The organism is Actinokineospora sp. NBRC 105648 (assembly GCF_030269645.1).
Classification (GTDB): Bacteria; Actinomycetota; Actinomycetes; order Mycobacteriales; family Pseudonocardiaceae; genus Actinokineospora.
Genome location: NZ_BSTR01000008.1, coordinates 57,345 through 172,687, shown reverse-complemented (window position 1 = coordinate 172,687; position 115,343 = coordinate 57,345). Strand labels below are relative to the sequence as shown.

Here is a 115,343-nt window from a genome sequence, read left to right as displayed (position 1 = left end):
CAAACAAAGCCACTCCACCCCATCGAGCAGTGGGGTGGTGAGGGGGAGTTGTTGGGGTGGTTGGGTTTTCGGGCTGGGGAGGGGCTGGGCTGGCGGGGGAGGGCTGAGCTGGGAGGGCAAGGCGGGGGAGGGCCGAGCTGGGGAGGCAAGGCAGGGGAGAAGGAGCGGGGGCGGGGCCTGAGGGGCTGGAGGGAGGAAGAGCAGGGTGGGCCTTGGCGCGGGGCTCGGGTGAGGGAAGGGGCGGCACGAAGAACAGGCCCCGGGCAGAGGTGCCCGGGGCCTGCGGTGTGGTCTTGCTGTGCTGCTTTGGTTGTGGTGGTGGGTGTTCGGGTCAGGCGGGGACTGGTTCCTTTTCGCGGGTGGGGGTCTCGATCTCGGTGTCCGCGTCCAGCAGGGGTGGGCCGCTGGGCTGGTCCAGGACGCTGTCGTCCAGCAGGCCCTCGGAGCGGGCGACCAGGACCGGCACGGTGATCTGGCCGGCGACGTTGGTGGCGGTGCGGATCATGTCCAGGATCGGGTCGATGCCGTAGACGATGGCGACGCCGGTGGCCACCACCTCGGTGGGGAGGCCGATGGTGCTCAGGGTGAGCGTCAGCATGGTGAACCAGCCGGTGGTGCCCGCTGTGGCGAAAGCGCCGAAGACGGCGACCGCGACGATCCCGACGTACTGCCAGAAGCTCAGGGAGACGCCGAAGAGGTTGGCGATGAAGATGGTGGCGATGGCCGGGTACAGGGCCGCGCAGCCGTCCATCTTGGTGGTGGTGCCCAGGGGGACGGCGAAGCCCGCGTAGCCGGGTTCGACGCCCAGGTTGACCGCCGTCTGCCTGCTCAGCGGCAGGGTGGCGCCAGAGGAGCGGGAGACGAAGGCGAACTGCAGTGCCGTCCACGCCTTGCGGTAGAAGGTGAGTGGGCTGACCTTGCCGACGGTGCGCAGCAGGATCGGGTAGACCACGAACAGGACCAGGGCCGCCGCGATGTAGACCGCCGCGATCAGGGACAGGAGTGGCTTGACGAACTGGTTGCCGTAGGTGGCGAAGGCGGTGCCGATCAGGCCGAGCACGCCCAGCGGGGCGAGGCGGATGATCCAGCCGAGTAGTTTCTGGATGATGTCGAAGGCCGAGCGGTTGAAGGCGACGAACGGGGCCGCCTTCTCGCCCAGGGCGTAGGTGGCGACGCCGACCAGTGCGGCGACGAAGACGACCTGGAGGACCTCGCCGTTGCTGAAGGCCGTGAAGATGTTGTCCGGCACCAGGTTGTTGATGACCGTCAGCCAGTTGCCCTGGGCGCGGTCGGCGAGCTTGGCGACGGTGGCCTCGCTCGGTTTGACGTCGACGCTCTTGCCCGCGCCGGAGATCAGGCCGACCGCGATGCCGATCAGCACGGCGATCAGGGACGTGATCCCGAACCACAGCAGGGTCTTGCCGCCCAGGCGGGCTGCGGTGCGCGGGCCGCCGAGGCCGCGCAGGCTGTTGATGCCCACGACGATCGCGGTGAACACCAGCGGGATCACGGTGAACTGCAGCAGGCTGGTGAAGATGTTGCCGATGGTCTTGAGCGTGGTGGTGAGCCAGCTCGCGTCGGTCTGCTTGGCCACGAAGCCGAGCACGGCGCCCAGCACCAGGCCCACCAGCACGGCTACGCCGAAGTAGAGGTTGCGCCTGCTGCCGGTTCTGGGCTGTTCGGGCGCGGCGGAAGAGGACACGTCTGTGGACATGCGGGACTCCAGGGTGGGGAAGAGAGAGGTGTGTACGCGGGGTTACGCGAGCCGGGTCAGCGCGGACACAGGGAGCTGGCCTGCCGTCGCAAGTCGACGTGCAGGCGCTCGGTCAGCGCGACACCCGGGAAGGACCTCATCACCGCGATCCAACCAGTTGCCTGGTGAATTACTTCCCGTCCGGAGCGGAGAGGGGGGTCACTCTCACCTGGTGGAACGCCACAGGTCGGTCACCCGGACACCGAGGCCGGAGAGCAACCGCCGAGTGAGTGGCAGGCTGATCCCGATGACGCTGGACGGGTCGCCGTCGACGCCGTCGAGGAACCAGCCACCGAGGCCGTCGAGGGTGAAGGCGCCCGCCACGGCAAGGGGTTCCTCGGTGGCGATGTAGGCGTCGACCTCCTCGGGGGTGACGTTCCCGAACCGCACCGTGGTGCTCTCGGTGCCCCCGGCCGTGTCGACGACCTCGCCGTCGCGGACGCGCAGGATCGCGTGGCCGGTGAGCAGTTCGCCGGTGCCGCCGGACATCTTCGCCCACCGCTCCCGCGCGACCTCGGGCGTCGCGGGCTTGCCGACCAGGTCGCCGCCGTAGTGCAGCATCGAGTCGCAGCCGACGACCACCGCGTCGGCGAGCACGTCGGCGTCGAGGTCGCCGAGCACGGCACGCGCCTTGGCCTCGGCCAGCGCCACCACCACGTCGGCGGGCGCCGGGTCGGTCAGCGCGGCGGCGACCGCGTCCTCGTCCACACCGGACACCCGGACCACCGGGTCGATCCCGGCCGCCCTGAGCACGCGGAGCCGGGCGGGTGACTGGGAGGCGAGTACGAGGCGCACGGTCAGTGAGAGTACGGGCACCCTCGGGCAACGCGCCGGGGCCTCGCCGTCCGGTCGACGGCGAGGCCCTTGCAGCGCTTGTTCCCGCCCTTAGATGGAGCCGATGAGCGGTACCCGCAGGGTGGTCTTGGACAGGTCGATGCCCAGCCGCGTGCTGGTGCCCGCGGAGCTGATGTAGGAGCTGTCCGTGCTGCCGATCACCACCGCCAGGCGGTGGCCCGCCGGGATGACCTGGTCGGTCGTCGCGATGTTGAAGGTGATCGTGTACGGGGTGTTCGCGCTCAGCGTGCGGCGGGACTCCAGGCCCGCGTAGTGGCCGAGGTCGGCCCAGCCGCGGGCGATGATGTTCTGCGACACCGAGGTCGTGTTGGTCTCGGTGTCGAGGTAGCAGGCGCTGTCACCGGTGCCGCTCTCGCCCCAGCAGGACCGGGTCGACAGGTTGCGGATGCCCTCGCCGGTGCCGCGGTAGTTGCGGATCGTGGCGGTGCCGTAGTCGACCAGGACGGCGGTGAGCCGGGCGGCGCTCTGCGAGGACGTGGTGGTCACCGTGATCGTCGAGGTGCCGGAGATGCGCACGTCACTGGCCAGCGCGCCGGTCCGGTAGATGGCCCGGGCCGAGGACGCGTTGGTGGGGTTGGTGATCCAGTCGTACTCGCTGCTGCGGTTGTCGGTGACGGTGGCCGTCGAACCGGCGGGCGGCGCGGTCGTGCCGAGCGTGCCGACGCCCGCCGAGGTGCCCGGCTGCAGGCGCAGGGTCGTCGGGGTGGTGGTCAGCGGCCAGGCCCGGTCGTCCTTCCAGACGTCCGGCTTCTGCTCCACAGTGGACGCCGGGTCGTTCTGCACGCCGTTGTCCACGCCGAGCAGGTAGTGGTCGAACCACTTGTGCAGGGTGTCCACCCACACCTGGCGGCGGTAGTCGAACGGGTCGACGTGGCCGGTCTGCGACAGCCAGATCTTGCGCTCGACACCGGCGGGCAGGGCGTTCCACCACTGTCCGAAGTTGACCGACTTCACGTTGAGGTCGCCGAGGCCGTGCACGACGAACACGCTCGCCTTGACGTTGGCGGCGTTGGGCACGTAGTCGCGCTCGCGGTACATCGCCGTGTAGTCACCGCTTGACGGTGAGCCATTGGTCAGCGTGGTCTTGACCGAGCCGCAGTTCGACGCGCCCTGGGAGTTCTCCACCACCGGCGCCAGACCCGCCGGGCTGCCGCTGGTGTAGGTGGCGCCGGAGGCCCGGTAGTAGTCGTACCAGGAGCTGATGGCGCCGATGGGCACGATGGTCTTGAGGCCGGCGACCCCGGTGGCGGCGACGCCGTTGGCGATCGTGCCGTCCCAGGACTTGCCGATCATGCCGACCGCGCCGGTGGACCAGCTCGAGGAGATCGTGGTCGTGCCGGTCGCGGTGGTGTAGCCGGTCGCGCGGCCGTTGAGCCAGTCGATGACCGCCTTGGCCGAGGTCACCTCGGAGCGGCCGCCGACGTCGACGCACCCGTTGGACCGGGCCGTGCCGGACAGGTCGACCAGCACCACGGCGTAACCGCGCGGTACGAAGTAGTTGTCGTACCAGAGCGGGAACTGGACCGGTTTGCCCGCGGCGTCGTAGGTCTTCTTCTGGCTCTCGTTGCCCCGGCCCAGGGTCGTGTAGTACGGGCTGGCGTCCATGATCACCGGCACCCGGCCGGTGGCCTCGCGCGGGCGGATAATGTCCGCCGCGACCCGCACCTTGGCACCGTTGGGCGCGGTCAGGCCGGTGTCGACGTAGGCCGTCTCGCGCACCGCGTTGGCGTAGGAGTAGACGGGATCACTGCGCACCGCAAGGGGTTCCGGTTGCGCGGCTGATGCCGGTACGGTGATCGCACCGATACCCGCGGTCACCGCGACAGCCATGGTGAGCAAAGATCGCCGTATTGCCATGTCGGCAGACGTTACGGACCGACTCGCTCCTGCGGCAGTCCCGACTTTTTCGCGTTACCAGTTGGTTGCGCACGGATACCAGCGGCGAAGACCATACCCAGCACCAACACCACGACCGGCAGGACCAGCGTGGCCTTGGCGGCGTTGGTGAACCCGAGCGCGAACGCGTCAGTGGCGAGTTCGCGCACCCGCTCGGCGATCGAGGGCGACCAGTCCGACGGCACCGCGGGCCCCTGCCCACCGAACTGGCTCGCGGTGTTGGCGGCCGCGGTGATCCGCTCGACGAACTCGTCCGCGTAGCGCGGCGGCAGTACCCTCGCGTAGTCCCGCGCGGCGGCCGGGACCGAGAAGCTGAGACCGACCTGGAGCAACAACCCGGTCGTCGCACTCCCCAACACCCCACCGATCTGGCGCGAAGTGTTGAAGACACCGGACGCGGCGCCGACGAGGTGGTTCGGCAGCCCGTAGGTCGCCGCGGCGGTCAGCGGCGAGAACACCAGCCCGATCCCGATCCCGGCGACCACCAGACCGGGCACCAGCACCAGCGGCTCGGTGTCCGGCTCCGCCAACACGGCGAGCACGATCGTGCCCAGCGCCAGCCCACCGAGCCCGGTCATGATCAGCGTGCGCCCCTCGACCCGCCGCAACCCCCGTGCCGCGAACAGGGCGGCGGCACCAGCCGCGAAGGCCATCGGCGCGCACAGCAGGCTGGACGCGAGCGGGTCGAGCCCGAGCACCGACTGCACGTAGATCACCAGCGGCAAGAACATCCCGGTGGTAGCGAACCCGAGCGCACCGTGCGTGACATTGGCGAAGCTGAACGTGGGATTGCTGAACAACCCGACTGGCAACAAGTTGGCAGGCCGGGGCTTGCGCTGCCAGAGCACGAACAACCCGAGCAGCAGCAACCCGAGCCCGATCAACGGCAACACACCGACCGGCCCGACGATCGTGCCCCAGTGGTAGTGCTGCCCGTTCTGCAGCCCGAACACCAGCGCACCCAACCCCGCCGACGCCAACAGCGCACCGGTCAGGTCGAACCCGATCTTCCCGCTCGGCTGCCAGTTCGGCAGCAACGCCGCCGCGAACACCAGCCCGACCAGCCCGATCGGCAGGTTCAACAGGAAGATCCACTGCCAACCGACGTGCTGCACCAGCAGCCCACCCACCACCGGCCCGGTGATGGTCGCGATCCCGGCCACCGCCCCCCACACCGCGATCGGCGCCCCACGCTTCTCCGCCGGGAACAACCGCGTGATGAAGGAGAGGGTCTGCGGCGTCATCGCCGCAGCACCGAGACCTTGCACAGCGCGCGCGGCGATCAGGGAACCGGCGGTCGTCGAGAGCCCACACCACAGCGAGGCACCGAGGAACAACACCAGCCCGACCAGCAACACCCGCTTGGGCCCGTACCGGTCGCCCAGCCGCCCGGTGATCAGCAACGGCACGGTGTTGGCGAGGAGATAGACGCTGTTGACCCAGATGACCTGGTTCAACGTCGCGTTCAGATCGGTCAACATCGCCGGGATGGCCACGGTCACGATGGTCGAGTCCAGCATGATCATGAAGAAGCACGCGCACAGCGCCCCCAGCGCCACCCAGGGACTACGCACCGCACCCGTCGCCATCCGACCCGCTCCCACACCGTCCCGCACCCCGGGTCACCCACGAACAGCCTAAGGGCGACCACCTCGGACAACCTGCCCAGGTCGGACGCGCCACCAGCCACCAGGTTCCCACCGACAAGCCCCGCCGCCCCGCACCCTCGCCCCACCCGCACCCGCACCCGGCCGCCCGAGCCTCAGCCCCCCTAGCTCCGGCCCCCGACCTCCGGCCGCCCGAGCCCAGCCGCCCGAGCTCAGCCACCAGGACTCCCGCCGCCCGGACTCCGGCCCAGCCGAAACCCCGGCCGGTTGAGCCCCAGTCCGCCGAGCCCCCGGCCCCCGCCCTACCCGCAGCTTCGGCCAAGTCCCAGCCTCGCCGCCCCGACCCCTTCTTTCAGCTCTTCAGCTTTCAATCCCTATAAGCAACCCCGCTGGTACCGGCGGCCCCGCTACGGATGCTCGATCTAGTGGACTCCCTTTGTGTGGGGGAGGAGTACCGCTAAACTTGACCTGTGGTGGGGATGCCCTTCACCCCACGCTCTTTCCCCACGCGGTGCTCTCGGGGCCCCGCGCAAAGGGAGTTCACTAGATCGAGCGCCCGCTCTTAACTTGGGCAACCTGTATGGGCTACGGGTATCAGCCGTGCGTAGCTCATACAGGTTGCCCGACTAAGACGCGGGCTCGATTCACTGAACTCACTTCGCGCGGGGCCCCGAGAGCACCGCGGTGGCGAAAAAAGGGCGGGTGAAGGGCATCCCCACCACACGGCAAGTTTAGCGGTACTCCTCCCCCACACGAAGCGAGTCCAGCAAATCGAGCACATGGGTGGCGGGTGTTGCGTACCAGCGGGCTTGGGATCCTGTCGCGTTCCAGCGGGGGCCGGAATCGGTCCTGCTCGTCGACGGGCAGGACCGAGTAATGGGGGATCGAGCCGCTGTTGGCTGAGTGAAATAGCAGTGGCCGTCACTCGTTATGTTCTGTGAGTGACGGCCACTGTTGGTATTGGTGTCAGCGTGGGAAAGCTGATGCCCGCCAAGCGCCCGGTCCGTGCGCCAACGGCCTGCGGACCGCCGCCGCTCGGTCAGCCCAAGCATTCGGTGCCGCCGGTTCCGCAGCTTCACCGCCCGAAGATCCTGCCGCCAGCACCACCGCCGTAAGCGCCGCCAGTTCTGCCGCGTCCGGTGTTCCGCGTACGACGCGGAGCAGGGGACGGGTCTCGGTGACCGGTTCCACGGGGACTCCTCTCACAAGCGGGCTACAGCGGGATGTTGCCGTGCTTCTTCGGTGGCAGGGACTCGCGCTTGTCGCGCAACACTCGCAGGGAGCGGGCCACATAGCCGCGCGTGTGGGACGGCGGGATGACCGAGTCCACATAGCCGCGTTCGGCTGCGACATACGGGTTGAGCAGTGTGTCCTCGTACTCGCGGTCGAGCTTGGCGCGGAGTGCGTCGACGTCTTCGCCTGCTTCCAGGGCTGCCTTCAGGGTCTTGCGGTGCAGGATGTTGGAGGCGCCGGAGGCCCCCATCACCGCGATCTGCGCCGTTGGCCAGGCCAGGTTGATGTCGGCGCCGAGGTGCTTGGAGCCCATGACGTCGTAGGCGCCGCCGTAGGCCTTGCGGGTGATCACAGTGACCAGTGGGACCGTCGCCTCGGCATAGGCGTAGATCAGCTTGGCGCCGCGTCGGATGATGCCGCCGAACTCCTGGTCGGTGCCGGGGAGGAAGCCGGGCACGTCGACGAAGGTCAAGACCGGGATGTTGAAGGCGTCGCAGGTCCGCACGAAGCGGGCCGCCTTCTCCGAGGCGTCGATGTCCAGGCAGCCCGCGAACTGGGTGGGCTGGTTGGCCACGACACCGACGCTGTGGCCCTCGACCCGGCCGAAGCCGACCACGATGTTCGGCGCGAAGAGCGGGTGGACCTCCAGGAACTCGCCGTCGTCGACTACCCCGGCGATCACCTCGTGGATGTCGTAGGGCTGGTTCGCCGAGTCCGGGATGAGCGTGTCGAGCGCGCGGTCGGTCTCGGTCAGGTTGTCCTCGACCGAGCCGTCCTCGTCGAAGCCCGGGAAGACGGGGGCGTCGGACAGGTTGTTCGACGGCAGGTACGAGAGCAGGTCCTTGACGTAGGAGATCGCGTCGTCCTCGTCGGCGCCCATGTAGTGGGCGACACCGGACTTGGTGTTGTGCGTGCGGGCGCCGCCCAGTTCCTCCAGCGTCACCTCCTCACCGGTGACGGTCTTGACCACGTCCGGGCCGGTGATGAACATCTGCGAGGTCTGGTCGACCATCACCACGAAGTCGGTCAGCGCCGGGGAGTACACGTGCCCGCCCGCGTTCGCGCCCATGATCAGCGAGATCTGCGGGACCACCCCGGACGCGCGCACGTTGCGGCTGAAGATCTCGCCGTAGAGGCCCAGGGAGACCACGCCCTCCTGGATCCGCGCGCCGCCGCCCTCGTTGATGCCGATGATCGGGCGGCCGGTCTTGATCGCCAGGTCCATCACCTTGACGATCTTCTCGCCGTACACCTGGCCGAGGGAACCGCCGAACACCGTCACGTCCTGGCTGAACACGCACACCGGCCTGCCGTCGACGGTGCCGTGGCCGGTGACCACGCCGTCGCCGTACGGGCGGTTCTTCTCCAGCCCGAAGTTGGCGGACCGGTGCCGGGCCAGCTCGTCGAGCTCGATGAACGAACCCGGGTCGAGCAGCAGGTCGATCCGCTCGCGCGCGGTCATCTTGCCCTTGGCGTGCTGCTTCTCCACGGCCCGCGCCGAGCCCGCGTGCACGGCCTCGTCGTTGCGCCGGTGGAGGTCGGCCAACTTGCCCGCCGTGGTGTGGATGTCCGGCTCGTCCGCCGGCGCCTGCCCGATCGGCTCGGTCGCACTGCTCATGGCCCAGCAGCCTAACCACCAACGGCGCCACCGAGGGCTGGGTCGTAGGACACACCGCGCGGCGCTTGACCTCCAGTGCGCTGGAGGTCCCAGGGTTGTCCGCGCCGCCCCCGCCCGGCCGTTCCGCTCCGACCGGCCGGGTCCGGGGGCCGGCCCTACCCTGGGCACATGGCAGCACTCGACGCCGAGGCCCTGCGGGCGGCTCTCGTCGGCCCCTACGCCGCGCTGGACGTGGTGGGGTCCACCGGTTCCACCAACGCCGACCTGGTCGCCGCCGCGACCTCGGGGGCGCCGGACCGGACCGTCCTGATCGCCGAGCAGCAGACCGCGGGCCGGGGCAGGCGGGCCCGCGACTGGGTGTCGCCCCCCGCGGCGGGCCTCTACCTGAGCGTCCTCCTGCGACCCGCCGGCGTGCCCACCGCGCGGTTCGGCGCGTTGTCGCTGGTCGCCGGGGTCGCGCTGGTGCGCACCGCGCGGCACGCCGGTGTCGTCGCCTCCCTGAAGTGGCCCAACGACCTGCTCGCGGGCGCCTCGGCGGCCAAGTGCGCGGGCGTGCTCGCCGAGGCCAGCGCGGGCGACGCCCCGGCCGTGGTGGTCGGCATCGGGCTCAACGTCGGCGCCCTGCCCGGCGAGGTCCCGCTCGGCCCCGGTGGCCTGCCCGCGACCTCCTTCGCCCAGGAAGGCGGCCTGACCGACCGCACCGAGGTCGCGATCGCGCTGCTGCGCGCCTTCGACGAGGCCGAGCGGTCCTGGCGCGGCGCCCAGGGCGACCTGGCCACCTCCGGCCTGCTCGCCGAGTACCGGTCCAACTGCGCCACCCTGGGCCAACGCGTCCGGGTGGAGCTGCCCAACGGCGTCAACCTGCAGGGCCTGGCCACCGACATCGACGCCGACGGGCAGTTGGTGGTCGACGTCGGCGGCACCGCCCGCACCCTGTCGGCGGGTGACGTGGTGCACGTGCGCCCTAGTTCCTGAGTCGTTGCCCAAACCGGGGCATTCGCCGAGTACGGTTACCGCGTCATCAGTGATGATCGGGAGGACACCGTGGCATACCCCGACGACCTGCTCAGCGACGGCGAGCGCGTCGTGCTGCACAAGCACCCGCACTGGAAGATGCTGCTGCTGCCCTACCTGATCCTGGTCGTCGTGGTCGGTGGCGGGATCTGGCTGGCGATCCTCGCCCAGGACCTCTCCTGGGCCACCATCGCCCAGATCATCATCGGCGCCCTGGCGCTGATCCTGGTCGTCTGGCTGTTCTTCGTCCCGTTCGTGCGCTGGCGCACCACGCACTTCATCGTGACCACCGACCGGGTGATGGCCCGCGAGGGCGTGATCAACCGGACCGGCATCGACATCCCGCTCTCCCGGATCAGCAGCGTGCGCTTCGAACACGGCCTGATCGACCGGATCGTCGGCTGCGGCACCCTGATCATCGAGTCCAGCTCGCAGGAACCGCTGGAGTTCGACGACATCCCGGCCGTGGAGAAGGTCCACACACTGCTCTACCGCGAGGTCAACGACAACCCCAACGACGACTTCCACCGCGGCGCCCCGGCCGCCCAGCAGTACCCCGACCAGGGCTACCAGGACGGACGGCGCTGACCGTGGGTGCGCTCGAGGTCGGCCTGCCCGACGTCGTGCGGGCCGACGGCCTGCCCGCCCGGGTCACCATCTGGGAGGTCGGCGCCCGCGACGGCCTGCAGAACGAGGACACCGTCGTCCCGGTCGAGGTGAAGCTGGAGTTCCTCGGCCGACTCGCCGACGCGGGCCTGGGCGTGCTGGAGGCCACCAGCTTCGTGCACCCCAAGTGGGTCCCGCAGCTCGCCGACGCCGAGGAACTGCTCGCCGCCCTCAACCAGGTCGACGGCGTCAGCTACCCCGTGCTCGTCCCCAACGACCGCGGCCTCGACCGCGCCCTGGCGGCGGGCGTCCGGCACATCGCGATCTTCGGCAGCGCCACCGAGACCTTCGCCAAGCGCAACCTCAACCGCACCCTCGACGAGCAGTACGCCATGTTCGACCCGGTGGTCACCCGCGCCCGCGCCGAGGGCCTCGACGTCCGCGCCTACGTGTCGATGTGCTTCGGCGACCCCTGGGAGGGCCCGGTACCCGCCACCCAGGTCGCCGACGTCGGCAAGCGGCTGATGGACATGGGCTGCTCCCAACTGTCCCTAGGCGACACCATCGGCGTAGCCACCCCCGGCCAGGTAGAAGCCGTGATCGGCGCGGTCGGCGACACCGGGGTCGGCGTAGACGCCCTCGCGGTGCACTTCCACGACACCTACGGCCAGGCCCTGTCCAACACCCTCGCCGCGCTGCGCCTGGGTGTGTCCACAGTCGACTCCTCCGCGGGCGGCCTGGGCGGCTGCCCGTACGCCGAGTCCGCCACCGGCAACCTGGCCACCGAGGACCTGGTCTGGATGCTCAATGGCCTGGGCATCGACACCGGCGTCGACCTGGCCAAACTCGCCGACACCAGCGCTTGGATGGCCAGCCGCCTGGGCAGGCCCAGCCCCAGCCGCGTAGTCCGAGCCCTACGCGGCTGACCAAGACCAAGACCCTGCCCCAGGGCAGTTCTTGTACTTGTTCCTGTCCTGCTCCCGGTTCTTGAAGAGAAGCCGACCCCGCTGGTACCGGCGGCCCCCGACGGACACTGCTCGATCTGGTGGACTGCCTTTGTGTGGGGTGGGGGACCCTGCAAACTTGCTGTGGCGTGGGGATCCCTTTACCCCTCCCTTTTGTCCCCACGCAGGGTCCCTAGGGGCCCCGCACAAAGGCAGTCCACCAGATCGAGCCCACCGCTTACTCGTGGGTACATACGACGGGACTCCCTCCCGAGATTCACCCGATCGAGCCGGAACCGACCACCCACCCCCGACGTCCAACCCGCGACCGGGGACCGTGCCGACGACCAGCGGAGGAGGCGTGGTGGCTGACCACCGAGCCCAGGTCGAGGACCTCCTCGCCGACTACCGGCGCAGTCGCGACCAGCTGGCCGAGGTCCACCGGGCCCTCGCGGCGATCAGCGAGTCCGCCACCAGCCCGTGCGGCCTGGTCACCGCCACCGTGTCCGCCCAGGGGGCGTTGACCGGGCTCGACCTGCACGAGGACGCCTACCGGGTGCACCGGCCCGACGAGCTCGCCGCGATCATCGTGCGCACCACCGCGGCCGCCGACGCCCTGGCCGCCCGCGCCGCCGGGCACGCCGTCGCCCCGGTGCTGCCCACCGGCACCGATCCGGGAGCGCTGCTGCGCGGCACCGCCGACCTCAGCCCCGCCGAGCTGGTGCCCCCGCGCCCGGCCGCGGAGGAGGAGAGCTTCGAGAACCTGACCTGGCTCGAGCCGGACAGCCCCAGGAGGCCCTGATGGACGGATTCCGCGCCGAGGCCGACCGGCTCGCCGACCGGGCGGGCCGCTTCGACGGTCTGGCCGAGCAGGTCGACGCCATCCACCGGGAACTCGCCGACCGCCTCGGCGCCGCGGGCGCGTGCTGGGGCACCGACGAGGTCGGCCGCAGCTTCGCCGACGTGCACGCGGGCCACGCCGAGGACACCCTGAGCACCCTGGGCGGCCTGCCCGAGCAGCTCGGCGACGTCGGCGGCCGGTTCCGCGCCACCGCGCGCGACTACCGGCACGGCGAAGACCACAACACCACCATCCTCGGCTCAGCCGACGCCTAGGGGACCGTGATGGGAATCGAGCTGCCCGCCGACTTGGCCGACATCGCCGCCGCGGCGGGGGTGCGCTGGCCGGAGGCCGACGAGGACAAGATGCGCGCCGCCGCGACCGCCTGGCGCCACGCGGGCACCCGGATGGCCGCGCTCACCGGCGACGCCGACAGCACCGCGCACAGCGCGCTGGCCACCATCGAGGGCGCCACGGCGGAGGCGGCGGGCAAGCACTGGTCCACCTTCGTGCAAGCCGACACCGGCCACCTGACCTCGACCGTGTCCGGCTGCACGCACGCGGCCAACCGACTCGACCACGCGGCCGACCAGGTCGGGCAGGCCAAAGTGGAGATCGTCCGCAACCTGGTCGACCTGGCCAAGAACGCCAACGCCGCCAACGCCTCGGCCCGCGCGGGCAACCCGCGGGCGCTGCTCGGCCTGGACCTGGCCATCCGCGGCACCGCCGCCAACCTCGCGCACATCACCGACACGCTGGTGAGCGCCGTGCGGCCACAGGGGCCGGACGTGGGGGCCACCCGCCCGGTGGTCAACGCCAACCCCGGTCAGGTGAGCGGCGGTCCCCTGACCCTCCTGGGCGGCGGTGCGACCCCGAGCGGGGCGGCCGGGTCCGGGCTGCTCGGTGCCGCGACCGACCTGCTCGGCGGCACTGTCGACACGGTCGGCCGCACCGCGACGGGCGTGGTCGACACGGCGGGCGGCATCGTGCACCACGCGGTGAACACCACGGGCAGCGTCGTGAACCAGGCGACGCAGGCGGTCAGCCACACCGTGGACAAGGTGACCGCGCCGGTCATCGAGACGGTCGGCCGCGGCGGTTCGGTCGTCGTGCCGCCGGTGGCCATCCCGCCGGTCGTTCCACCGGTCGCTGTTCCGCCTGTAGCCGTTCCGCCGGTGGCAGTTCCCCCGGTCGTGGTGCCGCCGGTCGAGTCGGTGCCGATCGTTGGTGATGGGGGCCAGCCAGGCGGGTCGGTTCCGGGACCTGTGCAGCACGGCGGAGGACAGCCCGTGGTCGGCCACCTGCCGGACATCGGGGGCATCGACCTGCCGACCCCGCCGACGGGCATGCCGATCACCACAGTCCAGGCCGCTTCGGCTGCCGTGATCGACGCTCCCGGCCACATCGGCCAGCCCGCTGGACCGGGCACCCCGGTTGGCGCGGGCGGTTCGCTAGTCGGCAACGCGGGCGGAACCCCGTCGGGTTCGAGCCCTGTCGGGCCCCTGGGCGACGTCGCGGGTGGGCGCCTCAGCGGCGTGGGTGGTCAACTCGGCGGCGCGCCCCTCGGTGGCGTCGCCGGTGGTGGGTCCGGCGGCTCGCTCGGTGGTCTGGGCGGTGTCCGGGGCGGTGTGCCCGGCCTGGTCGCGGGCCCGATCCCCGCCGGTCAGCCCGGCTCGGTCCACGGCCAGCCCGGTTCGACACCGGGCAACCCCGGGGTGGCCAAGGGAACCCCCGCCCTGCCCGGCGCCCGTGCCGCTGACGCGGCAGCCCAACTCGGCGCTCGCGCGGCCGGTCTGGGCGGCCGAGAGGGAACAGGCCTCCCCGGCGCCGCCGCCCGAGCCGGCGAGGCAGGCGCTCGAACCGGTGAACTCGGCGCCCGCGCCGGTGACCTGGGTGCACGGACTGGTGAGCCCGCTTCTCGTGCCGGTGAACCCGGTGCACGACCGGGTGAGCCCGGATCTCGTGCTGGTGATCCGGCTCGTTCTGGTGAAGCCGGCTCTCGTGCTGGTGATCCGAGTGCGCGCGCCGGCGAAACCGCCCGCACCGCCGACCCCACGCGGGCCGGCGACCCGAACGACCGCGCCAGCGGCGGGTCCGGCACCAAGGCCGGCGCCCAATCCGGCAAGCCCGAAGCCCACGCGGGCACGTCCGCCCCGGCCCCCGGCAAGCACAGCGGTGTCGGCCCTACTCCCGCTGACCAGTCAGTGGAGCACGAACTCGGCGCCGAGAGCACCGACAGCACCGACGGTCGCGGTGAGCAGTCCGATCCGGTCTACGGGCTCGTCGCCACCGGCGTCCCGAACAGCCTTTTCGCCGCTCCCGCGGCCCCACTGGACCCCAACGCGCCCCCCGCGCCCGCTCCCAAGGCACCTCTCTCGGCACCAGCGCCCGACAACGCCCCGGTCGGCGATGCTCTCCGCAACCGCCTGGACCGCCCCCCGATGCCCTGGCGGCCCCGGGAGTCCGGCGATCAGCCAGCCACGCTGCTGGTGGTCCACATGTTCCCGATCGGCCACCTGCCAGTCGCGGCCAACGAACCCGCGCGGCAGGTCGCCCCACCGCCGCGAGAGGTCGACTTCGCCGGTGGCCTGCGCTTCGAACCCGGCGACCACCCCCGCTCCGACCTCGTCGACAACGTCACGGCAAGCACTCCGGCCAACGAGCCGCATGGCTTTGGCGCCACGTCCGCGACCGAGGTGCCCGCCTTGGTCGTCGCGGATGCTGCCGATGCTGCGGCCAGTGGGCCGCCTGACCTTGGTGGCGCCGCGTCCGCGACCGCGGAGACCGGCCCGGTCGGTTCCACCCAGGAGTCCGTCTCGGACGGCGCCACCGCGCTTCCACTGACCGCCACACCACAGCCCGGCGAGTCGCCCGCGCTGCACGCTCCCGCCGAAGGCAGTACCCCGGTTGAGGTCCAAGCCTCGCCCGGCCTGCCCGCCGTGCCCACTCCGGCGCTCATCCCGACCGCCGCCACCTCATCCACGCCGGCCAACAGCCCTTCCACCCACCCCACCACCCCGGCTGACCACTCCACCGCGGATGCCGGTGTCGCCCAGGCAGATGTCAGTGCCACTGCGGCCACCCCATCCGAGTGCATCGAGTCAGTGCCCGCGAATGCTCCGGGAGCGCTCACCCAGGGATACGACCCGCTCGGCGCCCTGCACGAGCGGGACTGGGACCGTCGCTTCCTGGTCCGCCCCTATGACCCGAACACCGCGCTGGCCACCGAGTACGCCTGGCCCCCCGGCGAGCTGTACCCCGAGGGCGGCACCGCCCCCGGCGAGGCCGTCGTGCTCAGCGCAGGCGCCGTTCTCGACCGGTTCGGCACCCCCGAGGGCCGGGTGTTCAGCGCTGACGCCACCCCGTACCCCCGCCGCTCGCTGCCGCCCGCCCACCTCGAAGCCGGCTACCGCCAATACCGGGTGCTGAGCCCGCTCCCCGTCTGGCGCACGGTGTCCGCGCCCTGGTTCGGCCAGCCCGGTGGCGGTGAGCGGTTCCGCGCGACGAAGTCGGCTGCCGACCTCGTCGCGCTCGGGTTCCTCGAGGAAGTGGAGCAGCGGTGAACGCCGACTCGATCATCGCGCTGCTCGCGGCCGTCGGTGTCCCGCCGGAGGTCGTCTCCATCGGAGAGGAGGCCGACAACACCTGGTGCCTGGTCTACGACGCCGATCCGGAGTCACCCGGTTGGGAAGTCTTCTGGCGCGAGCAGGGCAACCGCTACGACTGGGCGCGGTTCACCAACGAGCAGGTCGCCTGCCACTACCTATTCGGCAGGCTGACCTGGTCACAGGTGGTTCGTGGTGTCGTCGGGGTGCTCCCGGTGGATCAGCCCAGCTGAAGCAGACCCAGCGCGGCGGCGTGCAGGTGGCCGTTCGAGGTGAGCACTGAGCCACCGTCGAAGCGGGGAAGTCCACCCAGATCGGTGAACTTCCCGCCCGCTTCCTCGACCAGGATCTGGAGCGGCGCGACGTCCCACGGGTTCACGATCGCCTCGGCGGCCAAGTCGATGGCGCCTTCCGCGACCAGGCAGTGCTGCCAGAAGTCCCCGAACGCGCGACTCTCCCAGCACGCGTCGACCAACGACAGGTAGCGCTCGCGTGAGTGGTGCTCCACCCACGACCCCAGGTGGGTCGTCGACAGGTACGCGTCCTCCAGCGACCGCACCCCGGACACCGCGATCCGCTGCGGCTCCCCACCCGCTCGCGACACCCAGGCGCCGAGGCCCTTGGCCGCCCACCAGCGGCGGTCGAGCGCGGGAGCGCTGACCACACCCACGACCGGCGAACCGTCCACCACCAGTGCGATCAGCGTCGCCCACGCGGGCACGCCGCGCAGGAAGTTCTTGGTGCCGTCGATTGGGTCGAGCACCCAGGTCCGACCCGCGCCCACCACACCGCCGCGCTCCTCGCCCGCCACCGTGTCGCCGGGGTGCGCACCGGCGAGCAGGGCCCGCACGGCGTCCTCGACGGCGGTGTCGGCGTCGGTCACCGGACTGCGGTCGGGCTTGCGCTCGACCACCAGGTCGTGGGCCTGGAACCGGGCCCGGGTGATGGCGTCGGCGGCGTCGGCCAGCCGCAGGGCGAAAGTCAGGTCGTCGCTTGACACGCGCCCGATCGTGTCACGCCTACTCTGGTGCCCGTGAGCGTGGTACTGCTGGCCGAGGACGACGTGGCCATTGCTGACCCCCTATCGCGTGCGCTGCACCGAGAGGGTTACGAGGTGCGCGTGGTCGGAGACGGTCACGCCGCACTCGAGGTGGCCTCCACGGGCCAGCCCGACCTGCTGGTCCTGGACCTGGGACTACCGGGGATCGACGGGCTGGACGTGTGCCGCAGGCTGCGCGCGGCGGGCCGGGGCATCCCGGTCCTGATGCTGACCGCGCGCGCCGACGAGGTCGACTTCGTCGTCGGTCTCGACGCGGGTGCCGATGACTACGTCGCCAAGCCGTTCCGCTTGGCCGAACTGCTCGCCCGGATCCGGGCGCTGCTGCGCAGGCAGGCGCCGGGGGCGATCGACGTCAACGGCGTGCGGATGGACCTCGCCGCCCGGGTGGTGACCGTGGACGGCACGGAGATCACCCTGGCCAACAAGGAGTTCGAGCTGCTGCGGGTGCTCATCCAGCGCGCCGGGCAGGTGGTCACCCGGGAGGAGATCCTCACCGAGGTGTGGAGCGATCCCGAGCTCAAGACGAGCAAGACCCTGGACATGCACATGTCGTGGCTGCGCCGGAAGCTCGGTGAGGGCGGTCCGCGCTCGACCGAGCGGCGGATCGCGACGGTGCGCGGGGTCGGGTTCCGCTTCAACGCCGAGTAATGCGCCGCCGGATCCTGCTCGCGATCCTGCTCGCGGTCACCGTGACCGCGTGCGCGCTGGGCATCCCGCTCGGCTACACCGCGCTGCAGGTCGTGGAGAGCCTGACCACCGAGGACCTGGGGGCCCGCGCCCGGCAGATCGCCGCGACGCTGGACGACGAGCTGGCCAACGGCAGGCGGGTCGACCTGTCCAAGGTCCAGCTCGCGGTGCCCCCCGGCGGCAGGCTGACGGTGATGCTGCCGACCGAGCCCGAGCAGACCCTGGGCCCCGCGCCGGTGGCCGACATGGTCACCGAGGAGGCCCCGATGGTCCGCCAGGGCCTGGTGCGGCTGCAGCTCGACGCCGCCCCGATGCGGACCAGGCAGACCCAGGTGGCCGCGCTGGTGGCGCTGGTGGTGATCCTGACGGTGGCGGTGGGCACGGTGGTGGCGATCGTCACGGCCCGGCGCCTGGCCCGGCCGCTGCGGCACGTCGCCGACCGGGCCAGCAGGCTGGGCGCGGGCGACTTCCGGCTCGACAGCGCCCGCTACGACCTATTCGAGCTGGACATGGTCGCCGAGGCCCTGGACGCCTCGGCGACGGCGCTGGCGCAGCTCGTGCAGCGCGAACGGGACCTCGTGGGCGACGTGTCCCACCAGCTGCGCAGCAGGCTCACGGCGCTGCAGCTGCGCCTGGAGGCGCTGACCACCATTCCCGACGAGGACGCCGCGGGCGAGGCCCGCGAGGCCCTGGAACAGGCCGAACGCCTGGCCGACGTGCTCGACGAGCTGCTGGCGGCGGCCCGCGAGGCCCGCGCCGTCGGCGCCGAACCGGTCGACCTGGCCCGCGAACTGACCACCATCGCCGACGAGTGGCGCGAGATGCTCCGCTCCGAGGGCCGCTCCCTGCGCCTGCGGATCACCCCCGGCCTCCTGGCCCGCGTCACCCCGGCGCGGCTGCGCGAGGCCATCGGCGTGCTGCTGGACAACGCCATGCGCCACGGCGGCGGCACGGTGACGATCAGCTCCCGCGGCGGCGAGCCGATCGGCGCGGACACCGTCGTCGTAGAGGTCACCGACGCGGGCGCGGGCGTGCCGGACTCCCTCGTCCCACACATCTTCGAACGCGGCGTCTCCGGCGGCGGCTCCACCGGCCTGGGCCTCGCCCTGGCCCGCGCACTGGTCGACAGCGACGGCGGCAGACTGGAACTCTCGACGGCCCGACCGGCGACGTTCACGGTCTTCCTCCCCGTCCCCAAGGCCGGAAACGTCCGAGGCGTGCGCTGGCCCACCGAACGCTCCCCGCGCTAGTCACCGCGCGCTCAGTCGAACTGCCGGGCGAACTCCGCGGCGAAGTCCGCGTCCTGGAGCCGCTGCCCGAGGCAGGTCAAAGCCATGGCGAGCGGCACACTCATGATCTTCGCGAGATCCGAGTCGCCCAGGCAGTCCTGCGGCCGGGTCGGATCCCCGCGCAGTCGTCCGAGGTCGATCTCCACGTCCCGGTAGATCGCCTTGACCCACTTGTGCTCAGTCAGCCGCCGCCGGTCGGTCAGCTCGTCCGTGCGCCGGTTGAGCACGGTGACGCCCACGTACTCGGGTTTGCCACCACGGGTGATCCACCGGAAGTAGCCGGTCACCGCGCTCCACCGGATATCCGACTGCTCGAGGTTGGACTCCTCCAGCAGCTCCCTGGTCATCCCCGTCGTGATGGCGTCGCAGAGCGAGCCGGTTTCCTCCTTGCCGCGCACCAGCCGCCTCGGCAGGTCGCGCGGTTCGAGGGATCCTGAGCCGGAGGGCGCGATCCTGCCCGCGCTCGACAGGGCGGTTTCCGAGTGCGCTATCAGCACCACGCGCTTGTTCTGGTCGATCGCCAGGGTGGAGACGCCGACCGGGTCGGCCAGCCTGCTGTCCTCGAACCTGACGAGTCGCCCGCGCTCGCCGAGCATGAGCGCGCGGACGGAGAGCACCTCGCGGCGCGAGCTGTCCTGCAGTACCTCGTTGGCCAGGTAGTTGCTCACCAGCAGGTCGAAGTAGCGGCTCGGCCCGAACCGGACCGGGGTGCGGGGGTCGCGGACACTGTCCTCGATGGACGAGAGCTGGGTGACGTTGGCACCGTTGAACGGGCGCATCCGGGTGCTGCGGTACTTGTGCAGCAGGATGCTCGTCCGGTGCTGCTCGATCTTGACCGCGAGCCTGCGCCTGCCCGGCGTCCAGGACACCGCCAGCCGCGCCTGCGGCCGCCCCAGGCTCGACCTGGACAACGCCACGCCCGCTGCCGCGGGGTGGTAGACGAGGTCGTCCCCGACCTCGATCACCTCGGGTGTGCCCGCCACCTCCACCGCTGTCAGGGGCGGGACGGCCACCAGCCACATCTCGACACCCTCGCGCGCCGCGCGCAGGTACTCGATCACCAGTCCGGCGATGGAGAGCAGCAGACCCGCGCAGGTCAGGATGAACGCCTTGGGATCGATGAGGAAGCCCGACGGGATCCCGAGCAGCGCGACCCCCAGGCTGACGTACTGCACGATGACCGCGGACCGGGCGCGGGCCGTCGCCTGGAGGAAGTCCAGCCAGCTCATCGCGCTGGAGACCAGCAGCCACGGCCGGGCGCGGGTGCGCTCGCCCCGCACCGCGAGTTGGGTGGCCCGGCCGGTGATCGTGTGCAGTACGTGCTCGTAGATCGTTCGCAGCGACCGCGCCATGGTCGGCAGCCCTCCCGCTGGGGACCCAGATCAGGACATGGTCGCTGATGGGGAGCGGGTTCGAGCACCGGTTCGACGATCTTGGCGGGTGAGCGCTAGGCGGCGCGGTCGTCCTCGGTGGGGACTGGGGTGAGGCGGCGGACGCGGCCCTCGGCGTCGGGGAAGACCCACTTCTTGAAGGCCCACCAGCGGAAGACCATGGCGATCAGGGTGCCCAGGATGATGCCGAAGCCGAAGTCGGCGATCTCCTGGGTCAGCAGGGTGACGTTGGGGACCTGCAGGTGCAGGAAGTACCGCGACACGTACAGCGGTAGTGCGTTGAGGCCCACGCCGATGCCGCTGATCAGGAAGAACAGGGCCGCCTCGTGCTGGCGCTCGCGGCCGCCGCGGTCTCGGAAGGACCATTCGCGGTTGAGGATGTAGGACACGATCGTGGCGATGATGACCGCGATGGCCAGGGCGGTGACCGGGTTGCGGTTCAGCACGGTCAGCTTGAGCGTGTAGTTGACCGCGTTGGTGACCACGAAGCACACGCCGCCCACCACCGCGAACTTGAGCAGTTCGCGGTGCTTGATCAGCAGCGCGCGTACCGGCTCCGGCAGGCGGGCCAGCACGGTATCCACAATGGCCATGACGGCGGAGTCTATCCAGGCTGTTCAGCGGGTGGGTACGCGACGGGCCGCCGAGTCGCCTGGGTCACGTCCTCAGCAGTCCGGGTTCCACCGTTTCGGGGCGCCGCGTCCGTTTCCAGCGCACTCCGGCGCGGGGAGCGCGCCGGGTTCGGTGCTCGTGCTGGTCACGGTCGTGGGCGGCGGGGCGGGCTTCGTCGGCTGCCCTGTCGGAGCGGTGGTCACAGGCGGCTGCGGGGCCCGCTGGGTGGTCGTCGTCGGCCCGGGTGCGGTGGTGGTGGGCTTCGGGGTGGTGGTCGTCGTGCCGGGCCTCGGTGGATCGGGCGGTAGGAGGGTCCACCAGTGCGGCCTCGGCAAGGTGACGGTGTCACTGTCGGTCGCGGTACCGAGGACGGCCGTCACGGTGACCGTGCGGTCGTGCCGTTGCTTGGACTCCTCGCGGGCCGACTTGACCACGACGTTGAGGCGCTTGTCGGGGGCCAGCGGCTCGTTGCTGATGCAGGTGTAGGACGAGGGGCCACTCGAACAGGTGACGGGTGAGGTGGCGAACACGAAGGTCATGTTGTCGCTGAACGTGACCGTGACCGGTTTCGTGGTCTCACCGGTGTTGCGCACCTGAGCGAGCACGCGCGCGTCGCCGTGCCACGGCCACAGACGGCTGAACAGCCCGCTGCCCGCCACGGCGGCGCGCACGTCAACGCCGTCCACCGGCGGCACGTCGATGCCGATCGTGAACGACAGCGTGATCTGCGCGCCCGCGGTGAGCGAGCCGGTGATCGTCTTCATCCTCGCGCCCCGGGTCGCGATCAGGCGGTAGACCAGGGTGACCGACTCGCCCGGCTCGAGGCCCGCGGTGGTCCCGCAGGTGACCGTGCCGGTCCCGGCGCCGCAGTGGACGGTGCTCGACTGCAACGCGACCTTGCGCGGCGCGTCGAGCCGCAGCACGGGTCCCCCGGCGAAGCGGTTGACCCCGGCGGGCAGTGCGCGCACCCCGGCGGGCAGCGGGAGGCTGGCGACGACGGGCTCGGAGACACTGCCGCCACTGTTGCGGACGGTGATGGGCACGTCCGTCGGTACCTCAGGTCGGAGGGAAACCGTCGACGGGGGACCACTCGCCGCGAGGTTCGGCGGCCCCGGCGACGGACTCGGCACCGGCGGCGAAGACTGCGGCGGCTGCGGCGCGGGTTCACCAGTGGGTGACGTGGTCACGCTGGGCGACGGTGGCTCCGGAGTGGTCGCCTCGGAGGTGGTCTCCGGCGCTGGCGCCTCCGACGTGGGCTGCTCCGACGTGGGTTGCTCCGGCACGGGCACCTCGGGAGCGGGTTGCTCGGGTGCGTCAGGCGCGGGGGGTTGGGGCGCGGGCGGCTGAGGTGCGGGGGCTTGCGAGTTGGGAGCCTGCGAGTTGGCGGGGGGTGTCTGAGTGGCGGCCACCGAGATCTCTTGGGCACCCGGCGAGGCCGCCAACCCGATCACCAGGGCTGCGACCAGCGCGGCACCGGATGCCGCGACCCCGACGAGCTGCCGCGGCAACGAGGCCGCCGCCCCAGCGGCACCGCTTCCCGAACCACCACCCGCCGCACCAGCGGCTGCGGCGGAACCGGACCCGGCAGCGGCAGAACCGGACCCGGCAGCGGTACCACCTGCGCCGACTGCACCGCCGGTGCCCGCCCCGGCCGCAGTACCGCTCGCTCCGGCGGTACCACCTACTCCGGTAGCGGTGCCAGCTCCAGCGGTGCCGCCTGCTCCGCCTGCGGCACCCGCCCCGGCCGCGGTACCACCTGCCCCAGCCGTGCCACCTGCACCCGCTGCGCTGCCCGCTCCAGCCGCGCTGCCCGCACCCGCGGCGGTGCCGCCTGCGCCTGCTGCTGCGCTTCCGCCAGCAGCGCTACCCGCGCCAGCCGCAGTGCCGCTTGTGCCAGCGGCAGTGCCCGCTCCGGCTGCGGTGCTTCCTGCTCCAGCGGCGCTTGCTCCAGCGGTGCCGCCTGCGCTAGCCGCAGTACCGCCTGCGGCGCCGCCGCCCGCGCCTGCTGCCGCGCTTCCGCCCGCAGCACTGCCTGCTCCTGCGGCGGTGCCGCCTGCTCCAGCGGCAGTGCCGCCTGCGCTTGCTGCCGCTCCTCCGCCAGCAGCGCTGCTTGCGCCTGCCGCGGTCGTGCCTGCTCCAACAGCCGTGCCGCTTCCGGCTGCCGCGCCGCCTGTGCCAGCGGCCGTCCCTCCTGCGGCTGTCCCAGCGCTAGCGGTAGCGCTACCCGCGCCTGCGGCAGTGGTGCTTGCCACCCCACTGGCTCCGGCTGTGCTTCCCGCTGCGGTGCCGCCTGCACCCGCAGCCGTGCCGCCTGCGGCTGTCCCAGCACCGGCGGTAGTGCCACCGGCGCTTGCGGCTGCGGCCCCGCTGCCTCCTGCTGCCGTGGCGCCGCTAGCTGCGGTTCCTGCTCCTGCTGCGGTAGTGCTAGCGGTTGCTGCTGTGCTTCCTCCCACGGCGCTACTGGCGCCTGCGGTAGCGCTGCCTGCGCTCGCCGCACCACCCACTCCCGCGGCAGTGCCACCTGCGGTACTGCTGCCAGCGGCTACTCCACCTGTCCCCGCGACTGTGCTCCCTGCAGCGCTACCGGCTGCACCAGCACCAGCACCGCTAGCTCCGCCCCCCACCGCAGTGCTCGTCCCGATAGCACTACCGCCAGCCGTTGCAGCTCCACCCGAAGTGGTGCCGCCGACTCCCGAAGCCACGCCCGTGAGTCCCGATCCGGCTGCGCCGGCCAGCGCCGCGGCCGCCGTCGCGGCGCTCGCCTTGGCGGCTGCCAGGTAGCCCGCGACCGCCAGCGGTCCCAGTACCAGTGGCGCGATGAAGATCCGCAGGCCGCTGTTGACGTCCGCCAACTCCGTGGCCAGGGCGCGGCAGTGTTCGCACTCGTCCAGGTGGGCCTCGACCTGGGCGGTCTCCCGCTTCGACAGGCCGCCGCGCACCCAAGCGCCGAGGCGTTCGGCGGTGGCGCGGCAGCGTTCGGCGCTCGACTCGGCCAGGTGGACCTGCAGGTAGGCCTGTTTGAGCCCTTCCCGTGCGCGGTAGGCCAGGGCCGACACGCCGTTCGGGCTCAGGCCCAGTATCGGGGCGACCTCGGCCGGGGACTGGCCCTCGATCTCGGTGTGCCAGAGCACCGCCCGCCAGCGTTCGGGGAGTTTGGCGAAGGCCTGCGCCGCGAGCGAGCGTTCCAACCCGGCCACCGCCGTGTCGGCGAACGGGACGCTGACCGCGTCCTGGTTCACGCCGCTGACCTGGGTGACGTCGTCGGACAGCTCGACCTTGCGGTCGCGGCGGGTCTTGTCGTACGCGGTGTGGCGCAGGGCGGTGAGCAGGTAGGCCCGGAAGGCGGAGTCGGGGCCGCGGCCCTGGCGCAGGGTGTCGAGGACCTTGGCGAACGCCTCGGACACCAGGTCGTCGGCCTCGGCCTGCGAGCGGGCCAGTTGTCGGGCAAGGTTGCGCGCGGCGCCGACGTGGCGCTCGTAGAGCGGCCCGTAGGCCGATGTCGTCCCCGCCCGCACCGATTCGATCAGCTCGGCGTCACTCGGGCCGTCGATGCCAGCCGGAACGGTCGACACGGTCCTCCCTCACCTTTTCGCTCGACCCACTCGCTCGGGACTCCCCGTCCGGGCAATGCGGGTCGTGCTCCCGCGACCAAGTGTGACTGATGCTCACCCCGGCGTCACGCCTCCCTCGGTCGGGGGAGGGTGGGTTTGGACCACTGGTTCACCGGATTGGCGTCACAACAGGGGCACTGCGGCGTCATCCCACTTGTGGAACCGGCGAAGGGACTCGGAGCTGTGGCGGTACGAGAGGCGGGGTCGCGCTGGCGTCGCGGCGATGCTGACGGTACTGACCGGGCACTGCGCGTGCTGCGCACCCGGTGGCGCACCGCGAGCCTCGGCGCGGGCTGGCGCTACCCGAGCGACTGGGGGGTGCCGGAGGTGGACGACGTGTGCGCGTCCGTGCTCTCCGGGACCGACCTGCTGCTCGCCCTCGACGGCCTGGCCAGGGCTCGGGCCGTGGCGGGTGCCGGGCTGGACGAGACGCTGACCGACCTGGCCGCGCTGCACGCCGTGCTCGAGGCGCCGCCGGACTCGACCGGGTTGATCGCCCCCGATCCCGACGCCACGCCCGCCGCGCTGCTGCGGGCCACCGCGCTCGCCTGGGCGGACGCCGCGCTGGAGGTCATGCACCCCGCCGGGGTCACGTTGTCCGGGCAGGCGACCTCGGAGTACCTGCGGGTCCGGCTCGGCGAGGTCTACGCGAAGGCCAGGCGCGACGGCTACTGCCCGTCGGAGCGGTTCGTGCTGTTGGGCGTGGTGCTCGACCTGGCCGACGTGCGCGGCTGGCCGCGGCTGATGGCGATGGCACTCGTCGGTGACGCCCTGCGCGCGGTGTTCGACGGCGGGGAGAGCGTGGCGGTGCTGGGGCCGTCGGTGGCGATCGTCCTGGCCGAGCGCGAACCGAGGCTCGCCGAGCGGACCGCGGCCGCCCGGACCATGGTCACCGAGCGGCTCGCGGTGGACCCCGCCCTGCGGCCGGTGCGCCCGGAGATGCGGGTCGAGCGGCTGCCCGCGGGCGAGACCGCCGCGATCCGGCTCGTCCACGCGATGGGCCGCGCCTGAGCCGCGCGCCGGGTAGTCGGCGCACCCCGGCGACCGCGCGGACGGGCATGGTTGGCTGTCGGGCGTGACCAAGCCAGCCCTGCGCACCCGGCCACCGCTGGTCGCGCTGCTGTTCTTCCCGGTGGTGTGCGTGCTGGCCGGGATCGTGGGCTGGCGGCTCGGGTGGCACCTCGGGGTCGACAACGCGGTGTACCGGTCCGGCGCGGTCGCGCTGCTGCACGGCGAGCCGCTCTACGACAACCTCTTCCTCAGCGACGAGCCGTCCTGGGCGCGCCTGCCGTTCACCTACCCGCCGACGGCCGCGCTGCTGTTCGTCCCGCTGGCCTTGGTGCCCACCCAGGTCGCCTGGGGGTTGCTCGCCGCGATCTCCATCCTGCTGCTCAGCCTCGTGATCAAGGTCTGCGTGGAGGCGCTGCCGGACCGTCCACAGTGGATGACCCCGGTGCGCACCGCGGCCGGGCTCGGCGTGCTGCTGCTGGGGCTGGAACCGGTGTGGCGCACCATCTTCCTCGGGCAGATCAACATCGTCCTGATGGCGTTGGTCGTGCTGGACGTCCTGGTGGTCACCGGTCGCTTCGGCGGTGTGCTCACCGGGGTGGCCGCCGCCGTGAAGCTGACGCCGTTGATCTTCGTGGCGCACCTGCTGATCACCGGCAGGCGGGCGGACGCGGCCCGGGCGGTGGTGACCTTCGCCGTCCTGCAAGGGCTGATGTACGTGCTCATCCCGCACGACGTCAGCCAGTTCTGGGGCACCGCGGTGCAGGACCCGCAGCGCATCGGGCCGATCTACTGGGCGGGCAACCAGTCGCTCAACGGGCTGGTGCTGCGGCTGACCGACAACGCCGACTGGTCGATGCGCGTCGTCCTGCCGATCGCCGCGGTGCTGGCGGTGCCGTGCGTGCTCTGGGTGCGGCGACTGCACCGCGAGGGGCGCGCCCTGCCCGCGCTGCTGGTGACGGCCTTCCTCGGCCTGCTGGTCAGCCCGGTGTCGTGGTCGCACCACTGGGTCTGGGTGGTGCCGTTGCTGGTGTTCCTGCTCTCCCGCCTGCCCGACCCGCTCCCCGAGTCCGGCCGCTGGCGCGCGCTGGCCCCGGTCGGCGCGGTGGTGCTGGTCTACGCCAGCTGCGTCCTGCTCGCGATGCGCAACGGACGGGCCGTGGAGTTCGACTGGGGACCGGCCGAGTACGTCATCGGCAGCGCCTACCTGCTGGTGCCGCTGGTGGCCGGGGTGACAGTGCTGGTCAAGCGGTCGCGGCGGGCTGGGTAGAGTCCTCTGCTCGTGGACTCACGTACCGGTTTCCCCGTGGTCGGGATGGTCGGCGGCGGGCAGCTGGCGCGCATGACGCACCAGGCCGCGGTCGCCCTCGGCCAGTCGTTGCACGTGCTCTCGGTCGGCCCCGACGAGCCCGCGCCCCTGGTCTCGCCCAATGTCACCCTCGGTCACCACACGGACCTCGAAGCGCTGCGCGGGTTCGCCGCCGGGGTGGACGTGCTGACCTTCGACCACGAGCACGTGCCGACCGAGCACCTGCGGGCGCTGGTGGCCGACGGGGTGAAGGTCTTCCCCGGGCCGGACGCGCTCGTGCACGCGCAGGACAAGCTGGTGATGCGCCGCAGGCTGGCCGCGCTGGGGCTGCCGGTGCCGGGGTTCGCCGAGGTCTCCGACGTCTCCGACGTGCTGAAGTTCGGCGAAGCGGCGGGCTGGCCGTGCGTGCTCAAGGCGGCTCGCGGCGGCTACGACGGTCGCGGTGTGTGGATGCTCGACGGGCCGGAGGCGGCCACGGCACTGGTCCCGGAACTGCTCGCCGCGGGCACGCCGCTGCTGGTGGAGGAGCGCGTCGCGATGCGCCGGGAGCTGGCCGCCCTGGTCGCGCGGTCGCCGTTCGGGCAGGGCGCGTGCTGGCCGGTGGTGGAGACCGTGCAGGTGGACGGCATCTGCGTCGAGGTGCTCGCGCCCGCGCCTGATCTCCCGGCGGAGGCCGCCGAGGCGGCCCAGGACTTGGCGCTGCGGGTGGCGGACGAGCTGGGTGTGGTCGGCGTGCTGGCCGTGGAGCTGTTCGAGACCGACGCGGGCGTGGTCGTCAACGAGCTGGCGATGCGCCCGCACAACTCCGGCCACTGGACGATCGAGGGCGCGCTGACCTCGCAGTTCGAGCAGCACCTGCGGGCCGTGCTGGACTACCCGCTCGGCGCGACCGACCCGGTGGCGCCCGCGGTGGTGATGGCGAACGTGCTGGGTGCGCCGGTCCCGCCCGAGATGGGCGTGGACGAGCGGCTGCACCACCTGTTCGCCCGCTTCCGGGACGCGCGGGTGCACTACTACGGCAAGCAGGAGCGGCCCGGGCGCAAGGTCGGACATGTGACCTTTCTCGGCTCGGTGCTGACCGACGTGCGCTCGCGGGCCAAACTGTCCGCGCACTGGCTGTCCACGGGCGTCTGGCTCGACGGCTACGAGATCCACTAGGAGAGCACCGCGGTGACCACGAACCCGATCGTCGGCCTGATCATGGGCAGCGACTCCGACTGGCCGGTCATGCGCCTGGCCGCCGAGGCGCTGGCCGAGTTCGACGTGCCGCACGAGGTCAGCGTCGTCTCGGCCCACCGCACCCCGCAGCGGATGCTCGACTACGCCACCTCGGCCGACTCGCGCGGCCTCCGGGTGATCATCGCGGGCGCCGGCGGGGCCGCGCACCTGCCGGGCATGGTCGCCTCGGCGACGGTGCTGCCGGTGATCGGCGTGCCGGTGCCGCTGAAGTACCTGGACGGGATGGACTCGCTGCTGTCCATCGTGCAGATGCCCGCGGGGGTGCCGGTGGCGACGGTGTCGGTGGGCGGGGCGCGCAACGCCGGGCTGTTGGCGGTGCGGATCTTGGGTGCTGCTGATGAGGGGTTGCGGGAGCGGATGGTGGCGTTTCAGGGGGCGTTGGCGGAGATGGTGTTGGAGAAGGACTCTGCGCTGCGTGCTTCGTTGAGCTGAGTGTGTCTCCTCGGTGTTTGTGCGGGTTTCCCTGAATCCCCTACGCCAAGTGTGACTACGGGCGGGAGGTGGTTGTCAAGGCGGGAAAGATGCCTTGAACAACCACCTCCCGCCCGTGTTTTGGCTGCGTATGGGACAATACCGCTAACTTTAGCGCTGTTTTAGCAGGTCAGAGCACTCTTGAGGGTGTCGATGGTAAGACCGCCGCCACCGGGCGGACGGTCGGATGCGCCGACGCGACCAGTGCCTGGTGGCCTAACGCCACCAATATTGTCCTATATGGACAGACAGGCAGTGGGTGATCCAGGCTCGACACCGGCTATGACCAGGGAAAATGTTAACTTAGCGGTATTGGCGTATGGGATGCAGGGGGCGGAGTGGTCTGGGGGTGGGGCTGGGTGGCCGGGTGGCGGTGGGGTGGGGGAGGTAGAGCGGGTTGTGGTGGTGGTGAGGCGCGAGGGCGCGGCGGGGTCGGTGCCGGTCCTGGGGTTGTCGCAGGTGTGTGGAATGTGTTGTGGGTAAAGAGAAAGGCCCCGCTTGTGGGCGGGGCCGTTGTGTGGCGGAGAGGGCAGGATTCGAACCTGCGTGGGCACTAGGCCCTTCCTGGTAGAACAGGAACCCGTTGAGCCGCTCCGGGCACCTCTCCCGCTTGCCTTGCTGGGACAAGCTTGACAGCCGGTGCTGATGGTGGGCTGACTGGTGGCTGACGTTCGTTGTGTTGCGGGGAAAGGAAAAGAGGCCCCGCGTGTGCGGGGCCCTTGGTTGCGGAGAGGGCAGGATTTGAACCTGCGTGGGCCGAGGCCCTTCCTGGTAGAACAGGAACCCGTTAAGCCGCTCCGGGCACCTCTCCTTGAGCTGGGACAAGCTTGGCACTTGGTTCTGACGTTGGGCTGATCATCGGCTGACTTGCCGGTATGCAAGAAAAGGGCCCCGCGTGTGCGGGGCCCCTGGCTGCGGAGAGGGCAGGATTTGAACCTGCGTGGGCCGAGGCCCTTCCTGGTAGAACAGGAACCCGTTGAGCCGCTCCGGGCACCTCTCCCGCTTGCCTTGCTGGGACAAGCTTGGCAGCCGGTCCTTGCATTTCGCTGACGGTGGGCTGACCACGCCATATGCTCCCGTTGTCCGTCTCCCTCTCTCGCGAAGGACTCCCGTGCGGTGGTCGGCTCTCCGGGTGCTGCTGCCCGTCATCGTGGTGGTTGGGTTGGTTGGTGCTGTTGGGCTGCTCGCTCGGGTCGCGCCGTCGCGGGCGGTGGGGTTGTCGCAGGTCGTGGTGGATGGGGCGGATGGCTTCTTGCTTCCGCCCGAGTCGCTCTCGTGCCAGGAGAAGCGTGCGACCGCCGTGTGCGTCGCCGATGTCGATGGGCGGTCGTTGCGGGTCGAGGCGGCGTTGGAGCTCAGTGGTGGAGCCTCGACCAAGGAGTGCTGGATTTCCTTCGAGGGCCGGGAATCCCCTTGCTATGTCAAGACTCCGTTGCTCGCCGTCGCCGACTCCGTGGAGATCCCTGGGCCGTTGATCACCGATCCTGTTGCGGTGGCTGCGTTGCGTGACGCGGTTCCCTGGTGGCGGGAGGGGGACGGGTGGGCCCGTTGGGGCGCGGTGTTGCTTGCCCTCCTCGGGATCGGCGCGGGGTATGGGTCGTTGCGGCTCCCGGTTCCGGCGGTGCGTGGGCGGATGGGTTGGGCGTTGGGGGCCGGCGCGGTGGCGTTGGGGGCGTTCGTGCTCATGGGTGCGCTGCTTCTCCGTTCCCACACCGAGATCTGGACGTTGGCCCTGTTGCCGCCGATGCCGGTCGTCGCGGTGGGGGTCGGGTGGTGGCAGTGGTTGACGCTGTCGCCGAAGGTCGGTAGGCGGTGGGTGTTCGTGGCGGGCGCGCTCGCCGGGATCTACGCGATCGTGGCCGTGTGCCTGTCTCTGCTGCTAGGTGGCTACGTGCTCTGAGCGCGGTAACACGCGCGCCGTGTGGGCGACTTGGTGGGCGACGGGTTTTCCCGCGCTGCCAAGGGAGTTCGCAAGATGCCGACGGCTGTCGAGTCCCCCGCGGTCACGCTGCGCGCTGTGGTCCCGGTGTTGTCCGTCTTCGCCCTCGCGCTGGTCGCGGGACTGATGCTGCTGGTGGCGCCCGGACTGGTGCGCGACAGCGTCTACCAGGTCGTCTTCGGCGGCGACGACTACAACCCGGTCACCCTGCCCCGGGAACGGCTCGACTGCGGTGGCGACCGGTCGGCGGTCACCTGCACGGCGGAGGTCGTGGGCAAGCCGCTGGTGGTCACGTTGACCTACCACCAGCCGGGGGCCTCGACGAGCAGTCGGTGCACGGCGACCTTCGACGGTGCGTCCGTGGGGTGCCAGTCGATGCCGGGGGACTACGGGCACGCCTCCGACACGGCCGCGCTGAGCGGGGACCTGGGCCTGACCGCGGACCAGTTGGCCGCCGAGCGCGCCGCGCTGCCCTGGTGGCGGGACACGAGCAGGCTCAGCGCCAGCGCGATGATCGCCGGGTTGGTGCTGGCGCTCGGCGCGGGTGTCGCCGCGGCGGTGGCCGGGCGGGTGCCGATGCCGGACTCGACCTGGCGGCTGATGAGCTGGGCCGCGCCCGCGGGCTGGCTGCTGGTGATGACCGTGACCGCCATCGCGGTCGAGGACGTCGGGCTCGGGCTGGTGGTCTCCGTGGTCAACCCGTTCTCGCTGGGGGTGCTCGCCCTGCTCTGGGGGTGGCAGCGGTCGATGGTGCGGCCGGGCCGGGGCGGGCCGCTGGCACGCGCCCTGGTGGCGTTCGCCGTCGTCGCGGTGGTCAACACCGTGACGGTTTTCGAGGTGCTGCTGGCCGCGGGCTTCATCGATTGAGACCGGTGCGGCAGGACACAAGGACATCCTAGTAAACCAGTACTAACATCTCCTGGTGAACAGGGTTCCTACCGGGAGGTAACTGACGTGGACGCGGGCTTCGGGCTCTACCAGCTCGGCGACGAGCACAAGGCGCTGCGCGAGGCCGTGCGCGACCTCGCGGAGAACGAGATCGCACCGCACGCGACCGAGGTCGACGAGCAGGAGCGGTACCCGGTGGAGGCGCTGACCGCGCTCAACAAGGCGGGCTTCAACTCCCCGCACATCCCGGAGGCCTACGGCGGCGAGGGCGCGGACTCGGTGGCGGCGAACATCGTCATCGAGGAGGTCGCGCGGGTGTGCGCGTCGTCGTCGCTGATCCCGGCGGTCAACAAGCTGGGCACGATGAACCTGATCCTGGGCGGCTCCGAGGAGCTCAAGCAGCAGGTCCTCCCCGCGATCGCGGCGGGCGAGTGCGCCTCCTACGCCCTCTCCGAGCGCGAGGCGGGCTCGGACACCGCCTCCATGCGCACCCGGGCCCGGCTCGACGGCGAGACCTGGGTGCTCAACGGCACGAAGTGCTGGATCACCAACGCCGGTGAGTCGAGCTGGTACACGGTGATGGCGGTGTCCAACCCGGACGCGGCCAAGCCCGCCGACGGCATCTCGGCGTTCATGGTGCACAAGGACGACCCCGGCTTCTCGGTCGGCCCCAAGGAGCGCAAGCTCGGCATCAAGGGCTCACCCACCCGGGAGATCTACTTCGAGGACTGCACCATCCCGGCCGACCGCATCATCGGCGAACCCGGCCAGGGCCTGCGGCTCGCGTTCCGCACCCTCGACCACACCCGGCACTCGATCGGCGCGCAGGCGCTGGGCATCGCCCAGGGCGCGCTGGACGCCACGGTCGCCTACGTCAAGGACCGAAAGCAGTTCGGCAAGGCGATCAGCGAGTTCCAGGGCGTCCAGTTCATGCTCGCCGACATGGCGATGAAGATCGAGGCCGCCCGGCACCTGGTCTACGCCGCCGCCGCCAAGGTCGAGCGCGGCGAGCCGGACGGCTCCTTCGCCTCCAGCGCGGCCAAGACCTTCGCCTCCGACACGGCCACGCAGGTGACCACCGACGCCGTCCAGCTCTTCGGCGGCGCAGGCTACACCCGCGACTTCCCGGTCGAGCGGATGATGCGCGACGCGAAGATCACCCAGATCTACGAGGGCACCAACCAGATCCAGCGCATGGTCATGGCCCGCGCGCTGCTCAAGGGCTAGATTGATCTTGTTCGACGATCCCTGGGGACGGCTGGTTTTCATGATCAGGCCGTCCCCAGGCCGTCAGCGGCACCAGGCGGGGCGAACACCGAATCGACCGCCAGGCGCGCCCGCTCGTGGCTCGACGGGACGAGGTGGGTGTACACCCGGAGGGTGAACCCGGCGTCAGCGTGACCGAGGTAGGTCGCCAGCTCTTTGACCGAGACGCCCTGAGCCAACAGCACCGAGGCGTAGAAGTGCCGGAGCGCGTGCATCCCGTCCACCTGCTTGGCGGGCTTGAGCCCGGCCCGCCGGAACGCCCCCGCCCAGATGGTCTTGTTGAACAGGTCACCGGAGTAGAGCCGCCCGTGCTCCCCGGACGCCAGCACCCGGACCGTGGTCGGCTCACCGTTGGACTTGCGCCAGGGCAGCGTCACCACGGGCGCCGGGTAGTCGGCAAGGTGCCACCGGATCTCATCGAGCAGCCCGGCCGACAACGGCACCGTCCGCGTCTTGCCACCCTTGGGCGGCGCGAACACCTTCACCCCGCCCACGGTCCGGAGCTGCCGCCGGACATGGACGACCATGTTCTGTTCGTCGACGTCATCCGGCGAGAGCCCCAACAGCTCACCCTGCCGCAGCCCACACCCGGCCCCGAGCGTCACCACGATCCGCCACCGCTCCACGATGCCGTCCCGGATCGCCTTCACCCGCTCTTCCGGCCACACCTCCTTAACCGCGCCACTGCCCCCGGTAGGGCGACGGATCGTGCTCACCTTGCACGGGTTCGTCCCGATCAACCTGTCATCGACAGCCGATTCCAGGACCCCGCTCACCGCGCTGAACAGCACCACCTTGTAGTTGGCCGCCTGGTCCTCGATCTCCCCCAACCAGTCCCGGATGGTCGAGGGTCTGATCTTCGTCAACGGCAGGTCACCCAGCGCGGGAAGGATCTTGCTGTCGAGACGACTCCGCAGCACCTCCCGTGTCGCCGGGTCGTCTGACTGGCCCTTGATCCAGTTCTCCGCCTGCTGCCGGAACAGCACCCGATCCCCGCGCGAATCGAGATAGCGGCCCTCCCGCTTGTCGTTCTCCACCGCCAACAGGAAATTGTCGGCCGCCCGCTTCTGCTTGTCCGGGAAACTCTTTGACCGCTCCCGTCCCGCCGGGTCCAGATACCGCACCCGATACCGCTCACCGGTGCCGTGAAGCTCCGTCTTCTCCCGCACCCTCTTGCCTGTGGCCGGGTCGACCTTCGACCGGTACCACCGATCCTGAACATGTCCCATGGCGCGCCTACGCCGCTTCCGTAGCCCAGGCCCGCACCGTGGCCGGGTCATACCGCAGATGACGTCCGATCTTGCGCACCGGCGGCCCCTGGCCCCGCCACTTCCACTGATAGAGCGTCTTCACCGGCACACCGAGATAGGCCGAGACGTCCTCCACCGACCACAGCCGGTCGATACTGCGCACGTTGTCCATGACAATTCCCCCAGGTCAGGCCGCTATCGTTTGAGTTGCTGAAACATCGAGACCACCCGGCGGCCCGTGGGCGGCCAGTAGTGCCCGTTCGTATTCGGCCCGCCAGGTGACGCGTTCGGAGATGGCGCGCATGACGAGGTGATCCCGGGGTGGTGCGTTGCGGTCGCCGGGCGCGAGCTTGCGCCAGACCAACGCCGAGGTGTCTGGGGCGGGTTTGACGATGCCCACCGCGGCCAGGGTCTCGGTGACGAACGCGGCTCGGTCCGCCTTGTGTTCGGCGAGGGTCTTCCCTGACCACTTCCGCGACACCAACACGCGTCGACCGGGTAGGCCGAGGGTGGTGCGGCGGTGCGCGCGGCCTTTGCAGTGCCCGGGGGTGGTGCGGCTGGTCGCGCCCTGGGGTTGGATGCCGTAGAGCAGCCAGACCGCGCAGCGAGGCGAACACGGGGTCACCGCCAGTTCCGCGTGAAGGCGGTCGTGGTGGTCTCGCTGTGTGCTGGTGTCGGCCGAGACGACTTCACCGGTGGACTTGGTGAGGTACTTGGTCAGGTAGCCGATGTGCCGTCCAGCTTCCTCGGAACCGCCCAGGATGCCCTTGGAATGGACCTGAGCGCCGAAAGTGGCCACGTGTGCGGGTGCGTCCACCTGGTCGAGCGCATCGGCCCAGGTGGCGAGAGGTTGCCGGGTGTCGGGGTCGGCGAACCGTTCCCCGTCCCACACCGGCACCCGACCGGCGCCGTAGACCAGCTCATCATGCGCGGGCCACCACACCTGGAGGTAGGTGGCCGCGGTGACTTGGCGGATCACCTCGTGCGCGACGCTGCCCCGGATCGCGGTGTGCAGATGCGGCGCCGCCCGACGCTGGGGCTCGACCGTGGCGAAGTACTGCACGTCCCAGCCGACGACACGGCGCAGGTTCTGCCACCACCGGTCGACCAGGGAGGCGAAGTGCACCGCGTCCCGTGCGGCCCGCCGGTAGTCGTAGCGGGCGGGGTCGACCGGTGAGCCGTCCGAGCGCACCGGCCCGTAGGTGTCGCAGGTCAGGGTGATGAACATCGACGGTCGGTAGCCGCCGGCGAACTCGCGTCCGAGGGTGCGTTTCTCCACCCGTCGCCGGGGCAGGTTCGGCGTGTCCTGCCGCCGCCTGGTCGACCGCTGGGGTGCCCGCTTGGCCGCGCCGTCCGGGTTGGGCAGCCGTCCCCGCACCCCGAGCTGGTGAAGCTCGTCGTCAACCGAGCGGATCTCCTCTCGCAGATCATCGGCGTCCGCTCCCACCGCATCCCGGTAGGCGGCCACCAGGTCCGCGCGCAGCTCCACCAACGCCCGCTGATCCCCGGTAGGCGCGGCGGTGGCGGTGGCGGGTTCCTCGGTGAGGTGCCACCCCTCGCGGCACTGGACCATGCGCAGCGCCCGTGCCTTGCGCGCACACGGCAGGCACACCGATTCCACTGTGGAACCACACGGGACCCCGATGTACTTCACCGCCCCGGTATCCGAGTCGGTGACCTCCATCGTGAACGGCCGCACACAGACCCCGTGCTGTTCCGCTGTCGCCCGCACGACATCGGCGGACAGTGGCCCTCGGGTGGGTAGCTGGGGCACAGTGGTGTCGCTCATGCCGCCGTCCCCCCTTCGATCTCACGCGGTGCCCGGTCCGGGAACGGCATGATGGTGGCCGAGCCGCCGGTGATGTAGTGCCGCAGCTCCACCAAGTTCGTGTCCGTGACATGGAACGCCCGCGCCCGCACCGGATCACGCTGACCGTCCACTTTGATCCACGCGACACCAGGGGTGCTCTCGCTGATCTCGTGGGCGTTCGCCCCCCGCGCCCGCAACCCGTCCCCGAGGACCATGTCCACCTGGACGGCCTCATCCAGACGCATCGCGATCCGGGTCGGGAACAGGTTCCGGAACGGCACGACCTCCTTACGCGGGTCCTGCACGAACGCCAACACCCCGAACCCGGGCGCCCGGCCCTGGGAGGTGATCGTCTGCAACGCCGCCTGAGCCCGCTCCCGTAACCGCTTGTCGGTCTGATAGGCGATCAAATCGGCAAGTTCGTCGACGATCAGCAGCGTGAACGGCTCCCCGGTCTCCCGAGCCCACAGCCGCCGCACACCCCGATACGTCGCCGCGCGTTCCCGCACCTGAACCGCGACCTGTTCGAGCAGGGTCACCGCGGCCTCGCCGTTGTCGTAGGCGACCCGGTCGAAGACCTCCGGGACCTGGCCCAGCTCCATCCCGCCCTTGGGGTCGATGCCCACCAGGCGCACCGCACCGGCCTCGACCAACGGCGCCAACGCCCACACCACCGCCCACAACAGCGACCCCTTACCCGCGCCGGAGACCCCCACGGTGAGCAGGTGGTTGCCCAGCAGCCGCAGCCGCCACGGCTTGCCGGTCTCGGTGCGGCCGACGACCACCCGTCGCAGATCCACCGCCGATTCGGTGCCCATCGCGGGCAGAGCCACCGGCGAGGCCAGCGGGTTGGAATGCACCAAATCTAGCTCGATCACCCCGGGCCGGATCACCCGCACCCGACACGACCGCGACCCGAACGCGTGCGCCAACCCCGACGCCCGCGCCTCCCACTGCTCCGGCGCCTGGCCCTTGACCATCCGCACCCGAACCCGGTCCCGCCACCCCTCCGACCTGGTCCGCCGCAACCGAGGCAAGTACTCACGGCCCTTCGCGGACGCGGTCAGGTTCGACAACCGCGCCACCGTCCGCCACTGGTGCGCGTACACCGCAGCCCGCCGCAACTCCGTACGCGGCCACCGCAACCAGATGTCGAACCGGGTCTTGTCCCGCCACCACCACACCAACAACCCCACCGCAGCCACCGCCACGACCGCCCCGAGCACCCACGGCCCCACCCACCCGTGAAGCACCAACGCGACCAGGCCGAGCACAACCGAGACCGGGTAGAACCACACCACCCGCGCCACCTTGACCGCCACCCACATCGCCACCACGACCAACGCGAACGGCAGCAGAACCAGCTTCACCCAACGCGGAAGCATGGTCCACCACGGCAACCGGGGCCGGGCAACCTCCAACGGCGCCGGCTCAACCCACCTACTGCCCTTCACCAACCACCCCGCACAACCGCATGCACGGGGTGACCGACGCCGCTGAACTCAAGCGCCAACACACCCATGCACGCCGCGCAGTCGGTGTCACCGGGCAACAACCGGGCAAACTGCTTGCATTTCTCGCACCGCATCCGGGTGAGCCCCCTTGCGGGAGCCCCCGAGCACTGTTCTACCCTTGCCACGTCTACTCCCCGAGTGGACAGGCGCAGAAGCGGAAAAGGCCGCCAAACCAGAATCCGCTTCTGTGACCTAACGTTCCTGAAAGTACGATCAAACCGCGCGTCATCGCCGCACGACCCACGCGCGGTAAATTAGCTCCAATTTGGACTTGGTTGTTCAATCCTCTGGCTGGTACACCCCTAATTTCAGCCGGGCCATCAAGGTTCCGCAGTGATCCCGAGTGTTGACCAGATCGCATTTTCGGCAGAACCGGGTGTAGTCCCGGTGGTGCTCGATCGTCCATCCCGGAGGACTCGGGAACCGATCCCTTGCCCTGGGGTAGAAGCTGCGGCGCCTCCACCGCCAGTACACGTTGGCCGCGACCACGGCGGTCACCTATCCGGTACCCCAGGGCAATCGCAGTCTTCTCATGCCTCCTTGCTTCGTATTTCCCGCGCGGCTTGTCGGCTCTTATCGGCGTAGTAGAGCGCCAAATGGTGGTTCCACCGGTCGATCTCCGCTACAGCAGCGAACAGTTCTGCGCAGTACTCGTGATAGGTCAACCACACTGAAGGCTGGGCGTTCATACTCGGGTGCGTGTCGTCCAGCTCTCTGCACAACGCATCGAGGGACCGGAAGCGGACCTTGTGCGGCCCGGTTCCGATCGCGTCGGTCGGGATCTTGTCCAGCGGCCGTTGCGCCTTCTCGTGTTCGCGTTCTGCCCAATACAGCGCTTCAGTGACGTTGCCCGCGTCTACTTGGGATATTTTCCGATAGGTGGCAGCGCTGTGGTAGTAGTACTTCCTCCAATCGGAGACAGGAGCCGACGGGGCTGGGCGAATCGCGACCAACGCCTTATGCGCGGCACGCAACAGGCGGATCTCACCCGGCCCCGTGCCAACCCGCACCCTCGCGGCGGACATCGCTATCGCGTTCCACTGTCACGCCGCACACGCGGGTGACCGGGGGCAACATCGACGTCGACACGGGATCGCGCGTTCCAGTCCCTAGCCTGCTGCTCAAACGCCTGAGCCGCCGCGTTCAGGCTCGCCAGCAACCACCACGGAAGACCCGCCGTCCCGGCGATCTCACGCCACAACACCGCCACGTTCCACGACGCCTCCGCCAACTCTCGGGCCGCGTTGACGTCACCCGGTGGCCGCTTCGCCGTTGCTTCGTACGCCTGACCGAAGCGTCGATACGCCTCCTGCCAGCGCTTGACCATCTCGCCCGGTACAGGCGGGACGTTCCAGTCCCGTCCCCACCCAGGCCAGTCACGGAAGGGCACCGCCGATTCCGAGGGCTCTTGCGCCATGGCCTACGCCGCCTTGCTGGCTGTATCGCCCCTGCCTACCCGTGCTCCGCCGCTGGCTGGAGCCGCCGCCGCGAACCCGGTGGCGCGGTAGACGTAGGACTGGTACTTGAACTCACCGTTGCCCGCGACACGTGGCTCAGCCGTCAGCCCGAGCAGCTCGATCGCCCGCATGCCCGGCAGCACCTCCGACGTGGTCGGCACCGGCTGAACTTCGGCGACCAACGTCAACTCGAACGACGCCCGCTTGGCGTTCTGCTCGCTGGGGTCGGTGACGTTCGCCTTCCACTGCCGCTGCCCGGTCATCTCGTCCACCCGCTGCCGCACCGGCCGACCCGCCGACCGGTCGTCCCGCGACTGGTACTCGTTGTCCGGCGCCACGTCGCCGATGAGAATTAGACCCTGAGGAAACGCGTCCGCGAACTCGACCGGAAATCGGTGCCCTTTGCTGATACCCATTGGTGTCCATACCTCCGCTGTGTCTGCGACCCGCTCCGGCCGCTGACTACAGCTTCGGCACTGGTGAGTCCCGTCGAGACACCGCCGTAGTCCCGCCTGGCCTCACCTGACACTCAGGCGGTCTCGTCTCTGTCTCGTCTATGTGGTAGCGTCGGGACGTCCACCGAGGTGGGAGGCGCCCGTTGACCGAGACGACCATCCTGTTGAAAGTGCTGCTCAAACAGCGCCATCTGCAAGGCCACCGGGCTTTCTGTCGCGAATACGATCGCGCCGCGAAAAGGGTAGACCCGTCTCTAGTTGGCGGCTATCCGAGTAAGGCACAGTTCTACCGTTGGATTTCCGGCGAGCTCCTCGGTCTGCCATATGCGGACCACTGCCGGATTCTGGAAACAATGTTCCCGAACTGGTCGGCCGAACAGCTCTTCAAGCCCTACCTAGGCGGCATGGACTTCATCCCCGAGCCCGCCTCAACTCCCGAGCGCGTCGCCCCTGCCTCTGTTGCCCGTGCCGAGTTGGCAGGGCTCACAGCGGCTTATACCAGCCGATCCGAGTTCCACCACCACATGCCGCCGCACAAGCTCTTCGACGGCGCCCGCTCCATCCGCATGGTCGGCCTGTCGCTCAACCTGCTCTGCCAGCAGTACCCCGACCGCGACTTGATCGACCTCATCGAAGGCGGCACCGAAGTCGACTGCTTGTTCCTCGACCCCGCAGGCGAAGCCATCCGCCGACGCGGCGCCGAGGAAGGCCACCCCGGCGACCTCCTGTCCACCCTCACCGACGTCAACATTGGCGCCCTCAAGCGCGTCGCCCTCAAACTCACCCCCGACGCCACCCCCCGCCTACGCCTGCACGTCTACGACGAGACCATCCGTTTCAACATCACGATCGTCGACGATGCCCTGTGCGTGGTGCAGCCGTATCTATCCGATGGCCGCGGAATCGAGTCCCCCACCCTGGTCGCCGAACGCGGCGAGACCCCGGGCCTCTACGAGACGTTCTGCCAAGTTTTCGAATCCCTATGGAGCCGATCCCGAGAGGTCACCGCGTGAACGAGCACCAGGCCCACCTCAAGATCGCCGAAGACGCCGTCAACATCGCCCGCGACCTCATCGCCCGCGCAGGCCCTCTCACCGTTCGCGACAAGGGCGACCGCGACCGCGTCACCGACCTCGACATCACCATCGAACGCACCGTCCGCGCCTACCTCGCCGTACAAACCCCCGGCATCGGCTTTCTAGGCGAAGAAGAAGGCACCACCGCAGCCCCCGGCGACTCCGTCTGGACCCTCGACCCCATCGACGGCACCTCCAACCTGGTCCACGGCCTCCCTCTCTTCGCCGTTTCCCTAGCCCTGGTCACCAACGACCGCCCCGTAGTCGCCGTCATCGACCTTCCCGCCCTCAACATGCACTACACCGCCACCGAAGGCGGGGGCGCCTACAACCAATCCGGCCCCATCACGGCCAGCACCACCACAGACCTGTCCTCTGCCATCGTCTCCCTAGGTGACTACGCCGTAGGCCCTGGCGCCCCGGAAAAGAACCGTGAACGCTTGGCCGTCACCGCGCGCCTAGCGGCCAACGTCGAACGCATTCGTATGTTCGGCTCCGCCGCCATCGACCTAGCCTGGCTCGCCGAAGGCCGTACCGACGCCGCCATTATCCTGTCTAATTCGCCGTGGGACATGGCCGCTGGCGTGCTTCTTGCACGGGAAGCGGGAGCGAGAATTACGGATGCGGTCGGACTACCCTATACTTCCGAGGCGTCTTCCGCAGTTGGATTCGCAAGCTCCGCCGGGTCAGCTCTGCTCGATCTTATTGCGGGAGATTAGGTATAACCTCGAGTCAGCGAACGGTCCTGTGGACGGTTCCGTGTTGCGTTCTGGATTGACGTAACGCTATTGCTGACTTGTGCGATATTACCCCAATAGGGTCCGCTCGAAGTTAGGACGCGCACTATGAAGAAAGCTATCGCGCCTGGGGTTCCCTCGTTCGAGCTGCATACGCTTGGCTGGAGGGCGTTTCAGGACCTAGTAGCCTTCATCTTGGGTGAACTGCTGGGTCAGTCGGTCCAACCTTTCGCCGATAGTAATGATGGCGGGCGGGATGGAGCATTCTATGGAACTTGGAAACCTTGCCCCGAACTTGGAATCGACAACCTGTTGAGCGGACCCATTGTTGTGCAGTGCAAGCACACGACGAACGCCGGGGGGACACTTAGCAAGTCTATGCTCGCTGACGAGTTCGACAAAATCAGGAAACTGGTTGCGGACGGCATTTGCGAATCCTACGTCCTGGTGACAAACGCACGTGTTACCGGCAATTCCGAGAAAGATATCGTTGTTGAAGGTAAAAGGCATGGTGCTAAGAATGTGGTTGTACTGGCGGGAGGTTGGATCAACCAAACTATTGCCAAGAATCCAAAACTGCGAGCGCTTGTGCCTCGCATCTATGGACTGGGAGATCTATCGCAAATAATCGATGAGCGCAGTTACGCCCAAGCGCGAAATTTGATCGACTATCTCAAACCGGATTTGTCGACTTTTGTCGTTACGCAACCTTATCTTGATGCGGTGCAGGCAATTCAAGAAAATGGATTCGTCCTGCTTCTGGGGGAGCCTGCTGTAGGCAAGACAGTAATTGCATCGGTGCTGGCAATGACTGCGCTGGACTCGTGGGGTTGCTCCACTGTAAAGGTGGAAACGCCGGAGCAGTTTGTTCAACACTGGAATCCAAATGAGCCGAACCAGTTCTTTTGGATCGATGACGCCTTCGGTGTCGTTCGTCATGATCGAAACCTGACAGACGAATGGGCCAAAAGCCTTGTTAAGATGATGTCGGCAATATCGGGCGGAGCGAAGTTCGTTCTCACCTCCCGGAGTTATATCTACGCAGAGGCAAGGAAGTATCTTAAGGAGTACTACTACCCTCTGCTCGCTGAGAGTCGCGTTGTTGTCGATGTCGCCACCTTAACTCTGTCGGAAAAGAGACAAATACTATACAATCACGTAAAGATGGGTGATCAATCTCGCCCATTCCGGGCGGCAGTCAAAGACTGTCTGAATGAAGTTTCAAAGGTGAAGCCGTTCAGGCCGGAAGCGGCCAGGCGACTTGGAAGAAGATCCTTTACTGCTGGACTGATTTGCACGGAAAAAAATGTCTTGGCGTTCATGGAGCGTGCACCCCAGCTACTTGCGGACATCTACGAGGGTCTTGAAGATCAGCATATCGCCGCACTTGCGATTATCTATATGAACGACGGAATAGTAGAGCCGTTCGCGCCATCGGAGTTGGATCTAGGAGTCATTTCGAAGCTAGGAACTAGTGAAATCCTAGTGCAATCAGCAATAAGATCATTGCTCGATGCTTTCCTGCGGTACAGAAGCGACGGAGTTCTCGACTTTCATCACCCTACCTTGCGTGAGGGTTTCGCGCAGTTCATCGGAAACAACTCGGCACTTGTAGATGTATTTGTGCGCGGTCTCAGCGACTCGACACTGCTGACACAGGTTGACTGCGGAAGTGGAGCCTTGCGGGGCGCCTTGGTAGTTGTATCGCCCACCCTCTTTACGATAGTTGCGAAGAAGATGTTCGATTGCAAAGCCAGGGCAATGAAGAATTGGGGTACCAGTAAGCAATGGCACAACTTCTTCGTCGATCGCAGCTCAAAAGATTTCATCATCTCCTATATGGGGGTTGATCCCAATTTTGTGCACGAACTTCTACTGTTGAACTCATATCTGAGCGCGATGCCATCGCCGCGAGTACTGGCCCGCCTTCTGCAAGAGGGTCTTTTGGGTGAGGGTGAGCGGCAGAAGGTGTTGGAGATGGTGAGTGAGCTGGCTATTGATACGCCAGATGAAGGATGGCTGGTGCTTCCCGAGTTCAGAATCTTGCTGACCGAACAGGAGCGCGGTGACATACTGAAATCCGTCAAAGACATTCTTGTTCCGAATTTGGATGAAGTTTTACACACTTGGAACTACAATAGTGAGATAGACGATAAGACTTCTGCTGAGGACTACTACGGTCCGCTAGTCGACACCCTCGAAACTTACGCTGACGCCCTTGCGGGCGATTACGATACGTTGACTTCATTGACGTACTATATTAAGAAGATCGAACAAATGATCGCCGAGATTGACGCATCTAGAGAACAACGAGAACCAGTTGAATCCTACGCCACTTCACATAAGAATAGTTTCGACAGTACACGCAGCATCTTCGACGATCTGGACAAGTAGTTCTTGCTGAAGTCGCCTCTATGGGATCAAGGCCGCGCCGCCTGCGCGGCGCGGCTCGTGCTGGCCCGTCACCACCGCTCGGGGCCGGACTCATCGCGCCACGGCGCGGGCTCCCGCTCCGCTCCGCCCGCGCGGGCGCGTGGCACGGCCTTGGGTGTCGGTGGGGAGCGCCACGCCGCACAGACGGCACGGCTGTGGCTTGAGCTGGCGAGGTCACCGCGGCTTCGAGGCTCCTCCTTGAGCGGGGGGCTTCCTCCCTCGCGCAATCGTCTAACGGTGACGGACCGGCATCAAGGGCGCCTACGGCGTCGCTGCGCGATCGGGCGAGCCCGACCCTTGACACCGCCCCACCACCGCTAGGGCGGCCGGGACGAGGAAGCGGGGGCGACCAAGCCCCAGGGAGTGAGGAAGCGGGGGCGACCAAGCCCCAGGGAGTTGAGTCACCCGGTCGTCTCGCCTCCCAGAGCGGCCGGGGCGGACATGATCGTGCCCCGCCGAGCGTCCCAGGAGGAGCGGGCGGGGCATCAAGATCAGGCCGTCTACAGGCCGTGAGAGGTCGAAAAGCAGTGCAACACGGTGAGAAGTGTCGAGAGGTGAAAGACCAGGTCAGAGGCTGTTTTCCTCGGATACGTCCTGGTGGCGTTTACCCAGGACTGCAATCACCCAGATCTACGAGGGCACCAACCAGATCCAGCGCATGGTCATGGCCCGGGCACTGCTCAAGGGCCAGTTCCACCGCTAGACGAAGGTCTCCGGACGGCCCGATTTCGGTTGGGCCGTCCCGTCGTGCGCCTGCCCGCGTGGTTTCCATCGCGGGCGATCAGTGTCGGATCTTGCCCTTGAGGTGCTCGTCGTCCAGGCGGGCAACTATCTTGTGGGCCAGATTCCTGAAGTCCTGATAGCAGCGCTGGACGTAGGATTGCATGCTGCCGATCGCGCCGTCCGCGGTTCTCAGGTCGAACATGGGTTTGCGTGCGTCATGAGCGAGCGGCATCAGGCTCTGGTAGTTCTTCAAGGTCGCGATCTCGTACGCCTGAGATGACTCTTCGGGTTCCGCGCGGCCCAGGACGGCGGTCTCAAAAACGCTTGGAATGCGTTCGAGCCAGCGCCGGTAGGCCTTTACCGGGCGATCCAGGCGCATTGTCGGCTGCATGATGACATAGCCCAGTGGACTCATGTGGCCGCCGGGAGCGGGGATGCTCTCGGGCAGCTTGGGCAGGATGGTCTCCTGCCAGGTTGTGCGCCATTCGCGCAAAGTGGGGCCCAGGTTCCGCAAGCCGCGCAGCGAGAACAGATCGGCGGCGAGTGGCATCAAGACGACGTCCGAGGCGAGGAGGGCGGCCCGGTTGATGGCGCCGAGGTTCGGTCCGACGTCGATGAGGACGATATCGGCGTCCACGTGGTGGCTGGCGACCAAGATCGTCCGGTAGAAAGCGGTCGTCGTTCGGATCGCTGCCAAGTCCTTGCCCGGGAAGCTCCGCGGCCACGCATCCGAGAGCTTGTCCTCGAAAGCGCTCAGGTCGAGATCGCCCGGGATGAGGAACAGCCCCGACGCGATCTCGACCGGGGGGAAGTGGTGGATGTCGCCCAGCCCGTCCATAATGGGTTGGACGGACTGGGCGATGGTGCCCACCCCATCCGGGATCTGCGGGAAGACGCCTATGGCGGGTTGCTCCACCTGCCAGGCAGGAGACTGGGGTTCGTCCCACAGGGTTGCCAGGTCGTCCTCGCTGAGGAAGGCCGACGTCAGGTTCGACTGCGGGTCCAGGTCGACCGCGAGCACGCGGAGGCCGAGGCGCTGGAGCATGTGTGCGAGGTGGTAGGTCAGGGTGGTCTTGCCGACCCCGCCCTTGTTGTTGAACAGCGCGAGGGAGATCATGCCGGCTTCCTGATGGTGACCAGCCAGGATGAGTCATCGACGACGAACTCCGCGGCCGGGTTGTCGTTGTCGCGCAGGGCGGCCTGGATCCGGCCGATGCCGCGGCCGAACCTGTTGACGAACCCCAGTGCCTTCATGGCGCCTGCCAGCGAGGGGTTCCGGTAGTCGGTCACCCGGTCGAAGTTGTCGACGCGAACCTGTCCGAATGGCCCGCCTGGATTCGTGATCTCGATTCGATCGGAGAACCAGGCTATTTTCGTTGGCGCGTACGATGTCTCGTAGTTCCGGTGGATGATGGCATTCATGCACGCTTCGCGCAAAGCGTTGAGTGGGTAGTCCGGAACGTCGTGTTCGCGGAATCCGTCGGTGGACTCGACACGGGTGTGCAGGTGCCCCCGCAGGACCGATTGGAGGCGTTCGACCGAGTCGACCAGGTTCCCGCGTATTTCTTGCGAATCGGAGATCGGGCCGTCGACGGTGGTGCCCTCGTAGCGGATGAACTGCAGGTACGCGCCCGGGATGAAGGCGGTCGGGTTGAGGCCGGCCAGCAGCAGCCCCATTCCGGTAGGGACCTCCTCGCTGTCGGTCACGCCGAGGGAGGCCAGTTGTTGGGCTAGTGGCCTGCCGTTCTCCTCGAGGACCTCGGGAGCGACGAAGGCGGGCAGTATGTCGTTGGTGAACAAGGCCAGGTCGATGTCCTCCAGCGACGAGTCCTGGAGCGGGCGTGCGTCGAACGGCTTGTCCTTGGCTCGCCGCTTCTCGGTGAGGACCCGCTCGTCGTCGCGAGATGCCCGCCTCGTGGTCGGGCCCGGCCGGACCCACGCCGTTCCGTTGAGGCGCACCGGCGGGGTGTTCGAGGCCTCGACCCTGATCCGGATCACTGTTCTGCCCGCGAAAACCGCTCGGGTCACGACCATCGAGGGTCGATCGATTATCTTCCCGCTGTCACGCATCTCAGTCAGCGTCAGGAGCGCCTTGTCGGAGGTGTCGACACCGTCAACGGGCTTTCCGCGGTCATCCACGCCGATCAGGAGGTCGCCGCCGGAGAGCTTGGGCAGGTCGTTCGCGAACGCGCAGATCGTGGACAGCAGAGCGCCGGTGTCCTTCACGGACTGCTTGAACTCAAGGCCGGGTGACTCCTCCGTGCCCAGTACGTCCGCGAGGTCCTCGTCCATGACGCCATCCTGTCAGACCACGTAAGTTTCCTTGTGTGGCGACTTCAGGTCGGCGGCTGGCGGGTGGCCGCGGCGGCCGGTCAAAACCTGTTCTGGTTGCGGACTGAAGTTGTCCGCAAGAGGTCCTAGAGTTGTCCTCAAGAGACCGAGACAGACCGAAGGGGACTACCGATGACCAGCGCCGACGCCGGGACCGAGCTGCGTAGTGATGAGCGGGCGGACCTGTTGGAGAGCCTTGCCCGGCACCGGTTCTTCCTGCGGTTCACCGCGCAGGACCTCACCGATGAGCAGGCTGGGGAGCGGTCGACCGTCAGTGCGCTCACGATCGGGGGAATCATCAAGCACGTCGCCGCTACCGAGTCGGCCTGGTACCGGTTCATGGTTGGTGGGGCCGAGTTGATGCGCAGCGAGCAGGGTGACTGGGCGGATGAGCACCGGATGAACCCTGGTGAGAAGCTCGCCGACTTCCTGGCCAACTACGAGGCGGTCGCCGCCCGCACCGATGAGTTGGTCAAGACGGCTGATTTGGACAAGGCTTTCCCGTTGCCGTCGGCGCCGTGGTTCGAGCCGGGGAAGGCGTGGTCGATTCGGCGGGTGTTGCTGCACCTCATCGCCGAGACGGCGCAGCACTCGGGGCACGCGGACATCATCCGGGAGAGCCTCGACGGTCAGAAGACCATGGGCTGAGCCTGCCGGGGTCAGCGGGAGAGGCGGCGGACCGCCGCCTTGATCAGTGGCTGGTACAGCGAGCCGAACACGCGGGGCAGGGCGTCGATCACGTAGGCGTCCGGCCCGATCAGGATGCGGGCCCGGTCGCGCCGCACCCCGGTCAGGATGGTGTGCGCGGCCGCCTCGGGTGTGGTGATCGCGACCTGGTCCAGGGAGCGGCTGAAATCGGCGGCCTCGGTGGGGTCCGACGTGCGCGCGTTGCGGGCGATGTTGGTCTTGATACCGCCAGGGTGCACGCAGGACACCCCGACCCCGGTGCGCTCCAGGCGCATCTCCTGCCGCAGGGCCTCGGTGAAGCCGCGCACGGCGAACTTGGCCGCGTTGTACGCGCTCTGCGTGGGCACCCCGATGAACCCGAACACACTCGACACGTTCACCAGGTGGCCACGCGCGGCCACCAGAGCGGGCAGGAACGCACGCGAGCCGTGCACGACGCCCCAGAAGTCGATGTCCATGACCCAGCGCAGGTCGTCGTCGGACATCTCGCGGACGCTGCCCTTGAGCGCGACACCGGCGTTGTTGACCACCAGGTCGGTGCGGCCGAAGTCGGCTTCGACCTGGGCGGCGTGGGCGTAGATCGCGTCTCGGTCGGCTACGTCGAGGTGGTAGGTGCGCAGGGTGCCGGTCGCTTGGGCGGCTGTTTCGGCTAGAGCGTCGGGGTTGATGTCGGAGGCGGCTACCTGGGCGCCTTCGGCCAGGAGGGCGTGGACCAGGGCTCGACCGATGCCGGAGCCTGCGCCTGTCACTACGGCTGTCTTGCCGTTGAACGACTTCACGTGTGCTCCTGGCTCTTGGGTTTTGGCTTGGGTGGGGGTGCTCGATTGGGTGGAGTGGCTTTGTTCGGGGCCCCTAAGAAAAGAGGCGCAGTGGGTAGAGCGGGTGGGAAAGGGATACCCACCGCCTGGGTCAGGCTAGCGCCTCTTTTCTCCCCAAACAAAGCCACTCCACCCAATCGAGCAGGAGGGCGGGAGGGCGTGGCCTGGTTGGGGAGCGGGTTGCAGAGCCACTTCACCAAATCGAGCAGGACTGGTGGGCGGGTGCGGCTTTGTGGGGTGAGGCTTTGAGGACAAAAGTGGGATTGAACGGTGGGGTGGGCCGGGCATGGGTTTGCGGGTCTCTGCGACGAGATTCTGGGTCGGCTTGCCGTGAAGGTGTTGTGGGACTCGGGGTTCAGGCCAGTCTGTCCACTGTGGTGCGTTCTGCGGTGCGGTGGGAGTCGAGGCGGGAGGGGTTTGTTACCTGGACTAGGGAGCCGCCTGTTGCGAGCGGGGCTACCAGTGCCGCTAGTACGCCGTCTGGGATTGTCCAGGCCAGTGTCGACAGCAGTCGTGTGCCTTCTGGGAGGCCCTTTGCCACTGTTAGGACTTCGTCGACAGTCATGCCTGCCAGGGCGAGGGTTGATCCTGGGACTGATGGTCCGAAGAAGTCGTCTCCGAACAATCTTGCTTCGCCGACGAAATCGGCCGCGCCGCCGGAGGGGCCGCCCAGGTCTCGGCCCATTGGGTCCAGGGACACTGCCGCGACGGTGCCATCCGCTGACTCGCCGGGGGCGACGAAGGTGACTGCGGCTGGGCCGTCGGCGATCACGTGTGCTCCGGCCCACCACGCGCCGAGTAGTACGCCTGCTGTCTGCCAGTGTGCGGGGAGTTGCACGGCTACCGGTGTTCCCGGTTCTACGTCGTGCTCTTCGACCAGCCAGTTCGCGGTCTTGGCTGCCCAGTTTCGGACGGTGGCGACCGATAGCTCTACCCGTGTCCCCGCTGCGTCGTCGTAGTGGGTGATGAGGGGCTTTGCCGACGGCAGTGGGCGTAGGAGTGTCTCAGTGAGGCTCAACGGGACTCCGGTCAGTCGATGCACGGGACGGCTGAGGGGGCGTTGAGGTTCAGCAGCCGCCTGCTTGTCAGGTTCTCACCGGTTGTCGCTGGGGGTGGTGGCGGGGGCGGTGGTGGGTTCTCGCTGGCCAGGCCCGCGACGTAGGCGCGCACGGCGGTGGGGTCGACGGTGACCACGCTCTGGCCCCGCTCTGTGCGGGTGCCGACGCCGGTGACCGGGATGGTGACGAAGGTGACCTGGCCGGACGCCAGGGACTGGGCCTGGTTGACCAGGTCGAGGAAGTGCAGGCCGGGGTCCATCACCACGGTCTTGGACACCGCCGACTCCAGCGCGTTGAGCTTGCCGGGGTCGGTCAGGGTGCCGCCGCTGAGCACCTTGTTCATCGCCGAGGACAGGAACGTCTGCTGGCGCACGATCCGGTCCAGGTCGCCGCGCGGGAGGTTCTTGCGCTGGCGGACGAAGGAGACCGCGTCGCCGCCGCGCACGGTTTGGGGGCCGGCTCGGAAACTGGCGCCGGAGTCGGTGTCGCTGGTGGCGTGGTTGAGGCAGACGTCGACGCCGTCGATGGCCTCGGTGAGCAGGTAGAACCCGTAGAGGGTGACCTCGGCGTAGTGGTCGACGCGGACGCCGGTGAGGTTCTGGACGGTGGAGATCAGCGCGGTGCGGCCCGCGTTGTCGGACTCGCGTTCGATCTTCTCCCGGTCGCCCTCGCCGCGGTCGACCATGGCCTGGGCGAACCGGGCCTTGGTGACGCCGAAGGCGCCGTTGATCTTCTCCTCGCGGTAGCCGGGCACCGGGACGTAGCTGTCGCGCGGGATGGAGATCGCGAAGCCCCTGCCGCCGTTGTGCGGGACGCGCAGCAGGATCAGCGTGTCGGTGTTGATCGTGTCGGTGGCCTCGGTGCGCAGCTCGCGCAGCACCCGCGCCGAGAGCGGGTGGCCCTGCAGGTCGGTGCGGGTGTCGCTGCCCACGACCAGGATGTCGCTGGCGCCGTCGTCGGCGGCCGGGGCGCCGGGGCCCTGCTGGGCCTGGGCCAGGGCGTCCGTGGTGGTGACACTCTCCTGGAAGTTGTCGAGACGCACGGTGACCGTGCCGAAGCCGACCAAGATCGCTCCGGACACCAGTGCGACCACTGTCCGCGCGGCGATCCACCACGCGGATACGCGCCTGCGCCGGGGCCGTCCGTCGACTGGTTCGTCCTCGGCGGCCCGGTCGAGTGCCGCTTTGGGCTCGCCGCCCGCAGGTGACTCGGGCGTTGTCGCCTGTTCGGGTTCGGTGCCCTGGCCGACAGCTGCGGTAGTGCTGGCGGGAACCGCTTCGTCGGCGGGTTCGGCCGCGGTCGGTTCGGGTGCGCTGTCCTCGGGTGCCACGGGCTCGGCGGGGGTGGCCGCCTGCCCTGGCGGGTCCGCCACCGGTTCGTCGTCCGCCGATTCTGGCGCCGGCCGGTCCGTCACGTCGTTCCCCCTCTTCCGCCCGATGGGCGACGGGACAAGGCTAGACAACGTCACCGACCGATCCGGTGCGATTCACCCGGAGTCGCCGGAGTCGATCACGGATCGTGACAGGGCGTCAGTTGACGCAGGGGACGCTGCCCGCCGCGATCGTCGCCGGGGTGTTCGCCGGTGTGGTGGTCGGGACCTGCGCGCGCACCGGGTCGACCGGGTCGGCGGTGGCGGTGGACCCCGGCTGGTACGACGTGCCCAACACCACTCGAACGTGTCCCGCGCTCAGGGTGCGGTCCTCGGCGTAGCTGAACTGGGCCGCCAACGAGCCCGCCACCGCCTCGGCCTCGGCCAGCTCGCCTGCCGCGTACCGGATGACCGAGGTGGGCTGGACGGCCGCGTCGCCCACGTCGCCGCGGGCGTACCCGCGGCCGGCGAGCGCGTCGAGCACGGTGGTGGCCAGGCCGCGGGTGGTCGAGCCGTTGCGCACGTCGACGGTGATCTTCCTGGTCAGACCGCTGGTGGTGGGCGTGCCGGGGGTGGCGATGTCCCGCGGGGTGGTCGTGGCCGGGGTGGTCGTCGTCGACGGGTTGCCCGTGGTGGAGGCGAGGTCCGCGCCGCGGGTCACGTCCTCGACGTACTGGGCGACCTGGGCCGGGTCGACCTTGATCACGTCGGCGCCGCCGATCTTGGCCTCGCCCTGCGTCGGGATGGTGTGGAACTCGATGTTCCCGCTGCTCAGGCCCTGCATCTGGGCGGCGAATCGGGACAGGTTCCAGTTCGAGGACAGCACCACCGACTTCTGCACGGCGGTGACCAGGTCCTTCGCCCGGGACGGGTTGGCCAGCATGTCCGCCGAGAGCACCTTGTTCGCCAGCGCGCCGAGGAACACCTGCTGGCGCACGATCCGGTCCAGGTCGCCGTTGGGCAGGTCGTAGCGCTGCCGGACGAACGACAGCGCCGCCGCGCCGGAGATGGTCTGCCTGCCCGCGGGCAGCCGGGCGCCGGACTTGGGCTCGTCGACCGCGTTGTTCAGGCACACCTCGACCCCGCCGATGGCCTTGGTGACCTCGTAGAAGCTGGCCAGGTTGACCTCGGCGTAGCGGTCGATGGTGATCGACTCGCCGACCAGCCGCTCGATCGTGGCGATCAGGTTCTTCCGGCCGGTGACGGTGGCCTTGGCGTCGAGCTCCTTGGCGTCGGTGACGCCCTGGGCCCCGAGGGTCTTGCGCGCGTCGTTGTAGGCGTAGACGAACGCGGAGTTGAGCTTGTGCTTGCCGAAGCCCTCGCCGACGTCGACCCAGGAGTCGCGCGGGAAGGAGAACGCGACCGCCCGTTTGCCGTCCGACGGGATGTGCACCAAGATCATGGTGTCGGTGTTGCGCTCGCCGTCGGACTTGCCGCCGTTGAGCATGGCGAGGACCTCCTTCGGCAGCGGGTTGCCGAAGGCGTCGGTGCGGCTGTCGATGCCGACCAGCAGGATGTCGACGGCGCCGTCGAGCGGCTCCGGACCCGCCTGCGGCCGCTCGTCGATGACGTCGGTGGTGACGGTGTTCGCGTCGATGTCGCCGAAGGTCCACCAGCCGTACCCGGTGGCGGCTATCACCGCGACCGAGACCAGGGCCACGACGACCCGCATCAGCGCCGCGCTGGTCCGCAGCCACAGCGGAGCTCGACGCGGCCCGGGTAAGTCATCCCCCGGCGCGCTCTCGACCCCCATAGGCGCACGCTCGTCCACGCACGCTCCTCCCCGGTCCCGACCTGTACGCCCCAGGCTACCCAGGACGGTGTGGTCTGGCTGTCAGTGCTGTCACCTCAGTGCCGTCACCGGTAACACGGTTCGGGGAGCGTCGACGTTTACAGCGACGTGGAACACTCTGGGGCGACGACGAGGACAGGTGGACAGAACATGCGGGTGTTGGTGACCGGCGGTGCCGGCTTCATCGGGTCGCACTACGTACGGCAGGCGCTGGGCGGCGCGTACCCGAGCCTGGCCGACGCCGAGGTCGTGGTGCTGGACAAGCTGACCTACGCGGGCAACCGGGCCAACCTCGACCCGGTGGCGGGCAGCGAGCGGCTGCGCTTCGTCGAGGGCGACATCACCGACGCGGCGCTGGTGCGCGAGACCGTGTCCGGGGTCGACCTGGTCGTGCACTTCGCCGCCGAGTCGCACGTGGACCGTTCGATCCTGGGGTCGGCGGACTTCGTGCTCACCAACGTGCTCGGCACCCAGACCCTGCTGCAGGCGGCCGTGGACGCGGGCGTCGGCCGGTTCGTGCACGTCTCCACCGACGAGGTGTACGGCTCGATCGACGAGGGTTCGTGGCCCGAGACCCACCCGCTGGAGCCGAACTCCCCGTACGCGGCGTCCAAGGCGTCCTCGGACCTGATGGCGCGGTCCTTCTTCCGCACCCACGGCCTGCACGTGTGCGTCACCCGGTGCTCGAACAACTACGGGCCGTACCAGTTCCCGGAGAAGGTCATCCCGCTGTTCACCACGAACCTGATGGACGGCAAGAAGATCCCGCTCTACGGCGACGGCCTCAACGTGCGCGACTGGCTGCACGTGGACGACCACTGCACCGGCATCCAGCTGGTCGCCGACGGCGGCCGGGCGGGTGAGATCTACAACATCGGCGGCGGCACCGAGCTGACCAACCGCGAGCTGACCGCGCTGCTGCTCGCGGCCACCGGCACCGACGAGTCGTTCGTCCAGCCGGTGATCGACCGCAAGGCGCACGACCGCCGTTACTCGGTCGACATCACCAAGATCGCCTCGGAACTGGGCTACGCGCCCCGGGTCTCGTTCCAGGACGGCCTGGCCGAGACCGTCCAGTGGTACCGCGACAACCGCGCCTGGTGGGAACCCCTCAAGCAGCGCGCCGCGCTCCCCGGGGCCTGACCATGGCCCTCGTTCTCCTGGTACCGGGCGGTGGCGGACAACTCGGGCGCGAGCTGGCCGGGCTGGACCTCGAGGTGCACGCACCGGGGTCCGCCGACCTCGACCTGACCAACGCGGGCTCGGTCATCGAGGCAGTGTCCACAGCGGCCGATTCAGCGCGGGCGCGCGGAGACTCGGTGGTAGCGGTCAACGCCGCCGCCTACACGGCGGTCGACAAGGCAGAGACAGACCGCGCACGCGCCTTCGCGGTGAACGCCGACGGACCCCGTGTCTTGGCGGCAGCCTGCTCGTCACGAGGTGTGCCATTGATCCACGTGTCGACGGACTACGTGTTCCCGGGGGACGCGGACCGTCCGTACGAAGTGGACGATGCTCCCGGTCCTCGGTCGGTCTACGGGCTGACGAAGCTGGCCGGGGAGGAGGCCGTGCTGGGCTCGGGAGCACGGTCCTGGATCGTGCGGACCGCGTGGGTCTACGGGGCTTTCGGCTCCAACTTCGTGAAGACCATGGCACGCCTGGAGGCTTCCCGGGAGACGTTGTCCGTTGTGGACGACCAGGTCGGGTCGCCGACCTGGACTGGGGACCTGGCCAGGGCGTTGGCGGCATTGGCTGCTCGGGTGGTCGAGGGGGACGCGCCGGCATCGAAGGTGCTGCACTGCACTGGGACCGGGTCGACGACCTGGGCCGGCTTCGCACGCGCGGTGTTCGAGGAGTTGGGCGCGGATCCGTCCCGGGTGAAGTCATGCGGCACTGCGGATTACCCGACGACGGCAGCGCGGCCTGCGTACTCGGTGCTGTCGGACCGGGCTTGGCTGGAGGCGGGCTTGCCCGCGATGCGCCCTTGGCGAGAGGCACTGACGGCAGCCTTCAAAGCACACCCGGGCGGCTTCTCGCCGGCGTGAGCTGATCAAGAAGTCCTCTGTATCCGCCAAAACGCAACAGGATCCCGCCCTTACTCGAACGTCAGAACCGCCCTCGCTGGAACGCGCCAGAACCCGAGTCCCTGCTGGTGCGCGACCGATTCCGCCCCCGCTGGAACGCAACAGGATCCCAAGCCCGCTGGTACGCAACACCCGCCACCCGTGTGCTCGATTTGCTGGACTCGCTTCGTGTGGGGGAGGAGTACCGCTAAACTTGCCGTGTGGTGGGGATGCCCTTCACCCGCCCTTTTTTCGCCACCGCGGTGCTCTAGGGGCCCCGCGCGAAGTGAGTTCAGTGAATCGAGCCTGCGTCTTAGTCGGGCAACCTGTACGAGCTACGCTCAGCCAACAAAAGTAGCCCATACAGGTTGCCCAAGTTAAGAGCGGGCGCTCGATCTAGTGAACTCCCTTTGCGCGGGGCCCCTAGAGCACCGCGGTGGGGAAAAAGCGTGGGGTGAAGGGCATCCCCACCACAGGTCAAGTTTAGCGGCACTCCTCCCCCACACAAAGGGAGTCCACTAGATCGAGCATCCGTAGCGGGGCCGCCGGAACCAGCGGGGTTGCTTATAGGAATGAAAGAATGACCAAAAGCATTGGGGCTGGGGCTGGGGCTGGGGGTGTGGTGGCGGGGCGGAGATTTGGCGGCCGAGGCCCCCGGGGCTTGGGCTGGCGTTGGCGATACCCGGGCTGGGCTGGGGCCAGGTCGGGGCCGGGGATAGCGGGGGCCAGCGCAGCGGCGGTGTAAGGCTGGTGGTGTGGTGGTTACCGGTTTGCTGCTGCTCGGTATGCGGCCACTGTCAGTTCTGCGCATCGGCGCCAAGTGTGGGTGGCCGCGTGGGTGCGGCGAGTCGAGATGGTGGTGGGGTCTGCCGGGTTTTCCAGTGCGTCGGTGAGGGCTGTGGCCAGTGCCTCTGTATCGCCGAACGGAACGAGCCGCGCGTGGCCGCCTGTTACCTCGCGCAGTGCCGGGATATCCGTGCACACGACCGGGACATCGCAAGCCATTGCCTCGAGCACCGGTAGACCGAAGCCCTCGTCTCGGGATGGCAGGGCCAGGGCTCCTGCTCCCGCTACGACGCTGCGGAGGTCGCTCTCCGAGAGATAACCAGTGGTGATCACGCGCTGGTCGGACGAGCGGTGGCCGGGGCCGACCAGTACCAGCGGTGGGAGTTCTGGGGTTGCCGCGTGTGCTTTCAAGAGCCATTCCAGTGCCTTGCGTGGGCCTGCTGCGCCGACGAAGAGCAAGTACTGCGCTGGTAGACCGAGCTTTCGGGCCAAGTCCAGGTTTGGTGGTCGTGCGGTGAACCAGGCTGGGTCTACTCCCAGCGGAGTGACGCGGACCTTGTCCTCGGACACCTCAAGGCGCTCCACAACCTGTTCCGCGACAGCACGGGTCGGGGTGCAGATGATTCCCGCGCGGCGTGCCGACAGGCCGACCAGTTCCGGTAGGTGGGTGTCGAAGCGGTTCAGTTCGTCGGGGTGGTCGAGGAAGTTCAGGTCGTGGATGGTCAGCACGCCTGCCGCGCGGAAGGCCGCTGGTAGGACGAAGTTGGTGCCGTGCACGACATCGGTCAGGCCGGCGAACAGCTCGACCGGGGGGAACGGTGCCTTCAGCCAGGCCAACCTCAGCAAGCGGGCCGGGACGGGGATGCCGCGCGCCTGCACCCCGTGCGGGAGCACGCGGCGCAGCGCCCGCCAGCCGCGCAAGGTGAAGGCTACCGCGCGCATGTCCACATGGGACGATGAGGCCAGTTCCTCGGCCAGGGCACCGGTGTAGCGGCCGATGCCGGTGCGGTTGCCCAGCAGTGGTGTGCCGTCGATCAGGACTCGGATCGGCTTAGGCATCGTGTCGACCCCCGGACAGGCGCTCTCGGGCGATTCGGCGGACTCGGCCGGCCGCGCGTTTGGCCAGTTCGCCGGGGCCGCCGACGTCCAGGTACTCCCGCACCAAGCCCAGATCCCTGCGCACGGTGCCTGCCGCGCCCAGGCCGGGTTTGCGGACCAGGGTTTCCGCGCCCGCCAAGCGGTCGGCGGCCGGGCGTGGGTCCCGGCAGAAGGCGGTGAGTGGTGCCAGCACGTTCTCCCAGGTGAACCGCTCGCGGACGACCGCGATCCGGTCTTGGCACGCCTGGGCGAACTCCGCGTCGTAGAGGACCCGCTCCAGTGCCTCGGCCAATGCGTCCGGGTCTTCGGCCGGGACGACTACGCCGAGGCGCTCGGTGCGGACGAGTTCGGCGAAGGAGTCGCCGTCGGTGGTGACGATCGGCAGGCCCGCCCACAGGTAGTCGAGCACCCTGGTGCGGAAGGCGAATGTGGTCTCCACGTGCTCGTAGTGCGTGGTCACGCCGCAGTCGGCGTCGAGGAGCCAGTCCTGGCGCTGGTCGAAGGGGACCCAGATCTCGTTGAAGAACACGTGCCGCCCGGTCAGCTCCAGCCGCCCGGCCAGCGCGCGGACCTGCGCGCTGATGTCCATCTCCGGGACCTCGGGGTTCGGGTGCCGCATGCCCAGGAAGACCAGCCGCACGTCCGGGCGGCGGCGGGCCAGGGTGCCGATGGCGGTGATCAGGGTCAGCGGGTCGAACCAGCTGTAGACCCCGCCCGCCCACAGCACCACCCGGTCACCCGCGCCGATGCCCGGGATACCCGCCTTGATCGGCGAGCGGGACTGCTGCGGCGGTTTGCCCGACAGTCCGAAGGGGACGACCGCGAGCAGGGAACGGACCGTCGGGTCTGCGTCGTAGAGCGCCGGGGTGAGCCTGCCCAGCGACATCAGGTGACCGAGCCAGAAGTGGCGCTGCCGTTCGGAAGCGCACAGGAAGAAGTCCCCGCGTTCCAGTTGCGTGTTGAGCACCTTGGTGACACCGGCCAGGTCCAGCTCGCGCTGCTCGGCGACCTCGTCCTTGCCCTGCTCCAACAGCTCCAGGTGCATCGGGTCGTAGACGTCGCAGACGACGATCTTGGTCGAGCCCGGCTTCTTCAGCGCGGGCACCAGTTCCAGCGCGTGGCCCTGCAGCACCACCACATCGGCCCAGGCGACGTGCGGGTCGAGCTCGCGGTGCTTGGCGCGCACCACCGGGAACGGCGCCTCGGGCGGCGCGCACACCGGGTTCACCGTCACCAGCCGCACCTCGTGCTCGGCGCTGAGCACCTCGGCCATGTGCCAGGCGCGGATCGCCGGGCCCGCCATCCGCTCGGAGATGGCGTCCCCGGTGATCACCAGGATCTTGCGCCTGCCGCCGAAGACGCGCTCCAAGCCGAATGCCTCGACCAGGATGTCGTGCGCGGCGAGGTAGCGCGGCAGCGGGTACGCAGGCTCCATCGCCTTGCGCAGCAGGGGAAGCAGGTCGGCGTCCGAGCGCACCCTGGCCGCCTGCTCGACGGCGCGCGAAGCCGCCAGCGACGGCAGCAGCTCGACGAACTGGTCGATCGCCAGCACGCCCGCGAGCGCGGGCCGCGAGATCGCGACCGTGTCGTGGTCGCCCGCGGTGTCCTCGTCGCGCCGGGTGATCTCCAGCTGGGTCGGGTCGATCCCGCCGCGCGCGGTGGCCCGGCGGATGGCCAGGGCCAGCGCGGCGGGCAGGGCGCTGGCCAGTGTCGCGTCGGAGGCGTTCTTGTACAGCGCGGCCAACGCGTTGCGCTCCAACAGGTACAGCTCGCGGGCGTTGTCCTCGGTGTCTACTTGGGACATGGAGGCGTGGTGCCGGTGGAAGGCCAGCGAGCCGGGCTCGAAGCGGACCCGCCAGCCGCGCAGGTTCAGCCGCCAGCCCAGGTCGACGTCCTCGTAGAACATGAAGAACCGCTCGTCGAAGCCGCCGACCTCGGTGAACACCCCGGTGCGCACGAACATCGCCGCCCCGGTGGCGAACAGCACGTCGCGCGGCGCGTCGTATCGGCCGTCGTCGAGCTCGCCCGCGTGGCGCTTGTAGCCCATGCCGAACCAGGTCAGGCCGCCGTCGACGAAGTCGATCCGCTCGCCGTCCCAGTCCAGGACCTTGCTGGCCACCGCCGCCACGTCCGGCTGCGCCGCCAGCACCCGCACGGCCGCGCGGGCCCAGTCGGGGTGCGGTCGGGCGTCGTTGTTGAGGAACGCCAGGACAGTGCCACTCGCGTGCTGGGTCCCCAGGTTGCAGCCGCCCGCGAACCCGAGGTTGGCCCCCGACTCGACGACCAGGACCCCCTCGACCGCGCGCAGCCGCTCGACGCTGCCGTCGCCGGAGGCGTTGTCCACGCAGATGACCTCGAGCCGGTCGGCCGGGTAGTCCAGATCGGACCGCAGCGCGCGCAGGCAGGTGACGGTGTCGTCGGCCCCCCGGTAGTTGACCACCACCACCGACAGCACAGGCAGTCTCGACGCGGCTGTCGACGTCCCCTCGGCCAAGCCTGCCTCCTCGCGCGGTTCCTGCGCATAGCGTGCCTCATCGCAGCGCGTGATGGGCGCTCAACCGCCCGAAACCGACGCCTGACCTCCGCCGTGCGCCTGCCGCCACACCGCCGTGCGGCCGATCGCGCACCGCCGACTGATCGCCCGCCGCCGGCCCACGACACCCGGCAGACGGGCCGCGACCTCGGTCAACACGCCCCACCGCAGCCGCACGTCGAAGTTCGCCGCCGCCGGTGCCGATCGGCGCAGCGGGAGGACCGCGGTGATCGCCGCGAACCGGGCGATCTCACGGACCGCGACCGCGAGCGGTGCGCAGCGCAGCAGCACGAGCAACCGGTTGCGCTCGTTCCACCGGTGAAACGACCGGCTGCCCGGTTTGCTGCTGGCGCCGTGCAGGTGGGTCACCCGGGCCGCGGGCACCGACAGGACGGTCCAGCCGCGCAGCCGCAGCCGCCACGAGGTGTCGGTGTCCTCGTAGTAGCAGAAGAAGTCGCCCGGGACGCCGCCCGCGTCGGCGAGCGCGGCCGTGCGGAGCAGCGCCGCACCCCCGCAGAAACCGAAGATCTCACCCTCGGTGACGTCCATTCCATACCCGAGCGGGGTGAGCCGTACGCCGATCGACTGAACCGAACCGTCCGGTCGGTGTAGTCCGGCGCTGGCCGCCCCCGCCCGCGGCTCGGCGTCGAGGGCGTCCTCTAGGGCGGCCAGCCAGTCGGCCGACGGCGCGGCGTCGTCGTTGAGCCAGGCCACGTACTCGGTGTCCACCGCGGGCAGCGCGGCGGCCAACCCGCCCGCGTAGCCCGCGTTGTGGTCGAGTCGAATGGTGCTGGGCGCGCTCGGGTGCGCGGCCAGCAGGGCGGATGTGCCGTCGTCGGAGGCGTTGTCGAGCACGACCGTCCGATGTGGACGGGTCTGCGCGGCCAGCGCGTCCAGGCAGGCGCCCACGTGCGCCCGGCCACGCCAGGTGACCACGACGACCGTCGTGCGCGCTTCCACGGCGCCGACCGTACCGTGGGCGGGTGCCCGAGCTCGTCGTGCTCACCGAGCAGCTCCTCGCCCCGGTCCCCGGTGGGACCGGCCGCTACACCCGCGAGCTGGCCGCCGCGCTCGCGGCGGCACCACCCGATGGGTGGACCGTCACCGGGGTGACGGCTCGCCACCGCGATCTCGCCCCCGCCGCCATCCCCGGCGTCGCGGGCCCGCGCGGGCTGCCGCTGCCCCGCCGCGCGCTGACCCTGGCCTGGGAGCGCGGCCTGCCGCTGTGGCCGGGTGGCGACGTGCTGCACGCCCCGACCCCGCTGGCGCCCGCGTCGGCCAAGCGGGGGCGGGCGCTGGTGGTCACCGTGCACGACACCGTCCCGTTCACCCACCCCGAGACGCTCACCCCGCGCGGCGCGGCCTGGCACCGCGCGGTGATCCGCCGGGCAACTCGGCGGGCCGACGCGATCATCGTCCCGACCGCCGCCGTCGCCGCCGAGCTCGCCGAACACGCGCCCGGCCCGGCACCCGTGCACGTCGTCGGCCACGGGGTGGCCGAGGCGTTGCGCGTGCCCGCGGCCGAGGTCGACATGCCCCCGGCGTACGTGCTGGCAGTGGGCACGCGCGAGCCGCGCAAGGGTTTGGACGTGCTGGTCGAGGCAGTCGCCGGGCTGGACGTGCCGCTGGTGCTGGCCGGGCCGCCGGGCTGGGGCGCGGTCGACCTGACCGCGCTCGCCGAGCGGCACGGCCTGCCCCCGGACCGGCTGCGGGTACTGGGCAGGATCACCGACGCCGAGTTGGCGACCGTGCTGGCCAGGGCCACCGTGCTGGCCGCGCCCAGCCGGGCCGAGGGGTTCGGGCTGCCGGTGCTGGAGGCGATGGCCGCCGGCGTCCCGGTGGTCCACTCGGACGCGCCCGCCCTGGTCGAGGTGGCCGGTGGCGCCGGGATCTCGGTGGCCGCCGCAGACCCGTCCGGGTGGACATCAGCGCTGCGCAGCGTCATCGAATCGCCTGATCAGCGGGCCGCGATGGCGGCGGCAGGCCGCGCCCGGGCCGCGCACTTCACCTGGCGCGCCGCCGCCGAAGCCGTCTGGGCGGTGCACGTGCACCTGTACGCCCGACGCCACTCGACCGGTGGGAAGTTCACCCGTTGGTGAGAAATGGCCACGGTGGGCGTCGTACCCTAGGCCGCGTGTCCCTGGCCGACCCGCGTGTGCTGATCGACGCGACCGCCGTCCCGGCCGACCGGGGTGGGGTGGGCCGCTACGTCGACTCGCTGGTCGCCGCCCTGGCCGCCGACGGCGCCGCGCTCAGCGTGGTGTGCCAACCGCGCGACGCCGACCTGTACGCCGAGATCGCCCCGACCGCGCGACTCGTGCCGACCTCGGAGTCGATCACCACCCGGACCTCCCGGCTGACCTGGGAGCAGACCACCCTGCCCCGGCTGGTGCGCAGGCTGGGCGTCGACGTGCTGCACTCCCCGCACTACACGATGCCGCTGGCAACCCCCACCGCGTCCGTGGTCACCCTGCACGACGCCACGTTCTTCACCGACGCCGTCCTGCACCACTCGATCAAGGCCCGCTTCTTCCGCGCCTGGACCAAGGCGGCGCTGCTGCGCGCCTCGCTGTGCGTGGTGCCCAGCGCGGCCACCGCCACCGAGCTGACCAGGGTCGCCGGGGCCGACCCGAACGGCTTGGCGGTGATCCAGCACGGCGTCGACACCGACCGGTTCCACCCGCCGTCACCCGAGGAGGCGGACGCCGCCCGGGCGCTCCTGGGGTTGGGCACCGCGCCGTACGTCGCGTTCTTAGGGGCGTTGGAGCCGCGCAAGAACGTGCCCGCCCTGGTCAGGGGCTTCGCCGCCGCCGCGCGCGGCCAGGCCGAACCCCCGACCCTCGTCCTCGCCGGACAACCCGGCTGGGACCGCCAAGTCGAACGCGCACTCGACGCCGTCCCGCACCGCCTACGAGTGATCCGCGCCGGCTACTTGCCCTTCGAGCACCTCGCGGGCTTCCTCGGCGGCGCTGCACTGGTGGCCTATCCGAGCCTGGGCGAGGGCTTCGGCTTACCGGTACTGGAGGCAATGGCCTGCGGAGCCTGCGTCCTGACCACCCGCAGGCTGTCGTTGCCCGAGGTCGGCGGCGACGCCGTGGCCTACTGCGGAGTCGGCGCGGGCGACATCGGCGCGGCACTGGCGGACCTGCTCGACGACCCGGGCAGACGAGCCGACCTCTCGGCGGCGGCACAGCGCCGGGCCAAGGAGTTCTCCTGGCACACCAGCGCCACCGCGCACCGCGCGGCCTACGGGCGCGCGCTAACCCTGCACCGCAGGGCACGCTGAGCAGCGTGCACAATGTCGGGTCGTGACCGCTGAACCGACCGAATACGGCGATCAGCTCGCCGTGGTGACCGTGACGTACTCGCCCGGGGAGACCCTGGAGCGGTTCATCGAAACCCTCGCCAAGGCCACCACCCGCCCCGTCGAGGTCATCCTCGCCGACAACGGTTCCGTCGACGGCGCCCCCGAGGCCGCCGCCACCACCCACGAACACGTCACCCTGGTCCGCACCGGCGGCAACCTCGGCTACGGCTCCGGCGCGAACCGAGGTGTCGCCGAACTGGGCCCGGAGTACGGCTGGATAGTCATCGCCAACCCCGACCTGGAATGGGGCGAGGGCTCACTCGACGAACTGCTGGCGGCCACCACCCGCTGGCCCCGGGGCGGATCGTTCGGCCCACTGATCACCGAACGGAACGGCACCGTCTACCCGTCGGCCCGCGAGGTTCCCTCCCTGGGCAAGGGAATCGGCCACGCGGCCCTGGGCAAGGTGTGGCCGGGCAACCCGTGGACGAGGTCGTACAAGCAGTCGGCCACCTCGCTGACCGAACGCGTGGCAGGCTGGCTCTCCGGCTCCTGCCTCCTCATCAGAAGATCCGCCTGGGACTCGGTGGACGGCTTCGACTCCCGCTACTTCATGTACTTCGAGGACGTCGACCTAGGCGAACGCCTGACCCAAACCGGTTGGCAGAACATCTACGTCCCGACCGCGAAGGTCATGCACATCCAGGGCGTCTCCACAGCGAAGTCCTCGAACGTCATGCTGAAGGCCCACCACGACAGCGCTTACCGCTACATCGCAGACCACCACCAGGGCCCACTCTGGGCACCACTGCGCTGGGCGGTCCGAGCAGGCTTGGCGCTGCGACTGCGGATCGAATCCCGCTGACCGGACGAGCAGGAAAGAGGGAAGGAAAAGGGGAAAGGGAAGAGGAGAAGGGGAAGGGGAAGAAAAGGGGCGAGGGTTAGGAAGAGGTGAGGGAAGGAAAGAGGGCAGAGGTCGGACAGGGGGGAGAGGGCAATGCGAGAGCAGGGGGCAGGGCAAGGAAGAGGGCAAGAGCTAAGAAGTCGGCGAAGCAGGGAAGCGGCGAGGGCAGGTAAGAACGGGGCGGGGCAAGGAAAGAACGATCGGCTAGGGACTCAACGAGGGGAAGAAGCAGGGAAGCAGGGAAGCAGGGAAGCAGGGAAGCAGGGAAGCAGGGAAGCAGCCAGGAAGGAAGGGCGAGAATCCCGCCCCCGCTGGAACGCGCCAGAATACCAAGCCCGCTGGTACCGCCGCCCCGCTACGAATGCTCGATCTAGTGGACTCGCTTCGTGTGGGGGAGGAGTACCGCTAAACTTGACCTGTGGTGGGGATGCCCTTCTCCCCACGCTTTTTCCCACCGCGGTGCTCTAGGGGCCCCGCACGAAGTGAGTTCACTAGATCGAGCCCCGCATGTAAGCCGGGCAACGAAAATCAGAAAAACCCACCAGGCCGAAACCCAGGCAGCAAAGGGCCAGGATCAGCGAGCCTGCCCATCCCCATCCAACCGCTGCGACAACGACGGCCGCCCAGGATGCTGTCGCACCGTCGGCAGCATTCCCTCCACCCGTTCCACCCCCGGTGCCGACTGCCGGGGCACCGGCCGCGCGGGCGACGGGAACGACTGCGTCGTCGCCTCCTGCGCGATGGCGGGCAGTTCGGCCTGGATCGCCGCCACCGGGAACACCAGCGTCACGTCCGGGTCCTCCTCGTCGATCGCGGCGACCACGGCGCGCGGGATCTGCAGGGTGGCGGCGGCGTCCATCGGGGAGATGGCGCTGTCCGGGGTGACGACGTAGGCGCCGCGCGCGCGGGCGCGCGCCAGGATGGCGTCGGCCCGGTCACGGGGATCCATGTGTCTCTCCTGCGTCGATCGTGTTCGGTCCAGGGTAGCCCGCCGGGCACGCCGCGTCAGCGGGCCCGGCCGATCAACGCGGGATTTCCTACAGGCAGTCGATGTCGCCGCGGTCGCGGAGGATCTCGGTGAGCCGCTTGATGTCCTGCGCGCGGTCGCGGTCGCAGACCAAGACCGCGTCGGCGGTGTCGACCACGATCAGGTCGTGCACGCCGAGGGTGGCCACCAGCCGCCCACTGGCTGGGACGATCATGACCTCGGAGCCGTCCACCACGACCGCCCGGCTGGCCGGGTAGCCGTTGGTGAAGGTGCGGCCGCCGTGGCCGATGTCGGTGCCCAGCAGCTGCACCACGGTCTCGAAGTCGCCGATGTCGCTCCAGCCGAAGTCGCCGGGCACGGTGGCGACCTTGCCCTCCTCGGCGGCGGGCTCCATCACCGCGTACTCCACCGCGACCTTGGGCACCGTCGGCCACAGCTCGGCCAGCACGTCCTCCTGGTCGTCGGTGTCCCAGGCGGCGGCGATGCGGAGGATCGGCTCGGCCACGTCCGGGCGCTTGGCCAGCAGTTCGGCCAGGAACACGTCCACCCGCCAGACGAACATGCTCGCGTTCCACAGGTAGCTGCCCGACTCGACGTAGCGGGTGGCCACCTCCAGGGACGGCTTCTCCTTGAACTCCAGCACCCGCTGGATCACCGACCGCTGCGCCGGTTCGCTGCACTGGAGGTAGCCGTACCCGGTCTCCGGGCGCGTGGGGGTGATGCCGATGGTCATCAGCTTGCCCTCGCGCGCGCCCTCGACCGCGCGGTCGACGGTGTGCCCGAACTCCACGGTGTCGGTGATCAGGTGGTCGGCGGCGAACGAGGCCATCACCGCGCCCGGGCTGCGCTTGGCGATCACCGCGGCGGCCAGCGCGATCGCCGCGCACGAGTCGCGGGCGAACGGCTCGACCAGGATGTTGCGGTCGGGCAGGTCGGGCAGCTGCCGGGCGACCCCGGCGGCGTGCGCGGTGCCGGTGACGACCAGCAGTCGCTCGGGCGGGGCCAGCGGGGTGAGCCGGTCGAAGGTGGCCTGCAGCAGCGACCGGTCGGTGCCGGTGAGCGCGTGCAGGAACTTGGGGTTCGCGGCCCGCGACAACGGCCACAGCCGGGTACCGCTACCGCCCGCCGGTACGACTACGTGCAGGTCTGTCGAGGTCACTGAGCTACTCGTCCTTGGTCTCCGACGTGGCGCACTGGTGGCGCCACTGTAACCAACCGGCGGGTACGGTCGCCGTGATGACGTCCGCCCCGCCCCGCGACGAGCGGGCCCGGCACTGGGTGCCGGGCTTCCCGCTCGACCTCGGCACACCCCTGCGCCCCCTCCGGCGGGGCGGTCAAGACCCGGCGTTCCGGCAAGACGACCACGGCGTCTGGCTCACCGCGAACACCCCCGGCGGCCCCGGCACCCTTCGGCTGAGAGTGGCCGCGGGCGCCGTTCACGCCACCGCGTGGGGCGCGGGCGCGGAGTGTCTCGTCGACGGGGTCCCGGAGCTGCTCGGCGCCCAGGACGACGACCGCGACTTCCAGGCCCACCACCCGCTGATCGCCGAGGTCCGCCGGTCCCGCCCGGGGCTGCGCCTGGGCGCGACCGGCCGGGTGTGGGACGCGCTGCTGGCCGCGGTCCTGGAGCAGAAGGTCACCGGCCAGGAGGCCCGCCAGTCCTGGCGCGAACTGGCCCGCCGCTTCGGCGTCCCGGCGCCCGGACCCGCGCCCGCCGGGATGTTCGTGCCGCCGACGCCCACCGCCGTGCTCGGCATCCAGGACTGGGAGTGGCACCGGGCGGGCGTCGACAGCGCCCGCCGCCGCGCGATCATCGCTGCGGCTCAGGTGGCGGGCAGGCTTGAACGCGCGGCTGAGCTAAGAGGTGTCGAGGGCAGGCTCTTGCTCCGCAAGGTCCCCGGCATCGGCGTGTGGACCGCGGCCGAAGTGGCCCAGCGCGCGTGGGGCGACCCGGACGCGGTCAGCGTCGGCGACTTCCACATCCCGGCCCTGGTCGGCTACGCGCTGTCCGGCCGCAAGACCGACGACCGGGGCATGCTCGACCTGCTCGCCCCCTACGCGCCGCACCGCCAACGCGTCGTCCGCTACATCGAGATCAGCGGCTTCCGCAAACCCCGCTTCGGCCCCCGGCTGTCCGTCAAGGATTATCGCCTGCTGTGATCACGACGAAGCGGGGTACCTGATGGAACCGACCAAGACGCTCTTCGACGGGGACTTCGGTCAGGTAGCGGTGTTCCTGGACTTCGAGAACCTGGTCCTGGGCGCGGCGAACGAGTTCGACGGCCACGGCGAGTCCGTCCCGGCCAAGGCCCTGGGCTGGCTCTGCCGGGGTTTCGGCAACGCCTCCATCCGCCGCGCCTACGCCGACTGGGCCAACCCGAAGTTCGGCAACCACCAGAACGAGCTCGCCATGAACGGCGTCGACCTGGTCCAGATCGGCCGCTGGGGCGGCGCGGGCCAGCACAAGAACGCCGCGGACATCCGACTGGCCGTCGACGCGATGGAAACGCTGATCACGCACCCGATGGTCGGCGTCTTCGTCTTGGCGACCGGGGACAGCGACTACACACCACTGGTGACGCGCCTGCGTGAACACGGCAAGCAGGTCATCGGCGTCGGCACGAAGGCGAGCGCCAGCAAGCGTTTGGTGTCGGTGTGCACGCAATACCGATTCTGGGGCGCGCTCGTCGCGGAGGCGGATCCGGCGATCAAGACGCCGAGCGTGGTGGACGCGGACCTGGCCGAGGCGGAGCAGTTGCTGGTCCGCGCCTTCGGCATGCTCACCACCGACACCCCGACGGCGTCCGCGCTGAAGTCCAAGCTGCGCACCCTCGACCCGTCATTCGACGAGGTCAACTACGGCTGCCGGAACTTCCGCGAGTTCCTGGCCAGGTTCCCCACCCGCGTGACACAGGTGGGCGATTCCGGAATGGACAAGACCTACTCCCTGGTCGAGGACCAAGCGGTGTCCCTCTGACCTTTCCCAGGCCACGCGAATCGCATCGCGCGAGCCGCTCTCCCGGACACCTGCGGGCGGCACCGCGAACCACCCCGCGGCGGCGGGCCGACGTACACCCACACACCCCGTCGAAGCAAGTCGAACCTCCGACACGCCCATCATCTAGGGGTGGTCACTGCCGCTGACCCCAACATGTAGTCTCACGCTCGCTGGTTGGTTCGCCAGAGCGGCGAGGCAAGAGGGAACCCGGTGCGACTCCGGGACTGTCCCGCAGCGGTGAGTGGGAACGACCGCCGTCACGAGCACTGGGCCTCTGGTCTGGGAAGCGACGGCCAGTAGGAAGAGCGCGACCGCCCACGAGTCCGAAGACCTGCCACCAGTGCGCGTGCCGAGCCCGGTGCGCGCTTGGTCCCGGGCCTCGTGGATGGGTCAACGCGGACGACAGGCGGCGTGCCCGCCTGTCCCTGCGCGTCTCGTGTCCCGGATTGCACACGAGGAGAGTGCGAGATGACAGTGACCGACGTGCCGCTGCGGCGGCTTCCGGCCGACCTGCCGGAGGTGGACGTGGAGCGGGTCGCGGCCGCCGTTCGGGCCGGGACGCGTCCGGGGGCGCCGCCGGAGGAGGTGCGCGAGCTCGCGATCCGCGTCGCGGCGAGCCTGGTCGGTGAGGAACCCCAGTACAGCTCCTTCGCCGCGCGCCTGTTGGCCGAGCACGTCCGGGACGAGGTCGCCGTCCCCACCTTCGCCGCCGCCATCGCGCGGGCGCACGACCTCGGTGTCGTCTCGGCCCGGCTGGCCGACTTCGTGGCGGCCGGCGCGGACGCCCTCAACGCCACGGTCGACGAGTCCGCCGACGACAACCTCGGCTATTTCGGCCTGCGTACAATCTATGACCGCTACCTGCTCCGGCACCCCGAGACCCGCCAGGTCCTGGAGACCCCGCAGTACTTCTTCCTCCGAGTCGCGTGTGGACTGTCGAACTCGCCGGAGGAGGCCGCCGAGCTCTACGCCCTGATGAGCCAGCTGGCCTATCTGCCCAGCTCGCCCACGCTGTTCAACTCCGGCACCACCCACCCGCAGCTGTCTTCGTGCTTCCTGCTCGACTCGCCGCGCGACGAGCTGGAGTCGATCTACCACCGGTACGGCGAGATTGCCCGGCTGTCGAAGTTCGCGGGCGGCATCGGCGTCTCCTGGACCAGGATCCGCTCCCGCGGCTCGCTCATCCGCGGCACCAACGGCGCCTCCAACGGCATCGTCCCCTGGCTGCGCACCCTCGACGCCTCGGTGGCCGCGGTCAACCAGGGCGGCAAGCGGAAGGGGGCCGCGTGCGTCTACTTGGAACCGTGGCACGCCGACGTCGAGGCGTTCCTCGAGCTGCGCGACAGCACCGGTGACGAGGCCGCGCGCACGCACAACCTCAGCCTGGCCCTGTGGGTGCCCGACGAGTTCATGCGCCGGGTCGAGACCGACGCCGACTGGTCGCTGTTCGACCCCAAGCTCGTCCCGCACCTGCCCGACCTGTGGGGCGCGGAGTTCGACGCGGCCTACCGGGCCGCCGAGGACGCCGGGTTGGCCGAGCGGACGATCGGGGCCCGGGTGCTCTACGGCCGGATGATGCGCACCCTGGCCCAGACCGGCAACGGCTGGATGACCTTCAAGGACGCGGCGAACCGCTCCTGCAACCAGACCGCCGAGCCGGGCAACGTGGTACACCTGTCCAACCTGTGCACCGAGATCCTCGAGGTCACCGACGACGAGACCACCGCGGTGTGCAACCTCGGCTCGGTCAACCTCAAGTCCCATGTGGACGGTCAGGACCTCGACTGGGACCGGCTCGACCGCACCGTGCGCACCGCCGTCCGGTTCCTCGACCGCACCATCGACCTGTCCTTCTACCCGACCCCGCCCGCCGCGGGCAGCAACCGCCGGTGGCGCCCGATCGGGCTGGGCGTGATGGGCCTGGCCGACGTGTTCTTCGCGCTGCGCCTGCCCTTCGACTCACCGGAGGCGCTGGCGCTGTCGACCAAGATCGCCGAGCGGATCGCGCTGACCGCGTACGAGACCTCCGCCGCGCTGGCCGAGGAGTTGGGCGCACACCCCGCCTACGACCAGACCCGCGCCGCCCGCGGCGTGCTGCACGTCGACCACTACCCCGACGCCGCGATCACCGAACCCGCCCGCTGGGCAGCGCTGCGCGAGCGGATCATCCACACCGGACTCCGCAACTCCCTGACCGTCGCGATCGCGCCCACCGCGACCATCGCCTCGATCGCGGGCTGCTCGGAGTGCATCGAGCCGATCGTGTCCACCGTGTTCAAGCGCGAGACCCTGTCCGGCGAGTTCTTGCAGCTCAACCCCTTCCTGGTCGCCGACCTCAAGGCACTGGGCCGCTGGGACCGGCGCACCAGGGACGCGATCAAGGCCGCGGAAGGTTCCGTGCAGGGCCTCGACCTGCCCGCCGACCTGCGCCTGCTCTACCGCACCGCCTGGGAGCTTCCGCAGAAGGCGTTGATCGACCTGGCTGCGGCGCGCACGCCGTTCGTCGACCAGGGCCAGTCGCTCAACCTGTTCCAGGCGAACCCGACCATCGGCAAGCTCTCCTCGATGTACGCCTACGCCTGGCGCGCAGGACTCAAGACCACCTACTACCTGCGCTCCCGCCCGGCGACCCGGATCCAGCAGACCACCGTGTCGGCGCAGTCCACAACGGACACAGTCGACCCGTCGACCACCCCGGTGGCAGCGGCTGACGCGATCGCCTGCTCCCTGGAGAACCCCGAGACCTGCGAGGCATGCCAGTGACCACCCTGCTCGACCCCGGTATGGACCTGACCCTGCGCCCGATGCGCTACCCCGACTTCTACGAGCAGTACCGCGCCGCGATCCGCAACACCTGGACCGTCGAGGAGGTCGACCTCGCCACCGACGTCGCCGACCTGGCCAAGCTCACCCCCGACGAGCACCACCTGGTCAAGCGCCTGGTCGCGTTCTTCGCCACCGGCGACTCGATCGTGGCGAACAACCTCGTGCTCAACCTCTACAAGCACGTCAACGCCCCGGAGGCGCGCCTCTACCTCTCCCGCCAGCTGTTCGAGGAGGCCGTGCACGTCCAGTTCTACCTGACGCTACTCGACACCTACCTGCCCGACCCGGACGAGCGCGTGCAGGCATTCGCCGCGCTCGAGCACATCCCGTCCATCCGCCAGAAGGGCGAGTTCTGCTTCCGCTGGATCGACTCGATCAACGACCTCGACCAACTCGACACCAAGGCGCACCGCAGGCAGTTCCTGCTCAACCTGATCTGCTTCGCAGCTTGCATCGAGGGCCTGTTCTTCTATGGCGCCTTCGCCTACGTTTACTGGCTGCGTTCACGGGGTCTGCTGCACGGCCTGGCCACCGGCACCAACTGGGTCTTCCGCGACGAATCCATGCACATGACCTTCGCCTTCAGCGTGGTGGACACCGTGCGCGCAGAGGAACCAGAGCTCTTCGACGACGCACTGCACGAGGAGGTCGTCCGAATGATCACCGAGGCGGTGGACTGCGAACTGGAATTCGCCCGCGATGTATGCGGCGACGGCCTCTCCGGCATGAACGTGGGCGAGATGGGCCAATACCTCCGCTACGTAGCCGACCAACGCCTGGTGCGCCTCGGCTACCCAGCGGAGTTCGGCGCAGAGAACCCGTTCGGCTTCATGGAACTGCAAGACGTCCAAGAACTAACCAACTTCTTCGAACGCCGCGTCTCGGCCTACCAGGTGGCAGTCGCAGGCTCGGTGTCCCTGGACGAAGACTTCTAACCCAACCGCACCCGGAAAGGCCGACTCCGCTCGCAGGCAACAGGATCCTGACCCGCTGAAAATGACAAGGTCCCGACCCCGCTGCGAAGCACCAAGATCCTGACCCACCAGCACACCGCAGCGGATAGGCCGACCCCGCTGGAACGCAAGTCCCGCTACGGATGCTCGATCTGGTGGACTCGCTTCGTGTGGGGGGAGAGTGCCGCTAAACTTGCCGTGGGTGGGGATGCCCTTCCCTGCCCTTTTCTCTCCACCGCGGTGCTCTAGGGGCTCCACACGAAGCGAGTTCACTAGATCGAGCCCTGCTTGTAAATCGGGCAGCCCATGCGATGAGCCGCCAACAAGGTCGACCGCAGGTCGGCGTGCGGCACACCCCACGAGCTGCCCAAGTAAGAGCGAGGCTCGATTGGCTGGACTGCCTTCGCGCGGGGCCCCTAGGCGACCGCGTGGGGAAAAAGCGTGGGGAGAAGGGCATCCCCACCACTGAGGCAAGTTTAGCGGTCGCCTCCCCCCACACGAAGGCAGTCCACCCAATCGAGCACAAACGTAACGGGTGTTGCGTACCAGCGGGCTCGGCATTTAGAGAGTGAAAGATTCAGGGATTTCAAGAGTGGGAATGAAAGGATGAAGTGTCTGAGGGGGAATGGGTCAGTGTGATCGGCTTTGCGAAGCGCTCTATGACCAAGGTAGTGCGGTGACTGCGGCGCGAACGATCTCGATTGCCGCGTCTCGGTCCAGTCCCAAGGTGTGCGCGATCTCCGCATACCTGTCAGCAGCAGCGCGAGCCCGGGCCAATGTGCGGTCGCCGGATGTGCTCACGAAGGTTCCCGCCCGTCCTCGCGTCTCCACCAGCCCCGCCTCCTCCAGTTCCCGGTAGGACCGGGCGACCGTGTTCACCGCCAAGCCCAGCTCAGCCGCCAGCGCCCGCACGGTCGGCAGCTTGGTGCCCACCGCCAGCTCGCCAGAATTGATCTTCGCGGCGAAGCCGGTGCGCACCTGCTCGAACGGTGGCACCGGGGAGGCCGGGTCCAAGGTGATCACCAGCTGCTCCTCGGGGTCGCGGCGAGCGAGTCCAGGTCCTCGACCAGCACCGCCTTGGTCGGGTCGGTGGGGTCGACTGCCACGGTGACCGGGGTGCCCAGCGGCAGCACGGCTGCGCTGGACTGGCTGACCCGGACCGCGCCCGCGACGAAGGTCAGCCTGCGGACCGGCTTGCCCATGACCTTCATCAGCTCGCCGCTGACCTCGACCAATCGCGCGGGTACCCGCGTCCCGTTGGCCAGCAATCGCTTGCGGGTCCGTGCTTGACCGCCCCAGCGCACACCCACGACTACCAGGATCAGCAGGGTGATCAGCGCGATGCCGCCGACGACCAGTGTCTGGACCCGGTTCGCGGCCTCGCCGGAGTAGCAGGTGTGCATGCCGTTGCACCGCTCGACGACATCGGGCTCGTCGGAACCGAGCCACTTCAGCGCGGCCACGGCGGTGAGCGGGATCGTCCACAGCAGGTTGCCGACGAGGACCGCGAGGACTATCAGACGACCGGCGCGAGGCATGTGCAGAAGATATTCACACTGTTACCGGTCTCGACGCCCGGCCGGCCGATCAGCTCAGGGCGGCCAGCATGGCGTGGATCCCGGCCGTGCCGTCCGGGTCCGCGGGCAGCGCGTCGACCGGCCACCACTGCAGGTCGATCGATTCCGGGCTGCGCACCGGTTCGGCGCCCGCGGGCGCGCGCACGGCGAACCGCACGTCGAAGTGCCGGGTCGGCAGGCCGAGTGAGCAGGTGATCGGGTGCACGTCGACGTGGATCGGCACCGGGTCGATCCGCAGGTCGGCGATCCCGGACTCCTCGGTGGCCTCGCGCAGCGCGGCGCCGGCGAGCGTGGTGTCCGACGGTTCGCAGTGCCCGCCCAGCTGGAGCCAACGGCCCACCCGCGGGTGCAGGGTCAGCAGCACGCGGGTGGCCGTGCTGTCGAACACCAGCGCCGAGGCGGTGATGTGCCCCGGCTCGCACGCGCGCAGGCACGCGTCCGGTCGGGCCGCCAGGAACCCCAGGTACGCCTGCCGGAGCGCCTCCTGCCCGCGCTCCTGCGGCCGCCAGGCCGACATCACCTCGACGGCATCCGCGTGCGGACTCACAGTTCCAGCCACCCCTCGTCCACGCGGCCCGCGCGTGGTTCCAGTTCTTCCAGCGGGTGCCCGATGGCGACCGCGCCCAACGGTTCCCAGTCGGCGGGCAGGTCCAAGACCTCGCGCACCACGTCCGGGCAGAAGATCGTCGAGGACACCCAGCACGAGCCGAGCCGTTCGGCCGCCAGCGCCACCAGGAAACCCTGCACGGCCGCGCCACCGGCGACGGTGAACATCGTCCGCTCGGCCGTCGCACGGCGTTCGTCCGGGTAGTCGTGCGCACCGGTCGGCACCAGGAACGGCAGCACCAGCTCCGGCGCCTTGTGCAGCAGGTCGCCCCGGGACACCCGCTGCCGCACGGCCTCCTCGGACAGCCCGTCCGCGCGCAGGTCGGCCGCCCACGCGGCCCCCATCGCCGCGAGCAGCTCCGCCCGCTTGGCCGCCACCCGCACGAACCGCACCGGGCGCGTGTGGTGCGGAGCGGGCGCGGTGAGCGCCGCGGCCACCGCCCGCCGGACCGCGCCCAGGTCGACCGGCTCGTCGGCGAACTCGCGCAGCGACCGCCGCAGCAGCACGGCCTCGCGCCTGCCGCGGGTGATCGACTCCTCGGTGCCCAGCCGGAACAGGTCCTCCTCGACCGGGCGCACCAGGTCGCGGGCGGTCGAGGTCTCGTCGCCGATCTCCAGCCCGCGCACGACCGCCACCGGCACGCCGCCCAGCTTGCCCTTCACCAGGTCGGCCGCGGCGGCGACCTCGTCGGCCACCGCGACCGTGGTGACGGCCAGCTCGTTGCCCTGCGAGTCCACCGAACCGGCGTAGCCGTGCAGCACCCGCAGCCCGGACGAGCCGATCGCCGCGTCGGTCTGCCCGACCCGCCAGGCCCGGCCCATCGTGTCGGTGACCACGACCGCGACCTCGACGCCCAGCCGCTCCCGCAGGCCCGCGCGCAGCGCGAACGCCGAGGCGTCCGGGTCGGTGGGCAGCAGCGCGATCTCATCGCCCGCGACGTTGGAGGCGTCCACGCCGGAGGCGGCTTGCACGATCCCGAGCTTGTTCACCGTGATCAGCGTGCGTCCCTTGCGCGCCACCACCTGGTCGGCCTCGTCGAGCACGGCCTGCCGCTTGGCGGCGTCCCGGCCCTCGGGGTCGGCCGGGACGCGGATCAGCCGTCCCTCCACTTTGGACACGACTTTGCTGGTGACCACCACCACGTCACCCGAGCGCAGCCACGGCACCGCCGCGACGATCGCACCCGTCAGGTCGTCCCCCGGGCGGAACTCCGGCAGCCCGCGCACCGGCAGGATCTCCACCGAGCCCCGCGCGCCGTGCTCAGCCAAGGTCGACCCCGCCCAGCTCCATCGCCGCCCGCACCATCGCCGCCGTGGTGTCCACATCGGACATCAGCAGCGGCACCGCGCGCACCGCGACCCCGGGCACGTCGGCGGTGTCACCCGTGCTGACCAGCCAACCGTCGAGGATCCCGCTGTCGGTGCAGGCCCGCGAGCCGTAGTGCCTGCCGACCGCCTGGGCGGAGGTCTCCAGCCCGATGGCGGTCAGGCAGGCGTCCGCCATGCCGCGCACCGGCTTGTCGCCGATGATCGGCGAGATGCCCACCACCGGCGCCTCGGTCTTGCGCAGCGCCACCCGCACGCCCGGCACCGCGAGCACCGTGCCCACGCTCACCACCGGGTTCGACGGCGCCAGCAGCACCACGTCCGCCTCGCCGATCGCCTCGACCACGCCCGGCCCGGGGGTGGCCTCGTCCGCGCCCACCGGCACGATCGACCGCGCCCGCGGCTCGGCGTGGTAGCGCACCCACCACTCCTGGAAGTGCACCGCCTTGCGCTCGCCGGTGCCCGGCTCGTCGATCACCACGTGCGTCTCGACCCGGTCGTCGGTCATCGGCAGCAGCCGGACCCCCGGCTGCCAGCGGTCGCACAGCGCGGCGGTGATGTCGGAGAGCTCGTAGCCCGCGCGCATCATCCGGGTGCGCACCAGGTGGGTGGCGATGTCCTTGTCGCCGAGGCCGAACCAGTCCGGGTCGGCGCCGTAGGCGGCCAGCTCGTCCTTGACCGTCCAGCTCTCACCCACGCGCCCCCACCCGCGTTCGGTGTCGATACCACCGCCCAGGGTGTACATGCAGGTGTCCAGGTCCGGGCAGATCCGCAGACCGTGCAGCCAGATGTCGTCCGCGGTGTTGACGATCGCGGTGACCTGGTGCGGAGCGTCCTGGGGAGCGGGCCCGACCGGGGGGAGACCGAGGAACCTCTTGACGCCGAGCAGGAATCGGGCGCCGCCGACCCCTCCGACGACTACGACAACCTTCACGTCCGCGATCCTCGCACGTTCCCCGCTCCCGGCGGCGGGTGCCTAGCGCCAGAAGAAGAACAGGGCCTGGCCGATGGCCGCCCAGTCGCGGTCGCCGCCGACCGCGCCGTAGAGCGCGATGACCGCGTCCCAGAACACCCCGCTGACCCCGGGGATGCCGATCAGCACCGCGAACATGATCAGCGGTGCCCACTGCCGGGCCTTCGCGCCGAACTGCTGCGCCGGGTAGGACAGGTACGGCTCGATCGCGCCCCAGCCGTCCAGCCCGGGCACCGGCAGGATGTTCAGCACGAACGCGGCCAGCTGCAGCAGGGCCAGGAACGACAGCCCGGCGGCGATCCCCGGCGCCGGGTCGAACGCGCCGACCGAGATCGCCAGCAGCGCGCCCAGCACGAGGTTGGTCAGCGGCCCGGCCAGTGAGACGCTTGAGTCCACCGCTCGGGATCGGAGCGCGTGGTGGTTGATCCACACCGCGCCGCCGGGCAGCGGGATTCCCCCGATGGCGAGGAACACCAGCGGCAGCACCAGGCTCAGCACCGGGTCGGTGTACTTGCGCGGGTCGAGTGTGAGATAGCCCTTGAAGTAGACCGACTGGTCCCCGCCGCGGAAGGCGACGATGGCGTGGCCGAACTCGTGCAGGCACAGTGACACCGCCCAGCCGCCCAGCACCAGGATGAAAACCCCAGCTTGCAGGGCTGTGCGGTCCTCGACCAGGGTCAGCAGCGCACCGCCGACGGTGAGCACGAGCAAGCCGATGAACACGGGCGAGGGGCGGACCGCTGATCGCTGCACCACCCCAGTGTGGCAATGTCTGCCGGTTGCCCGTCGACCGGTACGGGCTAACCGGGCCGTTTCGGCTGGTACACGAACGGGTACTGGCTGCGCATATCCCATCACCCTCTCGGGGGCTGCGCTTGACCCGCCGCGGAGACACGGGTGTAATCACATCGATGTCATTCGCCACGGGGACGGCTTATGGCATCCGCCAGCCGGGGAGTGCGGAAGGCGAGGAGGCGGGCGATATGCAGGGATTGAGCAGTACTCAAGACGGGGGCCGCGTCGTGGAGTGGGGCGAGCGCCCGACCGAGGAGTTGGGAGTCCTGGTCGGTTTCTTCGACGAGACCGACGAGCAGGAGTGGCAGGAGCGCGCCCTGTGCGCGCAGACCGACCCGGAGGCGTTCTTCCCCGAGAAGGGCGGCTCCACCAGGGAGGCCAAGCGCATTTGCCTTGGCTGCGAGGTCCGCTCCGAGTGCCTGGAGTACGCGCTGGCACACGACGAGCGGTTCGGCATCTGGGGCGGTCTGTCCGAACGGGAGCGCCGCAAGCTCAAGAAGCGCGCAGTCTGAGGTCGCGGGTGTGCCCGGTGGCACACCCGCGACCGCCGGCCCGACTGGGGAGTCCGGGCCTCAAGGCGGCTGCGTGCCGAGTCGATAACGCAGGCGGTCGCCCTGCGGTGTCTTCACACTTACCAGTGGATTCCCGTCGTACGGTGGGCGGCCAGTGGCCGCGGCGGTCGTGACCGCGCACTAGTGCGATGGGAGGTGGGCTGGTCCGTGCCGCCCCGGTCGCGCCAGTCGTTGGCGCGCGGTGCCGCCCCGGTGCTGCGTACGGCGCCGGTCCTGGCGGTCCTGGTCTGCCACAACGGCGCCGAGTGGTTGCGGCCCGCGCTCTCCGCGCTGCGGCACTCGACCCCGCGCCCCCGGCACGTGATCGCCGTCGACACCGGTTCCACCGACGACACCCCCGCCCTGCTGGCCGCGGCCGCCGAGGGCGACGACCAGATCCTCGACGGCGTGCTCACCCTCGACCGGACCACCGGTTACACCGCCGCCGTGCACGCCGCGGTCGACCACGCCGTCGACCGGTGGGGCGACCCGGGCGGCTGGATCTGGCTGCTGCACGACGATTCCGCCGCCGAGCCGGACTGCCTGGCGACCCTGCTGCTGGCCGCCGAGGTGTCCCCGTCGGCGGGGGTGCTCGGTCCGCTCGCGGTCGACTGGCACGACCCGCGGCTGGTCGTCGAGGCCGGGTTGTCCACCGACGCCTCCGGCCACCGGCAGACCGGGATCGGGCCGTCCGAACTGGACTGGTCGCGGATCGGCCGGGGGGACGACCGGCGGTTCGAGCAGAGCACCGAGGTGCTGGCGGTGTCCTCGGCCGGGATGCTCGTCCGGCGCGCGGTATGGGAGCGGTTGGGCGGGTTCGACCGCGCGCTGCCCCTGCTGCGCGAGGACGTCGACTTCGGCTGGCGGGCGAACCGGGCCGGGCACGTCGTCCTCTGTGTACCGTCTGCCCGGATCCGGCACGCCCGCGCGATCGCCACCGAACGGCGCGGTGTCGACGTCGTCGACGGGGCCTTGGGCGCCACCCCGCGGGTGCTCGACCGTGCGCACGGGGTGCGCACCTTCCTCGTCAACTGCGCCACGATCTCCTTCCTGATCGGCGTACCCAGGCTCGCCGTGCTCTGCCTGCTCCGAGCGCTCGGGTTCGCCGTGCAGCGCAGACTTCCCGAGGCCCGCGCGGAACTCCAGGTCACGCGCTACCTGCTCGGCGGCGGCGCCGGATTGCGGGCCGCGCGTGCCCAGCGGGCGGGGACTGCTCGGTCTGGCAACGTTCGCGGGTTGTTCACCAGCCGCTTCACCAGGCTGCGCAACGCGGTGCGCGGGTTGGTCTCGACCATGGTCCGCCGCCGGGTCGAGGCCGACGCCGCGCTCGGCAGGCTGCCCGGCGACTCCGACGCGGCCGCGGTCTGGCTCGCCCCGAAGTCCGAGCCGCGCAAGCCGCTTGGACCCGACGCGCTCCCGGCGGGCGCCGGGGGCAGGCCGCGCCGGGCCGGGTTGCGCAGGCCGCCGACCGAGATCGCGGTGCCGCTGGTGGTGCCCGACGAGGTGCGCCCGGTGGGGCTGCGGCCCAGTCCCACACCCCGGCCGTCGCCGGTCCGCCGCGACGGCAGCACCCCGGTGCAGCCCGACCTGGTGCTGGTCCGGGTCGACCGCGGCCGGGTGCTGCGCCAGTTCCTGCTCGCCCCGCCGCTGCTGCTCCTGTTCGGACTGGTCGCGCTGGCGCTGGTCGTCAACCACCGCAGGCTCGGGCTGGACCTGGCGGGCGGGCGGTTGCTGCCGGTCGGCGACCTGGGTCAGGTCTGGGCCGAGTACGTGGACACCTGGCACGGCGTGACAGGCGGTACGGCCGCGCCCGCACCCGCCTCGCTGGCTGTGCTGGGTGTTCTGGGAGCGGTGTTGGCACCCTTCGGTGGCGTTCAGGCCGCAGTGGCGTTGCTGCTGCTGGCCGATCTCCCGCTGGCCGGGCTGAGCGCCTATCTCGCGACCCGGCGGGCCCCGGTCCGCCGCTGGGTGCGGGCACTGCTCGCGATCGGGTACGCCCTCTTGCCGCCCGCGACCGCCGCGGTGGCGCAGGGCAGGCTCGACGCGGTCGTCGTGCACATCCTCTTACCGCTTCTCGTCGCCGGGATCACCGCGCTGCTCGTACGCGGTCGCACGGGCGAGGGCTCTTGGCTCTCGACCACCGCGGGCACCGCGATCGGTCTTGCCGTCGTCGGAGCTTTCTCCCCGATGACCCACCTGGTCCTGGTTTTGGTCGCCTTGGGCGGTTTTGTGCTCGTGCCCGGTAGCGGTGCCCGGCGCGGGGCGTCGCTGTTCCTGTTGGTGCTCATGCCGCTGGCGTTGCTGCTGCCGTGGCCCGCGGTGGTGATCCAGCACCCGGGCGTGCTGCTGCACGGTGTCGGCGCGCGGGTCACCGCGCCCGCTGCGTCCACCGTGGACTTGCTCAGCCTGCACGGCGGCGGTCCGGGCGCGTGGCCCCTGGTCGGTCTGGTCGTGGTCGTCGCGGCGCTCGCGGGCGTGCTCCTGCGGCCGCACCGAGGTGTGTTGCCCGGTCTCGGGTTCGCGGTCGTCGGGGTGCTCGCTGTGGTCGCGGTCAAGGTGGTCCCCGCGACCCCGCTGGGCGGCACGACCGCCACGCACGCGTGGGCCGGGACGCCGTTGTTGCTGGTCGGGTGGGGTCTGGTGTGGACGCTGCTCGGCGTGTGCCGCACCGGTGTGGTGGGCGCGCGCATCCGGGTGCCCGTGCGGCTGGTCGCGGTCGGCGGGGTGGTCATGCTGGCGGTGCTCGTCGTCGGTGCCGTCATCCCGGGCCGCTCGGGTCCGCTCGCCACTGGCGGCGGACCGCGGTTGGCCAACACCCTGGTCGCCGAGCTGGCCGTGTCGAAGCGCTCGGTGCTGATCTTGGCGGCGAACGGCGACCCGACCCGGCAGACCACCGGGCGCGTTCCCCGCCTCGGTGACGACGACCTCGCCCCGACACCCTCGTCCGTGCCCCGGCTGATCACCGCCGACCGCGAACTCCGCTCGGGCGATCCCGAGCGCGTGCGCAACGCTGTCGGACGGGCTGCCGCTACCGGTGTGCTCTTCGTCGTCTTGCCCTCCCGCGCCGAGGGCGACGTCTTCCGCGACCGGGCGGGCCCGCTCGTCGCCGACGCCCCGGTCACCTCCGACGGTCGACCGGTCTTCCGCCTGCTCGTCCCGGCGGGCTCGGCCTACCTGCTCTCGCCCGACCCCGCCCGGCAGGCGCTGACCGGTGGTCCGCCGCCCGCCGCGATCGATGTCCCCGGGGTGGTCCCGGTGGACGCCGCGCCGCCGCACGTCGCCGTCCGGGTGTCGGACGGGCCGGACGGCAGGCTCCTGGTCGTGGCCGCCGAGGAGGAACCCGGCTGGACCGCGACGGTCGACGGCAGGCCCGCGGCCATCGTCCGGGCCTGGGGCTCGTCGGTGGCGGTGAGCGTGCCGACCCGCGCGGCCGAGGTCCGGGTGGAACAGCCCGCCGCCCTGCGCGGCGTGCTGCTGCTCACCCAGGGCGCGGTCCTGCTCTTCGCCCTGCTCACGTCCATCCCCGGCAGGCGGCGCTAGCTCTCGCCGTCGATCACGCCCGGGTCCAGCCCGAGGTAGCTGGCGACCTGCTCGACCAGCACGTCGTGCACCAGGTCGGCCAGGTCGTGGCTGTCCTTGGCGCGCGCCTCCAGCGGCCGCCGGTAGAGCACGATCCGGGCCCGGGTCGGCTGGCCGCGCCGGTCGACCCCCGCCTGCACCAGCCGGGCCAGCGGCACGCCGCTGTCGGCCAGCACGCCCTCGGGGGCACCGGACTCGGCGGGGGTGACCTCGGGCACGTCGTCGACGGCCACGTCGAGCTTGGTCAACTCGGTGCGCCAGCGCGCCTCGATCGGCTCCAGCGCGTCCAGGACCAGCGCGTCGAACTTCTCCGCCCGGGTGCTGGCCGCGGGGAGCGTCGAGGGGTAGAGCGGGCCGCGCAACCCGCGGCCGTGTCGATCGCGGTTGCGTCGTCCGCGCCGCCTGGAACTGCGAGCCGTCACCACCTTGAGCAGGGTACGCGGGTGCCCTGCTGGGCCGGTTGGGCGTGTCGGGGGCGTGTCGCGCGCGCACTTGGGGCGCGGCACCCCCGGGAGGCGCTATGGTCACCGATCGTGCGGAGCGTGAGACGGTGTTCGCGAACCGGGTGCGTCGACCCGGCCGTCGCCACGCTGACCTACGCCTACGCGGAATCCACCGCGGTCGTCGGCCCGCTCGCCACCTACTCCGAACCGCACAGCTACGACCTGTGCGAGGAGCACGCGCTGCGCCTGACGGTCCCGCGCGGCTGGGAGGTCGTCCGCCACGACGGCGCGTTCGCCCTGCCCGAGCCCACCGTCGACGACCTGACCGCGCTCGCCGAGGCGGTGCGCGAGGCGGGCCGGGTGGACCGCCCGGTCGAGCCGCCGGACCCGGGCGCGGGTTCCGGGCGGCGCGGGCACCTGCGGGTGCTGCCCGACCCGATCAACGACTGAACACCCCCGGTCCGCGCGCGGTGTGGCCAACCCGCCCGCCGTGCTGGGCATCGGGCGCGGGCGCCCGCCGGTAGGCTCCGGACCAGGAATCGCGGGCGGCTTCCAATGCCGCCCGCCCGACCCCCTGGGAGTACCCCGTGCGCGACCTGTCCGGTGTCTTCAAGGCCTACGACATCCGCGGCGTGGTTGGCGAGCAGATCGACGCCGACCTGGTCCGCGAGATCGGCGCGGCCTTCGCCCGGTTGGTCGGCGGACCGGCCGTGGTCATCGGGCACGACATGCGCGACTCCTCGCCCGGGCTGGCGGCCGCGTTCGGCGAGGGCGTCGCGGGCGAGGGCGTCGACGTGATCAGCATCGGCCTGGCCAGCACGGACATGCTCTACTACGCCTCCGGCAGCCTCGACCTGCCCGGCGCGATGTTCACCGCCAGCCACAACCCGGCCAAGTACAACGGGATCAAGCTCTGCCGCGCGGGCGCCGCCCCGGTCGGGCAGGACTCCGGGCTGGTCGACATCCAGCGCGAGGTCGAGCGGGGCGTGCCCGGCTCGGGCAAGACCGGCTCGGTCGAGCACCGCGACCTGCTCGCGGGCTACGCGGCCTACCTGCGCCGGCTGGTGGACCTCTCCGGCATCCGGCAGCTCAAGATCGTCGTCGACGCGGGCAACGGGATGGGCGGCCACACCGTTCCCACGGTGTTCGACGGACTGCCGCTGGAGGTGCTGCCGATGTACTTCGAGCTCGACGGCAGCTTCCCCAACCACGAGGCCAACCCGCTGGACCCGAAGAACATCGTCGACCTGCAGGCCAAGGTGCGCGAGGTCGGCGCGGACGCGGGCATCGCCTTCGACGGCGACGCCGACCGCTGCTTCGTCGTCGACGAGAACGGCGACCCGGTCTCGCCGAGCGCGATCACCGCGCTGGTCGCGGTGCGCGAGCTGGCCAAGGACCCGGGCGGCACGGTGATCCACAACCTGATCACCTCGCACGCGGTCCCGGAGATCGTCGCCGAGCACGGCGGCAAGCCGGTGCGCACCCGGGTCGGGCACTCGTTCATCAAGCAGGAGATGGCCCGCACCGGCGCGATCTTCGGCGGCGAGCACTCCGCGCACTACTACTTCCGCGACTTCTGGAAGGCCGACACCGGCATGCTCGCCTCGCTGCACGTGCTGGCGGCGCTGGGCGAGCAGGACCGGCCGCTCTCGGACCTGACCCGCGAGTACAACCGCTACGCCGCCTCGGGTGAGATCAACTCCACGGTCGACGACCAGGCCGGGCGGCTGGCCGCGATCAAGGCCGAGTTCGGCGACCGCCCCGGGGTGACCCTCGACGAGCTCGACGGGCTCACCGTGCAGCTGCCCGACGGCGGCTGGTTCAACCTGCGCGCGTCGAACACCGAGCCGCTGCTGCGGCTCAACGTCGAGGCGGCCGACGACGCGGCGGTCGCGGCCATCCGCGACGAGGTGCTCGCCGTCGTGCGCGGCTGAGCCCGCGCACTGGGAGACTTGGGACCAACGAGGAGGACAACCATGGCAGTCACGCTGGACCCACAGCTGTTGGACATCCTCGCGTGCCCGTCCGACGACCACGCCCCACTGGTGGTCGGCACCCCGGACGACCCCGACGCCGACGTGCTCACCTGCACCTCGTGCGGCAGGCGCTACCCGGTCACCGAGGGCGTCCCGGTGCTGCTGCTCGACGAGGCCACCGACCCGGACCGACCGGCGGACCAGTGACCTCCGTCCCCGACGACTCCCTCCTGGACGACTCCGCCCGGCTGGGCGAGGCCGACTCCGACGGCCTGCTGCGCGCCGCGGCGATGGCGGGCGCGCAGGTCCGCGCGACCGCCGACGCCGCCCGCGAGGCGGGGCTCGACCGGCTGGAGGGGCTGCGCCCCCGGGCGGTCGTGCTGGTCACCCGGCCCGGGTTGGGCCCGGCGGTCTCGCGCCTGCTGGCCGAGCTGCTGCTGCCCGCCTGCCCGGTGCCGCTGGTCGTCACCGACCAGGTCCCCACCTGGGTGGGCGCGCTCGACGTCGTCCTCGCGCACACCGACGACCCCGGCGACGTCGTGCTCGCCGAGAGCGTCGACCGCGCCGGGCGGTTCGGGGCCGGGATCGTGCTCAGCGCGCCCGCGGACGGCCCGGTCGCCGCGGCCGCCGCGGGCAAGGCCGTGCTGATCACCCCCCGGGTCCAGGTTCGGCCCGGGTTCAGCTTCGCCAAGGCGCTCACCTCCGGCCTGCTGGCGCTGCGCACCCTCGGCCTGGTCAAGGTCGACACCGACCTGCTGGCCGACGAGCTCGACCGCGAGGCCGAGCGCAGCCACCCGCAGCACGAGTCGTTCGTCAACCCGGCCAAGGCGCTGGCGCTGCGGCTGGCCGAGCGCACCCCGCTGCTGTGGGGCCTGGACCACGTCGCCACCTCGGTGGGCAGGCACGCCGCCCAGGTGCTGGCCACGCACACCGACCTGGTCTCCGACGTCGCGGGCTACCCGCAGGCGATGAGCCGCACCGCGCTGCACCGCGCCGCCGTCCGGGCCAGCTCCGGCGGCGACATCTTCGCCGACCCGGACGACTTCGACAGCCCCGCCGTGCAGCCGCCCAGGGTGCTGCTGCTCGCGGTCCGCTCGACCCCGGGCGACCCCGCGCGCAGGCTCGCGGCCGAGACCCTGCCCGGTGCCGACGTGGTCGACATCGCCGAGGAGATCACCGCCCAGGAGCCCACCCGGGCCGCGGTGCTCGCGCTGCGCTTCGAACTCGCGGCCCTCTACCTCGGGCTCGCGGCGGGCACCGCGGGCGGGTCCGGGCGGTACGCGCCCGCCACCGCCTAACGACGTTCTCGACGTCCCTGGGTAGGGCGAAGGAGTGAGTGGTCAGTGCAGCTGTTGCGCAATGCGGTGCGCCCCTACGCCTGGGGGTCGCGCACGACCATTGCCGAGATGCTCGGCCGACCGGTGCCCGCCCCGCACCCGGAGGCCGAGCTGTGGATGGGGGCGCACCCCGGTGACCCGTCCCGGGTGGTCGACCGCGACGGTGCCGAGCACTCGCTGCTGGACCGGATCGAGGCCGACCCGGTCGGCGAGCTCGGCGACGCCACCGCGTCCCGCTGGGGCAACCGGCTGCCGTTCCTGCTCAAGGTCCTCGCGGTGGAGGACCCGCTGAGCCTGCAAGCGCACCCGTCGGCCGCGCAGGCCGCCTCGGGGTACGCCGCCGAGGAGGCCGCGGGCATCCGGCGCGACGCGCCCAACCGCAACTACCCGGACCCGGCGGCCAAGCCGGAACTGGTCTGCGCGCTCACCGAGTTCCACGCCCTGGCGGGCTTCCGCGACCCGGTGCGCACGATCGAGCTCCTCGAGGAGCTGCGCACGCCGGGGTTGTCCGCGCACATCGACCTGCTCGTCGGCCAGCCCAACTCCGACGGCCTGCGGGCGCTGTTCACCACCTGGATCACCCTCCCGCAGACCGCCCTGGAACGGCTGATGCCGGACCTGATCGACGCCTGCGTCGCGCACGTCAAGGCGCACGGCGACTTCTCCCTGGAGTGCCGCACCGTGCTGGAGCTGGGCGAGAGCTACCCCGGCGACGCGGGTGTGCTCGCCGCCCTGCTGCTCAACCGGCTGGTGCTCGCCCCGGGCGAGGCGATCTACCTGCCCGCGGGCAACCTGCACGCCTACCTGCACGGCACCGGCGTGGAGATCCTCGCCAACTCCGACAACATCCTGCGCGGCGGGCTCACCCCCAAGCACGTGGACGTCCCGGAGCTGTTGCGGGTGCTCGACTTCGGCTGCGGCGACATGCCGGTGTCCACCGGCGAGCAGGTGGGCAGGCTGCGCACCTACCGGACCGAAGCGCCCGAGTTCGAGCTGTCCAGGGTCGAGTGGACCGCCGAGGACCGCGTCGAGGTGCCGCTGCCCGCGGCCCGCCCGACGATCGCGGTGTGCACCCGGGGAGCGGTGTCGATCTCCGGTGTCGAGGTGGGTAGGGGCCGCTCGGTCTGGGTACCCGCCTGCGACGTCGACCTGGCACTTCGGCCAATCGGGACGGACCGGACCCAGGTGTTCCTGGCAACGGTGGGTGCCGAGGCCGCGGCGCACGACACGCTCTAGGCTCCATCCCGGCATATCGGACTAGCAGCAGGGAGCGATTGTGTCCGCAGGGGGCAGCACCAAGGCCATCCTCGCCGCGCTCGCCGCCAACGGCGGCATCGCGGTCGCGAAGTTCATCGGGTTCCTGGTCACCGGGTCGTCATCGATGCTGGCCGAGTCCGTGCACTCGGTGGCCGACACCTCCAACCAGGGCCTGCTGCTGCTCGGGCAGAAGACCTCCCAGCGCCGGGCCACCACCGAGCACCCGTTCGGCTTCGGCCGCGACCGGTACTTCTACTCGTTCATCGTGGCCCTGATGCTGTTCAGCCTCGGCTCGGTGTTCGCCCTCTACGAAGGCATCCACAAGGTCTCCGAACCCGAGGCGCTGACCTCCCCGCTGGTCGCGGTGGCCATCCTGGTGGTGGCCGTCGGGCTGGAGAGCTACTCCTTCTACACCGCGATCGTGGAGTCGAGGAAGATCAAGGGCGATGTCTCCTGGTGGGGCTTCATCCGCCAGTCGCGCACCCCGGAGCTGCCGGTCGTGCTGCTCGAGGACGCGGGCGCCCTGCTCGGCCTGGTGCTGGCCCTCTTCGGCGTCGGCCTCACGGTGATCACCGGCGACCCGGTCTGGGACGCGGTGGGCACGCTGTGCATCGGGGTGCTGCTGGGCGTCATCGCGGTCATCCTGATCATCGAGATGAAGTCCCTGCTGATCGGCGAGGGCGCCACCCCGGCGGAACTGGCCCGGATCGAGGACGAGCTGGCCACCGGCAAGGTGGAGCGGATCATCCACCTGCGCACGCAGTACATCGGGCCGGAGGAGCTGCTGGTCGCGGCGAAGATCGCGCTGCGGCCGGGGTTGAAGATGGAGGACGTGGCCGCGGCGATTGATGATGCTGAGGCGCGGGTTCGGGCGGCGGTGCCGTCGGCGCGGTTGATCTACCTGGAGCCTGATCTCTACCGGAGCACTGTTCCTAGCCCGTGATGTTCCTAGGTGTTGCCGCCTGGGTGTTGCCGTCTTCGTTGCTTGGGTCGTGATCGTGAGCTCGGTCTGATGGGGTTGCTGCCCTGGGTTGCCCGAGTTGCAAGCGGGGCTCGATCTAGTGAACTCGCTTCGTGTGGGGCCCCTAGAGCACCGCTGTGGGGAAAAAGCGTGGGGTGAAGGGCATCCCCACCACAGGTCAAGTTTAGCGGTGCTCTCCCCCCACACGAAGCGAGTCCACTAGATCGAGCATCCGTAGCGGGCGTTGCGTTCCAGCGGGGGCGGCCTCACCGCTGCGGTTTGCTGGGGGGGGGATGGGATTCACTTGGGTGCCAGCAGGGTCGGCCTATCTGCTGTGGGTGGGTGGTGGGGTCGACGTTTCGCCCGTAGCGGGTGGTTGGTGTGTGGACTGGTCGGTTATGCCTGGGTCAGGTTGCGCAGCAGTCGGTTGGCGGCTGGGTGGTGGCCTGCCTCGGTGAGGAGGCCTGCTGGGGCCAGCACGTAGTCGGTGTCCACCACGATTCGGGCCTGTCGGAGTACTGGGCGTAGCACTGGGTCCGAGGTGAGGGCCGCGTGGATCTCGTGGAGGGCTTCCGCTGAGGCGTGTCGGAAGACTCCGCCCGAGAGGACCAGTAGTCCGGCTCCGCGTGGGCCTAGGCGGCCGTCGATGAGGCGCAAGTGCCTTCGCACGGCCAAGATTGCTGCGAGGGCCGCCAGTTGAGTGTCCACGGCGGACTCTTCGGGGGTGGTCGGGATGAAGTCGACGTCGGCCGCCCGTGCCTCCGCTGGTGCCCGCAGTGTGTCGTCCGGGATCAGTTGCTCGGTGCGGGCCTCGGCCACGATGCCCGGTGCGGACCAGCGCATGCCGATGTCGCCCTCGACCGTGCGGCGGTCGGCGGGCAATGCCACCGTGGTCGCCCGTTCTTTATCCATTGTGGACACTGCGGAGTAGACGTCGGTGGTCGCGCCGCCGACGTCGACGACTAGGACTGCGCCTGCCTCGTCGTCGTCGGCCAGTACTCCGGCCAGGCGGGATACACCCACCAGCACTGCGTCTGGGGTCACTGTGCGCACCAATGACCTGAAGCGCGGTCCCTTGGACAGGCCCTTGCCGCCGATCACGTGCTGCAAGAAGACTTCACGGATAGCCCGTCGCGCGGGTCCCGGGGCCAGTTCGCCTACATCGGGCAAGACGTTGTCGGTAGGCACAACCGTGCAACCGGCGAGCGCTTCGAGCGCCTCCGCTCGCGCGTCGATGTTGCCTGCTAGCACTATCGGGACACGCAGCCGGTTTGCGCCAAGGCGTCGCGCGTTGTGCAGGAGGACGCGTTGGTCTCCGCCGTCGGTTCCTCCGACCAAGAGGACCACGTCGGGTCGGTCCGCGCGAAGTGCTCGTACGTTGGTCAGTTCACCGCTGGAGACGTGCACGACCTTCGCGCCCGCGGACAGTGCGACTCGGTAGCCCGCTTCCGCGCTGACGAGTCGCTCTTGGCCGACCACGGCCAGCCGCAGGCCCCCGCCCGCGGACGAGCACGCCAGCACCTCGGCATCGGGCGAACCCAACGCCGAGGTGACCGCGGCTATCCCGGTGAGCACCTCCGGCGGCGTCGTGCGGTGCTGGGCGGTGCCCAGCAGCTCGCCGTCCGGGGCCACGAGCGCGCCCTTGGTCCAGGTCGATCCCACGTCCAGGCAGAGGAAGGGCACGAGCGGGGATCCTACGAGTCGCGCTTGCCCACCAGCGAGTGCCGCCTGCTGTAGGCGAAGTACACCACCACGCCCAGCACCATCCACACCACGAAGCGCAGCCAGGTCAGCACGGTCAGGTTCAGCATCAGCCACACGCAGGCGACGATGGCCAGGATCGGGATCAGCGGCACCCACTTGACCCGGAACACCCGCTTGAGGTCCGGGCGGGTGCGCCGCAGGATGATCACCCCGGCGGAGACCAGGATGAAGGCGAACAGCGTCCCGACGTTGACCATCTCCTCGAGTTTGTCGGCCTCGAAGAAGGTCGCCGCGACCGCCACCAGCGCGGCGACGGTGATGGTCGCGCGGGCCGGGGTGCCCTTGCCGCCGGTGCGGGCGAGCCCGCGGGGGAGCAGGCCGTCGCGCGACATCGCGTAGATGATCCGGATCTGGCCCAGCATCAGCACCATCACCACGGTCGTCAGGCCCGCCAGCGCGCCGAAGGAGATCACCTGTGCGGCCCAGTCGACGCCGTTGAGCGAGAACGCGGTCGCCAGGGTCTTCTTGTCCTCGCTGCCGTCGGGCTTCACCGTGGTGGCCAGCTGCTGGTAGGACACCATCCCGACCAGCACCAGCGACACCGCGACGTAGAGCAGCGTCACGATCGACAGCGAGCCGAAGATGCCGCGCGGCACCGACTTCTGCGGGTTCTTGGTCTCCTCGGCGGTGGTGGCCACGATGTCGAAGCCGATGAAGGCGAAGAACACCAGCGAGGCGCCCGCGAGCAGGCCGAACGCGCCGAAGGAGCTGTTCTCGGTGCCCGCGATCACCGAGAACAGCGACTGCTCGATGCCGCTCTCGCCCGCCTTGGCGGGCTGCGCGTCCGGGATGAACGGGGTGTAGTTGGCGGCCTTGACGTAGAACAGGCCGAACACGATCACGAACAGCACGATCGCGACCTTGATGCCGGTGATCACCATGCTCACCCGCGAGGACAGCTTGGTGCCGATGGTCAGCAGCGTCGCCAGCAGCACGACCAGGACCAGCGCGCCCCAGTCCATGCTCAGGCCGCCGAGCTTGACGATGGTCGCGGTCGACTGCGAGGGGTCGAAGTCGAACAGGTAGCCCAAGACGGTGTTGAGGTAGACCGACCAGCCCTTGGACACCGCCGCCGCGCCGACCGCGAGCTCCAGGATCAAGTCCCAGCCGATGATCCACGCCACGAACTCGCCGAAGGTGGCGTAAGAGAACGTGTAGGCGCTACCGGCGACGGGGACTGTCGACGCGAACTCCGCGTAACAGAGAGCCGCCAGCGCGCAGGCGACGGCCGCGATCACGAACGCGATGGATACCGACGGCCCGGCGAAGTCGCCCGCCGTGCGCGCGGTGAGGGTGAAGATCCCCGCTCCGATGACCACCGCGACGCCGAACACCACGAGGTCCCAAGTGGACAGGTTCCGCCGCAGCTTGGTGTCCGGGTCGTCGGTGTCGGCGATCGACTGCTCGACCGACTTGGTGCGCCACAGTCCGTTGCCAGGCACAGTCGCCTCCGTCTCCTCACGGGTGAATGGGCCCAGCGAGGCTAACGCCCCGGGGGTATCCCCGCCGGATAGGAGATCGACACAGCGTTACCAATTGCCCTCAGGGCGTTGCCAGTTTGCCCCTGAAGCGTTGTCCGGTCAGCGGTTCCGGCTGGGCCAGGGCATGGTCGAGGTGGGCTCGCCGGGGTCCAGCCCGGCGGCCATCGCCACCGCGCGGTCCCACTCCGGGTCGGCGGTGTAGTTGCCGTGGCCGAGCACCCCGGGCACCCACCGGCGGCCGGTCAGCGGGCCGCGCATCGGGTCGGGCAGCCAGTGGTCGCCGCCCAGCACCAGGGCTCCGGTGGGGCTCTCCGCGGCGGCGGGCAGCGGGCCGATGGTGCCGTCCGGGCGGAAGCCGGTACCGAGCAACTGGCCGTCGCAGATCTGCCTGCTCCAAGTGGTGACCGCGCCGCCGAGCGGGTCGGTGCCCCGGCACAGCGACCGCCACCGGGTGCCCAGCCTGCCCGTCAGCTCTGCCAGCGACGCGTGCGGCACCGCGGCTGGGAACGCGCGGGGGTAGGCCCACTGCAGCTGCGAGCCGAGGGTGACCAAACCGATCCGTTGGCGTTCAGGTTCGTTGAGCGAGTCCAGCAATCGTGCGACGGTAACCGCGACGAGCAGGCTGCCCTGACTGTGCCCGGTCAGCACCACCCGCGTTGAGGGATCTTTCAGGTGCTCTATCGCGCGGGCCGCCAATTCGGGGACCACTTTCAACGCGTAGCACGGTGGCACTGTCGGATGCGCCTCGCGCGGCCAGAAGGACGCCAGGTCCGCGATCACCCCGAGCCGACGGCCCGCCTCTGGTTCCTTTGCAGCCGTGTACACCGCGCGCAGCAGCGCGGCAGCCGCGACACCGAGCGCCAAGACGCCCAACGGTGCCAACGGGCTCATCCAGCCCGGCGGCCGGAGATCCGCGACGCGCATCGACACCGAGATCCCCGTACCGGCAGCCAGCACCGCGGCCAGCGCCAACACGATCCGGTGGACGTTGCGCCGCTGCCACCCCGCCTGTCGCCAAGCGCGCAACGCGGCGACGGCGTCGGCCGCGCGGCCCTTGTGCAGCAAGGCGACCTCGACATAACCCGCCGGGACCAAGAGCAGCCGCACCGCCGCGACCGCGATGATCGGCAGGGCCACCGCCGCGCCGATCACCGAGGCGGCACCCCACAGCAAGGTCACCTGCTCGTAGCCACGCGGCAGTTCGATGCCGTCCGAGCCGACCAGTTTCCGCAGCGACACCGCCAGGCCCGCACCGAAACCGCCGCCGAGCAGCGAGGCGATCGCCAGCACCGGCACGGTCATCCAGCCACCGGCCCACGGCCGCAGCTCGCGCGGTTGCGCGGCCCACACCCGGCGGCCGATCAGCGCGGCGGGAATCAGGACTAGCCCCAGCAGGACGACGACCCCGATGAGCCCCGCCGCGATCGCCTCCACTGTCGGCCCGGTGCCCACCAGGTCCGAGGGCAGATCGGCCGACAGCCCCGCGGTGACCACCAGCGCGACGCCCAAGCCGAGCAGCACCCCGCACGGCACGCTGCTCAGCAACCGCCGCAGCCAGCGCCCGCCACCCCGGGGCTCGGCGCCGCGCGGGTCGTCGAGCACGAGCACGCACAGGACGCAGAAGCCGACAAGAGCCATGGCGACCAACCAGACCCAGTGCTGCAGTCCGCGCGCCGGCGCGGCGAAGGGGCCGCCGATCGGCAGCAGGGCGACGGTGGCGAGCGCGGTGGCGAGGTGCAACGTGCGCAGCGCGGGGGTATCCGGGTCGGCGACCAGGTTGCGCCCGGGCAGCTCCACCTTGAGGTTCGGCGGCGCGTCCGGCGGGTTCGGCGCGGCCGGGGTTTCCCAGGCCACCGAGGAGATCCGGTGCAGCACGAAGATCGCGGCGAGTACCGGCAGCAAGCCGACCGCGGGTCGGAACCCGGCCACCGAGCGCACCGAGTCCGGCACCCAGCCCAGGCAGCCCGAGCCCGGTGCCAGGCACTGCGCGGCCACCAGGTCCAGGCTCACGACCGCGGCCTGCGACACCAGCAAGGCGGTCAGCAGCAACGCGGCGAGCCGCAGCAGCGACCGGCTGAGTAATCCGAGCAATCGCCCGGCCACGCTCCCGCTGGGGATCGGCGGCAGCATCCAGTGCGCCATGTTGGCCAGGGAGAACGGGAACAGCAGCGCCCAGGTGGCCTTGGCCCAGCCGCCCGAGGTCATCGCGCCCCAGACGTAGCCCTCCACCACGCGCGGCACCGAACGGCCCTCGGCGCGCAGCACTGGCCCCGGCGCGGGCCGCAGCAGCCGGTCGGCGGGGCGCACGATCCGCCCAACGCCGTCGCCCGCGACGTCGACCGCCGCCACCGAGGTGACCAAGGCCTCCGCCGAGGTGCCCATGATCCCGTGGACGCGCAACTCGACCACCCGGGTTTCCGAACCGGTAAGCAGCACGTCCCTCCCTCGTCACTCTCCGGCGCGGTACACCCCTTTTGGCCGCCCCGCGCACTTCGGCCCAACGGTAGTGTTCGGCAGGAACAAGAGTCTGGAGGATGTGCCCGATGACCGCAGAAGACACGCGGAGCACGACCGGCGCGAGCTATGCGCAGACCCGCAATGGCATCGATTTCGCCGTGGCCGACCTGTCCCTGGCCGAATTCGGCCGCAAGGAGATCCGCCTCGCCGAGCACGAGATGCCCGGTCTGATGGCGCTGCGCCGCGAGTACTCCGAGGTGTACCCGCTCCGCGGTGCCCGCATCTCGGGCTCGCTGCACATGACCGTGCAGACCGCGGTCCTGATCGAGACCCTGGTCGCCCTGGGTGCCGAGGTGCGCTGGTGCTCGTGCAACATCTTCTCCACCCAGGACCACGCCGCCGCCGCGGTGGTCGTCGGTCCGCACGGCACCCCGGAGGAGCCCAAGGGCGTCCCGGTGTACGCCTGGAAGGGCGAGACGCTGCCGGAGTACTGGTGGGCGACCGAGAAGATGATGACCTGGCCCGGCGGTTCCGGCCCGAACATGATCCTCGACGACGGCGGCGACGCCACCCTGCTGGTGCACAAGGGCGTCCAGTACGAGAAGGCGGGCGTGGTGCCCGCCGCCGAGGACGACGACCCGGAGGAGTGGGGCCTGATCCTGCAGACGCTGCGCGCGTCGCTGGCCGCCGACCCCGGCAAGTGGACCAAGGTCGCCGAGAGCCTGCGCGGGGTGACCGAGGAGACCACCACCGGGGTGCTGCGCCTCTACCAGCTCGCCGCCGCCGGTGAGCTGCTCTTCCCGGCGATCAACGTCAACGACTCGGTCACCAAGAGCAAGTTCGACAACCGCTACGGCATCCGCCACTCGCTGGTGGACGGCCTCAACCGCGGCACCGACGTGCTCATCGGCGGCAAGGTCGCGGTCGTCTGCGGCTACGGCGACGTCGGCAAGGGCTCCGCGGAGAGCCTGCGCGCGCAGGGCGGCCGGGTGATCGTCACCGAGATCGACCCGATCTGCGCCCTGCAGGCGGCCATGGACGGCTTCGAGGTCCGCTCGCTCGACGAGGTCATCGACCGGGCCGACATCCTGATCACCACGACCGGCAACAAGGACGTGGTGACCGCCGCGCACATGGCGCGGATGAAGCACCAGGCGATCCTGGGCAACGTCGGCCACTTCGACAACGAGCTCGACATGGCGGGCCTGGCCCGCTACCCGGGCGTGCGGCGGGTCAACATCAAGCCGCAGGTCGACGAGTGGGTCTTCCCGGACGGTCACTCGATCCTGGTGCTGTCCGAGGGCCGCCTGATGAACCTGGGCAACGCCACCGGCCACCCCAGCTTCGTCATGTCGAACAGCTTCTCCAACCAGGTGATCGCCCAGATCGAGCTGTTCACCAAGCACGAGGAGTACGACAAGGAGGTGTACCGCCTGCCCAAGAAGCTCGACGAGAAGGTCGCGCGGATCCACCTCGAGGCGCTCGGCGGCACCCTGACCAAGCTGACCAAGGAGCAGGCCGAGTACATCGACGTCGACGTCGAGGGCCCGTTCAAGTCGGAGCACTACCGCTACTGACCCACCGCGTTGGGCACGCCCCAACACTTCTCGGGCCCCGGCACGCAACCCGCGTGCCGGGGCCCGCGTCTTGTGTCACTGGAAGGTGTAACACCCCGACCCGTTCGGGCGATCTTGTGTAGTTCTGGCGCGCGCAGGGGGCACGCCAGAGCCGCGGAGGCCACCCCGGGGGGTGGAGGACAGCCGTGGGCGGCGTGGACCCGATGGGGAGAGTCGGGTCCGCGCCGGCCACGGCTGTCGCGACCGGCACCGCCGGCACGATCAGGTGGGCGTCAGGATCGCGTCAGCGCGGCTCGGGACCATGGGGACAGTCCCGGGAGGAGTCGTCAATGACGCGCACCGTCGAACCGCCTGCCCTTACCCGGTCCTGGACCGGCTTGCACGTCCACCTCGCCTGGTCCGGCGAGCACGCCGACACGTTCCTGGTGGGCTCGATCGCGCCGCTGATGAACTCGCTGCGGGCCACCGGCCGGCTGGCCGACTGGTACTTCCAACGCGACCGGACCCACCTGCGGCTGCGGCTGCGCGGGGCCGACTGGTACACCGTCCGGGCGCTGCGCGCCGACCTCACCCGGCTCGCCACCGCGGCCGACTTCCCGCTGGTCGGCGAGCACGACCACGGCGTCGTCCGGCAGGTCGCCTACGAGCCGCGGACCGAGGTCTTCGGCGGCCCGGGCGCGATGCCGGTCGCCGAGGACGTCTTCTGCCGCTCGACCGACCTGGCACTGCAGGTGCTCGCGCTGGCCCCGACCAAGTTCGACGCGGCGCGCACCGTGGTCGCCGCGACCGTGATCGCGCTCGGCCACGGCGGCGACACCGCCGCCGACCCCGCCCTGACCAGGTGGGTCAACGCCGTCCAGCGGTCCAGGCGCAAGCTCGGCGACGACCCGTCCGAGCCGGTGGCCGGTCGGTGGCTCGGGGTGTGGAGCGCCCACCTCAACCTCTTGCTCAACCGGCTCGGCCTGGACCCGCAAGAGGTGCGCGACCTGGTGGCGAAGTCCCCGCTGGCCCCGTACGGCCCGCGCGTAGGGTCTGGCGTGTGGGACGACTGATCGTCATCGAGGGCATCGACGGCGCGGGCAAGCGGACGCTTGCCGACAAGCTCACCGCGGCGTTCGGTGAGCAGGGCGCGAGCGTCGGGTCCCGGGCTTTCCCCCGGTACGGCCAGTCGGTGACGGCGGATCTCGTCCAAGAGGGTCTGCATGGTCGGCTCGGCGGGTTGGGGGAGTCCGTCTACGGGATGGCCGTGCTCTACGCGCTCGACCGGCAGGGCGCCCTCGACGACCTCTTGTCCGATCTGGCGTCGTTCGACGTGGTGCTCTTGGACCGTTACGTGGCGTCCAACGCGGCCTACGGTGCTGCCCGTCTGCACGAGGACTCGCGCGGGGAGTTCGTCGCGTGGGTCCGCGCGTTGGAGATCGACCGCTTCGGTCTTCCTACCCCGCACGCACAGCTCTACCTGAGCGTCACCCCGGCTCTTGCGGCTGAGCGTGCCGCGCACCGCGAGCAGGTCGATGCCCGCGCACGCGACAAGTGGGAATCCGACCAGGACCTGCAAACCCGTGTCGCGGACCTCTACGCGTCCCTGGCCGAGGACGCCTGGTTGTCCCCTTGGCACACCCTCGACGGCTCGGCCACAGCGGACCTCCCCGCCCTGGCCGCGAGCTTCTTGGTCTAGACGGCGCCTAGACAGCGCCGATCACGTCCGTGCCCCACCGCGCGATCTCGGCGTCGATGTCCAGCGGCCGCGGGGCGCTCGACTGCTCCATCTCGGCGGTCACCTGGTCGCGCGGAACGAACCAGGACACCTCGAACTCCACGCCATCGGGGTCCTTGGCGTACAACGACTTCGACACACCGTGGTCGGATTGGCCCACCAGCGACCCGGCTGCGACCAGCGTCCGGCGGAACTCGGCCAACTCCGGCAGCGTCTGCACCGACCAGGCCAGGTGGTAGAGGCCGACCGCGCCGGGTGCCTGTCCGGCCGCTTCCATCCCAACCTGGAACAGGCCCAGGTCGTGGTCGTTGTCGGAGTCGGCGGCCCGCAGGAAGGCGGCCCCGGGGAACTCGGTGGTGACCCGGAAGCCCAGCACGTCGCGGTAGAACGCCACGCTGCGGGCCACGTCGCGCACGTAGAGGACGGCGTGGTTGAGCCTGCGGATGCCCATCGATCTGCTCCTTCGAGTCGTTCAAGCTTCAACGTACTCGATCGGGGTAGCGGCCGGGCGGTGCGCGAACTCGGTGTGAACAGTGCGACGATGTGACCATGAAGGCACGAGTGCTGGTGGTTGACGACGACCCGGCCCTCGCCGAGATGCTCACTATCGTGCTGCGCGGCGAGGGTTTCGACACGGCAGTGGTGGCCGACGGCTCCCGGGCGCTGCCCGCGCTGCGCGAGCTCAAACCAGACCTCGTGCTGCTCGACCTCATGCTCCCGGGCATGAACGGCATCGACGTCTGCAAGGCCATCCGCGGTGAGTCCGGTGTGCCCATCGTGATGCTGACGGCCAAGAGCGACACCGTCGACATCGTCCTGGGCCTGGAGTCCGGCGCCGACGACTACGTGGTCAAGCCGTTCAAGCCCAAGGAGCTGGTCGCCCGGGTGCGCGCCCGGCTGCGCCGCACCGAGTCCGAGCCCGCCGAGACGCTGGGCATCGGCGACCTCACCATCGACGTGCCCGGCCACGAGGTCACCCGCGACGGCAAGGCCATCCAGCTCACCCCGCTGGAGTTCGACCTGCTGGTCGCGCTGGCCCGCAAGCCGCGCCAGGTGTTCACCCGCGAGGTGCTGCTCGAACAGGTCTGGGGCTACCGGCACGCCGCCGACACCCGCCTGGTCAACGTGCACGTCCAGCGGCTGCGCTCCAAGGTGGAGCGCGACCCGGAGCACCCCGAGGTCGTCCTGACCGTACGGGGGGTCGGCTACAAGGCGGGCCCTCCGTGACCGGGGCGAGGCCGTGCGCGCACTGCTAGCCCGCCTCACCGCCGCCGCCCGCGGCCTGGCCGCCGCCGGGCGGCGCCGGTCCAGCGCGTTCAGCGACCTGTGGCGGCGCTCGCTGCAGCTGCGGGTCGTGGTCAGCACGCTGGCGCTGGGCTCGGCGGTGGTGTTCGTGCTGGGCATGGTGCTGCAGAACCAGATCACCGAGCGGCTGCTGGGTACCAAAGAGGACGCCGCGATCAACCAGACCCGGGCCGCGGTGCAGATCGCCGAGCGCGAGCTGGCCGGGATCAACGGCTCGGACCCGATCAAGGACCGGCTCAACAGCGCGGTCAACAAGCTCACCAGCTCCTCGCCCGACCAGTCCGGCGCGGGCTCGGCCGGGGCGTTCGAGCCGGTGCTGGTCAACGACACGCTCAAGACCCCGCCCGCCGACGTCAGCGCCGCCGGGCCGTACGACAAGGTGCCGCAGTCCCTGCGCGACTTCGTGCTCACCACGCCGAACCGCACGATCTCCCAGATCTACACCGTCGAGCGCAACGGCGAGCGCATCACATACCTGATGGTCGGTTCCCCGGTCACCACCTCGAACCCCGCGCCGTTGCAGCTGTACATGCTCTACCCGCTCGCGACCGAGCAGCGCACTATCGACGTCGTGCAGAGCACCTTGGTCGTCGGTGGTCTTGTGCTCCTGTTGCTCTTAGCGGGGATCACCAACCTCGTCACGCGGCAGGTAGTGCTACCGGTTCGCCGTGCGGCCCGCGCTGCCGAGCGGTTCGCCGAGGGTGAGCTGGACGAGCGGATGGTCGTCGCGGGCGAGGACGACGTCGCGCGGCTCGCCCAGTCCTACAACGAGATGGCCGAGAGCATCGAGCGGCAGATCCGCCAGCTGGAGGACTTCGGCCAGCTCCAGCGCCGGTTCACCTCCGACGTCTCGCACGAGCTGCGCACCCCGCTGACCACGGTCCGGATGGCCGCGGACGTCCTGCACGCCTCCCGCGCGCAGTTCCCGGCCGGGCTGGCCCGCTCCACCGAGCTGCTGGTCGACGAGCTCGACCGGTTCGAGTCGCTGCTGGCCGACCTGCTGGAGATCTCCCGGCTCGACGCGGGGGTCGAGGAGCTGGTCAGCGAGTACGCCGACCTGCGCGCCATCGCCCGCCGGGCGGCCGAGTCGGTCCGGGTGATCGCGCGCAACGCGGGCTCGGAGATCGTGCTCGACCTGCCCGAGGACGAGGTCACCGCCGAGGTCGAGTCCCGGCGCATCGAGCGGATCCTGCGCAACCTGCTGGCCAACGCCATCGACCACGGCGAGGGCAAGCCGGTGGAGCTGCGGATGGTGATGACCGAGGACGCGGTCGCGGTCACCGTGCGCGACCGCGGCGTCGGGCTGCGCACCGGTGAGGCCGGGCTGGTCTTCAACCGGTTCTGGCGCGCCGACCCCTCGCGCAACCGGCACACCGGCGGCACCGGCCTCGGCCTGGCGATCAGCCTGGAGGACGCCCGCCTGCACGGCGGCGGCCTGGACGCCTGGGGCGAGGTCGGCGACGGCGCCTGCTTCCGGCTCACGCTGCCGCGGCTGCAGGACGTCCCGTACGGCACCAGCCCGCTGCCGCTGCCCCCCGCTGACGCGCGCCCGGTCACCCAGGTGGCCCAGCTGCCGCTCTCGGTCCCCGAGGAGGCCTACCCGTGAAACGGCTGCTCATCGCCCTGTTCTGCGCGTTCCTCGCGGCGGGCTGCGCGAACATCCCGGACCGCACGCTGCCCAAGATCGTCGTCGAGGCGACCGAGCAGCCGCAGCGCCAGATCGGCAAGCCCGCCCCCGGGCTCGACCCGTTCTCCCTGGTCCAGGGCTTCGTCAACAACGCGGGCACGCCGGACATCGCGCGCACCTACCTGACCGAGGACATCAAGCCCAACTGGAAGGGCTCCGCCGAGCCGCCGACGATCATCAAGAACGAGTCGGTCCGCACCGTCCCGCAGTCGGTGCAGGAGGGCCGGGACAACGCCAACGAGCAGGTGGTCGTCCTCACCGCGACCGCGCTGGGCAGGCTGGTGGGGGACCGGTCGTTCGTCCCGGGTGTGCAGTCGGTGACCTACCGGGTGATCCTGCGCCGCGAGGACGGCCAGTGGCGCATCGCCGAGCCGCCGAACACGATGCTGATCAACCAGTCGGACTTCGAGGCCAGCTACCGCCGGGTCAACCTGGAGTTCTTCGACCTCGACCAGCGGGTCCTGGTGCCGGACCTGCGCTACGTCGAGACCGAACCGCGCCAGGGCCTCTCCGGCCGGGTGCTCGACCTGCTGCTGGCGGGCCCGTCGGAGCCGCTGCGCGGTGCCGTGCGCAGCCCGCTCGACGGGGTCACGCTAAGCACCAACGTGGTGGAGGAGGCGGGCGGCGCGATCCTGATCAACCTGTCCCGGCTCGACAAGCCCATCGAGGATCGGCAGCGCATCGCCGCGCAGCTGGTGTACTCCCTGCGCGACGTCACCAGCAGCCCGCTGCGGCTGCGCGTCGAGGGCGCCGACCTGGTGCCCGACCACCAGGACTGGACGGTCGGCGACGTGGGCTCCTACGACGCCCTGACCACCCTGAAGCCGGACCTGTTCGGCCTGGCGGTGGTCGACGGCAGGCTGCGCTCGCTGCGCGACGGCAAGCCGGTGGAGGGCCCGACCGGCGCGGGCGCCTACGACATCGTCAGCGCGGCGCAGTCCCTCGACGGCACCCAGCTCGCGGTCGTGCAGCGGACCCCGGTCGGCATGCGCCTGCGGGTAGGCCGGACGAACGCCGAGCTGCCGGAGGTGAGCCTCTCGCCCACCGCCACCCTGACCCGCCCCACCTGGCTCGTCGGCGGCGCGAGCGAGAACGGCCCCAGCGAGGTGTGGACGGTGCAGGACGGCACCCTGGTGGTCCGGGTCGTCCGAACGGCGGACGGCAAGTGGGACGACTTCCCGGTGGACGCCTCGGAGTTCACCCAGAACGGTGGCACCATCACCCAGCTGCGGCTCTCCCGCGACGGCGCCCGGGTAGCCGCGGTGGTCAACGGCGAGGTCAAGGTCGCCTCGGTGGTCCGCACCAACGACGCGGTCACGATCAGCGCGGTCCGCACCCTCCAGGGCGGTGTGGTCAAGGACGTCATCGGCCTGGACTGGCTCGACCGGCTGACCCTGATCGTGGCGACGGAGCAGACCACCCTCCCGGTGGCCAGCATGCCGATCGATGGGCTCACCTACACGAGGTACAACACGACCAACCTGACCCTCCCGGTCCGCGCGATCACCGCGGCACCGAGCCGGTCGGCCATCGTGACGGACGGGTCGGGGGTGTGGTTCACCCAGGAGGCGGGCAAGGTCTGGCAGCTGCACCAGTACGTCCAAGCAGCCGGAGCACTGCCCTTCTACCCGGGCTGACCGCCCCTGTGGACAACTCCACGCACACATCCCGGCGGTGCCCCACCCTGCTCCCATGCGATTCCCCGGCACCACCAACCCGAACCCGCTCGCACCTTGGCCGGCCCCGTTCCGCGCCGCGTCGCCGACCGCTGTCCGACATCCGCCTCCCGGTCGGGCCCCCGCCAGGGCACAGGCCGGGCCGTGTGTCGCCGCACCGCGGGCGTCCTGCTCCCGGATGCTCGCTGCCTTGCGCCCTGTCCGCGCCCGGCCCCGTCGTGCGCTTGACCCGGCCGGTCCTTCCCTTGACCTGTTCCACCCCTTCCCGCGCCCGGCCAGGTGCATCCCGCCCCACCACCTCCGCCCCCTGCTAGGTCTGCTCTGCCTCATCCCCGGCGTGTTCCTGTTGCCCGGTCCACCCCGCCCCGGTGATCCATTCCGCCCGCTGCGAGACCTGTGCCGCTCCTTGCTCGACCTACTCCTCCCCCGCCACTGCGCGGGGTGCGACCGCCCCGGCACCCACTGGTGCCCGGCCTGCGCCCTCAGCATCACCGGCCTCATGGCGGTGGAGCGCAGTGCGACCCACCGCGGCCCGCCCGTCCTGGCCCTGTCCCCGTACGCGGGCCCCGCCCGGCGCGCGATCCTGGCCTACAAGGACCACAACTGCCGCGCCCTGGCGATCCCGCTCGGCCAAGCCCTGGCGCAGGCACTCCCCGCGGCCGCCGACCGAATCCCACTCCTGGCCGCCACCCACCCGGCGCTCACGGCCCTCGCGGTAGTGCGCGGTATGCCCACCACGGGCCCACCCGCCCCACCCACAGCCGCCACCCCGAACCCACCCGCCCCACCCGCAGCAGCCGCCCCCGCTGCGCCTGCCGCCGCCCCGGCTACCGCGAACGCAGAAGTGCCACGTGCTGCCACTGCTGCTGGCCCTGCCCCGGCCCTCGCGAGCGGAGTTACTCCACCTGCGGCAAGTGCCACGGTCGTGTCTGTCCCATCGGCAATGGCTACCGGGAGTCAGACAGTCCCAAGTGGCGTCCCCGGATCTTCGCCCTCCGCCTCAGCCGAGTCCACCTCAGAGCCGTCGCCGGGAGCGCCACGCCGCCATCGCGCCTTGCCGGTGCCCAGAGCCGCGTCCACCCTGTGGCTCGTGCCCGCTCCCTCCCGCGGCGAAGCCGTCCGCAAGCGGGGTGGGCACCACCTGGTCCGGGTCGCCGAGGTGGCCGCCGCCTGGCTGGTGGGCCAGGGGATCGACGCGGCCGTGGCTCCCGCCCTGCGGTTCTCCCGGGGTGCCCGCGACTCTGTGGGCCTCACCCCGGGTTCGCGGGCCGCCAACCTGGCCCGCCACCTCGTGATCGACCCGCGTGGCACCCCGCCCGCCCGCGCGCCGGTGGTCGTGCTCGACGACATCGTCACCACCGGGGCCACCGCCGCGGCCTGCGCGCGGGTCCTGGAAGCGGCCGGTCATCCCGTTCTCCTCGTGCTCGCGTGTGCGGCGACGGTCTGATGCCCACATGGCGGGACGACTCGGCCCACCCCCGTTCGGGTGAATCGGGACGGGAACCAGCGGCCGGGTGGAGCCGTTGGCCAGGTATGCGGACTGACGGGGTACGCCCATCCCGGGCGACAGCGGGGTTCGGGGTGTCACGCCGCCGAATCCACTACACCGCCAGTCGGCCGCACGCCATGCGGCGAATCGGTGAATCATGCTTCGGCCCTTCGGCGGTCCCGTACCGCGCATGGTCGTGTTCACCGGCGCGTCCGTCGCGCGGCGTCACCCTCGGTCGCGAACGGATGTCGCCCGCCTCGGGGGCTGTTGCTCCGTCGATTCCGGGGCTAACGTGCTGCGCTATCACCGTTCCCGGCTGGCAGGGAGGAGGCGAGTAGCCCATGACCCTGGTGCCGGTGGAGCGCTGACTTCCCGGGGGAGTCTCCCCAGGTCACGCCCTGTCCTGGACTTGGAATCCAGACCAGCCCGGCGCCGCAGTTTTTCGCGGAGAACCAATACTCGCCAGCTGCGAGGGAGGTCGTGTATGGACATCGTGGTTAAGGGCCGTAACGTCGAGGTGCCGGAGCACTACCGGTTGCACGTCGAGGAGAAGCTGAGCAGGCTGGAGCGCTACGACCGCAAGGTCATCCGCTTCGACGTCGAGCTGTTCCATGAGCCCAACCGCAGGCAGTCGAAGAGCTGCCAGCGGGTTGAGATCACCGGCAAGGGCAAGGGCCCGGCCGTTCGAGCCGAGGCGTGCGCGGGCGACTTCTACGCCGCGCTGGACCTGGCGGTGACCAAGCTCGAGAACCGGCTGCGCCGCCTGCACGACCGCAGGCGCGTCCACCACGGACGTCGAAGCCCCGCCTCCGTCGCGGAGGCCACATCAGCCGTCGTCGTGCCCGCGAGCACCAACGGCGAGGCCACGCACGCCGTGCGGACCGCCGTGCTGACCGCCCCGCAATACGACTTCGACGGTGCGGGCGAGGTCCCCGAGCAGCGCTGGGACGACGTCTCCGAGAACCTCCCCGGCCGCATCGTGCGGGAGAAGGAACACCCGGCCAAGCCGATGACGGTCGACCAGGCCCTCTACGAGATGGAACTGGTCGGACACGACTTCTACCTGTTCTCCGACGCCGACTCCGGCGTCCCCAGCGTCGTCTACCGCCGCCGCGCCTTCGACTACGGCGTGATCAAGCTCGTCTGACCCCAGGTCGCGGTGCCCCGGGTACCCGAGTGGACCCGGGGCACCGCCACGCCCCAGCACACCCAGCACCAGACTCACTTCGCGGCCGCACCGCGCTGAGCGCTCGCCGACCCGGTGAGCCACCGCTGGAGTCCGGCCGGCCCAGCCCGACCAAGCTCAGCCAGCTCAGCGCCACCCGGCTCGCCCAGCCCAGCCCGGCCCAGCGGCTCAGCTAGGGCTAGGCCCGGCGCGGCTAGGCCCAACCGAGGCCCAAGCCGAGCGTGCCCGGCCCGGCTAGCCCAGCCGAGCCCAGCGGCCCGGCCCGGCTCGGCCCAAGCTCGGCCCGGTTAGTGCCCCGCCAGCCCAACAACCCACCTGGCCATAACCCCAGCCCTCGCACCGCCCACCCCTCAAACCGCACCCCGCCACCACAGTCTCCCCGCGACCACTCCCGCCCCTGCATCCCATACGCAGCCAAAACACGGACTGGAGGGGTGTGTCAAGGCATCTTTCCCGCCTTGACACACCCCTCCAGTCCGTCGTCACAATTGTGCGGAGGGGAAGCAGGAACCAGCAGAGACCTACAGCGGCCCACGCTCATTCCGAGGCCCACCGAGGCCCACCCCACCCCAAGACCAACGCCCAACACCCCGGACACCGCCCGTTCGGGCGCTTCGTTCCCAGTGAACGACCTGTCCGGAACCTCTGGCCGCACCTGACCGTTAGCGCTGAGGCGGAGGTCACCCGGGTAGCCTGCGCGGCGCCGTTGTCGAGCGTCGCTGCGAGGGTTGCGGCGGGTTGCCTACGATGACGAACAGGAGCGTCCGTAGCGGGCGCACGACTATCAGCTAGCGAGGTCGACTCGAGATGGTGCTGTCCCGGATCCTGCGCGCGGGCGAGGGCAAGATGCTCAAGCGGCTGCGCAACATCGCAGCGCACATCAACTCGCTGGAGGAGGATGTCGTCGATCTCTCCGACGACGAGCTGCGCGGCAAGACCGAGGAGTTCAAGAAGCGCTACGCCGGGGGGGAGTCGCTCGACGAGCTGCTGCCCGAGGCGTTCGCGGTGGCCAGGGAGGGCGCCAAGCGGGTGCTCGGCCAGCGGCACTTCGACGTGCAGCTGATGGGTGGCGCCGCGCTGCACCTCGGGCAGGTCGCGGAGATGCGCACCGGTGAGGGCAAGACGCTCACCGGCGTGCTGCCCGCCTACCTCAACGCGCTCTCCGGTGACGGCGTGCACGTCATCACCACCAACGACTACCTCGCCAAGCGCGACGCGGAGTGGATGGGGCGGATCCACCGCTTCCTCGGGCTCACCGTGGGCGTGATCCTGTCCGAGATGACCCCGGCCGAGCGCCGCGAGGCCTACCTCTGCGACATCACCCACGGCACGAACAACGAGTTCGGCTTCGACTACCTGCGCGACAACATGGCCTGGTCGCTCGACGACATGGTCCAGCGCGGGCACCACTTCGCCATCGTCGACGAGGTCGACTCGATCCTGATCGACGAGGCGCGCACGCCGCTGATCATCTCCGGGCCGGCCGACCAGTCCTCGCGCTGGTACCAGGAGTTCGCCCGGATCTCGCCCGCGCTGCGCAAGGACGTGCACTACGAGGTCGACGAGCGCAAGCGCACCGTCGGTGTCACCGAGAAGGGTGTCGCCTACGTCGAGGACCAGCTCGGCATCGACAACCTCTACGAGGCCGCGAACACCCCGCTGGTCGGCTACCTGAACAACGCGCTCAAGGCCAAGGAGCTCTACAAGCGCGACAAGGACTACATCGTCCGCACCGGCGAGGTGCTCATCGTCGACGAGTTCACCGGCCGCGTGCTGGCGGGTCGCCGCTACAACGAGGGCATGCACCAGGCCATCGAGGCCAAGGAGAACGTCGAGATCAAGGCCGAGAACCAGACGCTGGCCACGATCACGCTGCAGAACTACTTCCGGCTCTACGAGAAGCTCGCGGGCATGACCGGTACCGCCGAGACCGAGGCGGCCGAGTTCCACACCACCTACAAGCTCGGGGTGGTGCCGATCCCGACCAACCGGGACATGATCCGCAAGGACCAGCCGGACCTGATCTACAAGACCGAGGAGGCGAAGTTCCTCGCGGTCGCCGAGGACATCGCCGAGCGGCACGAGCAGGGCCAGCCGGTGCTGGTCGGCACGACCAGCGTGGAGCGCTCGGAGTACCTGTCGAAGCTGCTGGTCAAGGCCGGTGTCCCGCACAACGTGCTCAACGCCAAGCACCACGAGAAGGAAGCCGCGATCATCGCGGGCGCGGGCCACAAGGGCGCGGTCACCGTGGCGACCAACATGGCCGGCCGCGGTACCGACATCGTGCTCGGCGGCAACCCCGAGCACATCGCCGAGGAGTCGCTGCGCGAGCGCGGCCTCGACCCGACCGAGACCCCGGAGGAGTGGCGCGCGGCGCTGCCGGGCGCGCTGGAGAAGGCCGAGGAAGCGGTCAAGGCCGAGAAGATCGAGGTCAGGGCCGCGGGCGGGCTCTACGTGCTGGGCACCGAGCGGCACGAGTCGCGGCGCATCGACAACCAGCTGCGCGGTCGCGCGGGCCGCCAGGGCGACCCGGGCGAGTCCCGGTTCTACCTCTCGCTCGGCGACGAGCTGATGCGGCGCTTCAACGCGGGCATGGTCGAGCGGGTCATGACGGTGATGAACGTGCCGGAGGACCAGCCGATCGAGGCCAAGATGGTCACCCGGGCGATCCGCAGCGCGCAGACCCAGGTCGAGCAGCAGAACTTCGAGATCCGCAAGAACGTCCTCAAGTACGACGAGGTCATGAACAAGCAGCGCAAGGTGATCTACGCCGAGCGCAAGCGGGTGCTGGCGGGCGAGGACCTCAGCGACGAGATCGAGAACATGGTCACCGACGTCGTCGACGCCTACGTCACCGGCGCGACCGCGGGTGGCTACGCCGAGGACTGGGACCACGCCAAGCTGTGGACGGCGCTCAAGACGCTGTACCCGGTCACGGTCACCTGGGAGGAGCTGGTCGACCGGGCCGAGGCCGACGGCCTGGACATGGACCACGAGTTCCTGCTCGAGGCCATCACCGCCGACGCGCTGCAGGCCTACAAGACCCGCGAGGCCGAGATCGACGCCAAGGTCGGCGAGGGCGCCATGCGCGAGGTGGAGCGCCGGGTGATGCTCTCGGTGCTCGACCGCAAGTGGCGCGAGCACCTCTACGAGATGGACTACCTCAAGGAGGGCATCGGCCTGCGCGCGATGGCCCAGCGCGACCCGCTGATCGAGTACCAGAAGGAGGGCTTCGACATGTTCGGCGCGATGCTGGACGCGCTGAAGGAGGAGTCGGTCGGCTTCATCTTCAACGTGCCGGTGGAGCCCGCCGAACCGGAGCCCGCGACGGTGCAGCTGGCGCCGCAGCCCAGTGCGCTGCCCGCGGTCAAGGACCCGGCGGCCGAGGCCCGCGCCGCCGAGCTGCGCGAGCGGCAGGCCCGCGCCCAGGCCGCCCAGGAGCGCGCCCAGGCCGAGCGGGCCGCCGCCGCGACCGCCACCGAGAAGCTCCCGCCCGCCCTGCGCGGCAAGGGCTTCGAGGGCCCGGCCCCGCAGCGGCTGAACTACAGCGGCCCGGCCGAGAACGGCGGCGTCGAGTCCCACTCCGAGGCCGCCGACAACGGTGACGGGTCGGGTGCGGGCGGCACCCGGCGCGAGCGTCGGCAGCAGGCCCGCGACCAGGCGAAGAAGGGCCGCAAGGGCCCCCGCCGCTGACCTGGCGAACACCACCACGCGACCCGCGGAGCCCCGGCTCCGCGGGTCGCGTGCTGTCTGGTGGTTCGGGTGTGTGAGGGAGTTGTGCGGGGTGGTGGTGGCTGGGCGGGTGCTGTGCCGGGGTGGATGGCGGGGGTGGTCCGGGGGCGGCGCCGGCGTCGGGAGGGTGTGCGACCAAGCGACGGAGTTCGCGAGGTTCACCAAGCCGCTGGCGAGCCCCCTGCCCATTCGGATTCGCGAGCGCGTGCTGTGCGGCCGGACCTGGTGGGTTTGGGGGAGCTGGGCTTGCTGGTGGTGGGCCGGGTGTCCGGTGGACTGGTGGTGCCGGGCCTGTGGTCCGGGGCGGGGCGCGCGGTCCGGGTGGCACGGGTGAGTGCTGGCAGCAGGACCGTGACTGGGCGAGGAAGGACCGTGCGGGCCTCTCGCCGCTGGCCTGGCGCAGGCCGCCGCGCGGCCTGCGGAGGTTCGGGTTCGCGGGTCGTGTGCCCGCGGATGGGTCTGGGTGGTTCGACGGAGCTGGCGAGGGCAGTGGTTGGCCGGGCGGGCGGTGGGCCGACCGTGATCGGTTGCGGCGGTGGGCGTCCGGTCGGTGGATTCCCTGCTCATGAGCCCACCAACCGCAGGGCTGTGCAGCGCCAGGTGCCGTTGGTCTGGGCCAGCCTGCCCGCGACCGCGCGCAGGCGCCAGGCGTCGGGGTAGGTGCGCGGCGAGACGCGGACCGAGGCGCAGATCTCCACCACACCCGGGGCCACGTGGCAGGTGCGCAGGGACATCAGGCGGTGGGCCAACCGCGACGGTGTGCGGGTTCGGGTCAACATCGCCTCGTACACCGGTGGGGTCAGGATCGTGTGCAGTTGGGTCAGCGGTCGCTTGCCCTCCAGGCATTCCATGAGCAGTAGCAACATCCGCCAGCTCAGTTCGCGGGTGGTTCGGTCGTCCCGCAGGGGGCCTTGCGACCACTGGTTCGCAGGCGGTGTGGCCCAGCGTTCTTCCAGGTACTCGGCGATTGGGGGCTCGTACGGCGGTAGCGCGGTCACCCGCATCTGCTGCTCTCCTTCCGACAGAATCGCCAGAACAGAGCACACAGGCACGGCCGTCCTGCCCGACCGTCACCTCAACTGGTGAACCTCAACGGAAACCCGGCATGATCAGACGTGTGCACTACACGGCCCTGATCGTCGACTACGCGGGTGTCTTCACCGACAAGGGAATTCCCAACATCGTGGCAGCGGCGCGTACCAGGGGGTTCAAGACCGCCCTGCTGTCCAATGCGGACCGTGTGCCGCCCGGCCTGCCCGACGTGTTCGACGCCGTGGTGGTTTCCGGCGAGGCGGGTGTCGCCAAGCCCGACCCGGAGATCTTCCGGATCACCGCCGCCCGCCTGGGAACCCCGGTGCGCCAGTGCGTCTTCGTCGACGACGTCGCCGGCTACGTGCGCGGCGCCGCCCAAGCGGGCATGACCGGCGTGCACCACCGCGACCTGGACTCCACAGTGGACGAACTCACCACCCTGCTCGGCGTCGACCTACGCTGACCGCCGCCGCACCAGCTCGAAGCACAGCACGGCCGCCGCCGACGCCACGTTCAGCGACTCCACCCCGCCGCTCATCGGGATCGACACCCAGCGGTTCACGTGCGGGCGCACGCCCTCGCTCACCCCCGAGGTCTCGCTGCCCAGCACGAACGCCACGTTGCCCGGCAGGTCCACCTCGAACACCGACTTCCGCGCGCCCGCGTCCATGGCGTAGAGCGGGTACCCGGCCGCCCGCAGGTCGGCCGCCGCCTCCTCGGCCGTCGCGCAGCGCAGCACCGGAGCGGTGAACGCGACCCCCGCCGACGCCTTGACCACCAACGGGTCGATGGTCGCCACCCCGCGCCGGGGGACCACGATGCCGCCGATGCCCGCCGCGGTCGCGGTGCGCAGGATCATGCCCACGTTGGCGGGCGTGGTGATCCCGTCGAGCAGCAGCACCGACGCGGGCCGCTTGCCGCCGAGCGCGTCGGCGAGCCGTCGCATCCGCGGCGCGACGACGTCGGCCAGCACACCCTGGTCCTGTTTCCCGTTGCCCGCCAACACCTTCACCCGCTGCGCGGTCGCGCGCTGCACCGGCACCCCGCGCTCGCGGGCGGCGTCCAGGATCTCCCGCGCGGCCGGTCCGCCCGCGTTGTCGGCCAGGATCACCTTGTCCACGGACAGCCGCGGGTCGCCCAGCGCCTCCAGCACCGGCTTGCGCCCGTACACGGTGACGAACCGGTCTTTGGGGGATGCGGCTTCGTAAGACACAGCGCGCAGCATCGCACGTCGGCGCCGGGCACCCGCGATGTGTCAGGATCGGGGGCATGCCCGACCGCCTGTCCGCCCTCGACGCCTCCTTCCTCTACCTGGAGGACGAGGTGACGCCGATGCACGTCGGCGGGGTCGCGGTGTTCCGCAGGCCGCGGTCGGGGTTCAGCTACGAGCACCTGGCCACCATCGTCGAGCAGCGGCTGCCGCTGGTGCCGCGCTACCGGCAGAAGGTCGTCGAGGTGCCCGGCCACCTCGCCCGCCCGGTCTGGGTGGACGACCCGGGGTTCGACCTGAACTACCACGTGCGCCGCTCCGCGCTGCCCCGCCCGGGCAGCGACCAGCAGCTGTTCGACCTGGTCGGCAGGCTGCTGGCCCGCCCGCTCGACCAGTCCCGCCCGCTCTGGGAGGCCTACCTGGTCGAGGGCCTGGCGGGCGGGCACGTCGCGCTGATCACCAAGACGCACCTGGCCCTGGTCGACGGCGTCCGCACGATCGACTTCGGCCAGGTCATCCTGGAGGCGGGCCCGCAGACCCCCGACCAGCCCGCCGAGGAGCCGTGGATCCCGCGCAGGCTGCCCGGCCCCACCCGGCTGGTGATCGACGCGGTCGCCGAGACCGTCCAGCGGCCCCGCGAGGTCGTGGAGAACGTGCGCGCCGCGGTCGGCGACGCGCTGGCCACCACGCAGAAGGTGGTGGGCGTGGTGTCCACCGTGGTCTCGGCCATCGGCCTGGCCGCCCGGCCCGCGCCGGGCGGTCCGCTCGACGCCCCGGTGTCCAAGGCGCGGCTGTACGCGGTCTCCCGGGCCCGGCTCGACGACCTGCGGTCGGTGCGGGCGCGACACGGCGGCACGGTCAACGACGTCGTGCTGGCCGTGGTCACCGGTGGGCTGCGCGCGTGGCTGCTCTCCCGCGGCCAGCAGCTCACCTCCTCCACCGCGGTCCGCGCGCTGGTCCCGCTCGCCGTGCGCGACGAGGAGGCCGATGGGACAGTGCCCGGCATGCTGGGCAACAAGGTCACCGCGCAGCTGGTCGACCTGCCGGTCGGCGAGCCCAACCCGTTCGTCCGGCTGCAGCACGTCGGGCACGCGCTGCGCGCGCACAACGACTCGGTCCGCTCGGTGGCCGCCTCGGCGCTGCTTAGGGTCGGCGGGTTCGCCCCGCCCACCCTGCACTCGCTGGGCGCGCGGGCGGCGGCGTCGTTCTCGCGGCGGATCTTCAACCTGGTGGTCACCAACGTGCCGGGGCCGCAGATCCCGCTCTACGCGGGCAACGCCAGGATGACCGAGATGTTCCCGGTCATGCCGCTGACCAGGAACCAGCCGCTGGCGATCGGGGTCACCTCCTACGACGGCGGGGTGTACTTCGGTCTCACCGGCGACCGCACCGCGATGTCCGACGTGGACGCGCTGGCGCGGATGCTGGAAGAGTCCGTCGAGGAACTGCTGACGACCGTGAGAGCGTGATGAGTTGAGGGTGTACGTACCGGCGACGGTGGCCATGCTGCGGACGTTGAACTCCGACGGCGAGCTGGCCGCGATCAGCAACACCGCGTTCGCGCTGACCCCCGCGCTGCGCGAGTCCTACGCCACCGGCGGTGACGAGGAACTGGAGTACGCGGCCATGCTGGACGCGGCGAAGGCCTCGCTGCGGCTGCTGGGCACCGAGGCGGCCGCCGACCCGGAGGTGCTGATGCGCCGGGCCGTGGTCTCCGCCGACGTCGACGACGTGCTGCTGCGGTCCGACCTGGACTACGCGGTGGTCAAGCTGGCGGGCCCGGTCCCGCTGGCCGCGATCGCCGCGATCCACCTGGACACCGCCGAGGCCGAGACCGCCGTGCGGGCCGCCGCCGCGGTCATCGACGAGGCCGACCTGGGCGACCCGGACGCGGAGTTCGTGCTCGGCGACGCCGAGGACCACGAGCTGGCCTGGTACGCCCCGCAGGAGTTGCCGTTCGTGCTGGAGCTGCTGTAGCCGGGTGTACATCCCATGACAGGATGTACGAGGTGAGCGGGCGAGTCCCGACCAGGCTCACCGTCGCCATGCAAGTCGATGCCGAGTCCCAGGGAGGCGAGCCACACGATGGACGCCGTTTCGTCCGTTCCCGACCCGACCAACGAGCCGATCGGCTCCTACGCGCCGGGCACGCCCCAGCGCGAGTCGCTCCAGCGCCGGATCGCCGAGCTGGAGGCCGAGGTCCCCGAGCTGACCTTGACCATCGGCGGCGAGCAGCGGCTGGCGGGCGGTGACCGCCTCGACGTGGTCCAGCCGCACGACCACCGGCACGTGCTCGGCGTCACCGCGCAGGCCACCCACCAGGACGTCGCCGACGCGGTCGCCGCCGCCAAGAAGGCCGCCCCGGCGTGGCGCGAGCTGCCCTTCGACGAGCGCGCGGCCGTGCTGCTGCGCGCCGCCGACCTGCTGGCGGGCCCGTGGCGCGACACGATCAACGCCGCGACGGTGCTCGGCCAGTCCAAGTCCGCGCAGCAGGCCGAGATCGACAGCGCCTGCGAGCTGATCGACTTCTGGCGCTACAACGTCTCGTTCGCGCGCAGGCTCATCGAGGAGCAGCCCGCGTCCTCGCCGGGCATGTGGAACCGCTTCGACCACCGCCCGCTGGACGGCTTCGTCACCGCGATCACGCCGTTCAACTTCACCGCCATCGCGGGCAACCTGCCCACCGCCCCGGCGCTGATGGGCAACACGGTCGTGTGGAAGCCCTCGCCCACCCAGCAGCTCGCCGCGCACCACACCATGCGGCTGCTCGAGGCCGCGGGCCTGCCCCCGGGCGTGATCAACCTGGTGACCGGCGACGGCCAGGCGCTCTCCGAGGTCGCGCTGACCGACCCGGACTTCGCGGGCCTGCACTTCACCGGCTCGACCAAGACCTTCAAGCACCTGTGGCGGCTGATCGGGGACAACCTCGACACCTACCGCTCCTACCCGCGCATCGTCGGCGAGACCGGCGGCAAGGACTTCGTCGTCGCCCACCCCTCGGCCGACCCGGCCGCGGTCGCGATCGGCCTGGTCCGCGGCGCGTTCGAGTACCAGGGCCAGAAGTGCTCGGCGGCCTCGCGCGCCTACATCGCCCGCTCGGTGTGGGAGGGCGGGGTGCGCGAGCAGCTCGTCGACGTGACGAACTCGATCTCCTACGGCGACGTCACCGACTTCAGCCACTTCGGCGGCGCGGTCATCGACGCGCGCGCGTTCGCCAAGCACAAGGACGCCCTCGCGGCGGCCGCGGCGAACTCCTCGATCGAGGTCCTCACCGGCGGCACGGCGGACGACTCGGTGGGCTACTTCGTCCAGCCGACGGTGCTGCTGGGCAGCGACCCGCTGCAGGACGTGTTCACCACGGAGTACTTCGGCCCGATCCTCGCGGTGCACGTGTACGAGGACGCGGAGTACGCGAAGGTCCTGGAACTGGTCGACACCTCGTCGCCGTACGCCCTCACCGGCGCGGTGTTCGCGACGGACCGGGCGGCGGTGGAGCAGGCGCACAAGGCGCTCCGCTTCTCGGCGGGCAACTTCTACGTCAACGACAAGCCGACCGGCGCGGTCGTCGGGCAGCAGCCGTTCGGCGGCAGCCGGGCGTCGGGCACCAACGACAAGGCCGGCTCGATCTACAACCTGCAGCGGTGGGTGAGTCCGCGGTCGATCAAGGAGACGTTCGTGCCGCCGGTGGATCACCGGTATCCGCACATGGGCTGAGGTCTGGGTTTGGTGGTTCCCGGATCCCTTGCGTTTCCCTGAATCCCCTACGCCAAGTGTGACTACGGGCGGGGGGCGGAGTGGTCTGGGGGTGGGTTGGGGGGCCGCTGCCAGGTCGGTGGCAGGCGGAGCTGTCGGCTGCTGGAGTTGGGGGAGCGGTGGAGCTTGCGGGGCTGGTGGAGTCGGGCGGAGCGGCCGGGAACAGCCGAGGCGGTGTTCGCTGGGTGGTGTGGCTGGGTCGAGGGAATCCCGGCGCTACCAGGGCCGTGGGTCGAGGTGGCCGAGGTGGGTCCTGCAGGTGGTCCGCCAGCTGGCCGCGATGGTCCGCTTCGACGGCTACCGCGTGCTCGCCTCCTCACCGGCGCCCCGACCTCCACCAGCACATCAGGCTCAGACCGGCGGGATGATGTCCGGGAAGTGGCCGACCGTCTTGCAGTGCGGGCATGATCGGCCGTTGTCGATCGTTCGGGGGGAGTCGCCGATGATCGCGTGTTTCGGGTCCGCGACCATTCCGCCGCCTCCGCAGTAGGGGCAGATCGTCTGCAGCTGGCCGGGGACGTCGTCGTCGTCCTCTTCTTCGGGCGGGTGCTCGTTCACCTGGTGGCATCCGTTCGGCTGGCGGGGCTGGCCCGTGCATCATGGCCGAAACCGGCCTGGACAGCGCAGTGCCCCCGGCCGATCCACTCGGCCGGGGGCACTGGCGTTGTCCGGGCTTCAGCTGCCGGGGAGGGTGGCGACCTCGGCGGCGGGCGGGGCCGAGACGTCGACCGCCTTGCCCCAGTTCGTGTAGTCGGCCTGGATCTTGGCGGTGGTGCCCGCCGCCGGGATCTCGGTGATGTAGCGGATCGGGAGGTCGTCGGAGTTGACCCAGACCTCGACCGGGTAGGTCTTGACGCCCGACTGCTCCAGTTGGGCAACCGCCTCCGAGTCCAGGCCCAGGTCGGCTGCCTTGATCTTGGTGACGTCGACCGTGATCGAGTAGTGGGTGGCCTGCCGGCCGTCGATCTGCTCCGGCTTGACCGCGGTGATCTTGCCCGCCGTGACCAGTTGGCCCAGGGACTTGCTCGGGTCGGCGTTCTTCAGCGAGTCCAGGGAGCCGTTCAGGGTCTTGGCCAGGGGGTTGTCGCCGCTGAGGTCGAGCTTGAGCCACGGCTTGCCCGGCTGGAGCGGCTGCGGGGTCTTGACGTAGATCGCGTTGTCGACGAACCGCGTGGTGATCGTGCCCTCGGGGGTGACCATCGACATCTGCATGGCCGTCTGGGCGCCGAAGCTGAGGTCGCCGTCGCCGTTGAGCTCCGCGCCACCGGCACTGCCGGTGAACTTCACGTGCACGGCCTTGGAGTTCGTGCTCTTCTGCTTGACCGCCTCGGCCAGGCTCTTGAGGGTGTCGAACCCGCTCTGGCCCGCGTCGGTGGCGTCCGCGGTGCCCGTGCCGGGCGCGGACGAGGTCGGTGCCGAAGTGGACGGTGCCGACGTGGACGAACCATTGCACGCGGTGAGCGAGAGAGCCGTGACCGCGACCGCGGTCAGCAGCTTCGTCTTACCGGTGAACGCCATGGGTGTGTTCCCCTCGAATGTTTGTGTGTTCGACCGGTAGGACGCGTGGGGCGCCCGCGGGGTTCTCCCCGGCGGCGAGTCCGTCCACTTCGTCCAGGTCTGGCGGGTCAGTCGAGTGGGCGCAGGATCCGGTGCAGCCACTCCTCGACGGTGCGGGAGAGGACGGGGAGCTCGCGCTTGAGCGAGTGGTCGCCGGGCACGCTCATGATCTCCCGCAGGTGCCCGGCTGCGGGCTGGCCGAACGGGTCGTTCTGCCCCTGCACGACCAGCGTCGGCACGGTGACCGCGTCCAGTTCGGACTGCCTGCTCTTCTCCGGCTTGCCCGGCGGGTGCACCGGGAACGCCAGGCAGAGCACGCCGACGGCCTCGCCGTCGGCGTGCGTGCGGCAGGCCACGCGCGCGCCGGAGGACCGGCCGCCGAACACCAGGGGCAGGTTGTCGAACCACAGCGCCGACAGGTGTTCCACCACGGCCAGCCACGCGGTGTCGAGCTGGGTCGCGGGGGCGGGCGCGCGCCTGCCCGCGACCCGGTACGGCTGTTCGACCAGTGCGACGTGCACGCCCGCCGCCGTGGCGCCGCGGGTCGCGGCTACCAGGTCGGGGGCCTCGATGCCGCCGCCGGCGCCGTGACCGAGCAACAGGCCCGCACGGCCCTCGGGAGCGCAGTGCAGCTCGGCCCGGGCCGGGCCGTGCGGGGTGTCGATCTCGGTCTTGGTCACGGGCGCCCGCTGAACAGGTCGGGCGCGTCCAGGTCGGCCACTGCCGCCAGCGGCTCGAGCAGCTCGGGGCCGTTGTTGCGCACGCTGTTGACCGCCTGCGACACCGGCCGAATCTCCAGTGCGTCGACCAGGTCCAGGGACGGCGGCGCGAGCAGCTCAGAGACCTCGCGCGAGTCCGGGTCGAGCCAGCGGGCGAACGCGTCGCGGCCCAGCAGCAGCGGCATCCGGTCGTGGACCTCGGCCAGCGGGCCGACCGCGTCGGTGGTGAGCACCGCGCAGGTGATCAGGATCGGCTTCGCCGGGTCGTCCTGGTCGCGCCAGGTGGTCCACAGGCCGGCCATCGCCAGGCTGCCGCCGTCGCGCGGGGTGGTGAAGAACGGCTGCTTCGAGGTCTTGTCCCGGCGCCATTCGTACCAGCCGTCGGCCGGGATGAGGCAGCGGCGCTCGGCCAGCGACTTCTTGAACGCGGGCTTCCCGGCGGCGGTCTCGGACCGGGCGTTGATCATCTTGGCGCCGCCGCCGGAGTCCTTGGCCCAGGCCGGGACCAGGCCCCACCGCATCACCCGCAGCGTGCGCTCGGTGGTGCTCCGGTCGACCGCGCCGTCGGCGTCGCGGGGGTGCCGCTGCACCACGGTGACCACGTTCTTCGTGGGCGCGACGTTGTAGTCCAGGTCGGGTGCCTGGTCTCCCATCGTGTCGATCGCGTCGAACTCCGCGGCCAGCGTCGCGGGGTCCTTCGCGGCCGCGTACCTGCCGCACAAGGTCTCTCCACCTCCCGGGTGTGCTCGAATCGTGACATGCGGGACCGGCAGTGGCGAGCCGGTAGCCCACGCGGGGCCCTGGTGCGGGAGGATTGACCACATGCCGCAGCCCTGGTCAGCCCCCGTCGCCCAGACCCCCGTGCGCGCCACCGTGACCGTGCCCGGATCCAAGTCGATCACGAACCGAGCC

Annotated in this window: 97 protein-coding genes, 3 tRNA genes, 1 pseudogene and 1 riboswitch (1 of these 102 only partly in view); of the genes and pseudogenes, 51 read left to right on the top strand and 50 right to left on the bottom strand. The window is 70.3% G+C overall.

Annotated features, from left to right (window positions below; translation table 11 throughout):
• Positions 1–331 precede the first annotated feature (331 nt).
• From QSK30_RS10710 to QSK30_RS10685, 7 genes are all read right to left on the bottom strand, one after another.
• Complete coding sequence (locus tag QSK30_RS10710) at positions 332–1,714, bottom strand: dicarboxylate/amino acid:cation symporter (protein ID WP_285501847.1); 1,383 nt, start codon at positions 1,712–1,714, stop codon at positions 332–334.
• A 56-nt stretch (positions 1,715–1,770) separates the two neighbouring features.
• Positions 1,771–1,854: a putative leader peptide gene (locus QSK30_RS36820; RefSeq protein ID WP_352231562.1), complete on the bottom strand. Its 84-nt coding sequence runs from the start codon at positions 1,852–1,854 to the stop codon at positions 1,771–1,773.
• Positions 1,855–1,918: 64 nt separating this feature from the next.
• A complete protein-coding gene (locus tag QSK30_RS10705) occupies positions 1,919–2,548 on the bottom strand; it encodes a Maf family protein (RefSeq protein ID WP_285501846.1) in 630 nt (209 codons plus the stop codon).
• A 90-nt stretch (positions 2,549–2,638) separates the two neighbouring features.
• Entirely contained in the window at positions 2,639–4,438 is a 1,800-nt protein-coding gene (locus tag QSK30_RS10700) for a Xaa-Pro dipeptidyl-peptidase (protein ID WP_285501844.1), read from the bottom strand.
• Between the two features lie 38 nt (positions 4,439–4,476).
• Positions 4,477–6,078 (bottom strand): DHA2 family efflux MFS transporter permease subunit, encoded by a 1,602-nt coding sequence (locus QSK30_RS10695; protein WP_285501842.1) that lies wholly within the window; start codon positions 6,076–6,078, stop codon positions 4,477–4,479.
• A 999-nt stretch (positions 6,079–7,077) separates the two neighbouring features.
• Positions 7,078–7,404 carry an acyl-CoA carboxylase epsilon subunit gene (locus QSK30_RS10690; RefSeq protein WP_352231560.1) on the bottom strand — a complete coding sequence of 109 codons (327 nt, stop codon included), beginning with the start codon at positions 7,402–7,404 and terminating at the stop codon, positions 7,078–7,080.
• Positions 7,325–8,962 (bottom strand): acyl-CoA carboxylase subunit beta, encoded by a 1,638-nt coding sequence (locus QSK30_RS10685; protein WP_285501838.1) that lies wholly within the window; start codon positions 8,960–8,962, stop codon positions 7,325–7,327. The genes QSK30_RS10690 and QSK30_RS10685 overlap by 80 nt, the downstream gene beginning before the upstream one ends.
• Positions 8,963–9,130: 168 nt before the next feature.
• On the opposite strand from QSK30_RS10685, the gene QSK30_RS10680 reads away from it, so the two are divergent.
• The 7 genes from QSK30_RS10680 to QSK30_RS10650 all read left to right on the top strand — a co-directional run bounded on the left by QSK30_RS10680 (position 9,131) and on the right by QSK30_RS10650 (position 16,205).
• On the top strand, positions 9,131–9,937 hold the full coding sequence (locus tag QSK30_RS10680) for a biotin--[acetyl-CoA-carboxylase] ligase (RefSeq protein ID WP_285501836.1): 807 nt from the start codon (positions 9,131–9,133) through the stop codon (positions 9,935–9,937).
• Positions 9,938–10,006: 69 nt separating this feature from the next.
• Positions 10,007–10,564, top strand: a complete 558-nt coding sequence (locus tag QSK30_RS10675) for a PH domain-containing protein (RefSeq protein WP_285501833.1) — start codon at positions 10,007–10,009, stop codon at positions 10,562–10,564.
• A gap of 2 nt (positions 10,565–10,566) precedes the next feature.
• Entirely contained in the window at positions 10,567–11,508 is a 942-nt protein-coding gene (locus tag QSK30_RS10670) for a hydroxymethylglutaryl-CoA lyase (RefSeq protein ID WP_285501831.1), read from the top strand.
• Between the two features lie 382 nt (positions 11,509–11,890).
• Positions 11,891–12,328: a YbaB/EbfC family nucleoid-associated protein gene (locus tag QSK30_RS10665; protein WP_502871819.1), complete on the top strand. Its 438-nt coding sequence runs from the start codon at positions 11,891–11,893 to the stop codon at positions 12,326–12,328.
• On the top strand, positions 12,328–12,642 hold the full coding sequence (locus tag QSK30_RS10660) for a WXG100 family type VII secretion target (RefSeq protein ID WP_285501827.1): 315 nt from the start codon (positions 12,328–12,330) through the stop codon (positions 12,640–12,642). The genes QSK30_RS10665 and QSK30_RS10660 overlap by 1 nt, the downstream gene beginning before the upstream one ends.
• A gap of 9 nt (positions 12,643–12,651) precedes the next feature.
• On the top strand, positions 12,652–15,930 hold the full coding sequence (locus QSK30_RS10655) for a glycohydrolase toxin TNT-related protein (RefSeq protein WP_285501826.1): 3,279 nt from the start codon (positions 12,652–12,654) through the stop codon (positions 15,928–15,930).
• On the top strand, positions 15,927–16,205 hold the full coding sequence (locus QSK30_RS10650; protein ID WP_285501824.1) for a hypothetical protein: 279 nt from the start codon (positions 15,927–15,929) through the stop codon (positions 16,203–16,205). Before QSK30_RS10655 ends, QSK30_RS10650 begins: the two co-directional genes overlap by 4 nt.
• On the opposite strand, the gene hisN is transcribed toward QSK30_RS10650, so the two are convergent.
• Positions 16,193–16,972: a histidinol-phosphatase gene (gene hisN, locus QSK30_RS10645; protein WP_285501822.1), complete on the bottom strand. Its 780-nt coding sequence runs from the start codon at positions 16,970–16,972 to the stop codon at positions 16,193–16,195. The genes QSK30_RS10650 and hisN overlap by 13 nt on opposite strands.
• Before the next feature lie 39 nt (positions 16,973–17,011).
• On the opposite strand from hisN, the gene QSK30_RS10640 reads away from it, so the two are divergent.
• Entirely contained in the window at positions 17,012–17,680 is a 669-nt protein-coding gene (locus QSK30_RS10640) for a response regulator transcription factor (protein ID WP_285501924.1), read from the top strand.
• On the top strand, positions 17,680–18,969 hold the full coding sequence (locus tag QSK30_RS10635; RefSeq protein ID WP_285501820.1) for an ATP-binding protein: 1,290 nt from the start codon (positions 17,680–17,682) through the stop codon (positions 18,967–18,969). Before QSK30_RS10640 ends, QSK30_RS10635 begins: the two co-directional genes overlap by 1 nt.
• Before the next feature lie 11 nt (positions 18,970–18,980).
• Here QSK30_RS10635 and QSK30_RS10630 read toward each other — a convergent pair whose 3' ends face one another.
• From QSK30_RS10630 to QSK30_RS10610, 5 genes and pseudogenes are all read right to left on the bottom strand, one after another.
• Entirely contained in the window at positions 18,981–20,360 is a 1,380-nt protein-coding gene (locus tag QSK30_RS10630; RefSeq protein ID WP_285501818.1) for a hypothetical protein, read from the bottom strand.
• A 95-nt stretch (positions 20,361–20,455) separates the two neighbouring features.
• Positions 20,456–20,992: a GtrA family protein gene (locus tag QSK30_RS10625; RefSeq protein ID WP_285501817.1), complete on the bottom strand. Its 537-nt coding sequence runs from the start codon at positions 20,990–20,992 to the stop codon at positions 20,456–20,458.
• A 72-nt stretch (positions 20,993–21,064) separates the two neighbouring features.
• Complete coding sequence (locus QSK30_RS10620; RefSeq protein WP_285501931.1) at positions 21,065–22,054, bottom strand: hypothetical protein; 990 nt, start codon at positions 22,052–22,054, stop codon at positions 21,065–21,067.
• Between the two features lie 638 nt (positions 22,055–22,692).
• The gene (locus QSK30_RS10615; RefSeq protein WP_285501929.1) at positions 22,693–23,340 is read right to left on the bottom strand and encodes a hypothetical protein; all 648 of its coding nucleotides are present in this window, start codon (positions 23,338–23,340) and stop codon (positions 22,693–22,695) included.
• A gap of 586 nt (positions 23,341–23,926) precedes the next feature.
• Positions 23,927–24,526: pseudogene (locus tag QSK30_RS10610) on the bottom strand (RNA polymerase sigma factor); the annotation flags it as partial.
• A 279-nt stretch (positions 24,527–24,805) separates the two neighbouring features.
• Between QSK30_RS10610 and QSK30_RS10605 the strand changes: the two are divergent.
• The 4 genes from QSK30_RS10605 (at position 24,806) to purE (ending at position 28,610) form a co-directional block, all read left to right on the top strand.
• Positions 24,806–25,633, top strand: a complete 828-nt coding sequence (locus tag QSK30_RS10605; RefSeq protein WP_285501816.1) for a GGDEF domain-containing protein — start codon at positions 24,806–24,808, stop codon at positions 25,631–25,633.
• A gap of 64 nt (positions 25,634–25,697) precedes the next feature.
• Complete coding sequence (locus tag QSK30_RS10600; RefSeq protein ID WP_285501815.1) at positions 25,698–26,900, top strand: glycosyltransferase 87 family protein; 1,203 nt, start codon at positions 25,698–25,700, stop codon at positions 26,898–26,900.
• A gap of 12 nt (positions 26,901–26,912) precedes the next feature.
• On the top strand, positions 26,913–28,097 hold the full coding sequence (locus QSK30_RS10595; RefSeq protein WP_285501813.1) for a 5-(carboxyamino)imidazole ribonucleotide synthase: 1,185 nt from the start codon (positions 26,913–26,915) through the stop codon (positions 28,095–28,097).
• A 42-nt stretch (positions 28,098–28,139) separates the two neighbouring features.
• On the top strand, positions 28,140–28,610 hold the full coding sequence (gene purE, locus QSK30_RS10590; RefSeq protein WP_285501923.1) for a 5-(carboxyamino)imidazole ribonucleotide mutase: 471 nt from the start codon (positions 28,140–28,142) through the stop codon (positions 28,608–28,610).
• A gap of 557 nt (positions 28,611–29,167) precedes the next feature.
• Here the strand turns inward: purE and QSK30_RS10585 are convergent.
• The 3 genes from QSK30_RS10585 to QSK30_RS10575 form a co-directional block, all read right to left on the bottom strand.
• Positions 29,168–29,256 (bottom strand) — tRNA-Arg (locus tag QSK30_RS10585).
• Positions 29,257–29,375: 119 nt separating this feature from the next.
• Positions 29,376–29,460: transfer RNA gene (locus tag QSK30_RS10580), tRNA-Arg, on the bottom strand.
• Between the two features lie 104 nt (positions 29,461–29,564).
• Positions 29,565–29,649, bottom strand: a tRNA-Arg gene (locus tag QSK30_RS10575).
• A gap of 111 nt (positions 29,650–29,760) precedes the next feature.
• Here QSK30_RS10575 and QSK30_RS10570 point away from each other — a divergent pair.
• The 3 genes from QSK30_RS10570 to QSK30_RS10560 all read left to right on the top strand — a co-directional run bounded on the left by QSK30_RS10570 (position 29,761) and on the right by QSK30_RS10560 (position 32,703).
• Positions 29,761–30,549, top strand: a complete 789-nt coding sequence (locus QSK30_RS10570; protein WP_285501811.1) for a hypothetical protein — start codon at positions 29,761–29,763, stop codon at positions 30,547–30,549.
• Positions 30,550–30,624: 75 nt separating this feature from the next.
• Positions 30,625–31,455, top strand: a complete 831-nt coding sequence (locus QSK30_RS10565) for a hypothetical protein (RefSeq protein ID WP_285501809.1) — start codon at positions 30,625–30,627, stop codon at positions 31,453–31,455.
• Between the two features lie 87 nt (positions 31,456–31,542).
• Positions 31,543–32,703, top strand: coding sequence for an acyl-CoA dehydrogenase family protein (locus QSK30_RS10560; RefSeq protein ID WP_285501807.1), 1,161 nt, complete (start codon positions 31,543–31,545; stop codon positions 32,701–32,703).
• 44 nt (positions 32,704–32,747) lie between these two features.
• Here QSK30_RS10560 and QSK30_RS10555 read toward each other — a convergent pair whose 3' ends face one another.
• The 6 genes from QSK30_RS10555 to QSK30_RS10530 all read right to left on the bottom strand — a co-directional run bounded on the left by QSK30_RS10555 (position 32,748) and on the right by QSK30_RS10530 (position 39,189).
• Entirely contained in the window at positions 32,748–33,911 is a 1,164-nt protein-coding gene (locus tag QSK30_RS10555; RefSeq protein WP_285501805.1) for a tyrosine-type recombinase/integrase, read from the bottom strand.
• A 67-nt stretch (positions 33,912–33,978) separates the two neighbouring features.
• Entirely contained in the window at positions 33,979–34,164 is a 186-nt protein-coding gene (locus QSK30_RS10550) for a helix-turn-helix transcriptional regulator (RefSeq protein WP_285501804.1), read from the bottom strand.
• A 15-nt stretch (positions 34,165–34,179) separates the two neighbouring features.
• On the bottom strand, positions 34,180–35,781 hold the full coding sequence (locus tag QSK30_RS10545) for a replication initiator (protein WP_285501802.1): 1,602 nt from the start codon (positions 35,779–35,781) through the stop codon (positions 34,180–34,182).
• Positions 35,778–37,172 (bottom strand): FtsK/SpoIIIE domain-containing protein, encoded by a 1,395-nt coding sequence (locus tag QSK30_RS10540; protein WP_285501801.1) that lies wholly within the window; start codon positions 37,170–37,172, stop codon positions 35,778–35,780. Before QSK30_RS10540 ends, QSK30_RS10545 begins: the two co-directional genes overlap by 4 nt.
• 674 nt (positions 37,173–37,846) lie before the next feature.
• Positions 37,847–38,341 carry an AMED_5909 family protein gene (locus QSK30_RS10535; protein ID WP_285501800.1) on the bottom strand — a complete coding sequence of 165 codons (495 nt, stop codon included), beginning with the start codon at positions 38,339–38,341 and terminating at the stop codon, positions 37,847–37,849.
• A 395-nt stretch (positions 38,342–38,736) separates the two neighbouring features.
• Positions 38,737–39,189, bottom strand: a complete 453-nt coding sequence (locus QSK30_RS10530) for a hypothetical protein (protein ID WP_285501798.1) — start codon at positions 39,187–39,189, stop codon at positions 38,737–38,739.
• 182 nt (positions 39,190–39,371) lie between these two features.
• On the opposite strand from QSK30_RS10530, the gene QSK30_RS10525 reads away from it, so the two are divergent.
• From QSK30_RS10525 to QSK30_RS10515, 3 genes are all read left to right on the top strand, one after another.
• Complete coding sequence (locus QSK30_RS10525) at positions 39,372–40,241, top strand: DUF5919 domain-containing protein (protein WP_285501797.1); 870 nt, start codon at positions 39,372–39,374, stop codon at positions 40,239–40,241.
• Positions 40,238–41,023, top strand: a complete 786-nt coding sequence (locus tag QSK30_RS10520) for an inositol monophosphatase family protein (RefSeq protein ID WP_285501796.1) — start codon at positions 40,238–40,240, stop codon at positions 41,021–41,023. Before QSK30_RS10525 ends, QSK30_RS10520 begins: the two co-directional genes overlap by 4 nt.
• Before the next feature lie 126 nt (positions 41,024–41,149).
• Complete coding sequence (locus QSK30_RS10515; protein WP_285501794.1) at positions 41,150–43,435, top strand: nSTAND3 domain-containing NTPase; 2,286 nt, start codon at positions 41,150–41,152, stop codon at positions 43,433–43,435.
• Positions 43,436–44,255: 820 nt separating this feature from the next.
• On the opposite strand, the gene QSK30_RS10510 is transcribed toward QSK30_RS10515, so the two are convergent.
• The gene (locus QSK30_RS10510; protein ID WP_285501793.1) at positions 44,256–45,314 is read right to left on the bottom strand and encodes a ParA family protein; all 1,059 of its coding nucleotides are present in this window, start codon (positions 45,312–45,314) and stop codon (positions 44,256–44,258) included.
• Positions 45,311–46,489, bottom strand: a complete 1,179-nt coding sequence (locus QSK30_RS10505; RefSeq protein WP_285501792.1) for an ATP-binding protein — start codon at positions 46,487–46,489, stop codon at positions 45,311–45,313. The genes QSK30_RS10510 and QSK30_RS10505 overlap by 4 nt, the downstream gene beginning before the upstream one ends.
• A gap of 171 nt (positions 46,490–46,660) precedes the next feature.
• On the opposite strand from QSK30_RS10505, the gene QSK30_RS10500 reads away from it, so the two are divergent.
• Positions 46,661–47,176: a DinB family protein gene (locus QSK30_RS10500; RefSeq protein ID WP_285501791.1), complete on the top strand. Its 516-nt coding sequence runs from the start codon at positions 46,661–46,663 to the stop codon at positions 47,174–47,176.
• 11 nt (positions 47,177–47,187) lie between these two features.
• On the opposite strand, the gene QSK30_RS10495 is transcribed toward QSK30_RS10500, so the two are convergent.
• The 4 genes from QSK30_RS10495 to QSK30_RS10480 all read right to left on the bottom strand — a co-directional run bounded on the left by QSK30_RS10495 (position 47,188) and on the right by QSK30_RS10480 (position 52,231).
• Complete coding sequence (locus tag QSK30_RS10495; protein WP_285501789.1) at positions 47,188–47,994, bottom strand: SDR family NAD(P)-dependent oxidoreductase; 807 nt, start codon at positions 47,992–47,994, stop codon at positions 47,188–47,190.
• Positions 47,995–48,388: 394 nt separating this feature from the next.
• A complete protein-coding gene (locus QSK30_RS10490; protein WP_285501787.1) occupies positions 48,389–49,051 on the bottom strand; it encodes a TIGR03089 family protein in 663 nt (220 codons plus the stop codon).
• An 11-nt stretch (positions 49,052–49,062) separates the two neighbouring features.
• A complete protein-coding gene (locus tag QSK30_RS10485) occupies positions 49,063–50,505 on the bottom strand; it encodes an LCP family protein (RefSeq protein ID WP_285501785.1) in 1,443 nt (480 codons plus the stop codon).
• 115 nt (positions 50,506–50,620) lie between these two features.
• On the bottom strand, positions 50,621–52,231 hold the full coding sequence (locus QSK30_RS10480) for an LCP family protein (protein WP_285501784.1): 1,611 nt from the start codon (positions 52,229–52,231) through the stop codon (positions 50,621–50,623).
• A gap of 171 nt (positions 52,232–52,402) precedes the next feature.
• On the opposite strand from QSK30_RS10480, the gene rfbB reads away from it, so the two are divergent.
• Together rfbB and rfbD are read left to right on the top strand one after the other, a co-directional pair.
• A complete protein-coding gene (gene rfbB, locus QSK30_RS10475; RefSeq protein WP_285501783.1) occupies positions 52,403–53,395 on the top strand; it encodes a dTDP-glucose 4,6-dehydratase in 993 nt (330 codons plus the stop codon).
• A gap of 2 nt (positions 53,396–53,397) precedes the next feature.
• Positions 53,398–54,297, top strand: coding sequence for a dTDP-4-dehydrorhamnose reductase (gene rfbD, locus QSK30_RS10470; protein ID WP_285501782.1), 900 nt, complete (start codon positions 53,398–53,400; stop codon positions 54,295–54,297).
• 780 nt (positions 54,298–55,077) lie between these two features.
• Here rfbD and QSK30_RS10465 read toward each other — a convergent pair.
• From QSK30_RS10465 to QSK30_RS10455, 3 genes are read right to left on the bottom strand one after another with little or no spacing between them, the layout of a single operon-like run.
• Positions 55,078–56,160: a glycosyltransferase family 4 protein gene (locus tag QSK30_RS10465; RefSeq protein ID WP_285501780.1), complete on the bottom strand. Its 1,083-nt coding sequence runs from the start codon at positions 56,158–56,160 to the stop codon at positions 55,078–55,080.
• Positions 56,153–58,693, bottom strand: coding sequence for a glycosyltransferase (locus QSK30_RS10460; RefSeq protein ID WP_285501779.1), 2,541 nt, complete (start codon positions 58,691–58,693; stop codon positions 56,153–56,155). Before QSK30_RS10460 ends, QSK30_RS10465 begins: the two co-directional genes overlap by 8 nt.
• A gap of 60 nt (positions 58,694–58,753) precedes the next feature.
• Positions 58,754–59,692, bottom strand: a complete 939-nt coding sequence (locus QSK30_RS10455) for a glycosyltransferase family 2 protein (protein ID WP_285501778.1) — start codon at positions 59,690–59,692, stop codon at positions 58,754–58,756.
• Positions 59,693–59,715: 23 nt separating this feature from the next.
• Between QSK30_RS10455 and QSK30_RS10450 the strand changes: the two genes are divergently transcribed.
• The 3 genes from QSK30_RS10450 to QSK30_RS10440 are packed head-to-tail and all read left to right on the top strand — an operon-like array spanning position 59,716 to position 62,904.
• Positions 59,716–60,831, top strand: coding sequence for a glycosyltransferase family 4 protein (locus QSK30_RS10450; protein ID WP_285501777.1), 1,116 nt, complete (start codon positions 59,716–59,718; stop codon positions 60,829–60,831).
• A 56-nt stretch (positions 60,832–60,887) separates the two neighbouring features.
• Positions 60,888–62,018, top strand: coding sequence for a glycosyltransferase family 4 protein (locus tag QSK30_RS10445; RefSeq protein WP_285501921.1), 1,131 nt, complete (start codon positions 60,888–60,890; stop codon positions 62,016–62,018).
• Between the two features lie 22 nt (positions 62,019–62,040).
• Positions 62,041–62,904: a glycosyltransferase family 2 protein gene (locus QSK30_RS10440; protein ID WP_285501775.1), complete on the top strand. Its 864-nt coding sequence runs from the start codon at positions 62,041–62,043 to the stop codon at positions 62,902–62,904.
• A 613-nt stretch (positions 62,905–63,517) separates the two neighbouring features.
• Here the strand turns inward: QSK30_RS10440 and QSK30_RS10435 are convergent.
• Together QSK30_RS10435 and QSK30_RS10430 are read right to left on the bottom strand one after the other, a co-directional pair.
• Complete coding sequence (locus QSK30_RS10435) at positions 63,518–63,892, bottom strand: hypothetical protein (protein ID WP_285501774.1); 375 nt, start codon at positions 63,890–63,892, stop codon at positions 63,518–63,520.
• Positions 63,893–63,980: 88 nt separating this feature from the next.
• Complete coding sequence (locus QSK30_RS10430; protein WP_285501772.1) at positions 63,981–65,090, bottom strand: mannose-1-phosphate guanylyltransferase; 1,110 nt, start codon at positions 65,088–65,090, stop codon at positions 63,981–63,983.
• A gap of 77 nt (positions 65,091–65,167) precedes the next feature.
• Between QSK30_RS10430 and QSK30_RS10425 the strand changes: the two genes are divergently transcribed.
• From QSK30_RS10425 to QSK30_RS10410, 4 genes are all read left to right on the top strand, one after another.
• Entirely contained in the window at positions 65,168–66,091 is a 924-nt protein-coding gene (locus QSK30_RS10425; protein WP_285501770.1) for a DNA-3-methyladenine glycosylase family protein, read from the top strand.
• A gap of 22 nt (positions 66,092–66,113) precedes the next feature.
• Positions 66,114–66,908 (top strand): NYN domain-containing protein, encoded by a 795-nt coding sequence (locus QSK30_RS10420; protein ID WP_285501768.1) that lies wholly within the window; start codon positions 66,114–66,116, stop codon positions 66,906–66,908.
• A gap of 178 nt (positions 66,909–67,086) precedes the next feature.
• A riboswitch (cobalamin riboswitch) is annotated at positions 67,087–67,282 on the top strand.
• Between the two features lie 115 nt (positions 67,283–67,397).
• Entirely contained in the window at positions 67,398–69,692 is a 2,295-nt protein-coding gene (locus QSK30_RS10415; RefSeq protein ID WP_285501766.1) for a ribonucleoside-diphosphate reductase subunit alpha, read from the top strand.
• Positions 69,683–70,690 (top strand): ribonucleotide-diphosphate reductase subunit beta, encoded by a 1,008-nt coding sequence (locus tag QSK30_RS10410; protein ID WP_285501764.1) that lies wholly within the window; start codon positions 69,683–69,685, stop codon positions 70,688–70,690. Before QSK30_RS10415 ends, QSK30_RS10410 begins: the two co-directional genes overlap by 10 nt.
• A gap of 675 nt (positions 70,691–71,365) precedes the next feature.
• Here the strand turns inward: QSK30_RS10410 and QSK30_RS10405 are convergent.
• The 6 genes from QSK30_RS10405 to QSK30_RS10380 are packed head-to-tail and all read right to left on the bottom strand — an operon-like array spanning position 71,366 to position 75,943.
• On the bottom strand, positions 71,366–71,734 hold the full coding sequence (locus QSK30_RS10405) for a GntR family transcriptional regulator (RefSeq protein WP_285501919.1): 369 nt from the start codon (positions 71,732–71,734) through the stop codon (positions 71,366–71,368).
• Positions 71,728–72,246 carry a DUF3592 domain-containing protein gene (locus QSK30_RS10400; RefSeq protein WP_285501762.1) on the bottom strand — a complete coding sequence of 173 codons (519 nt, stop codon included), beginning with the start codon at positions 72,244–72,246 and terminating at the stop codon, positions 71,728–71,730. Before QSK30_RS10400 ends, QSK30_RS10405 begins: the two co-directional genes overlap by 7 nt.
• A gap of 49 nt (positions 72,247–72,295) precedes the next feature.
• Entirely contained in the window at positions 72,296–72,832 is a 537-nt protein-coding gene (locus QSK30_RS10395; protein ID WP_285501761.1) for an NUDIX hydrolase, read from the bottom strand.
• The gene (locus tag QSK30_RS10390) at positions 72,829–74,217 is read right to left on the bottom strand and encodes a coenzyme F420-0:L-glutamate ligase (protein WP_285501760.1); all 1,389 of its coding nucleotides are present in this window, start codon (positions 74,215–74,217) and stop codon (positions 72,829–72,831) included. Before QSK30_RS10390 ends, QSK30_RS10395 begins: the two co-directional genes overlap by 4 nt.
• Entirely contained in the window at positions 74,153–75,151 is a 999-nt protein-coding gene (cofD, locus tag QSK30_RS10385; protein ID WP_285501758.1) for a 2-phospho-L-lactate transferase, read from the bottom strand. The genes QSK30_RS10390 and cofD overlap by 65 nt, the downstream gene beginning before the upstream one ends.
• A gap of 42 nt (positions 75,152–75,193) precedes the next feature.
• Positions 75,194–75,943 carry a site-2 protease family protein gene (locus QSK30_RS10380; RefSeq protein WP_285501757.1) on the bottom strand — a complete coding sequence of 250 codons (750 nt, stop codon included), beginning with the start codon at positions 75,941–75,943 and terminating at the stop codon, positions 75,194–75,196.
• A gap of 230 nt (positions 75,944–76,173) precedes the next feature.
• Between QSK30_RS10380 and QSK30_RS10375 the strand changes: the two genes are divergently transcribed.
• Both QSK30_RS10375 and QSK30_RS10370 read left to right on the top strand, forming a co-directional pair.
• Positions 76,174–76,497 carry a WhiB family transcriptional regulator gene (locus QSK30_RS10375; protein WP_285501917.1) on the top strand — a complete coding sequence of 108 codons (324 nt, stop codon included), beginning with the start codon at positions 76,174–76,176 and terminating at the stop codon, positions 76,495–76,497.
• 207 nt (positions 76,498–76,704) lie between these two features.
• Positions 76,705–80,076, top strand: coding sequence for a glycosyltransferase family 2 protein (locus QSK30_RS10370; protein WP_285501756.1), 3,372 nt, complete (start codon positions 76,705–76,707; stop codon positions 80,074–80,076).
• Here QSK30_RS10370 and QSK30_RS10365 read toward each other — a convergent pair.
• Positions 80,073–80,540 carry a metallopeptidase family protein gene (locus tag QSK30_RS10365; protein WP_285501754.1) on the bottom strand — a complete coding sequence of 156 codons (468 nt, stop codon included), beginning with the start codon at positions 80,538–80,540 and terminating at the stop codon, positions 80,073–80,075. The two genes, QSK30_RS10370 and QSK30_RS10365, sit on opposite strands and share 4 nt — an antisense overlap.
• A gap of 108 nt (positions 80,541–80,648) precedes the next feature.
• Here QSK30_RS10365 and QSK30_RS10360 point away from each other — a divergent pair, with 108 nt between their 5' ends.
• From QSK30_RS10360 to QSK30_RS10335, 6 genes are all read left to right on the top strand, one after another.
• The gene (locus tag QSK30_RS10360; RefSeq protein WP_285501752.1) at positions 80,649–81,008 is read left to right on the top strand and encodes a DUF3499 domain-containing protein; all 360 of its coding nucleotides are present in this window, start codon (positions 80,649–80,651) and stop codon (positions 81,006–81,008) included.
• A 137-nt stretch (positions 81,009–81,145) separates the two neighbouring features.
• Positions 81,146–82,492, top strand: coding sequence for a phosphomannomutase/phosphoglucomutase (locus QSK30_RS10355; RefSeq protein WP_285501751.1), 1,347 nt, complete (start codon positions 81,146–81,148; stop codon positions 82,490–82,492).
• A gap of 42 nt (positions 82,493–82,534) precedes the next feature.
• Positions 82,535–82,741: a Trm112 family protein gene (locus tag QSK30_RS10350; RefSeq protein ID WP_285501748.1), complete on the top strand. Its 207-nt coding sequence runs from the start codon at positions 82,535–82,537 to the stop codon at positions 82,739–82,741.
• Positions 82,738–83,832 carry a phosphoheptose isomerase family protein gene (locus QSK30_RS10345; RefSeq protein ID WP_285501746.1) on the top strand — a complete coding sequence of 365 codons (1,095 nt, stop codon included), beginning with the start codon at positions 82,738–82,740 and terminating at the stop codon, positions 83,830–83,832. The genes QSK30_RS10350 and QSK30_RS10345 overlap by 4 nt, the downstream gene beginning before the upstream one ends.
• Positions 83,833–83,877: 45 nt before the next feature.
• Positions 83,878–85,107, top strand: a complete 1,230-nt coding sequence (manA, locus tag QSK30_RS10340; RefSeq protein ID WP_285501744.1) for a mannose-6-phosphate isomerase, class I — start codon at positions 83,878–83,880, stop codon at positions 85,105–85,107.
• Positions 85,108–85,147: 40 nt separating this feature from the next.
• Complete coding sequence (locus QSK30_RS10335; RefSeq protein WP_285501742.1) at positions 85,148–86,071, top strand: cation diffusion facilitator family transporter; 924 nt, start codon at positions 85,148–85,150, stop codon at positions 86,069–86,071.
• A 414-nt stretch (positions 86,072–86,485) separates the two neighbouring features.
• Here the strand turns inward: QSK30_RS10335 and QSK30_RS10330 are convergent, their stop codons facing one another.
• From QSK30_RS10330 to QSK30_RS10320, 3 genes are all read right to left on the bottom strand, one after another.
• Positions 86,486–87,772, bottom strand: a complete 1,287-nt coding sequence (locus QSK30_RS10330; RefSeq protein ID WP_285501740.1) for a glutamate mutase L — start codon at positions 87,770–87,772, stop codon at positions 86,486–86,488.
• Positions 87,773–87,783: 11 nt separating this feature from the next.
• Positions 87,784–89,295, bottom strand: coding sequence for an amino acid permease (locus QSK30_RS10325; RefSeq protein ID WP_285501739.1), 1,512 nt, complete (start codon positions 89,293–89,295; stop codon positions 87,784–87,786).
• A gap of 138 nt (positions 89,296–89,433) precedes the next feature.
• Positions 89,434–91,716, bottom strand: a complete 2,283-nt coding sequence (locus QSK30_RS10320) for a hypothetical protein (protein WP_502871822.1) — start codon at positions 91,714–91,716, stop codon at positions 89,434–89,436.
• A gap of 161 nt (positions 91,717–91,877) precedes the next feature.
• Between QSK30_RS10320 and ahcY the strand changes: the two genes are divergently transcribed.
• From ahcY to QSK30_RS10305, 3 genes are all read left to right on the top strand, one after another.
• Entirely contained in the window at positions 91,878–93,368 is a 1,491-nt protein-coding gene (gene ahcY / locus QSK30_RS10315; protein WP_285501735.1) for an adenosylhomocysteinase, read from the top strand.
• 329 nt (positions 93,369–93,697) lie between these two features.
• Complete coding sequence (locus QSK30_RS10310; protein ID WP_285501733.1) at positions 93,698–94,420, top strand: thiopeptide-type bacteriocin biosynthesis protein; 723 nt, start codon at positions 93,698–93,700, stop codon at positions 94,418–94,420.
• Entirely contained in the window at positions 94,408–95,046 is a 639-nt protein-coding gene (locus tag QSK30_RS10305; RefSeq protein WP_285501732.1) for a dTMP kinase, read from the top strand. The genes QSK30_RS10310 and QSK30_RS10305 overlap by 13 nt, the downstream gene beginning before the upstream one ends.
• A gap of 7 nt (positions 95,047–95,053) precedes the next feature.
• Here the strand turns inward: QSK30_RS10305 and QSK30_RS10300 are convergent, their stop codons facing one another.
• On the bottom strand, positions 95,054–95,536 hold the full coding sequence (locus QSK30_RS10300) for a VOC family protein (RefSeq protein WP_285501731.1): 483 nt from the start codon (positions 95,534–95,536) through the stop codon (positions 95,054–95,056).
• A gap of 98 nt (positions 95,537–95,634) precedes the next feature.
• On the opposite strand from QSK30_RS10300, the gene mtrA reads away from it, so the two are divergent.
• The 6 genes from mtrA (at position 95,635) to secA (ending at position 106,121) form a co-directional block, all read left to right on the top strand.
• Complete coding sequence (gene mtrA, locus QSK30_RS10295; RefSeq protein WP_285501730.1) at positions 95,635–96,312, top strand: MtrAB system response regulator MtrA; 678 nt, start codon at positions 95,635–95,637, stop codon at positions 96,310–96,312.
• A 13-nt stretch (positions 96,313–96,325) separates the two neighbouring features.
• Positions 96,326–97,996 (top strand): MtrAB system histidine kinase MtrB, encoded by a 1,671-nt coding sequence (gene mtrB, locus QSK30_RS10290; protein WP_285501728.1) that lies wholly within the window; start codon positions 96,326–96,328, stop codon positions 97,994–97,996.
• Positions 97,993–99,714, top strand: coding sequence for an LpqB family beta-propeller domain-containing protein (locus tag QSK30_RS10285; protein WP_285501727.1), 1,722 nt, complete (start codon positions 97,993–97,995; stop codon positions 99,712–99,714). The genes mtrB and QSK30_RS10285 overlap by 4 nt, the downstream gene beginning before the upstream one ends.
• A 1,129-nt stretch (positions 99,715–100,843) precedes the next feature.
• The gene (locus tag QSK30_RS10280) at positions 100,844–101,200 is read left to right on the top strand and encodes a hypothetical protein (protein WP_285501726.1); all 357 of its coding nucleotides are present in this window, start codon (positions 100,844–100,846) and stop codon (positions 101,198–101,200) included.
• Positions 101,201–101,726: 526 nt separating this feature from the next.
• Complete coding sequence (gene hpf / locus QSK30_RS10275) at positions 101,727–102,389, top strand: ribosome hibernation-promoting factor, HPF/YfiA family (RefSeq protein ID WP_285501725.1); 663 nt, start codon at positions 101,727–101,729, stop codon at positions 102,387–102,389.
• A gap of 846 nt (positions 102,390–103,235) precedes the next feature.
• Positions 103,236–106,121: a preprotein translocase subunit SecA gene (gene secA / locus QSK30_RS10270; protein ID WP_285501723.1), complete on the top strand. Its 2,886-nt coding sequence runs from the start codon at positions 103,236–103,238 to the stop codon at positions 106,119–106,121.
• A 602-nt stretch (positions 106,122–106,723) separates the two neighbouring features.
• On the opposite strand, the gene QSK30_RS10265 is transcribed toward secA, so the two are convergent.
• Complete coding sequence (locus QSK30_RS10265) at positions 106,724–107,164, bottom strand: Rv3235 family protein (protein ID WP_285501722.1); 441 nt, start codon at positions 107,162–107,164, stop codon at positions 106,724–106,726.
• A 101-nt stretch (positions 107,165–107,265) separates the two neighbouring features.
• On the opposite strand from QSK30_RS10265, the gene QSK30_RS10260 reads away from it, so the two are divergent.
• Positions 107,266–107,655: an HAD-IA family hydrolase gene (locus QSK30_RS10260; protein WP_285501721.1), complete on the top strand. Its 390-nt coding sequence runs from the start codon at positions 107,266–107,268 to the stop codon at positions 107,653–107,655.
• On the opposite strand, the gene QSK30_RS10255 is transcribed toward QSK30_RS10260, so the two are convergent.
• Positions 107,647–108,405 carry a TrmH family RNA methyltransferase gene (locus QSK30_RS10255; protein ID WP_502871818.1) on the bottom strand — a complete coding sequence of 253 codons (759 nt, stop codon included), beginning with the start codon at positions 108,403–108,405 and terminating at the stop codon, positions 107,647–107,649. The two genes, QSK30_RS10260 and QSK30_RS10255, sit on opposite strands and share 9 nt — an antisense overlap.
• 56 nt (positions 108,406–108,461) lie before the next feature.
• Here QSK30_RS10255 and QSK30_RS10250 point away from each other — a divergent pair, with 56 nt between their 5' ends.
• The 3 genes from QSK30_RS10250 (at position 108,462) to pruA (ending at position 112,116) form a co-directional block, all read left to right on the top strand.
• Complete coding sequence (locus QSK30_RS10250) at positions 108,462–109,871, top strand: WS/DGAT/MGAT family O-acyltransferase (protein WP_285501717.1); 1,410 nt, start codon at positions 108,462–108,464, stop codon at positions 109,869–109,871.
• 4 nt (positions 109,872–109,875) lie between these two features.
• Positions 109,876–110,379: a DUF6912 family protein gene (locus QSK30_RS10245; RefSeq protein ID WP_285501716.1), complete on the top strand. Its 504-nt coding sequence runs from the start codon at positions 109,876–109,878 to the stop codon at positions 110,377–110,379.
• A 108-nt stretch (positions 110,380–110,487) separates the two neighbouring features.
• Positions 110,488–112,116: an L-glutamate gamma-semialdehyde dehydrogenase gene (gene pruA / locus QSK30_RS10240; protein WP_285501713.1), complete on the top strand. Its 1,629-nt coding sequence runs from the start codon at positions 110,488–110,490 to the stop codon at positions 112,114–112,116.
• A gap of 390 nt (positions 112,117–112,506) precedes the next feature.
• On the opposite strand, the gene QSK30_RS10235 is transcribed toward pruA, so the two are convergent.
• The 4 genes from QSK30_RS10235 to QSK30_RS10220 form a co-directional block, all read right to left on the bottom strand.
• Entirely contained in the window at positions 112,507–112,713 is a 207-nt protein-coding gene (locus QSK30_RS10235; RefSeq protein ID WP_285501712.1) for a hypothetical protein, read from the bottom strand.
• Between the two features lie 117 nt (positions 112,714–112,830).
• On the bottom strand, positions 112,831–113,673 hold the full coding sequence (locus QSK30_RS10230; protein ID WP_285501711.1) for an SCO4651 family lipoprotein: 843 nt from the start codon (positions 113,671–113,673) through the stop codon (positions 112,831–112,833).
• A 107-nt stretch (positions 113,674–113,780) separates the two neighbouring features.
• Entirely contained in the window at positions 113,781–114,392 is a 612-nt protein-coding gene (locus QSK30_RS10225; protein ID WP_285501710.1) for an alpha/beta hydrolase family protein, read from the bottom strand.
• Positions 114,389–115,153: an SOS response-associated peptidase gene (locus tag QSK30_RS10220; protein WP_285501709.1), complete on the bottom strand. Its 765-nt coding sequence runs from the start codon at positions 115,151–115,153 to the stop codon at positions 114,389–114,391. The genes QSK30_RS10225 and QSK30_RS10220 overlap by 4 nt, the downstream gene beginning before the upstream one ends.
• A gap of 100 nt (positions 115,154–115,253) precedes the next feature.
• On the opposite strand from QSK30_RS10220, the gene aroA reads away from it, so the two are divergent.
• Positions 115,254–115,343: the 5' portion of a 3-phosphoshikimate 1-carboxyvinyltransferase gene (gene aroA, locus QSK30_RS10215; RefSeq protein ID WP_285501708.1), read on the top strand. It continues 1,179 nt past the right edge of the window; the window shows 90 of its 1,269 coding nt (coding positions 1–90); it begins with the start codon at positions 115,254–115,256; its stop codon lies off the right edge, out of view.

Bases quoted from the DNA above. Each gene is read 5' to 3' on its own strand.
- QSK30_RS10710 (WP_285501847.1), bottom strand. From the start codon at position 1,714: ATGTCCACAGACGTGTCCTCTTCCGCCGCGCCCGAACAGCCCAGAACC.
- QSK30_RS36820 (WP_352231562.1), bottom strand. From the start codon at position 1,854: ATGAGGTCCTTCCCGGGTGTCGCGCTGACCGAGCGCCTGCACGTCGAC.
- QSK30_RS10700 (WP_285501844.1), bottom strand. From the start codon at position 4,438: ATGGCTGTCGCGGTGACCGCGGGTATCGGTGCGATCACCGTACCGGCA.
- QSK30_RS10690 (WP_352231560.1), bottom strand. From the start codon at position 7,404: ATGTGGCCCGCTCCCTGCGAGTGTTGCGCGACAAGCGCGAGTCCCTGC.
- QSK30_RS10685 (WP_285501838.1), bottom strand. From the start codon at position 8,962: ATGAGCAGTGCGACCGAGCCGATCGGGCAGGCGCCGGCGGACGAGCCG.
- QSK30_RS10680 (WP_285501836.1), top strand. From the start codon at position 9,131: ATGGCAGCACTCGACGCCGAGGCCCTGCGGGCGGCTCTCGTCGGCCCC.
- QSK30_RS10660 (WP_285501827.1), top strand. From the start codon at position 12,328: ATGGACGGATTCCGCGCCGAGGCCGACCGGCTCGCCGACCGGGCGGGC.
- QSK30_RS10655 (WP_285501826.1), top strand. From the start codon at position 12,652: ATGGGAATCGAGCTGCCCGCCGACTTGGCCGACATCGCCGCCGCGGCG.
- QSK30_RS10635 (WP_285501820.1), top strand. From the start codon at position 17,680: ATGCGCCGCCGGATCCTGCTCGCGATCCTGCTCGCGGTCACCGTGACC.
- QSK30_RS10630 (WP_285501818.1), bottom strand. From the start codon at position 20,360: ATGGCGCGGTCGCTGCGAACGATCTACGAGCACGTACTGCACACGATC.
- QSK30_RS10625 (WP_285501817.1), bottom strand. From the start codon at position 20,992: ATGGCCATTGTGGATACCGTGCTGGCCCGCCTGCCGGAGCCGGTACGC.
- purE (WP_285501923.1), top strand. From the start codon at position 28,140: ATGGGCAGCGACTCCGACTGGCCGGTCATGCGCCTGGCCGCCGAGGCG.
- QSK30_RS10565 (WP_285501809.1), top strand. From the start codon at position 30,625: ATGCCGACGGCTGTCGAGTCCCCCGCGGTCACGCTGCGCGCTGTGGTC.
- QSK30_RS10550 (WP_285501804.1), bottom strand. From the start codon at position 34,164: ATGGACAACGTGCGCAGTATCGACCGGCTGTGGTCGGTGGAGGACGTC.
- QSK30_RS10545 (WP_285501802.1), bottom strand. From the start codon at position 35,781: ATGAGCGACACCACTGTGCCCCAGCTACCCACCCGAGGGCCACTGTCC.
- QSK30_RS10535 (WP_285501800.1), bottom strand. From the start codon at position 38,341: ATGTCCGCCGCGAGGGTGCGGGTTGGCACGGGGCCGGGTGAGATCCGC.
- QSK30_RS10530 (WP_285501798.1), bottom strand. From the start codon at position 39,189: ATGGGTATCAGCAAAGGGCACCGATTTCCGGTCGAGTTCGCGGACGCG.
- QSK30_RS10515 (WP_285501794.1), top strand. From the start codon at position 41,150: ATGAAGAAAGCTATCGCGCCTGGGGTTCCCTCGTTCGAGCTGCATACG.
- QSK30_RS10510 (WP_285501793.1), bottom strand. From the start codon at position 45,314: ATGATCTCCCTCGCGCTGTTCAACAACAAGGGCGGGGTCGGCAAGACC.
- QSK30_RS10505 (WP_285501792.1), bottom strand. From the start codon at position 46,489: ATGGACGAGGACCTCGCGGACGTACTGGGCACGGAGGAGTCACCCGGC.
- QSK30_RS10500 (WP_285501791.1), top strand. From the start codon at position 46,661: ATGACCAGCGCCGACGCCGGGACCGAGCTGCGTAGTGATGAGCGGGCG.
- rfbB (WP_285501783.1), top strand. From the start codon at position 52,403: ATGCGGGTGTTGGTGACCGGCGGTGCCGGCTTCATCGGGTCGCACTAC.
- rfbD (WP_285501782.1), top strand. From the start codon at position 53,398: ATGGCCCTCGTTCTCCTGGTACCGGGCGGTGGCGGACAACTCGGGCGC.
- QSK30_RS10465 (WP_285501780.1), bottom strand. From the start codon at position 56,160: ATGCCTAAGCCGATCCGAGTCCTGATCGACGGCACACCACTGCTGGGC.
- QSK30_RS10435 (WP_285501774.1), bottom strand. From the start codon at position 63,892: ATGGATCCCCGTGACCGGGCCGACGCCATCCTGGCGCGCGCCCGCGCG.
- QSK30_RS10425 (WP_285501770.1), top strand. From the start codon at position 65,168: ATGACGTCCGCCCCGCCCCGCGACGAGCGGGCCCGGCACTGGGTGCCG.
- QSK30_RS10420 (WP_285501768.1), top strand. From the start codon at position 66,114: ATGGAACCGACCAAGACGCTCTTCGACGGGGACTTCGGTCAGGTAGCG.
- QSK30_RS10415 (WP_285501766.1), top strand. From the start codon at position 67,398: ATGACAGTGACCGACGTGCCGCTGCGGCGGCTTCCGGCCGACCTGCCG.
- QSK30_RS10410 (WP_285501764.1), top strand. From the start codon at position 69,683: ATGCCAGTGACCACCCTGCTCGACCCCGGTATGGACCTGACCCTGCGC.
- QSK30_RS10400 (WP_285501762.1), bottom strand. From the start codon at position 72,246: ATGCCTCGCGCCGGTCGTCTGATAGTCCTCGCGGTCCTCGTCGGCAAC.
- QSK30_RS10390 (WP_285501760.1), bottom strand. From the start codon at position 74,217: ATGTGGACACCACGGCGGCGATGGTGCGGGCGGCGATGGAGCTGGGCG.
- QSK30_RS10375 (WP_285501917.1), top strand. From the start codon at position 76,174: ATGCAGGGATTGAGCAGTACTCAAGACGGGGGCCGCGTCGTGGAGTGG.
- QSK30_RS10350 (WP_285501748.1), top strand. From the start codon at position 82,535: ATGGCAGTCACGCTGGACCCACAGCTGTTGGACATCCTCGCGTGCCCG.
- QSK30_RS10320 (WP_502871822.1), bottom strand. From the start codon at position 91,716: ATGGGCACCTCGGCGGAGGCCTTGGTCACCTCGGTGGCGGCGGTCGAC.
- ahcY (WP_285501735.1), top strand. From the start codon at position 91,878: ATGACCGCAGAAGACACGCGGAGCACGACCGGCGCGAGCTATGCGCAG.
- QSK30_RS10310 (WP_285501733.1), top strand. From the start codon at position 93,698: ATGACGCGCACCGTCGAACCGCCTGCCCTTACCCGGTCCTGGACCGGC.
- QSK30_RS10300 (WP_285501731.1), bottom strand. From the start codon at position 95,536: ATGGGCATCCGCAGGCTCAACCACGCCGTCCTCTACGTGCGCGACGTG.
- mtrA (WP_285501730.1), top strand. From the start codon at position 95,635: ATGAAGGCACGAGTGCTGGTGGTTGACGACGACCCGGCCCTCGCCGAG.
- hpf (WP_285501725.1), top strand. From the start codon at position 101,727: ATGGACATCGTGGTTAAGGGCCGTAACGTCGAGGTGCCGGAGCACTAC.
- secA (WP_285501723.1), top strand. From the start codon at position 103,236: ATGGTGCTGTCCCGGATCCTGCGCGCGGGCGAGGGCAAGATGCTCAAG.
- QSK30_RS10265 (WP_285501722.1), bottom strand. From the start codon at position 107,164: ATGCGGGTGACCGCGCTACCGCCGTACGAGCCCCCAATCGCCGAGTAC.
- QSK30_RS10260 (WP_285501721.1), top strand. From the start codon at position 107,266: ATGATCAGACGTGTGCACTACACGGCCCTGATCGTCGACTACGCGGGT.
- QSK30_RS10250 (WP_285501717.1), top strand. From the start codon at position 108,462: ATGCCCGACCGCCTGTCCGCCCTCGACGCCTCCTTCCTCTACCTGGAG.
- pruA (WP_285501713.1), top strand. From the start codon at position 110,488: ATGGACGCCGTTTCGTCCGTTCCCGACCCGACCAACGAGCCGATCGGC.
- QSK30_RS10230 (WP_285501711.1), bottom strand. From the start codon at position 113,673: ATGGCGTTCACCGGTAAGACGAAGCTGCTGACCGCGGTCGCGGTCACG.